Origin of the sequence: Hymenobacter glacieicola (assembly GCF_014640315.1) — a bacterium.
Classification (GTDB): Bacteria; Bacteroidota; Bacteroidia; order Cytophagales; family Hymenobacteraceae; genus Hymenobacter; species Hymenobacter glacieicola.
The window spans coordinates 1-96,276 of sequence record NZ_BMGS01000014.1 but is presented as its reverse complement, the minus strand read 5'-3'; the positions used below and the strand labels follow the sequence as shown (position 1 = coordinate 96,276).

Genomic DNA, 96,276 nt, shown 5'->3' with positions numbered 1-96,276 from the left:
CTGGATAGCTCGGCCGCCCGCTTAATTAATTTCCAACTTCTACTTTTTATCAGTTATCAATTGGCTTGCTGTACTACTGGCAGCCATCCTAACTAGGAGGTTTTATAAGTCTGACCTGGCTTTTTTTTGGGCGCAGCCCCAAAGGCTCGAGAGACAAATGTTTCAGGTGTTTTCTAAGTGTAGGCCAATTAGCAATTCTTGGCTTCAATGCTGTTGAAAGCTCAGAAGTGGACGCTCAGAATCGAAAAAGGAGGAATTATAAGTTCTTTTCCTTGGAGTAGTGCATCACGAAACAGGAGGTTTTATAAGTCAGAAGACAGGAAATGTCTACTCAAGAGGGGTAGAGGATGGCCAAGTAGGAGGTTTTATAAGCTAAATGCATACCCTTGCCTGCTGAGGGGTCATTTCAGTAGCCCTGAGTAGGAGGTTTTATCAGTCAAAAGACTACTATGAACACGTTCAACTGATAGTTGTCTCCAGTCGGGCAAGGGCTTAACTTTGGGTAAGTGAGGCCGGGAAGGGCCAGCAATATTGGTAAAGTAGTAATAAATAGTAAAAAAGTGCAATCCCGATTTGTGCTATTATAAACCCTCCCTTTTTGTTGTTTTTTCGTTCTGAAGCCCACATTTTATACTTAAATGCTTTTTTGGATGGCCCATCACCAAATTTGTGGTATTTGAAGTATTTAACAGTATTTGTAGGCGTCATAACTAATTGCAAATCAAGTGTTTATCCAGTATAATTAGGAGGTTTTATAAGCTAAGTAGGAGGTTTTATAAGCTAAGTAGGAGGTTTTATAAGCTAAGTAGGAGGTTTTATAAGCCAAAGCAGGAGGTTTTATAAGTCAAGTAGGAGAAATTTTTACTTCCCTCCTACTTGGGATTTTTAACGTATGTTTGAGATGTCGAACTTTCCCTCGCTGCCATGGCTACCGCTGCTGCTGAAACTGTTGCCTCCGTCCAGGTACGACAACACAACGCCATTACCAACGCACGCTATGAAATGAGCGCTTGCGAGATGGACATTGTCTTTGCCTTACTCTCCAAGCTAAGCAGTCACGATAAGCCCGGCACGATGTACTTGGTACGGGTTCGGGAGTTGGAGCTTTTGACGGGACGCCAGTGGAACTACAAGCAGCTGCTGGATTCCACGGAACAGCTCAACAGCCGTATCTACCATATCGAGGATAAGGCCAAAGTCCTCCAAATAAGTCTGCTGGCTTCGGCCGAGTACCTGAAAGGCAAGGGCGTAATTGAGCTGGAAATCTCGGAGAAGATGCGCCCCTACCTCATCGACCTGAAAAGCAACTTCACTAGCTACCACCTGCAAGCGGCGCTCAGCCTGACGAGCAAGTTTGCAAAGCGCATCTATCAGTTGGTTTCGCAATGGAAAGACGTAGGGCACACGAAGACCTACACCCTGGATGAGTTTAAGTATATGCTCAACCTGAAGGACCCGAAAGGAAAAGAACCGGAGCAATACGTGGCTATTGCCAACTTTCAGCGCGACGTGCTCAAGGTAGCCATGAACCAAATCAATGAACACACCGATTTACGGGTCAGCTACGAGCTACTGAAGTCAAGCCGCGCCTATGACCGGATTAAGTTTTACGTCAACGCGCAGGAGCCTAAGCAACTGCTGATACCCTTTGAGTTGCCGGCCGATGATGCCAAAGCCCAAATGGCCCGCAAGCATTTGGAGTCGTTGGGGATTGTTGAGCCCAAATTGGTGCAGGATATTTTGCAAAGCCCCAAGCTCACGGAGGCACTGTTTGGCTTCGTATATAAACTGAAAACGGATAAGATTAAAGCCGATAAGAACCCGGGGGGGCTGTTCTTGAAAATGAACGGGCTTCGGTAACTTATGGCACTACTCTTCATGAGCTAGGCCTTCTTATAGCAGCGGGGGGAACGTTGCCAACGTCCTTAGCGCTTAGCCTAGGATTATGTTTTCTTATTAAAAGCACCCCATTTGTAGGTCGCTGGTTTCAAGCCTATGATGAGGCTTACCGGCGGCGCATTCTGGTGCAGCTCAACCGGGGCGAAGGGCGGCACGCGCTGGCCCGCGCCGTCTTCCGCGGCAAGAAGGGCGAACTGCGCCAGCGCTACCGCGAGGGCATGGAGGACCAATTAGGGGCCCTGGGATTGGTGGTTAACGCCCTAGTGTTGTGGAATACGCGGTATCTACAGCAAGCACTGGAACAGTGGCCGGCAACGGAAGCAGCCCTAGCACCCGACGACGTGGCCCGCCTCTCGCCCTTGCTGCACGAGCATGTGAACATGCTGGGCCGCTACGATTTTACGCTGCCCGAAAGCATTGCGGCGGGGCAATTGCGCCCGTTGCGCAACCCCGAAAGCTGGCAGGAGCGGTTTGCCCCCGTGGAGTGAAGAGGCGGGTCGCCGCCCGAACGAAGCCGTTACGCCAAGTATTTGTGCATCGTCGCCACGGGAATGCCGGTGGCGAGTTGAATCTTTTTTAAGCTCAGGCCGGTGCTGCGCAGCTGACGTAACTCAGCAATCACCTCGGGGGCCAGGGCGGGGCGGCCCGGCTTTTTGCTGCTGCGGGCCTGTCCGGTCTTGATTCGCTCGGAGAAGCGAACCCGCTCCTGTTTGGCAATGGCGGCCAGGAAGCCGATGATGGCATCCCGAATTAAGCCCGTGCTGTCAAGGTACTGTTCCGTGAAGGACTTGAACTGCACCCCGGCGGCGGTGAGCCGTTGCAGGTGATTGAGCGTCTCGGTCACGCCCTCCCGGCTGAAGCGGTCCAACGCCCAAAACAGCACCACGTCAAAGCGCCGCTGATGGGCATCCGCAAAGAGCTGTTGGAACTGGGGTCGTTCGGCGCTGCCGCCACTTTCCTGGTCGGTGTATTCTTTCTTTATAGATGGTATAGCCCAGCCGCTGGGCGAAGTCCCGCAACTCCCGCAATTGGTTCTCGTTGGTCTGCCCCTTGTCCTTGGTGCTGACGCGGGCGTAGATGGCCGCCCTCATAAAAGGATAAGTCGGGGAGAGATGGGCATTCGCAAAACTACTGTTTCTCGAACGACTTTTCCACCTGCCTTGCAGGTCCTGAGAAGGGCGTATTATAGGCTTCTTTTCAGGAGGGTTTTTCGAGTGCTTTTTTCAGGACCCTATCCGGCCAATGTTCGCGCTTCTTCTGACTGCTTTCCACACCCATAGTATTAGAAACAGGCTATGCTCTTAGCGGGAATTTCTGTTCCTACTCTAGTGCGACCCCAATCACCAGCACTTTGTGGTCCAGGAAATCAGCTCCAATCGTGCCAACCAGCTTGGGCGACCGGGAGCGCAGCGAATCGGGCGCGACGGGTTCGCCCTGACGGGTCATAAGCCGAGGGGCTGGGATAGTTGCTCCTCCCAGGGTAAAGGGCAGGCCATGCGTGGCGTAGTGGACATATCCCGCGTCGGTTGTTCCGCGCTGGGTTGTGTCCACCTGGGCGTACAGCTGTACCCGCGACGGAAAATAGGTTTTGACCGTCTCATCATAGAGAAAAGTGGTGCCACTACCTAAATGGGGTCCTCTCAGAAAACGGAAAATATAGCACGCTAACACTAGCTAGACAACCCTGTGTACGGTTCGTGCATCTAGCGGTCGGTCATAGTGAGAGTGGTTGCGTTTCGCATCGCCTAGCACACCCACTCAGTAGACTGGCTGTTTTATTTGCCTCGGCAACAACAGGTACTTGTCTAGACTAGCCCTCGGAATAAGAGCCGCTTTCTTCCCTTCGTTGTTACTCACCCCGCTACCCAATGAAACTCTTTAGTACTGCTGTCTGCCTGCTCCTGTGCGCCCCTACGTTCGCGCAAGATATCCGCTCTTACGTGACAACGAATACGGTGCGGGTCGCCACGCTGGATGCCGCCTCAGACGAGTACCAGGATTTAGCAGCCGTAGGCCAGGCAATCGGCGATGCGCGGGTTGTCATGCTGGGCGAGCAGGACCACGGGGATGGCCCGGCGTTTCAGGCCAAAACGCGCCTGATAAAGTATTTGCACGAGCGCAAAGGCTTTACCGTACTGGCCTTCGAGAGTGACTTCTACGGCTTGACTACAGGCTGGGAGAAGCTGACCCAGCAACCGGATTCCATCCGGCGCTTTTTGCGATATAATATATTTCCCCTTTGGGCACGGAGTGAGGATTGTCGCTATCTATTCCAGCACTACATCCCGCAAAGCCTCCAAACCGCCAACCCCCTCCACGTTGCCGGCTTCGATTCGCAACTTTATCTTAGCTATAGCTACTTACACCTAAGAAAAGACCTGGACAGCTATTTGGTTCGTCAGGGTATCGCCGGCAAGTTTCCCTCCCCGGCCGCCTACCAGCAGTTTATAGAGGCAGTGCAAGGGCTGATTGCCGAGCCGCGTACGCCCGGAGCATTTCGCCCTGGTATGCGCAAGGACCTGGAAAACGGCCTGCAACTTGTCAGCCAGGCCCAACTCGCTGCCCACGACACCTCGGCCTGGCCGCGCGTGCTAGCCAGCCTACAGGCCTATATGGTGCAGGGTGACGAGGCCCGTGATAAGGCGATGGCCGACAACCTGAAGTTCTTGCTGACCAATCAGTATGAAGACGCTAAGGTCATCGTCTGGGCCGCCAACACCCATATTATGAAGCATACCGACCGGATAACCGGCAAGGGTAAGGACTTTAACCGGGTGATATTTCACAATATGGGTACGTATTTCGTGCAAGACCCGCTGTGGGCCCGGCAAACGTACGTGCTGGGCTTTGCTTCGTATTAGGGCACCGCCGGCCGGCTAGGCACGGCGCCGGCTCCGGTTGAGGTGCCCAACAAGAATGGCCTTGAAAACTGGGTGCCGACGAGCATTGCCTATGGCTTTCTTGATTTTACCCCCTATAACAAGCAATTTAACTACCCAACGACTCCTTTCTTGCTGAAAAGTCCCATGCATTTCACGATTCCGGCGCGGGTCGCTCCCATTCCGTGGAATCTGGTGTACGATGGCCTTTTCTTTATCCGGGACACGCAGGCGACGAAAAAAAGCGAGTAGGCTTCGGCATTCTTGCCCGCACCTAGCCTGGCTGCCGGCCGAGTAATTAGCTGCCCCGCGAACCGAGTCTAAGGATTGAGCTTTGCTCCAACCTTTCGTTCAGATGTCTTAACGTGCTATTTCTTCCGTTTTCTGAGAGGCCCCCTAAATCGAACTGCGCAACGAAATGGCCGGGTAAGTCATTAATTTTTACGGGCACCATAATGGCCGCTTTATCAAACGATCTGCCCGCAATAGTGGTCCGGTACCACGTGAAAGGGAACCAGGGATACTCGGGGGCTGATGGTCGGGCACTTCGTGGCGTGGTACAAGCAGTGAATAAAAGGGCGGTGAGTAGCAGCCGATAGGATGACTTCATGGGAGAACATGCTGCGGAACAGGCTTATGCCGAGGCCCAAACATCGCTACTTATTTCGATTACTTTTGCTGCTTGTCCTTATACGAGTTGTAAACTCGTGCTTATAACTAACATTATGGCTGTATTCTTTGGGTACCTGTCGTCCCGTGTGATATATGCTTGATACTTTTCGCCTCTCGGTAAGAGTTCCCATCCGGCCCGCTCGTTTAACCTTCATACCAAACTTTTAACTAAGGCCAGGGGTGCGCCGGCGGGGGCCGGCCGTAGTATTCGAGGTAGGCGCTGCCAAGGCCCAGGGGCCGGAAAATCCGCTGCTGGTACACCTCCGCCAGGGGCGGCCTGCACACCCGCTCGAGGAGCGTACCCAGCACCAAATAATTCGTGTCTCTGTAGGCAAATACTGAGTTACCAGGCGGGAAAAGGGGGCGCTGATGCAGGCCGTGCGCGAAGTAGGACTGCCAGAGCCGGGACGGAGTCCAGGGACGGGTGGACGGCGTATGCACCCCGGGCAGCAGGGAGGACTCGGCCATAGTGTAATCGGCTAGGCCGGTGGTGTGGCGCAGCAGCCAGCGTACTGTCAGCTGGCGTCAGGCCGAGCTGCCGGGGCCCGCGTGCAGACTATCGACGAAGCCCGTGGGCAGGTACGTGGTGAGGGGCGCGTCCAGGGCCAGCCAGCCCTCTTCCACCAGCTGCAGCACCACGGCGGCCGTGAAGGGTTTCGAGCCGCTGGCCGGCCGTACCGGGGTGCGCGCCCCCACGTGGGCGCCGCCGCGGCGCACCTAGCCGGCCTGCCAGCGGCCCGCGCCCGAGGCCGGCAAGGTGGTCGGCCCCCGAGTCTGGCCCCGCGCTACCAGAAAATCGCCCCCGCCGTCAAGGAGCTCTATGAGGTCGGCCAGCAGTCCACGTGTCAACTCATGGACTACTTCTAAATGGCTCCCGCCGCACCCCCTACAAAATCCTGCGCTTTGCCGGCTGCCAGATCCACGAAAAGCCAACTGAAGCTATTGACAAGTCGGTCGACAAGGTCTAATCATAGTTTTTGATCCAGTTATAACAGTTTGGCTAACCGCTTGCCTCTAAACCGGCGCACGGTTAACCAAACTGCTATAACATAGACTATCCATTGAGTAGGATTCTTTTTGCTTCTATTAGAGCTTCTGTTAGTACTTCAATGTCAACTCCTTCTTCAGGATAATCTTCCAGAAATTCTACAGTTATTAAATCAGGACCTTGGTCCTGATTTAATAACGCTACATACTTGCCATTAATGACAATGTAGGCAACCAACTCTTCGTAATTAACGGGGGTGCCTATGGTTATCCTAAAATTTTTCATTCACCAAGCCCTCGAAAACCGTTAAACAATCCCCCTCTTGAAACTCCAATACTCATACCGGTAGTTCCATCGTATATTATTACACCACCGTTTACATTTTCAAAAATCCTGTTTTTACTAGTTAGTATCTTATTCATTAGGTCTGCTATATCTTGATTGGCTGTTTTCTTATTGAACAGACCTTTAAATACTGATTCACCCGGCCTATTATTATGTTTTTGCAGTGCTCTGCCAATATCGGTGAGCCCTTGTTTTAATTCCGCAGCATTTTTTCTCCAAGGTTTTGTAGCACTTGATATAAACGCCCCTATATCAGGGATACTACCAGGATACTTAACAACCCTTGCCTCTGTTACTGTAACTTCAAAATTGCCTGTTATAGGCTTAACAACAAAGCCGTCAGCATTAATAAAGACTGACTTGTAGTTTGAATTACCTGCCCATGTATCTGTAGCGGCATCAACTACATCATCTATCAGATTATCAGTTGCGTCAACGGCTTTATTCGCAGTACCGCTACCAATTCATTATTCGTAATATAAACATATGCTATACACGCTGCGAAAATGTTATACATATTCCATCCTCATCAAACAATCCTGTTGCAGACAACTCAAAATCGAATTTTAATTCAGGAAAAATTTCATTTAGCCTCATTTTCCAAAATTTAACTATTATTTCACCTTGCTTCAACTGCCAATCGTGATTGAATGATAACTCGTTTGCCGCTAGTAAGTAGAAATCAGAAACACAAAACAAGTTCACATAACGTTCTATCTGTTTGTTGTCATTGTTGAGTTTGTTTTTCAGGTTATCATTTATTATTTTATAATTTTCGGCTAATAATATCAAACCATCTACCTGAACGATATCTGGCATAAGAAAGCCAGCTACTGAAATGAAATCCTCAATTTTTACATTGTTAGCAATATAATTGAAAAAACTTTTAACAGGATATTCACATGGAATATCCTCTTCCGCAGAAACAAAACCTTTGAACAACTTCATTGTAAAGTATTTATAATCCCAACGCCTCTAGAACAAATTTTGGCACTTCTCCTTGAAATTTTGTTGCAGAACTTTTCATTGGAAACCAGTTTCCATTAGGCGCTTGATTCCAATGAATTCCCTTAATTCTTTCAACGGAAACATCGAACATAGCTCTGCCATCAGAACCATAAACGATCCTATGACCATTCCCTAAATCAGCGTAAGTTCCTGCTTCGCCATGAAATGGTAGTTTAGTTCCACCTCTACTGCCTTTAACAAAAGCTTCGACTCTTTTTAAATTAGAAAATGTTTGAGAATCAATGATATTTCCGGCACCGTCTGCTATGAACCTTGGTCGTACTGTAACATCAAATGTTCCAGACATATCCTCACCTAAACCTCCAGTTAGTTGCTTTTGCGGACCACCTGAAACGCTAGCATCACTTGCAGCGTCAGCTACATCATCTATCAGATTATCAGCTGCGTCAACGGCTTTATTTGCAGTACCGCTACCACCTGATTTACCGCCGCCTGGTTTAGGCAGTGTAGTATTGCTCCGCCCGTTCCACCACTTGGCGACTTTCCCCATGGCTCCGCCGGCGGCGGCTCCGATTAGAATGTCTTTACCATATTGCTTTAACGAGTAATCGTCTCCGAAGTAAGCTTTATTACCCAAGCCTTGGATTGGGCTGCCTACTACTGCTCCAGCAGCTCCCGCTATGGCTCCTCCCCCTAGAGAGGCCGCTGATAGGCTGCCGGGCAGCGCACTCAGAGCAGCGGGCCCTACAGCCGCTGTCACGCCTCCTGCTACAGCACCGATTCCGAACGCGACCAGTCCATCACGTAGGGGGTTACCACCGGTTGTAATTTTGTTCCAATGCGTAGCTACGTTGATGACGCCTCCGATAGCTGCACCCACGACAATATGTACCCAACGTCCATCTGGATCCACGGAAACGACTGGGTTGTTACCCATCGCAACGTAGGGCGAAGCATACTGTGTGGCGGGGTCCGGGCTATGCCAGCGCCCCAGTTGCGGGTCGTAATAGCGTGCCCCATAGTCTACTAGTTCCAGACCGGAATCAGCGATGCGCTCTTTGCCTGTATACTGATTGGCATGGTCGGGCGTACCAGTCAACTCGATATTGAACAGATTCTGACCAAACGGATCGTAGTGATTTTCCTGTACAATGAGGTCTTCGGTGGCTTGCACCTGCGCATCATCAAACCACGCATCCTGCTGGCTGGCGTTTTGCACTGACATCTGTACGTACCCATCCTGCTTGGCCGAAAAACCGAGCACTAGCTGTTGCCAATCATTGGCCGCGCTTGGATCCAGGTATTGCACCTCCGATTTTACCAGCGTACTGTCTTTATCGTAGAAATCGTACTTGATGCTGGCACGGGGCAACTCCGCTTTGGGATGCAGTAACTGGGGTACCACGGCCCAGGCTAAGGTCAAACCGGTAGCCAGGCGGCTTAACAGAGTCCGTTTTGTTCTAAAAGTGTCCTCGGTTGGTGGAACGGACGGGTCATTCCCTGCATTGGCCACCACTGCCGGCAGCAAGGCCGGCCATAGTTTTGCTTGCTTCGGGGTATCGTAGCGCCCAAATACCTCCACACGGACACTATCGCCCGCATGAACCGTAAGTGAAGTACTGGGTCCATACAACCGCTGGCTCTGGCCAGCGTTCAGGCGAGCCGCGTAATTACCAGTCCGAGCGTGGGCCGGATCCAGTTGGCGCGTCTCGGCTAGATTGGCAAAGGCTTGTTCCTCCTGCACACTATTACTGGCTTCCATGGTTGCCCGTAGCAATGTGGTGCCACCCCCGCGCAGCGCGAGGCGCAAGCTGCCCTGGTGGTCGCGCAGGTGGTACTCCTGCACCCACTTGTCCGCTTGCGGCCGGGCCGGTTCGTACAAGGCCCGGCCGGTGGGGGTGGCGACGAATACATTAGCCCCTTGGCCATACACGAAACCGGATGCATATTGGATCGTGCGGGTGCCCGTGCTGGTTTGAATTTCCTGGGTCAGCTTCTCCCCATTCGCGGCATAGGTAAAGCGATGCACATTGCCGTTAGCGAAGCGAATTTCCTGCGGGAGGTTCAGTTGATTGTAGGCAATGGTCAACCCTTTGTTCCGATCAACGGTCATATTCCCGTTCGCATCGTACTCGTATTCCGTCGAAGCGTGTGCCTGTTCCTCAAAATCATTAGGTGCCGCGGATGCCCCCGCGGCATCTTCTACTGCCAGCAGCCGGTTGCCGTTATAGCTGTATGTCAATTGATCAATCGGACCATAGACCGGGCTCGTCTGAGTGCCGGTGCGGTGCCCTACCCGGTTGAGGCGGGTAATGTTGCCGTTCAGATCATATTCAACCCCATCGGTTGTGAAGCGGCCTTTTCCCTGTGTGTCATCCTGTTCCTGTTGCCAGTTCCACTGCCAAGTGCTCGTATTAACCCCATACGAGCCGAACCTAGCACCCGTGAGCTGATTGCGGGCGTCGTAAGCGTACTGGTAGGCACGCATCTTTCCTAGGTTAGGCGAACGGCTATTCCAGACAGCGGCCGTGATGTTGCCATTGTAGTTAACATCCGTAGCCATTGGTCCACTCTCATCGTAGGAGAGTTCCAAGCCGAATAAATCCTGTCGGGCATCCGCATCCTCGTTGGGGGTGTGCGAACCCAGCCACTCAGCCTGCCCTGCTACTATATGGTTCTGCGGATCATAATAGGTGCCTGAGATGTTGCGGTTATTTATTTTCTCAAGCCATCCTCGGATATTATAACGGTAATCAACTGACTGTAAATATTTATTATTTGCCGCGTCAAATTGACCCAGCTTAAGGTCAACCAATTGGCCTATTTCATTTTCTTCTTTTTTAGAAAGCAATATTTCACTTGCTCCTGCTGCACGGTCGAACCATGCAAATACTTCGTCTGCCTCACCATTTTGCTTATAAGTATATCGATAACGAGTAGTATGCAACTGACCATTAGCGGCAACATGTGTCTTAAAAATCTTTGTAACCTTTCCAGTAAAAGTGTACTCAGTAGTAGCCCTATCCGTCGTACCGAACTGTGTATCAGATTTTACCTGGATTGGACGGTCGTTCTCGTCATAATATACTGCCGTTGCTAACCAAGTCGTGGTGCCTAGCACACGGATGAACGTAATTGTCGGCAGGCCACCCGTCAAGTTTGAATGCGTGCTAGGGCTGATAACATCAACAGACGATTCTTGCTGATACCGTAACCTATTCAAACTGGCATCACTATCGAGAAATCGATAGTTGTCGTAGTATATGATGGATGTTAACTCGTTGCTCGGCGCGTTAATGGGAAACGCTTTATCCCGTGAATAGCCATGACTAATGGTACTGGTGGTCGTGAGTGCGGAGCGCTCATAGCGAGCGAATGTACCCGCCGCAATACCTGCCTCAACCGCATCGCTGAGTTGCTGACGCGTGCGCCCATCAACAATTATCCCAGTGATGATAGGACGATTAAGCTCGTCGTACTTAACAAACGACCATCTCGACTGCAACCGCTGATTGCCATTCTGGGTCGCTACCAACCGATCCCAACGGTCGTAGACAGAGTATTGCCAGTCTCGACCAGGTACTTTCTTACCAACAACCCGGCCTTTGGCGTCATACTGGTAGAAATACCCCCACTTTTCCAAGAAGGCAGCTGTCGGCTGCTCCCCATTGGTGATAATACGCTTAATGCCTTCTGCCGTCATTTCCAGCAACGGGCGGCCAAGCGCGTCGAAGGCACATCCCGTGTACGCGTAGCTGCCATTACCCAGCGCCACGCGCTTTCCGACTGTTCGCCCTTGCGAATCTTCGTATACCCAGGACACCTTGTTATCCTCATCACTCGATTGTTCCACCCGGAGCGTTTGAGCCGGGCTCCAGGTGTAACTCACAGCGCCAATGCTGCCATCCGCGTTGGGAGAATACGACCAGAGAGGCAACTCATTCGCCGTATTGGTGCGAATGACCCGCCGAAACGTGTGTCCCTGAAACGTTGATTTTCCGGCGCCATCGCGGGCTACCTGCCACGACGTTCCCGGGCTACCCTGCTCCACCACGTTGCCTCCGGGAATGTCTTCGTATACCGTTTCGCTATAGGTCAGTCCGTTCGTTACCCGGGCGACCTTAGGCGCATAGCGGTAGAAATCGGCTTGTTCGCCCTCGTAGCCATCCCGGAAGCTACCCGAGGTTTTGCCAGCACTGGTTAACGCGCCGGAATACGGCAGGAACTGTTTAACCACCTGACCGGTGGCGGTGTACTCCACCGGTTGAATGACGTCCGCGCCGCTGGCACTCGCCCGCACCTCCACTCTCTGAATAGGACGCGCCAGACCATCCGCATACACGACAGTCTGATTCTTTTGTGTGGTGGAAGCATTAATGGCTTCTTCGGTCCGAATGCCCTCTTGCAGAATGTACTCTTCCTGAGCATAGTTTCGGGCGCTGCTGCCGGCTCCTGTCGCGACGGTGATGCGTACGGCGGCCGACACGGCCGAGCCACTGGCGTTGCTCACACGCACCCGGTAATAGCCGCTGGTCTGGACGCTGAGCGTGGCTTGACTGCCGACAACATCCGCGTTATTGCGGGTCCAGGCATACGAACTGTAGCCCGTGGGTACACTGAGCGTGGCCGAGGTGCCCGGCTGAAGGGGCAGCGACCCCGCCACGGAGATGGTTGGCGCAGTAGGTTGCGCGAGCACCCCACCGGCGCTCAGCCATCCCCAGAAAATAAGGACAAGGGTAAAAATTTGACGCATCGGCATAGCTTACTTAAGGGAAGTGGAGGACGGGGCTTGCAGGTACTGAACCGCGGTACCGCAGTTCGGATCGCTGTAGTAGGTGTAGAAGCCATCGTACAGTTCGGCCGTGTTGCCACAGGCGTCGGTCACGATGCAACGCACCTGCAGATTGCGCGGACTGTTGTGGTAGTAGGCGTAAGTATCGCTTGTATTGCCGGCGTCCGCCCAGTCCGTCCAATAGTTGCCCCACTGCTGATACTCGCTGGTTTGCCACCGGTAGGTGTAGCCGCCACACCCGGCACCGGGCTGCGCCGTGATGCTGGCCGAACGCTCGCCCCCGTAGGGGTCGCACAGGTCGTAGTAGGTTGTCCCGTAGTAAGAGGCCCACACCGTAATTGGATCCGTTACCTGGAAGGTCCGGGTGGCCTCCACGGGGTTCGCATCGGCGGCCTCCGCCACAACCGTGAGCGCGTAAGCCCCTGGTTGCGCGTAGGTATGCGACTGCTCCGCTCCCCCCTTCTGCGTCGTTCCGTCCCCAAAGTTCCACGTGTAGGTCACCCCGTCCACGCACTCAGGAACAGAAGCTGTAAAGGTGACCGCCCCCCTGGGGTGCAGGTTGCCAGCCGTTTTTGCTACTTGCACGGTCAGATCAGGCGTCGAGGCGACGTGACTCTTCAGCCGCTTGACAATGTTGCCCTTGGCATCCTTAACCAGCCGCAACTCGTTGCTGGCATCGTAGAGGAAATAGGTGGTCACCTGATTTTCATCCGTGATTGACGTTTTGCCAACAAAAGACTCGTAGGTGGTCGTCGTCATGCGAGCGTTTTCCGCGTGAAAGCGGAACTCGTCCAGCAACACATTGCCACTACCCCAGGAAATCCAGGGGTAGCACTGAACGGTCACGTTTTGCGTGCCGGACAGAGCAGTTTGAATGGCTGATTCGTCCAAATCAAGGATGCCCCGGCATAGCTGCCACTCTTGGTTAGCGCTAATGACTGTTCCCGTACCGCGCCAGATACTGCCCCCATTGGGGGTATTAATGACCGTCACCAGCGTCACGTTGGACTGCCCGCCTTCGTTTTTCGGCACTTTTGCCCAGCAGGAAAAGATGTATTTGCCGTGCTTGTCGGCAGGAGTGAGCGTAAATACTTTTCCAGGACCGTAAATGCTGTTGGGCGCGGATAACTGGATGCTTTGCTGCCCAGTCTTCGCTTCAGTCGTAACAACGGTGCCGGTCGACCAACCATCATCATCGGGGTTTTCAAAGCTGGTGTGACCGGCCGTGACAATCCCAGTAGAGCCGCTGCCCGGCGTACTTACCCGTCCATTTACAACACTGGCAATCGGTAGCAGGCGATTATAGCCCCAAATCGTGCCTCCGTATAGTCCGGCCGTGCTAAGCACATTCGTGAGGTTGCCCTGCTCGTCGTATTCGACAGCGGCTACGTTGGCCTGGCCCGTCGGTTGGGTTCCACCGGCCACGTAGTCGTAGCTCATCGTGCGCCTGAGCAGCGGCTTACCATTATGGGCGAAGTATTCTTTTTCCGTCTGGAAGATGTGCTGCCAGGCTCCGGTTGCAGAGGGTTTGATAAACTGGTCTGTCCCGACAATTGTCGCGAGGCTGCCTCCGTAATACAATTCTCCAATACCCGGTAGAAACGTAGGGTTGGTGGTATACGGGGAGGGGGCATAATCCGCTACCCGGGTCAGGACCGTTTTATATTCTTTACCCTCGGCTGGGTTACTGACAACCATGTTGGCTACCATAAAGTTAGCATAGCCGTACTTAGTCAGCTGTTGGCTTTGCGCGATAGCTAGCGAATTTCCCCGTCGTTGATCATAAGAAGTGACCAGTTGCTGCTGGAGCGGAATCCACGCACGCTCCAGTTGATAGAACTTAATATTGTAGTAATAATTGAAGATTTCGTACGCAAATACTTCCTGCTCCTTGCCAACAACGGCCGACCGCAAGACTACATCACGCTGCGAAAAATCATACGCGTTCTCTACCAGGGTAACCGGCCGGTTTTCCGAGTCTAAATCGACCTGCTCCAGGAGAATGCCCCGCCGGTGCGCTGCACTGCTCAGTATGCCATAGGAGCGCTCGCCTGGGTAAAGCGGAGCATAAGTCCCTCGGTTTTGCGGGGAACGCGGATCCCCCTGGCCGCAGCCCAAGGTTGATTCGGCCGGAATATTTACTTGTCGCCCGTGGCAAGGCTCATCCTTCGCATAAGGGTTTGTGCTTAGTTTAGTGGAAGCATAGTCGTAGGTATCGCCGTAATCCGCCTGATTCGTAAACTTAAACACGGAGCGGCTCCCATTAGGAAATTTTATCTGGGCCCATTTGTAGCCCACGTAGTCAGGAGAAATCGGTTGCAGCGGCTCACTGCTGCTGTACCAATACTTGCTGACTATATCGTCCGAGCTGTTGCACAAGCTGCTCCCTTGCTGACGAATTTCTTGAAACTCCTGGTAGCGGGGAGGCAGGACTATTTCGGATGACGGCCCGCCCACTAAACCGGGATTCATGCGGTCAAAGACTGTATATCCAACCTCAAATACTTGATTTGCACTGGAGCGATAGCCATCGTACACCGTAATTTTCTTAACTCGGAGTCCCCCCAGCGTGGTGCCAAGCTTGTCAACGTGGGGTTCGTATTCCAACGTGGTGGAACTGCCTGTACTGGAACTGATGCGATACAGAATACAACTCTGCATGGCATCGGCATTGGGCGTCAACGCAAATGGATCGGAACGGGGAGGAGCCGGCACGGTAAAATAGCCCCAGTAATCGCGCCGATACGCGCTGATCATGTCTTTATAGTCGAACCGGGTGGTGACCGCGGCACAACCGGTTGCTTGCTCTCGGACGTAGGTCAGTTTGAGACGCAGTGCTTGCGCATTAGTTGTGGCTGCTGGGCCGAAATAGTCGTATCCGAAGGAAAAGCGCTTGACAAGCCGGTTCGCCCGGTTATACACTTCCACGGCCGTGAGAGCGTATTCCCCCGGCTTGTCCCTGCGTGCGTGACTGCCGCGAATGAAGCGTACGGAACCCGCTTCCGACCGAATCGCAGCCACGCGTGCCACGTAAGGGTTAGAGACGGTTACCGTCGTTTCGTAGTCGGGGCTGGCTTGATCGGTTGTTGGGGAAACCTTGGTTGTCTGACCTGACGGCCCAGTCAATGTTGTCTCAATCATGTGGCAGTTGCCACCGCTGCCATCGGCATTACACTTACTGTAGGCGAGAAACCGAGTCTGATACGATTTATAGACTGTTGGCGTAGCATTGCCGATATCATACGAAAAATACAGGTTATCTCCACCAAGACTAGTAACTCGGGTTAAGCGCCAGGTGGAAGTATACGTAATGTCCGACGCAGGCCATAGCGTACCATTTGCAACCACCCGGGTTTGGCTACGAACGCGAGTTTGTGTAGACTCGTCGAATATATATTGGGTACCGGTCCCATCCGTGACAGTAAAAGCAACAATGCGTCGTTTATTTCCCCAGGAAGCAAATTGGGGAGTAACTGTTGCTTGCCGATCATTCAGAACATACACATCTGTCATATTGTACTGTCCATGAGGGCCCCGCACAACGAAATCCACCTGTAATCCCATAGCGGAGACATGGTATAAATCGTATTCGCTGTCTTCGCCTGCACACAGCTTGTCCTGGATCCAACGAACATTGTTGGTATGCTGAGCAAGGTCTGCCAACCAGTTCTTATCGGTTGTGGCTAATTCATCGGGGGCACCCCGCACTTCGCAGGTTATTTCCCCACCGGCACTAAGCAGCCAGCCTGTTCCTACTTCCGACGCTTGACTAACTACGGGCACCCCATTGCCGGCTGTGTAGACTAAAGATAGAGGAACGGAAAGGCTGCGACTAGGCAGTGTGTACAGAGCCACGCCGGGGCTTGCAGTACCCGTATACAGGTTCACCGGAATTCCTCCGAGCGTAACAGACCCACCCGCTTTGCCTGTATTGGAAGGGACTGAAAAAGCGGGATTTGAGGTGCCTTCCTGCCCTTCGTTTTGCCCGTACCCAGCGTGCGTGAGTAATAAAAAAATACAATACAGGCTAATCCGTTTAAAGATTAAGTAAGAGTGCTTCATTCACAAAACAAGTTAGAAGACATAAGTCAAACTGCGCCAACACTTCATAAGGTCAGCGCAGCTGTTCGAGGGCTTTAAACAAATGGGGCGATTTTGGCAGACGCTTTCCTCGCAAGGAAAATGCGGAAGCAAAAATTATTGTTACACACAAATACTACTGTATATCAAATAATTGCCATTGATAACATGTAAGCAAGAAGGCTTTTAAGTAATTAGTAATTTAAGGAATTTCAGATGGCAGGGAGCTTTATCAAAGCTACAGAAATTGGCTTGAATCACACGAATAACTGTTCTAAAGATCATACAACATATTTTTTTAGTTACATTTCACCATTATTTTATCACTCCTTTTAATAATTTAACAGATACGTGTATATTTGTTTTGTTCAAAACAAATATGATTATGCGCAGCATCCAAATGGTACTTAGTAGCCTATGCTTGTTAGGTAGTCTTCATTATGTGGCACAAGCCCAAACGCCGGCAGTACAGTTACCGAAGGTTCAACGTTTAGTTGATAGCTTATTTACCGCACAAGGGCAAGTGCAACAAGCTATCACTGCAGCTTCGGCAGATAGTTCCCGTCAACAGCTACACATCACCTATCAAGCGTTGCTGCAGCGACACCAAGCCGTACTGGAAGGTATGCTGAAAGAGGTTGGATTTCCGGATGAAACAAAAGTTGGGTCCGCAAGCTCCTTACGTTATACTTTAATGGTTGCACAATGTAAGCAGCAACCTAAGTTTCAGGAGCGAGTGCTTCACCGGATGAAACCGCTAGTTGGTAAAGGAGCCGACCCAAGCGCCTACGCGATACTCTTGGATCAAGTGGAATTGGCAGCAGGGCGAGCCCAAGTGTACGGGACGCAGTTGGTATATGAAGGAAATGAAATGGGCCGTCAAGTACGTAAGCCATTGGTTGAACCGGCCAAAGTGGATGAACGGCGAATGGCCATCGGCTTACCACCCCTAATGGATTACTTGGCAACGCAGAATAAAGGGCATCAGCCATCTAACAAACAGCCAAAGAGGGTCAAGTAAATCAGTCTATCAGTAGGCCAACTTTCCCTTTCTTCTAAGAGCCACTTCCTTTGGAAGTGGCTCTTGCCATTAACGACAGCAAATAACTACGGTAAGCTAATGGTACTTCCTCTGTCGCCCCGCAAAAACTTGCATCAGTTTCAAACGCGATTTTTGACCAAACTCTCAAGACAGGCTGATGTTGTATATATCTGTTCAGGCGGTCTTTGTATAAAGCCAGCCCGCTAACCGTGTGGGTCGTGTGGGGGCTAAAAAAATGCACTTGTGCGCCCACTAGAAACTTGGGGGCCGGGTGCTGCTTGCCGGTGCCGGTGCTCACGCAGGCAAGCTGGCCAACGAGGCTACCCACGGCCTGCCCGCGCCAACGCAGCTCGTCCACTGGGCCGGCCTCAGCCCGCTGCTTCAGGTACTCGACTTCGCGGGCCTGGTCGTGCTGGCCAATGGTGGCCGCCAGCAAGGCAATGGCCTGCTCGGCGGTGTCGGCAAAATATATCCGGTCGCCCTCCCCTAATAGTAGCACCTCTATCTTGCCACTTAGTACCTGCTGGGTGTTTGGATTGACGTAGTTAAAGCCCTGGTGCGTGGGCCCGGAAAGTAACTCGTACTGGCCCGCGTCGTCGCTGTGGCGGTCGTTTACCTTGATGGCATAACCGTAGCCGTTCCAATAAATGGCGGTCACGAGGCCCTGCACGTCGCGGTAACGGGTGCTGCGGACGGTGGCCCCAATGGCAATGCGGCCGGCGTGGGTTTCGATGGCGGGAAGGTTCGGTAACATAGGATTTCGCACTTGTAACAAGTGAGGTTAGGCTGCCTGCTGGTGGGGGGGCCTGGTGCTCCTGCACCTGGGGCTGGGGCGGCTCGGAGCGTAGGGCGGCGCGGATAGCTCTGGGGAAGCTGGCGGCGGCTCCGGTTCGGGTGCTGGCGGCAAACCCTCGGTCCTGGCGCATTTTCCACGCCCACCGGCTGCCCTGCCGGTGGGCGTGGACGCTGAAAACCGGGAGCACTAGCTAGTCGCGCTGGTACTCGGCCAACTCGTCGCCCTGGGGCGGGTAGTCGGGAATCCAATCACCGTGCTCAGCCTGCGCGGAGGGCTCCTGGCCGTTGGGGTGAAGTCGAACGAATACCGCTCCTGCACCTCGGCCAGCGTCAGCGGGGTCTGCGTGGGGTAATTCGGACCGTAGTGAAGGCGGGGTTCGGTTTCCACGTAATACTGACTGCTGGGCTGCTGCCAAAGGGTAACGCGGCCGTTGCCCTCGCCTTCCTCGGCCGTGGCTCGGCGGCCCGAAAGGTAGGCGTAGCTGTCAAGCGGCGTCTGGCCCAAGTCCAGCTCTAGGCGTACCCATGGGCACTCCCCGCTGCCGTAGGCTTCTTCCTCGAACACTACCCACGTCCGCCACTCGTTTTTCTCCACGATGCGGCCCCGGCACTGTTCGCCCTGCTCTTTCATGGCCTCGGCAAGTGCGCTCAGCGTGTCGTACCGGTCGTAGGTGTAGGGCACTTCGCCGGGGATGCGGTACGGGCCAGGGAACTGCTCGGTCAGGTAGTCCACCTGGTTTTCAGTGCCGGCGCGAAGGGCGAAAATCTGCGGCCCCTTGCGCTCGTGGCTGGCCTCGTGAACCTCTAAATAGTGGTGCTCGGGAATGAACTTCCAATTGGCCGGGTCGGCAAGCTGGGCCTCGTCCTGGCGGTCCCTGCCGGTGAAAGCTTCCACGCGTAAAAACCGTAGTAGTCAGCCAGCCCGCCGTACACTACGGTAATGCGGCCGGTTTCTAGGTTGCGGTAGTAAAGCGGGGCCGGAATTACCCGGTACTCCTGCGAGCTGATTTCTACCGCTTCGGGCACCTAGGCGGGCGCGGCGGGGCCGGGCGTGTAGGGCTCCAACTCCCGGCCGAAAAAATGCCCTAGCGTTACGCCGTGCTGCGCTAGACGCTCCGGCATCGTATCTAGCTGGCAAAGCACCCCCAAATAACCGTCAGCGTAAAAATAGGCGCGCACGGTGGCCGGGCCGAAGTCGTTCATGTAGATATGAACGCGGGCACCGATGGCGGGCACCTCACCCTTGCCCGACCACTTAAGGCCAGCCGGTAAACCGGCGCGGGTGGGGTAGCCTATCCACTTCGGGCACTGCTCGGGGTCACCTGCCCAATCTAGGGGGCTAATTTGGGGCTGCTGGGAGGCGGGGGCTGGGGTTATCATATCGAAGGGAAAAGGGTATAGTGAGAAGATGAGCTGGGGGCTAGGCGGCAAGGGCTAATTGGCTGCCGAATACCACTCCGGCACGGGGGTTGGCCTGCTTGCGGCGGCTGGTCTTGCCTTGGGGCGCGGCTTCGGTTACGAGGCCCAAAAAGCCCGCTGCATGGGTGTAGCCCTTCACCTGTCGGAAGTGGCAAAGGTTCGTGCCGGGCTCCTGCACGGCCACTGTGGCCCCGACTGCGGGCACCGGCTGCTGGGCCGACCAATGCAAGCCACCGGGCAGCAGCGTTAAGCGGGGCGCGGCCTCGAACTCGGGCACCGGGTTGGTCAGCTGCGCGGCGGCATCCTGGCGGGCCTGCCGTTTGGCGGCGTTGCTGGCTCTCAGGCGCTCCAAGCGGGCGGCGGGAATGCGACGAGCGGGGCAGAAGGTTTGGGCGGATTTCATAAGAGTAAGGCGGCTGAGGTGAGGCGAAAAAGGCGGTTAGAACCAAGGGTTAGCTTTCCAAGCGGCCACGTCGGCGGCGCTGGCTGGGGTGGGCGTTTCGGCTGCGTCGGCGGGGTCGTAACGGTCAGCGGCTACTATCTCCGGGGGCTAAATCAAAAGCTTCGCTAAGCATGGCTAAAAGGCTGTTTCTTTGTTCGTTGCTTATACTTATTAAACGCAAAATAACCCGTTAAGTTTGCATATTTGTCATATTTAATCAAGATAATTTAGCTCCGTTTCTGGCACGGACCTTGATTTTTCCCTTTTGTTCTCTTTCGGGTGGTTGGGGCACTAAAAAAGCCCCTCCTGCGCTGGGAGGGGCTCTTTTCCTTTTGTCGCGGCCCTGGGCCGGCCGGATGGCTCCGGCCGGCGCTGGCTCCTGCCCTACTCGGCCTCGCTGGCTTCGTAGCTGGGCACAACCCCTAGAATGTGGTTGAGGGCTTTCTGTGCCTGGCTGGCGGCTGATATTATCAGCGTCTTATCGTTGCGTAGAGCCTGCAACCAGCTTTCTACATAGCTGGCCGTGTTGCTCTCGGTCACGCTCAGGTCAAGCCCTGCGGTATTGCTCAGGAAAGCGGCCCCCAACTCGGCTACCAGTTCTTCCTTGGCATAGGTCGGGCTGCCGAAAGCAGCCTTTTCGGTCAGCGTCGCCCGGTCGAGGCGCTTGCTGTGGCCGGTCGAGTGTACCAGCTCGTGAAACGTGGTGAGGTAAAAATCTTCGGCCGTGTGAAAGCTGCTGGCCTCGGGCATGGTCACGGTGTCGGTGCTCGTGCGGTAATAGGCTTCGCTGTCGCTGTACTGGATGCGGGGGCCACCGACGTAACCGGCAATAATCTGCTCGGCGGCCTGCTGGGGCGTGTGCTCCCGGCTGGGCACCTCGGGGAACTTCCACTCTATCCCATCAATCTGCGCCACGTTGAACACGGTTGAGCATTGCAGATAAGCCGACTTCTTTTCGTTGCCCTCGGCGTCCTCCTTCTTGGTCACTTTCCAGAATACTACCGGCATCCCTTTCTCCCCCCGGCGCACCTGGCCCCCTAGCTCCTGGGCCTGCTTGTAAGTCAGGTAGTATGCCTGCTCATAGGGCAGCATTCCAAGCAGCAGGGCGTTAATGCCGGTATATACGTGCTTGCTGCGGTAGTTGCGGGGGGCACCGCTGGCGGCGTTCCACGGCTTTTTCCACGGCGTAACCCCGTTTTCGAGGGCCATAATGATGCGGTTCGTAATGATTTCCTGCACGTCGGCGCGGGGGGCGAAGGTGGTTGCAGCTTCCATATCGAGGTGACTTAGTGGTGAGGGTTGCGGGTTAGGACAAGTAGTCAGGATGAGCGGCCGGGCCTAGTTCCTCGGCTTCCTTTTGCAGCGTGGTATCTTCCCAAGCTTCGCTCTCCTTCAAGGCTAAGAGCTTCCACTTCATGAGCTGGGCCGCGTTGGTGTTGGCGGCAATCAGGGCCTCGGCCTTCTCGCGGCGCTCCTTCGTGAATGCCGGATGGTTCAGGGCTTGCCGAAGGTTGCGGCGGGCCGATGATACCATGAGCATTTCACCAGAAGTAAGAGCGGGAGCGGCGGGCGTTTCCATGAGTAAAAGACTGTTTCTTTGCTTGTTACTTATACTTACTAAACGCAAAACCCCGTATTAACGTTGCATATTTGTCATAGTTAATTAAGATAATTTAGCGCCATTTCTGGCATGGTGCTTAATTTTTCCCTTTTGTTCTCTTTGCTGGCTGCCCTACTTTTTGCAATTGCAAATAGGCCGGGGCCTGGCAACTAATCTCCCTGCCCTGCGCTCACGTCGAGGGGGGAAAGCAATACTGCAGGTGTGAAGCGAAGCGGAGCACCTGCAGTATTGCCGGGCGGGTTTCTCCTTTTGTTCGCAGTAGGGATGGTAAGTGAGCGACCAACGGGAGCTGTCCGTTAGGACCGGAGCGAAGCGGAGCCCTGAACAGCCCGGCTATCCGCCCCCTAATAGAGTTAATAAGCTGACTGGCAGACCTTAAAAAAGCTGGTTTATTCGCTTGGAGCAAAAAAAGACCTCACCGAAACAGTGAGGTCTTTTTGATGGGAACAATGACCGTATATCAAAGCCGTGGGCCTCGTTTACGGGTTTCGGAGCTGGGCGGCTCAGGTTTCTGCTGCATCTGCTGCTGCTGCGCGGGCGCGACTGCCGGCGTACTGAGCACCTGCGCCGCCTGGCGTAGTTCCTGCACGTCGGGGCGCTCCTTCAGTGCCGGCGACTTATCGACGGTGGCCAACACCTTATCCAGATTTTCTTTGTCGGTGGCCCGTAGCTCCGGCTGCTTCACCAGGTACTTGCTCACCTCCTGCAAGCGGGCGGCATCCAACCCCGCGCCGGCTTCGCGTAGCTCCTTGGCCAGCGGGCCGGCTGCCTGCACGAATGACAAGCGGGCTTGGTCGTGCGCGGGGCTGTCGCTGGGCTGAATCTGCGGCTCGGCCTGCTTCTGCTGCTCCCGCTGCTGCTCCTGAGCGGCGACAAGCTGCCGGCGCTCCGTCTGGTCCTGCCCCGGCTCAATTACTGTTGCCTTGGGGTTCGTGGCCAGCGCATCGAGGGCCGCACTCAGCACTGGGAGAAGAGTTGAATCAACCGGGTAGCGCAAGGTCAGCTCGGTAGCAATTTCGCGGGGGCCGGCACCCTCCAACTTTAGCGAGTGGTCGATGTTCAGGCCCGCTTTCTCTAGGTTTTGCTGCAAGGAGCTGAGTTGGGATATTTCATCTCGGCTCTCCCGTAATTCGACTACTAGCAAACGCTCCCCTCTATCGCGGGCCTCGGCTTGCGCCTGGTGCTGCGCCGTGATTTTGCCCACACCAACCACCGGCTCATTTCTCCAGTGGTTCATGCCAAAACCGTGCTGGTCCTCCTCCACCGGGCCGAGTTCCCGCTTCACGACCTGCTGCATCTGGCCCTGCTTCAAGTCCTGGTTCCAATCCTTGCCCTGGCTCTTGACGATTTCAATTTTATGCTCATAGGCCAGGCTCTGCACCGCGCCCTGGTTAAAGGCCCCCAACGCCTCGCGGTTCATCGGAACGTGGAACTGGTAAGTATGGGGACCTAGCTTAGTGGACCTAATCAGCTCGTCGCTCAGCGTCTGGCTCATGGCCTGGCTGTTGGTTTCGCCGGCTTGTTCACGGTACTGGCGGGCGGTCTGGTCGTTGTACGCTTTGAGGTGGTTGGTCAGCGCCTGCACCCCGGCCGGGTTCGTAGCCATGACTTCGACGGTCAGCAGGTGTTTGTGCTCCCGAACTACCTTCATCGGGTTTTGCTCACTGGCAAAGCCTGCAAGGAGGCGCGTGTCGTAGTGATAGCCCTGGGTGTCGTTGTCAAAAGCCGCCTTGATGCCGCAAATCCTTTCCTCGTTGAGAACCCGCTTCATCTCAAACATTTTATTCTGCGTAAGTACGCCGGCCGTGGACGCATACAGCGCTTTCTCGCCGGGGTGCATCTGCGCGTAGGACAACGCATCGAGCGCGGATTCGGCCACGAGCATGTGCGCCGCTGGCCGACCCTCGGGGAGCTTGCTGAGCCACAGAGAGCGGGAAAACTCGCTCTCCGGGGCCTGGCCTTTATAGCCCTCGCCCTTCAGCTCCAACCCCACCACGCGCCCCTCGTGGTAAGCCGGAAACGCCGTATTTACGAACGTCTTGGCGGGCATCCCATCCTTCTGCACGGTGTGCAGCTGGTTCAGGATGCGGCCGGCGAACTGCGGATTTTGCAGCGTGGCCTTGTTGATGCCCCGGCTTTCGAGGTAGGTGGTGTTTTCCAGCGGCCGGCAGTCTTTGGTGTAGACGCTCTGGAACTTCTCGCCCGGCGCGGTTTCGCTGATGGGGGGTAGCTCCAGCTTGGGCCGCTGGGCCGCGGGCAAGTTCAGGTAGGCGCGGAAGTGGTCGTTGACGGTCTGCCACAGGTTGCGGCCAGGCTGCTGGTCAATGCCCACGATGCGGCCGGAGTTTACTCGGTTTTTCATCCAGTCGATGACGCTCCCCTTGTCGCGGTCATCGTGACTGTTAAAGTACATCCAGTCGTTACTGCGCCCTTTGAAAACAACGAGCGTATCATCCCCCTCGAAAACGTGCCACTTGCCCTTGCCTAAGCTCTCTCCTTTTTTGAGGGTATAGCCGTAGTGGGTCAGCAGCTCGGGGAGCTCTACTTGCTCCTTTATTTTCTGAAAAGTCAGGTCGTGTTCCATGCGGGGTGCAATAGGTGGTGGGGTAGGAAATGGCAAAAGACAGAAGCCCGAAAAAAGGCTTTCCGGGCTTCTGTAGGAAATAATCGGCCGAATGCGGCCGGCCCGTTAGAGGTGCGGCCCGCGCTTTACTTTAGGCGCTTCTACTTTGGGCATTTCCACCTTCGGGGCGGCTAGGGTAGCGGCCAGCGTGGTGCTGGGGGCCTGCTTCTGCTGCAACTCGTGGGCGGCGGGCCGAATCTCGATACACGCCTTGGCGGCGTTTACCTGCACGGTCCCATCAAACTTTCTGCCTTCGTCGCCACTCACCATGTTCGACAAGTCCACGGCCTTCCCTTCCTTCAGGTCGTGGCTTTGCTCCTTGGTCAGCTTGACGCCGGCGATGGTATCGTGTAAGGTAACCTTATTCTCGGGCAGAACGACCACTTGGTTCATAGTCTTATCCACCGAAACGTAGCCGTTGTACTCCTGGCCCTGCTCGTCTTTAAGGCCGCGGACCAAGCCCGCATTGCCCTCCGTTTCGAGCTTGTGGCGCTGCTCCGGGGTGAAGGGCTGCCCGCCAATCTCGTTGGGAATAACCAGATTCTTCTGGGGCAATTCCATTTTCAGGGTAGCCGTGCCGTCGGCTTCGCGGTGCAGCACCATCTTGCCCTCGAACCTCACGGGCGCCTGTCCATCCTTCCCGGCTACCTGCATGGGCAACAGGTCGGTTTTCTGGCCGCTCAGCAGCTTTTGTAGCTGGCCGTCCTGCTCTAGGCCGGCGGTGCTCAGGCCAAGCGAAGCCAGCACCTTTTGCGGCACGTCGGCCGCTTGAAACAGGATCGGGGTGTCGGCCGGGGCGGGCTGCCCGGGTGCCCTGGCGGCACTTGGTGCTGCGGACGGCGCGGCGGCAACTGCCGGCGCGGCAGGGCCGGTGGTCGTCTGGCCCTGGGGAGTCTGCTTCACCAGCTCGTCGCTGGGATCAAGCTGCGCCGAGCCGGCTTTCTTCAGTAAGCGGGCCTGCAGCTCCTGGCGGGTCTTGTCATAATCAACTTCCAAGGTCTGCCGGGTCTTGGGGTTGCCGGTCAGGTGGGCGTAGAAGTTCTTTAGAAACACGGACGCGGGGTTGCCGCTGGTGTCGATATCAAAGAGGCTTTTCCCCTCCTGCAGTACCTGTTCTGTGGTTTTACCCTGCTGCTGGGCCAATTGCTCTACCCGCTTCTCTCCGGCGCTTTGTTGTACTTGCTCCGGGACGGTCAGGGCCGACTTCGGCACGGCCGCTAGGTTGGCGCTCAGCGCGTCCCACTGCTTCACGCCGAAGGCTTCTTTTACCTGCTTGCTGCGCGGCGGCTCGTAGTCGTCGTCGTAGCCTACCTCCTGCCGACGAGCGGCGGCCTGACCGGGCTTTTCGATTACCTCCAGCCCGTTGCCAACTTGCTTAAGCCCCTGCACGATGGCTTCGAGCTGGGCAAGCTTGTTGGATTCCGGGTCGTAGCTCACGCCGAAGCTGCTGGTCAGCTTCCCGTGCTCGTCGCGCCCTATCTTCAGTGCGCCGACGGCTACTCCGGCTTCTTTGAGCTGGTCGAGGTAAGCGCGCATTTCCAGCAGCGGGGCTACCTCGTCGCCTCGTTGCTTCCACTGAATTTGCAGATCCCCGACGGGTTCCGTCGCGGGGGCCTCCGGCGTTGCGGCCGGGGCCTGCTGCTCAGCGGCCGTCTGCCGGGCCGGGGCGTTGTCGTCGGGTAGGGCCTGGGCCTTGCCGCGCAGCGCGTCGGCGTAGGCAGCCTGGCCTGGCTCTGGCCCTTGCTCGGCGCGGTTGGCGACTTCCTCCAGGTCTGCCTTTGCCTCGGGACGAGTAGCGCCCGTGGTGATAGTTGCCTCGTTGGCTAGGCCCTCGGCCTCGGTGGTCAGCGCGGCTTGCTCTCGCGCCTGGGGCGTCAGCTCGCCAGGTGTCTTCTGGTTGGGAGCCTGGGCGGGGATCGGGTTCTCTGCTTCGTCTGCCATCGGAAAGAGCGGTTAGGAATGATAGGATTGTATCGGGAAAAAAGAATAGGTAGGAACCTGCTCAGTTCCTACCTACCACCTTACTAAATTATTGAAAATGAGTTGCTCTATTGACTCTACCAATTAAGTTTTCCGTGCATGAGGATGCCCCGCAATTCGGCCATTTCCCGGTTGTGAGCCTCGGCGTACTGGTCCAGTCTTTTCAGCAGTTCGGCCCGGATACTCGCGCCCGCATCCTGGGTGGCATCTTGCAACTGAAGCTTGCTTACCAAGCCATTATTCTCAGTCAGTATCCAGTTTAGGTTATAGCCCTCCTTTTCGTATAGGGCCATCACCTTTAGCCAGTTTTCAATTTGCCCGCCCTTCCCGTTTTCCATCCGGTGAATGATGTTTTGGGTGAGGCCGGTCCGCTGGGCTACCTGGGCCTGGCTCCAGTTGTGCTCACCCTGCAGCCGGCCTAGCTCTTCGCGGATAATTACCAGTCGTTTCCCTACCCGTACGCTGTTGGGGTTCTCATTGGGGCCACTGGCCTTGTCTTTCGGCATTGTTACTCGTCTTTTTGCTTGATAAGGTGTTTTAGGTTGGGGTCGTTCTCGATTCTGGTCAGCTCCCGCTCGCAAAGCTCCTTCACATCGGTTTTAATCCGGTTGAAGTTTGCCTTTATCATTTCCTCTGCCTCATCCTGGCCGGTGGCCGGGTTTACGAAGCTGGTAATGTCAGGAATCGGCTGGTAGCTTTTTGCCTCGGCCGTTACCGTTTTCACGTCTACCTGAATCTTGGCGTGAAACACCTTCTGGTCGATTTCTTCCCCAAAATTGTCTGCTACGGCTCCCACGAAGTTCCCCTGGGTTAAGTTAGCAATCGTGCTGGCCGGAATCATGCTATCCATCTGCGTGGACAAGCTCGTGCTCGTCTCGCGCATGTTGATGCTCAGACTCTGGCGCTGCTGCAAGATTTTACCGAACCGTTCGCTCAGCCACTTGCCGCTGTTACCAGACACCTGACCGCTGAAAACGTTGCCTACGGTGTTCTTGATTACTTCTGCCTCCTTCTGGCCGTAGTCGCGCTCTAGTTGCGAAAAGTCCTGAAAGCCAAGGCAGGTAGACACTTTATTGCTGCGGGCCGTGGCTATCAGGTTGTCGAGGCCCTTAAAGTAAATCGTGGGCAGTTCGTCGATGATGAGCGACGATTTAAGCTTGCCCTTCTTGTTTACCAGCTTCACGAGGCGGGCATTGTAGAGGCCCAGCGCCGCCCCGTAGATAGCCTGCCGGTCGGGGTTGTTGCCTACGCACAAGACCTTGGGCGCATCCGGGTTATTAATGTCGAGGGTGAAGTCATTGCCCGACATCACCCAATAAAGCTGCGGCGAAGCCAGCCGGCCCAGCGGGATACGGGCACTGGCAATCTGACCCTCTAGTTGCTCGATGGCATCCTTCTGGAAGGCCGACACGAATGGCTTGACCAAGTTCTCAATCTCGGGGTAAGAGGCCAGCACGGGAAAGATTTCCTCGTAGTCCCGGCCCAGAAACTCAATGACGTGGGGGAAGGTGCAGTATTTGCCCTTGTCGTAGAGTTTCAGAAACCAGATGATAGCGGCCACAAAGTTTATCGGGCTCTCCACGAAGAAGTCCCCCTGCTTCTGAATCCAGCTCTTATTCAGGTTGAGCATGATGGTCGAGGCGCTTTCGTAAGCGTCCACGATGTCACTCATTAGCTCGGGCAGCAGCGGGTTGCAGCGGTGGCTTTTGCGGGGGTTGTCAAAGTTAATGACGTAGAAACCCACGGGCCGGTCAAACTTGTCCTGATGCTTCAGCAGTTCGTTGTAGCAGATGCGGCTGAGGTCGTCGAACTTGTAGTCGTATATGTACATGCAGAAGCCCTTGGCCAGGTGCTGCCGGATGAACTCGTTGATGACGGCGAAGCTCTTGCCGCTACCCGGCGTTCCCAGCACCATCGTAGCCCGGAACGGATTTACCACGTTCAGCCAACCTTGCCGCCGCTTGCCGCGCAACTGGTAGGTGGTGCGCAGGTTCACCGAGTACTCGTTTTCCATCTTCCGCTCCTCCTGCGGAAAGCTCTCGTTCTCCTTATTGAAAATGTCTTTCATCAGGTTGTTGTTGAACAGCCGGCTCAGCCAGGCCCCGGCGCTCAGCAGCAGCAGGAACCCGCCGCTCACGGCTGCCACGTAGAGGAGCGTAGCCACCCCTGGGCTCATGGGAATAGAGCGCACCACGTCGGCCCCAAACAGCAGCACCAGCCCAATCAAGGCGTAGCCGGCAACCGACCTGCCCTGCAGCTTCTCGTCGGCGCGGCCCTTGGTGCCCAAGCAGCTCAGCACCAGGAAAACCACTGCCATCGCCTTGCTAATCCAGCTGGCCTTGAACAGAAAGGTGTTTCGCGTAAAATTGCCCATCAGCTTTTCAATGACGGGGTGACTCCATCCCATCGACTTGAAGTAGCCGAAGCAGAAATAATAGATGTTCACGGCCAGTAGCGCAATGGCGAAAAGCCGCATGAAATCCATTATCTTCTTGATTCCTTTGTCATCTTCCATTGGTGGGTGTCAGTGTAGGCTGAGTAGTGAGAGAATACCATTTAGAGGCGCGGGCCTCTTTTTTCCTGTCCTGGGGTGGGGTGCTTGGGCCCGGGGGCGGCAAGCTTCCGCACTTGGTCCGTTGCCACTGGGGCCCGCAACGCCTCCCACAGCTGTGCGCCCTTGTAGCCTACTTCCTGGCCTTTCACGGCTACGCCGTTCAACTCAAAGCTAACCCCGCGTAGGACGCTGCCTTTGTCGTGGGTGTAGCGCACCTGAATTTGCTGCCGCCGTAGCTGCTCCTGCAACCACAGCTCCCCTCCCCTCCCCTGCTCGGCCAGCAGGCACTGTACGGCCTGGCGTACAGCCTCCCGGGCTGCCTCCTTGCCTGGGTCCACGTCCTTGATGCTCTGTCGGCGCTCCGGGAGCGGCTGCATTCCTAGCTCCTGGCTTATTTGCCTCGTGATGGCGGGCTGCCGGTAAAAGTTGTTGCTCGTGCGCAAGGCCGGGCCACCGTCGAGCGGCACCCGGTTCAGGTAGATGTGGACGTGGGCGTGTCTCTTGTCCAGGTGCTCGTACACGACCACCTGGTGACGCTCAACGGGCGCCCCCATCAGCTCGCAGTACCGCTTTATGGCCGCGACCTTTTGGGCCTGGCTAACCTGCTCGCCGGCCTTCCACGAAAGCACGGTGTGCCATACGGGCTTCTGTATCTTCTTACTCTCTGAGGCTATACTCTGCATCTGCCGGGCCATAAGCGGCGGCGCGGCAAGTAGCACGTTGGAAGTATAGAGCGGCTGGGCCTCGCCTGGCTCCTTGGCCTTGCCTTTTCGCAGGCCTGCGCCGTAGGTCAGGGCACCCTCAAAATCGCTGCCGGTAACCGTCTTTGCAATCATGCCAGCAAGCTAAGGATGGTGCTTATTGCCTCGCTCAATTTGGCTTCGTGGCTATGAAAGTGCTTACCGGAGTTAGCTATGCGGGCAATCTGATTTAAGTTGTTACCGATACCAACTAACTGGCCGCGTATTTCCGGCGGTAGTTTCTCCCGTATCTCGCTGCCCTGCCCTACGTCGCGTAGGTAAGCGGATACGCTCTTGTAGCCGGCTTGGCGAGCCTTTTTCTCAATTACTTTCTTTTCATCCTCAGTCACGCGAACAGGTATCATCTTGTCGCGAGCTGGCTCCTTACTTTCGGACGCGGTATCAGCGGACATTTCTCTTGTATTGACTAGGTGGCTTAAACTATGGCTGAATCTATTTTACGGCTATTTTTCGAGATCAGGCTTTAGCAAGCCAAGCCAAGTGAGCCTGCGAACTTGGCGGTGCCATTGTAAGATGCAAACGAAGTTTGTATATACAATGGCATGGCTTGCTGTTCGATTGAACGAGCTGGCAGAACGGGGGCGTTGCACGGTCGTTGCACGGGGCTGCTACTAATATTAATCGGATGCTGTGGTGTTATGATGTTATGATGCTATGGTGCTGAAATAATCAGTATTCCTACTAGGATAACGTAGTAAGATAGATCCACAAGAAACTCTATCCATGTGATGCTGTGGTGTTATGGTGCTGTGGTGTTATGGTGCCAAATACTGATTATCCTACTTGCAGCTAACCGATGTTTAGATGATATGGTGCTATGATGATGAGGTGATGTATATCTTAGATGTTTTGGTGCCAAGGTGTTATGATGTTTTGGTGTACTGGTACTGAGGTGCTATGATTACAAGGTGTTAAGGTGCTATGATGTTATGATATTTTGGTGTTTTGTTGATATGGTGTTAAGGTGCTCTGGTAATAGGATGCTATAATGCTTTGGTGCCGTGGTGCTCGGCTTGTAAAAACCGATCTATATTTGTCTAACCTTCAACTAACCGGATTGCCCCCATGAGTGAACCCAAAGTAATTGCCTTTGCGACCCAAAAAGGAGGCGCTGGCAAGTCTACCATCAGCGTACATGTCGCCTCGGCCCTGGCCTATGTCTATGGCTACAAAGTAGCCATCCTGGATTGCGACTACCCCCAAAACACCGTGCAGGTGTACCGCAACCAGGAATTGCAGAAAATCAACACGGACGAGGCATTCAAAAACCGCCTGCTCAACCAGGGCATAACGCCCTACCCGGTCAGCATTTCCAGCGTGGAAAAGGCCGTTGATTCCATTGAGGCACTGGAAAAGCAGGGCTTCGATTTCATTTTGGTAGACACGCCCGGTACTATCAACATCACGGGTTTGCCGGAATTGCTGCGCATGGTGCAGTACATCTTTCTGCCTATGGAGGCAGATCAGGGCACAGTAGCCTCGACGGCGGGCTACATGCAGATATTGGGCAACTACCTCAAATCCGCCCAACCAGACCCGGACGAATCGAACTTGCTAGGCTATTACGCTTTCTGGAATCGCTTCGTCAAGTCGGAAAAGAAAGCCACGTACGACAAGATAGAAGAGTTTTTTCAGCAGAAGGGTCTACCTCTACTGCAAAGCCGCGTGGAACTGCTCATTGGCTACAAAGAGAAGCGTTCTACCCTGTTCTCCCTGCCGGAGCGCGAACTAGAGAAGCTGGGTCTGGGCAAGCTGATTATGGAAATCCTTTCCATCGTACTCGGCCCTGGGCAAGTAACCCCCTCCGGCAAAGTCATTGAGCTGCCCGCTGCTGCTTCCTCTGTGGAAGCCGGCATATCCGATGATTCGCACTAATCCTACTACACACCTTCAAAAGATTCAATTCACCGATGCCGAAGCCAAAACCAAAAAGCGAGGAAGAAAAGAAAGCGGCCCTGGACCGCATGCTGAGCATGGCCGCCACGACTAACCACTTGACCGGTGCGGGAGCTGTAGCAGCCCCTGCGGAACCGGCCAGCGGCTCTGCGGCCGCTCTTTCCCCGGCGCATACGACTGGAATTGAGGAACAAGAGGGAGAAAAAGCCCTGCCCGCCCCAACCGGCGAAACCGCCGCTACGGTACCTGATTTTGAGCCGGCCCTGGTTGCGGCCCTGGCAGCGCCAACTCCTTCCCCAGCCCCTGAACCCACGGCGGCGGAGCCGGCGCAGGCTCCGGCTGCTGCTCTTGTGGCCCCCGGGGCCGCCGATCCGGCCGGGAAATCGGCCCCGGAAGAAGAACATTCATCGGAAGCTATATCAGAATCAGCGGCAACCGTAGAGGTATCAAATGCTACTGTTGAGGCTGGCAGTTTTGACCTAACTTCTTTATTTATTCCTCCCGCGGAGAAGAAGACCGCGCAAATGCGGCTCACAAATAGCCACTACCAGTATTTGCTTCTTCTGGGAACCATCGTAGGCGGGGGCGCGACGCCCCCGGATATTGTGTACAATCTTATTCAGCAGTTTATCGACAAGCACGATCCGCAAGTGCAAAAGGCCATTAGCAAGCAGCTGCGCCAGCGTCAAGGCAAGAAGTAATCTCTCACCTTCAAACCCCTTTTCCTCATGTTTAACCAATATACCTGGGGCGACTTTGCCCTATTTGTTCTGGTGCTCGTCCTAGTCTACTATGCGGTAGTGGGCTTTCTGTACTACCGGCAAGAGATAGGGTCCTTCTTTACCCAGAAGGGTGGGGGAGGGGCACAGTTCGTCGGCGCGGGGCCAGCTGCTGCGGCCTCCGGTCCGCCCCCGCTGGTGCGTACCACCTCGGCTTTCGTGGCGGCGACGCCCACGGCGACGGAATCCAGGGAGTTGGTGGAAGCGCCGGAAGGCGTAGCCGGCGCGGTGCAGAATCTGCCCGACGGGCAGGCGGTAGCGGAAGTAAACGGGTCGCTGCCGGCTTCCACGGCGGCGGCAACAGGTCAGGACGATGGCCAGGCAGCCGCGGTGATGACGGGTTCAGCCGGTGGGGCCGAAACGGAAACGGATACGGCCGCGCTGGATGACGAGCAGCGCACCGAAGCGCTGGATGAGGTTGACAAGCACCTGGCCGCCCGGGCTCGTCAGTTGGCAATGGAAATGCCAACGGAGAAAACTCAAGTAGAGCTGGAGAAGGTTATTGAAAAAACCAATAATATAGGTACTGATATTGAAACTACAAGTCCCGTTTACCACGTAGAAGCTGAAACGGCGTATGAGCAAGAGTCAGTGAATGAGACTGATATGCTTTATTCGTTCCAAAAGCCCATCGCATCGCCTGGCGATGTGGTTCCTGTCGCCACTGAGCAGCTATTTACAGTGACCTCAGTGGTGGAGTTTATCGCGCAGGCCCAAGCGGGCAACCGGCCCGCTATTCCGACTGCTATTCGAGAAACGACTCTAGCTAGCCTGGTGGCGGGCCGGGTAGCAGAAAACAATGCTGAATTAAGCGCCCTATTTGGCGCAGATACCTGATTAATCCTTTCACTATTTTTTCCTTTCCATGAAGAACCAACGCATCGCCCGCACGCTTTCTACTGCCGCATTAGTACTGGCTGCCCGTGTAATGTATGGTCAGGGCGGCAACGGTACTGCTGGCATCCAGGATGCCACGACGCAGGTAACGAGCTATTTCGACCCCTTGACCAAGCTGATGTATGCTATCGGCGCGGTGCTAGGCCTGGTGGGTGCTATCAAGGTGTATAGCAAGTGGAACTCCGGGGATCAGGACACGCAGAAAACGGCCGTGTCGTGGTTTGGCTCCATGATTTTCCTGGTCATTGTGGCCACGGTGGTACGGGCCTTTTTCCTCTAAGCTACGGGTATGCCCTACTACGATTTGAACCGGGGCATTAACAAGCCCGTGGAATTTAAGGGCCTGGTAGGAAACAACATTTATTTCCTGGTCGCGGGTATCAGCCTCACGTTCGTTCTGTTCGTCACCCTCTACATGCTGGGTGTGCCTCTGCTGCTCACACTACTCCTCACCTTCGCCGCTGGCGGGGGAATGTGGGCGGGGGTGTTTGCACTGAACCGCAAGTACGGGGAGCATGGGTTGATGAAAGCCAGTGCACGGCGCTCGTCGCCTAAGTATATCACGAATCGGCAAAGTCGCTTATTCCAACAACTCAACCAGGACCGGACCGGGCGCGCTTAGCGCCCGGTTTTGGTTGGACTCTATCCTATGAGTAACAAAGTTCTCCCTTCTGTTTCTCTGGAATCCAAGCAGCCGATTTACAAGGTTGAAAAGGATTGTCTCATCTCGAAGAATGCGGACGTGACGGTGGCCTTCCGCCTGGAGCTGCCGGAGATCTTCACGCTCTCGCGCCAGGACTACGAGCAGCTGCAAGCGGCCTTCGTGAAGGCGGTTCGGCTGCTGCCCGACCACTGCGTGGTGCACAAGCAGGACTGGTACGTGGAGGACAAGTACGCGCCGGGCTTCGAGGCGGAAAGAACCTTACTCTCGGCTTCCTACGAGCGGCACTTCAACGAGCGGCCGTTCCTCAACCACTTCTGCTACCTCTACATTACCAAATGCTCATCGGAGCGCCCCGATTGGGGCAGCACGGCGGGCCTCCTGGCCCGCCGGAACATCGTGCCCAGGGAAATGCTGGATACAAAGCAGTTGGAAGCCTTCTTTGATACCGTCGGCCAGTTCGTGCGGACGCTGGAAGGGGTAGGGCCAACCAATGCACCTTATATCAGGTCGCACCGGCTCACCTCCGATGAGATGGCCGGGACGGAGCAGGCGGCGGGCCTGCTGGAAAAGTACCTCTCGCTCGACCTGTCCGACCAAGCCGTGCAAGTAGACATGGACCTGACGGGCGGACTGAAGGTAGGAGCGGAGTACTGCAATATGTTCTCGGTGGCCAACCTGGACGATTTACCAAGTGCGGTTGAAACCGATATCCGCTACGAGCAGTACAGCACGGCTCACTCGGACTTCCCCATCTCCTTCGCCGCGCCGCTGGGGCTGCTGCTGGGCACGAACCACATTCTGAACCAGTATGTGTTTTTGGACAACACGGCCAAGACGGTTAAGATGTTTGAGCAGAAGAAGGACCGGCTCAACTCGCTATCCCTCTACTCGCGGCAGAACGCCATCAACTACGAATACTATAACTCGTTCCTGAACGAGCTGATAGCCACGAAGCGCCGCCCGGCCCGGGTTCATTGCAATGTGCTCACCTGGGGCCGCAATGAGGACTACCTGACGGAGGTGCGCAAGATGGTAAACGCGGCCTTCAACGCCATGAACTGCAAGCCGCGGCAAAACACGGTGGACATTGCGGCCCTGTATTGGGGCGGCATTCCGGGCAACGCCGGCGACTTCCCCTCGGAGGAAACCTTCTACACCTTCATCGAGCAGGCGGTCTGCTTCTGGGCCTGCGAAACCAACTACCGCAGCACCGGCGCCACCAAAGGCATCAAGCTCTCCGACCGCCTCACCGGCAAGCCCGTGCTGGTGGACATTTCCGACGAGCCGATGAAGCGGCAGGTCATCTTCAACCGCAACAAGTTCGTGCTGGGCCCCTCCGGTTCGGGCAAGTCGTTTTTCACCAACCACATGGTGCGCCAGTACTACGAGCAGGGCGCCCACGTGCTGCTGGTAGACACGGGTAACTCCTACAAGGGGCTGTGTGAGTTGGTGGGTGGCGTGTACTTCACCTACGAGGAGGATGCGCCCATTGCCTTCAACCCCTTCCTGATTTCCGGGGCGCTGGACGTGGAGAAGAAGGAAAGCATCAAAACGCTGCTGCAGGCGCTTTGGAAGAAGGACGACGAGACCGTCAGCCAGTCGGAGTACGTGTCACTTTCCACGGCCGTGAGCTTGTACTACGTCATGCTGGATGCCAACCCGGCCATTAAGCCCGGGTTTAATTCGTTCTACGAGTTTGTGAAGGGGCCCTTTCGCAGAGTGCTGGAAGAAGATAAGGTACGGGAGAAGGATTTCGACATTGACAACTTCCTCTATGTACTGAAGCCTTACTACCGGGGCGGCGAGTACGACTACTTGCTCAACTCCGACCAGGAGTTGGATCTGGTGCAGGCCCCGTTCATCGTCTTCGAGCTGGACAACATCAAGGACCACCCCATCCTGTTCCCGGTAGTCACGCTCATTATCATGGAAACCTTCATCTCCAAGATGCGCAAGCTCAAGGGGGTGCGGAAAATGATTCTGATTGAGGAGGCCTGGAAGGCATTGACCACGCCCGGCATGGCCGCCTACATTAAGTACCTGTTCAAGACGGTGCGCAAGTTCTTCGGGGAGGCCATCGTGGTCACGCAAGAAATCGACGACATCATCGGCAACGAGATTGTCAAGGACGCCATCATCAATAACTCGGACTGCAAAATTCTGCTCGACCAGCGCAAGTTCATGAGCCGCTTCGAGGAGATACAGGCCCTGCTCTCGCTCACGCCCAAAGAAAAAGACCTGGTGCTCTCCATCAACCGGGACAATAAGGCCACGCGGGGCCGCTACACGGAGGTATTCATCAGCTTGGGCGGGGTCGTGTCGAAGGTGTATGCCATCGAGGTTTCCAAAGAGGAATACGTGACCTACACCACCGAAGAAACCGAAAAGGTAAAGCTGTTCGACAAGTTCAGACAGACCGGGGACATGCCTACGGCGATTAAACTTTTTGCAGCCGACCTGCGCGAAGGCCGGGCTTAATTTTCAACCAAAGGGAAAAATTATGAAAGCAAAAGTCACCATCCTGGGCCTGGCAATACTGGCCCTCAGCGCTGGGCAAGCCTCCGCGCAGCTCGTGGTTACGGCCCCCGTGCTGGAAGTGCAGTCCGGCGTCCAGACGGGCCTGCAAAACACCATGAAGGGCCTTTCCAAAGCGGCAAACGTGCTGGTGAAAGCCGGCGTGAAAGAGCAGGAGCTGACCAAGGTATTCTCGGAAAAGAATATGATGCTGGCCAAGAACTGGTACGACGGGCTGCTGCAAGTCAGCAACACGGTTCGCACCTACCGGCGCGTACAGTCCGTGTTTGAGAAGCAGGGCAGAATCATTCAGAACTACGCCACGGCCATTGAAACGCTGCGGCAGTCGCCCTACGTGCAGCCGGAACAGCTCTCGACGATGGTTACGGTGTACACCAAGATGCTGACGGAAAGTGCCAACACGCTCCAGGATCTGCAAACCGTCGTCAGCCCGGCCATGCTCAAGATGACGGACGCCGAGCGGATGCGCTTCATCGACAAGCTGGACGCGAAGATTTCCGACCAGTTGGGCCTAATCAACTACTACACGCAGCGCAACATGGTGCAAATGCACATGGCCGAGCAGAAAGCGCAGGACTTGCAGGCCCTGAACGCCCTGATGGGGGCCCGCTAGGCACGCTTCCCATTTCAACTACCCCTGCCATGAAAGCAACGACGAAAATTCTCGCCCTGGGCTTGACCCTCCTTGCCAGCCCGGCTTACGCGCAGTTCCCGGCGGTTATCTCGGCCCCTATCGCGGAAAAGAGCTCCCGCAAGCAGATTGTCCACCAAAGTGTCTCGGCTACCCTGCTGGGGGAGGGGAAGGGGCTGGCCAACGACATGAAGGTGGTCAGCGGCAAGATCAAGGGCATCATGGACAAAACCCAGGCCCTGCACGACCAGTGGTATAGCAGCCTGCTACAAATCAGCGCCGGGGTCCGCAATTACCGCCGGGTCCGGGAGATTTACACCCACCAAGGCGAGATGATTAACCAGTTCGCTACTGCCATTCCGGAGCTGCGCCGCAAGCAGCTCACGCCCGCGCAGCTCACCGAAGCCTCGACGGTGTACCAAGGCATTTTGCAGGAGAACGTGGCCCTGCTGGGCGAGCTGGCCGGCATCCTCAGCGCGGGCCAGGCGAAGATGACCGACCCGGAGCGGCTAGAGTTCATCGACAACATTGCCGACCGCATCGTGAAGCAGCACGACCTGATGAACTACTTCACGGGCAAGTGCCGGGCTATTGCGCAGCACCAGGCCCAACAGGTCCAGGACCACGAAGCGGTCAATGCCTTGATGACTGCCCGTTAACGGTTCGGACTATCCTTTCACTTCCATTTTCAACCCTATGCAAAGCAAGCTAAACCAGTTGCTCACTGTTGTTGCCGTTACGGGAATGGCCCTGCTCACCTCGTGTTCCTCTGGCAGCAAACCAGACCAATTTTTGGGCGAGTGGCAGTCCGTGGATAGTCCCACCCGTCCGCACATGACCATTCAGGAGCGCGGGGAAAACCTGACGCTACTAGAGGGCAAAAAGGAATACCCGCTCACCTACGATAAGGACAACCATAAGCTTACCGTCAATACCGGCTTAGGAGCTATGGACATCATCTACTTGGGCGAGAAAGACCACCTCCTGATTTCAGGCGCAGGTGAGTATTCCAAGGTAGCAAAGTAGCCATTCATCATTTACTGACCCTTATCCCCCAAGTTGATTCTCGCCCTTCCCAATGGACCCGACCGCTATTGATCTGAACATGGCTGTGTACGAGCAAAAGCTCGAAGCCATTTATACCGAGATGCTCTCCTTCACTTCCATGTTCATTAACCTGGGCCGGGCCGTGGGGGGCATTGGGGCGCTACTCTACATCAGCAGCCGGGTATGGGGTAACATTGCCCGCGCCGAGCCCATCGACTTGTTTCCCCTGCTCCGGCCCTTTGCCATCGGCCTGGCTATTCTGCTATTCGTGCCCTTGTGCGGGGCGCTGCGGGGCGTTACGATGGCGGTGGCGCACGGCACCGACACAATACGCATGGGCCAGCTAGCGGAAGTAAACCGGCTCACGGCCCAACGGGACCAATTAGCGGCCGATGCCAAGGCCAAGTCGGATATGGCGATCAACGAGGAATACGAAAAGGAGCTAGGCAAGCTCGGGGCGCTGGACGTGGGCCGCAAAGCCAGCCTGGCCTTTAATCAGGTGCAATACTCCGTCGGCCAAAACTTCCGGGAGTGGACCAAATCCATCCTGGAACTGGGCGCGCTGGCCGCCAAGCTGGCCATCAGCCTAATCTCCACCTTCCTGCTCGTGCTGCTCAGCGTGGCCGGCCCGCTGGCCTTCGGCATCGCCATTATTCCCAGCTTCGGGGGCGGGCTGATGAAGTGGTTCGGCTACTTCCTCACGATTTCCCTCTGGGTGCCGGTAGCTAACATCTACGCAGCGGTGCTGGCCCACGTCCAGGTAACAATGCTCAATGAGAACATTCGGCAGTTGCAGGCCGGGGGTAGCGTAGAGTCGGCCGATATCGCTTACCTGTGTATGCTGGTGCTGGCCATCGTGGGCTACATTTTCGTTCCCAAAGCGGCGGATATGCTGATTGACGGCTCCGGGGTGGGCAGCGCGGCCACCTCGTTCATCACGACCACCACGGCCACGACGGCAGCCGTGGCCGGCGCGACGAGCGGGGCTGCCCTGCGCACGGGCGCGGGGGTGGTGCAGGGCGCAGCCGGCATGGCCAGCCCCCAAAATATGTCGCGGGGCGAAGAATTTGGGCACCGAGCCGGCTTGGCGCTGCGCGAGCGTTTCAGCCGCAAGGGCTAAGCCGCCTGGCCCTATCCACCACCACTAACGTCCACCTTTATGTTTGCTTCGCTTAAAACCATCGACTCTGCTTTTCAGCAAGTAAAGACCCTGGCCATCATCTTCATTATCGCGGTGCTGCTGCTGGCCGGTGCCATCGCTTACTTCGCGTTCCAATCGACCACTGCGGCGGCGAACCGCATCTACGTGCTGGAAGGGGGGCAGCTGCTTACGGCCGGCGCGCAGGATGCGCGGGCGAACCGGCCGGTCGAGGCCCGGAGCCACGTTACCCGGTTTCACGAGCTCTTTTTCACGCTCGACCCCGACCAAAAGGCCATCGACCTGAACGTGAACAAAGCCCTGTACCTGGCCGATAACTCGGCTAAGAAACAGTACGAGAACTTCAAGGAGAAGGGCTTTTATAACGACTTGATAGCGGCTAACATCAGCCTGGAAATGACGGTGGATAGTGTCATTATCGGCAACGCCCGCCCGCTGACGGCCCGCTGCTTCGGACATCAGCGCGTTATCCGGGCTACGTCGATAACCAACCGCAATTTTATCTCCGATTGCACCCTTCGCGACGTGACGCGCTCGGAAAACAACCCGCACGGCTTCCTGATGGAAAACTGGCGGGTGGTGCAAAATAAAGACTTGAATACCCTTCAGCGCTAAGCTACTATCCCTATGGCAACGCCCACGAAGCCCCACGACGCGCAATTTATAAGGACCCGCAAAATGGCTACTTTTCTGCCGGTGGTAGGGGTACCATTCCTGGCCGTGATGTTTTTCCTGGGTGGGGGTGGCGAAGGCACCCCAGTTGAGGCGCAAGACGTGGAATCCGGCTTTAATACCGAGCTTCCCGGAGCGGAGAAGGGCACCATTACTGCCAGCAAGCTCGAAGCCTACGCTAGTCCGGTAGATTCCCTGCGGAACCGGGGCCTGGTCGATGCGCAGATTGATACCAGCTCGGGTGGGGGGCTGTCTTACGGCATTCAGGCGGACGGGAAGGCTGGCCCGAACGGGTCGGTCGACAAGTCGGTGGCCGCGGCCCAGGCGCAGCTAATTGCTGCGCAGCAAGCCCAGCTGAACGGCAGCGTGGCCCCGGGCGCCACGGCGCCGCCTAGCACGGCGCTCGGCTCGCTCACCCCGGAAGAAAAGATGGAGCTGATGCGCACGGAGCATGCACGGGAGTTAGCCGCGGCGCGGGCGCAGGCGCAGATGGCCGCCCTCATGGCGCAGTCCAACGCAGCCGGCGGTAGCGCGGCGACCCCGCGCGCAGTAGCCTCTGCGCCCGCCAAGAAAAAGCCGGCTACCAAAGTGCGGGCCCTGAACGAGGACGCGGTCGTGTCCCGCCTGGGGTCGACCGGGACGGGGAAGGGGCGTACCGCTTCTTTTCAAGGGCTGGATGATGGCAGTTCGTCGGGGGTGGATTCCAACACGCTGCCGGCCGTGATTCACGAGTCGCAGGAAGTGGTGTCGGGCTCCCTGATTAAGATGCGCCTGACGGAGCCCGCCGTAATTAACGGGCACCAGGTGCCGGCCAATACCTTCCTCTATGGCAAGTGCAGCCTACAAGGTGAGCGGCTCAGCATTGCCATTGAAACGCTTAAGTCCGGCAACAGCGTGTTTCCGGCATCGCTGGAGGTCTACGACGTGGACGGACTGCAGGGGCTGCACATTCCCGGGGCAATCACCCGGGATGCCGCCAAGCAGGCTGGCGCGAATAGCATGGACGCGGCCGACGCCATGGTGATGAGCGCGGACCCAACGCTGGTGGCGGCGGGAGTAGCGGTCAGTGCCGCCAAGAACCTCGGCAAAAACAAGATTCGCCTGGTGAAGGTCCGCCTCAAAGCCGGCTATAATGTTATGCTCAAAGTAGATAAAGACTAATCCTTATGAAAACGACCGCCTGCCTGGCACTGGCCCTGGGGCTACTTACCGCCCGGACGCCGACCGTAGTGGCTCAGAATACCGCCTCGTCCCAAAAGCAGCCTACCCCCACCAAAGCCAGCAAGCTAGCCAGCCTGTCGCTGTACGTGAGTGACCAGAAAACTACCCACCTGATATTTCCTCATCCCGTAACCTATGTTGATCTGGGCAGTACGGGTCTGATTGCCGCCAAAGCAACCGGCTCGGAAAACATCGTGCGCGTGAAAGCGGCGACGGCGGGCTTCGGGGAAACCAACATGACGGTACTATCCGGGGGCAAGCTCTACTCCTTTGTGGTAAATTACCAGCGTAGCCCGCGCCTGGTGGGTATTGACCTGGGTATGGCCGATGGCAGCCCCGATAAGGGCCAGTTGCCCACTACGCCGCTGTACGTGAGCAACCAAAAGACTACCCATCTGGTGTTTCCCTACCCGATTACCTACGTCGACTTGGGCAACCCGGGGATTATCGCGGCCAAAGCCACGGGCGCGGAAAACATCGTGCGCGTGAAGGCAGCTGGTACAAGCTTTCCTGAGACGAACATCACGGTGCTGACCTCGAACGGGAAGCTGTATATGTTCACGGTCAACTACCAACACGATCCCAAGGTGCTCAGCCTGGATATGGGCGCTCCCGATGCAGCGGTGGCAACCAGTGAAGCAGGAGAGGCTATTCTGTCGAACTCGCCTATTCCCCAAGGCAACCTGGATGCCTATTCCAAGCAGGCCCTGGCGCGGGGCGGCTCGTCGGCCAGTGAAAGCGCCAACCAGTTGTCGGTACACTCCGGCAGTGTCGGCTACAAGCAAGAAACGCTGTTCTTTCCCCTGCACATCGCCAACAAGTCGAATGTGACCTACGATGTGGACTTTGTGAAATTTTACATCCAGGATAAGAAGGTGGCCAAACGCACGGCGGAGCAGGCCATTGAGATCACCCCCATCTACGTCTACAATGGCAGCCAGAAAAAGATAGACGTTCAAAGCAAACTGGAACAGGTATACGTGTTCAAGAAGTTTACCATCCCGGATCAGAAGCAGCTCATTATCGAGGTCTACGAGAAGGGGGGAGGGCGTAACGTGAAGCTCAACCTCTCCAATTCAGACCTGCTCAACGCCCGCACGTTCCAGTAAGCCGGTCTGAGCTTTCCACGCCTTTCTGCCCTCGCCCTATGAAAAGCCCCCAATCTTCGCGTATAGCGGCCCTCCGGTCGGCACGCCTAGGTGCGCGAGGTAGCGGTAAATAGTAGCTCGTCCCACCCCCAATTGGTGACCAATTTCGGCCGCCGTTTTATCCTCTTACCAGTACAAAGCTGTGATTCCAGCCTGGCCCGCCGTCTTCGCTTCGCTGGACGAGTACAACAATAAGTGCATGCTGGAGAAGATCAGGGCCAGTGTGTCAGCCCACTCAGGGAGTTCGATGCAGAGAATCTGAGTAAGGTCAATAGGGTGCTGGACGATGGCTTGTCCGGCACCGAATTTCTAGCCTGGTTCCGACCACAACTATTCTTCTCACGTGCCATGTCGCAAAAAGGCCCTGCAAGAGATGCAGGGCCTTTTTACTTAGCGAAATGCTCGCGGTTTATATGCGAAATGCCAAAGTGGGCGAGAAATTTCCTTAGTTGCTAAGAATCCTCTCCAAGCAGACGTATTAACACCGCTATGAAACTGCACATTTTCGGCGCTTCCGGCTCGGGCGTTACGACCTTGGGCAAGGCACTCAGTGGAGTACTAGGCATTCCCTATTTTGACAGCGACGACTATTTTTGGCTAGCGTCCGACCCTCCTTTTACGCAGCGGCGCCCCGCCCTACTACGCAACGCCGCCCTTGAGAGGGAGTTGAGCCAACATACCCGTTGGATTCTGGGCGGCTCCCTCGTTGGGTGGGGGCACAAATGGCTAAAAGCCTTCGATTTGGCCATTTTTCTCTGGCTACCTCCCGCTGTGCGCCCACGCCGTTTGCAGCAGCGGAACATACACTTTATGGAGACCAACTCGTCACGGAGCCAGCTCGTGCTGAGCAGTACCAAACGTTCCTGACGTGGGCAGCAGGGTATGATGACAATTCCAGTGGGGGTAACCTTACCCTAGCGAATCATACGAATTGGCTTAGCCAAGTTACGTGTCCCGTCTTGGAAATACGGGGTAACTTGTCGGTGGAGCAGCGCTTAGAGCTTATTCACCACCAGTTAACAGAACTTGGGCGGCTTTGATTCTCCTACGCTTTTGGCCTTGGTTAAAACTAAGGCCCCACTGGCGCAGTTGTCCACTCCTTGAAACCTTACCTAGCAGCGGCGTAGGTATACCCATCTTCTGACGATTAGGCCGGCTTGACAAAAGCCATCAGTATGGTCGTTTCACGTTTGTCTTTCAACAACCTACGTTCTTTGACAGGTCCTCATGATTTATTTCATTTTCAATGAGTTCTACTGCTATTTGTAGCCCATTAATTCTATTCACAAGTAGTGTTTCTTGCGAAGATTTCACTCTTACAGAAGTCTGAGCTTTTCTGCATTTACTGAGAAGAGAACTTACTGATTTTAAAGCCTCCTGTAAATCTTCCTTCTTATATTTCCTTGTCATTTGGCCTTGGTTAAAGGGTACTCCAACGGTCGCATCTGTCGCCTACCGCCGTTGTGCCGAGAGCTGGGCCGCTGCCTGTTGCAGCAGCTGTTCATTACCCGTTGCCACCGCTCCGGAAGGCAACTGCAAGCCATCTTCCAACCCAATGCGCGTAGAGAGACGCTGTTCCATCGCTACTTGAAATAGGGGCCACATGGTTGCGTTCATGCCGTGCAGCAGGCGGGGCACTTGCGGTTGAAAGGCTTGCATGGTTCGCAGAATAGTATGTGCAGTGCGCATGGCCTCCTCCAAGTGCTGTTCCGCTATTTCTACCAGTAGGCGACAGTAGGTAGCAGGTGGGGCAAATTGTAATAAGCGTTGCGCGTCAGCAACGCTGCTTAGGCCCGCTTCCACGGCGATTCCGCGGCTGGTGGCGGCATGCCAAAGGTCTGGAGCGGCGACTTCCCCCAGGTTGATCGACACGTAATCGGGCAGTTCGGTCCACGTGGCCAGTAACGTAGCCAGAGGTGTGGGGGAGGCAATGCCCTCATGGGTGGAAATGCCAACCAATACCCCCGGCACCTGCGCACGAACCGCTTGCAAGGCCCCCGCCACATCGACAGCGCGTAAACTCTCGGACCCATCCTCCGCCCGCGGGTGCAGATGCAACTCCTGAGCCCCGGCCCGCACGACAAGCCCGGCATCGGCCGCCAACTCGGACGGGGTGTACGGCACGGCCGCATGCTCGTGCTTGGTGCGATTGCCATTTAGACAGGCCTGTAGCATAGGAGGAAAGCTGGGTTTGGCGAGCAGGCAAAGAAACGGAATTGGTTCCGTAGAAGCGTCCCCTAACTCACCGGTATTACGCGGATTGCACGCACGCGCTGACCAGGCGCGTTGCGCACCATGAAAGAGCAAATGCAACTTTTCACCCAAACTTTTATAGTGGCTCTGGCCCTCGCACTATCACTCCCTAATCTTTCGCACGCTCTTTAGGCAAACAGAAAAGTACTCGCACTATCTCTAGGTAATATTCGCAAGTGGTGTAGTTGAACGCTTTGTCTTGATCCTTGAATTTTCTCGCCTACTCTGGCAATTCACAACAGGCAGCAAGAGCAACACAAAGAATCGTTTCACATGGATGGGAAGGCGGAGGCCTGAGCACACGATTACGGTAGATGTTACCTTCGCGGGCCGCTATGATTGTTTCATTCCGCTTGACTGGGTGGCTTAACGTGGCAACGAATGCGGCTTTACTGCTTCAGTTCACGTAAATGAGTAGAGAATATAAGTAAGTTGCTATAGTTATAATGCCTCGTTGAATCCACCACGTTATACCCCCGACTGCCATGCCCAACTACCAGCAAGGTTACGAGGAAGGCCGTAATGAGCACCGTTATTCGGCTCACTCAACCCGCGTGGTTGGGCGAGGGCTAGGTGCCCTCATTGGATGGGGTTTTGTGCTGGGCTCCCGCGTGGTGGTACAGGCCTTGGTAGCCGCCCCCTTCATCACTCTTGGCTTTATCATACTGGCTCCAATGGATTTCCTTGGTCCGGTGTTCGGCATTCCCCGCCTGATGGGCATGGGACTGGTAGCTTTCCTAGCCTACGCCGGCCTGTACTGGCTGAAAGGGTTGGTGGTGGCCCTGCGGCATCGCCGGGGCGGGCTCTGGGTGCTACCCTTTTTGGTGTGCGTGACTCTAGCCTGCCTGCTGCCCGGCTACCTGGCTCACCTAGTGGTCGCGCACTCGCTGCCGGCGGCTAGTCCGGTGTGGGGCTGGGCCGTTGGGGCGGCCCTCGCTTTGTTTGCCTACTGCCGCTACCGCTTCACGGAAAACAGCGCCCCGAAGCTGGTAGAGGGGTTTTACCGGCGTGGCTACCAGTGGGGCGCCGCGCGGTAGGCCAGGCGTACTCCTTACCGAGTATCGGCTTATAGTGTAGGCCCGCGGCGCTTCGGCACGGAGGGTTTTTGTTGGGAGGGTGGGCTCACCGGGCCGGGAGTACTACTTCCCGGTGGTTCCGTTAGCTGGGTGACCGGCTGCACGGACTGCTGCGGCTGGGGCGCCAGTTCGGCGCGAAACGCTTGCACGGCCTGGGCTACGGCCTGCGAGAAGCGCAGCAGCGCGGGCTTGTCGGAGAGCTGCGGGTTAGCGGAGCGCGCGATCAGCACGTAGGGCTTCTGCAAGTCATCCAGCGTGGCCTGCTCGGTCAGGGCGGCGGGGCGGGGCATGATGGCCGCCTGCACGTAGGTAAGCAGGGGCGACATAATCGGCCCGCCGTTGGCATCCTGCAGCGGAGCCCCGGTTTCCTGGGCGTGGCGAATGCCGACCCGCTGGCTGCTGGCCTTCAGCTCGCGCAGGGCCTGTAGCCGAGCTACCTCCCCGGTGGGCTCACGCAAGGGCCGCGCTAGGCTGGGATGCCGGGCAGCTTCGGCAGCGGCCCCGGGTAGCGCGGTGGTGGCCGCCTCAAGCAGGTAGCGAAGGCGGGTCAGGTTCTCATGCGTGCTGGCCGAAACGCCCACGAGGCCAGTATCCCGGGCCAGGTTGAACTCCTTATATACTTTCTGAAAATCAAGGCGGTAGCCGGCCTGGTGGCCTAGCTGCAGCAGCACAGCTTGCATCGTGCGGCCGTTGCCTTCGCGGAAGAGGTGAACGTGGTTGAAGTGGTCGAGGTAGTACGCGGCCCGCTCCACGAACTGCGGCTTGGATAACCCCTTCAGGTTGTTCTCGGCCGTGAGTTGCGCGGCCAGCGCGCCCACGTCGGAGCCGATGTGGCGGTAGTTGGCGTAGGTCAGCAGGTGGTCGGCCTGCACGTGGGCGGCGGGCTTGTAGCCCTGAAATCCCCGGTCCTGGCGGGTTTCGCCGGCCCACGGGTACACGTCCTGGAACAAGTAGCGGTGCATGGCCCGGAGATGCTGCTCATCAAAGGCAACCGGAATGGGCGGGACGGCGTACGCCGGGCCAACGATGGGCTGCACCGGCGGCCGGGGGGTGACGAGGCCCACCTGCGCCCGAACAAACATGAGCCGCGTAATCGACAAGTCGGCTTCGAGGCGGTCCAGCTGACTCTCGCTGGTGGCGCGGACATTATTATACAGCAGGCCGTCGGCCGGGTTCGTAAATACGTCGGGCATTATCGCGTAGCAAAAAGCCCGGCACGGGGCCGGGCTTCGGTGAGGGTAGCCTTCCTGCCGCGAGGAAGCGAAGGGCACTTGCGGCAGGAAGGCGCAGGGTGTCTACAGGGTCGGTATGCGTTCCTCGAACAGCAGATAGGGGCTGTACTCGGGCGCGGGCTCCACGTGGGGGCCTTCGCCGGGGGCGTACTTGGCCAGCGGGTCCGGGCCGGGAGCCGGCGCGTAGTCGGCCTCGAGCGCGGCCGACACCTGTTCCAAGTCAATCTCGCCGGCGATGTAACGGTTCTGCAAGGCCACCAGTTGCGGCGACGGGGGCCGGTTCTGGCTCATGGACACCCCCACGGCGAATTTTACCACGTCGCGGCGCTGCTGCTCGCTACGCTCGTTATCGGAGAAATACGGGGTCTTTTCCATACGACAAGATACGCAATTGGGCTAAAAATGGGGGCCCCGGCGGCGCGGTTTAGGCGCCGGGCTGGGCGTGGGCGCAACAGGCGTCAGGGGGGGCCTTGGCAGCTTTTTCAGGCTGGGGTGGTCGGTGAGCGGGGTAGCGAAGGACCGACGCGCCTTCACCAGCTCGGCAATTTCCCGGCCGCGCTGCTGCTGCGCCGGGCTGCCGCGCAGCAGTTGCTCCACCTGGCTTTCAAAGGCCTTCGCCACGGCCTCTTTCACGTCCTGGCCGGGCTGCTGCTCCACCCGCTTCATCCACTCGAGGCGGTGCTCCCGGTCGATGCAGGGCAGCACGCCGCTGAGCTGGAGCAGGGGGGTCGCGCCGGTCCGGAGCTGGTCGCGGGGAATGGCCAGGAAAAACTGCTGGCCTACGCCGTCGCCCCAGTGCAGGTTGTTGCGGGTCAGGCCCTGGCCAAACTCGGCCGGCTGGGCCACGTGCACCTGCTCGGCGCGCAGCTCCCGCTGCAGCTGGTAGAGGGCCACGTTCTGGCTGTAGCGGTGGGGGCTGGCCGAGTCGGCCCGGTAGGGGCCCACCTGCAGGGCTTCGGCCAGGCCCCGGGCCCGCACCTGGTCGTTCTCGGTCAGGTACTTCAGCAGCGTGTCCGCGTCGGTGAAGTACACGCTGGCCGTGGTCGGGCTGCGGCGGATCACGTCGGCGTCCCGAAAGTCGAACTGCACCAGCATCTTGCCGGCCGGCAGCCCTTTCCGGGGGTGTTCCCAGTGGTCCACGCCGGGATACAGGGCGTTGCCCTGATCGGTCATTGCCTGGCGGGCGGCGGTGTCGGCGGGGGGAAGTACGAGGCGCACGCGCTAGGCTTCAAAGGACAGCGTACGGGCGGGCGGGGTGGGAGTGCCCTGGCCAATCCGCACAAAGTGGCGGGTGTCGTGCAGCCCCTCGCCGGACAGCGTGATGGTGGGCGGAAACACGAAGTGCTCCTGCAACAGGGCCACGTTCAGGGGCTCGGTAAAGCCGTAGGTGCCCAACCCGTCGCGGTTGAAGTCAAACCGGTCCCCCGTGGCCGGCGTGTAGCCCCGGGCCTTCAGAAAGTCGATAACGGGGAGCAGGTGGTCCGTGTCGCTGCCGTTGGGCGCGTCCTGCGGGATAACGGTTTTCGGGAGGGTCTGGCACATGGATAACTCTGGCGGAGGAGCGGGCAAGATAAGCAGGGGCGAGTACTACTGCCGTTGCCGCTGCCGGCGCTGCAAGGCGGACGAGGGCAGGGAAAGGCTCAGGGCCAGTCGCGGGGGCGGACCTTACTTCCCTGTACAAGTGCAAAACGAGAATAAAGACTTCCTTAAGTTATACATCTGCGACAAGAAGGTGGTCAAGCGGCTCTCGCGGGCCAAGCGAAGGGCCTCGGTTTTGAACGCCTCGTCGCACTTGCCATTGTTGCTGGAAAATACGTCCTAGTTCTGTCCGCCTCAGCTAGACCACCTCACTTAAGTGAAAATAGACCTTTTGTCAAATAAGCTTCGCTGTTTATATTTGCTGCACTTGGGTGCGCCAACCATCCTTCTTTCCGTCCTATTCTCTGTTGGTTCCTCCTATTGCGTTTATATCAGCTACCCTATCTAGGTAGCCTTTGTCTTAATGTCTTCCCGTTGGGTTAGGCTTGGCTAGCCTGTGCCTGTCGTAATGCATCCTATAGCTTTTTATTCCTGCTTACATGAAACAAGCTTTACGCGTTAGTGCTATCGTTATTACCCTGCTTAGCAAATCATTCAACGTTGCCCACGCTCAAACTACGGGCCCCGCTGGTCTAACCAATGGCTTGGTAACATGGCTGCAGTTGGATGAAACAACTGGTACTAAAGCCCAGGATGTATCCGGTGCGGGACGTTCGGCCCAGATAGTCAATACTGGCAACTGGCATGCTTGGGGTAAGGTGAAGGGCGCTATCCGGCTGCAAAATGATGCTGCTATCCGCATTCCCCTCCGGTGGCAGCCAGCCGCCTTCACTGTTAGCTGGTGGGTGTATGCGGATGGTGGCACCATCGGCAATTGGACGCAAGCTGTGGGAGCCAGCTTACACGGTCCAGATCCATGGAGCGGGTTTTTATTCCATGCTTCTTCTTCGGGCCGGGTGTATACGGGTACGGATTTAGCAACCCGTATAGAATCCCCTGATAATACCCTGCAGCCAAACGTCTGGCAGCATTTCGTCTTTACCTTTAACCGGGGCGAAGCCGCCTTGTATCGTAACGGGCAGCAGGTTGCTTACCGGGCCAGTGGCATGTCTATGCCGGCGCCCTGGTCAGAACTAGCTGTTGGCTCAACTACCAATCCCTCCTTACGGGCGAACGGATACTACGATGACGTGCGCGTCTATGATAGGGCTCTATCCCCGACTGAGGTTACTCAGTTGGCTGCTAGTACAGCGGTCATTTATACTCCCCCCGCAGATCCGGCGGACGACCTAGACCGAAATTGGAATATGTCTCGTTCCTTTGATGGCAATGGGAATATCATAGGGGAAGGCAAAGCATTTACCGATGCTCTTGGCCGCTCCACTCAAGGCCAAGTTAAAAGCCAAACGACTGGCCACGTTCTAGCCACTCAAACAGTATATAGTTCTGGTGGAAAACCTGCATTGTCCACCTTAGTGGCTCCCACGAACAACAGTGCCTTTCGCTTCAAAAAGAAATTTCTGACTACTGATGGGCAAGAATACCAGGCCACCCATTTCGAGGGAACTCATGTCAATTCTCCCGCTCCGGCTGACCAGCCAGCTACGCCAGGTTCGGTCGGCTACTACTATAGTACCAGTAATACACTGGAACCCCTGACGGCTACTACTGAATATCCTTTTGGCCTGACTGAAGAATATGGTGGCCCGCTAGGTGGCGTAAAACGTGTGGCAGCTCCTGGTGAAACCTTCCGGATGGGCAGCGGGCGAGAAACTAAAGGTCGGGAATTTCCCCTACTGAATGACTTAGATCACTACTTGACGCTGCGCCAGCAGTTCGTGCCAGGGGCTTCGCTAGCGACCACCTTGCGCCTGAAAGGAGAGAAGGCCGTAAACGTGAACGTAGATGGCAAGGAAAGTATTAACTTTTCCGACGCCGATGGCAAGCTACTGGCAACCTGCCTGAGCGGCAGTCAGTATCCGGGTCTGACGCTTACGGCCGCTATTCACGCCCAGCCAGAAAACTCTGACGGCCTGCCCCAGTATCAGGACTTGCATATTCCGGCTGCCGGCAGTGTGTCCCTGTCGGTGCAGGGCAGTGGGCGGTTGCGGATTATCAACCTGCTCACTGAAGCAGTTACCTTCCACGCCGCGCCCTGGCAGCCTATTACCCTGGAGCCCGGCTTCTACCGCGTTATTTCCGAAGAGGAAAACCAAATTATAAGCTACCTGGCTCGTTACGGGGAGTTTAGCTATTCGTACTACGATGATGCAGGTCGGGTCGTAGCCACGGTAGCGCCCAAAGGGGTTTCTCTACTGACGGCGACACCTGGATCAACCTCCACTAACAGCCGGGTCGGCAGTTGGTCGTTTAACGAAAATACAGGCAGCACCGTCGCTGATCAGTCCGGCAAAGGGTTGACGGGAACCCTCATGAACCACGTAAGCTGGGGTTCTCAGCTTGGGGGAAGCGGCACCCTGTGCGGCCTGCAAACCGAACACCAGGGTAATTTGACCTTGACGGCTCCGGCCGGCACCGTCTTCACCGGCATGCTCACTGCCCGCTACGGAACCGGGCAAGGCAGCGACTGTGCTTCCTACACGTTTGATCCTTCGTGTAGTGCCGATGTAACCAGCCGGGTAACCAGCCTGGCAGCCTCTCAACTTGCCACTACCCCCACTCAAATCAGCATCACGGCTAGCAACTCCACCCTGGGTGTTGATCCGTGCGGCGGACAAGTAAAAATCCTGCGTATTCAGGCAGATTACAAACCGGGTGGCATTCCGGCTTCCCCAGCCGGGGGGGGACATTTGTTGTTTGATGGGCAGGATGACTATGTACGGGTAGGGGATATCCCAGCTCTACGGATGACAAATGCCTTTACAATTGAAGCCTGGATTTATCCGACGGCCAATCAAAGTGGTATCATCGTCAACAAAGAGAATGAGTACGAAATAGCCCGGTTCGAGGACGGTAGTATTCAGTGGGCCATCAACAACACCTCCCCTGGCTGGACCTGGATCAACACGGGTATTATTGCCCCATTAAATACTTGGTCTCATATTGGTCTGACCTACAACAATGGAGTGGTCACTGCCTACCTGAATGGCAGCGCGGTTGGTACGCCCTACAGTGGCGCGGGTGACGTACGCTATTCAGCCGGCGAGTTCTGGATTGGTGGCCGACAGTGCTGCAGCCAGTTTTTCAAGGGTGCCCTCGACGAAGTGCGCGTGTGGAGCACCGTCCGCACTCCGAATGTTGGCACCGTTACAGAGGGAAGTGTGCCGTTTGTGACCCGCAACACCTATAGCGGGGCGGGTACCTTGCTGGCCACCGAAAGCACCGATGAGGGCCGCACAGAATACGTATACGCCCGCGACGGCCGCATCCGCTTCTCCCAGAGCACCCTGCAAAAGCAGCAAAACCGTTTTTCGTACTCCAACTATGACGAAGTAGGGCGGGTAGTCGAGTCGGGTGAATACCAGATGGCTAACGGTCAAGGGCATGTGTTCGAGAACCAATTACCGAAAGTGGTAGCCTACGAGGCGGAAAACGCATCAAGCAACCCTGGTCCCAATACCAACTGGCCCGGTTACCGAGGAACAGGATTCGTGGGAGACCTAACTTCTCAGGGTACTAATGTCCATTTTAATGTATCCGTTCCCACAAAAGGTCGCTACACGGTGGTTATTCGATATGCCGCCGATAATACCGGTGTGGAGCGGCGCATGCCCCTCTATGTCAACTGGAGCTACAAGTACCATATTGATTTCCCCTGCACCAACTCCTGGGCCAACTGGAGCTTCCAAACATTTGATGTTGACCTTGACGCTGGTTCTAACTCTATTCGACTCCAACACGATGGCCGTTCTAACGAAGGGTGGATAAATGTCGATTACATAGAAATAGCAGAAGAACGGACGCCAGCCAGTAACAGTGTACTTACTCTGCTGGAAGAGCGTATGCCTAGCAATAGCCTTGATGTGAACCGCTGCAGCCAGCGCAACACGGTATGGTATGACCTTCCTATGCAAGATGCAGCACTCAATAGTCGCACTCAGGAGTTCGTGTTAGGGGCGGTAGCTAAAACCAGCAACGGTACCAACACTACTTGGTATAGCTACGACGAAATGGGCCGGGTAGTGTGGATGGTGCAGACAGCTCCTGCGGTAGGCACTAAGATGGTTGACTATACCTACGATTTCTTGGGTAATGTACTAGAAGTGGCGTATCAGAAAGGTCAGCCCGACGCCTTTTACCACCACTACGAGTATGATGCAGATCGGCGCCTGCGAAGCGCTTACACGAGCCCTGATGGGCTGGCCGCTAACCGAACGCTCCAGGCCCGTTATTTCTACTACTTACATGGTCCGCTCAAAAGAGTAGAACTGGCTGACCGCCTACAAGGCATTGATTATGCCTACACCCTGCAAGGATGGCTCAAAAGTATCAACAACGTAGAGCAGCGCTTTGACCCCGGCCAGGATAGCCCGGCCGCTAATGGTACGTTGAGGGACCTGTTTAGCATGCGCTTAGATTACTTTGATGGGGATTACCGCAGCCGCCAACTCACTGCGCCTAACCTTAACAGCCCTGCCAACCAGAATGCAGCTCGCTATGATGGCACGGTGAAAGCGAACATGTGGCGTACGGCGGCTTCCTCCTCTGTGCACGGCTATGCCTACCAATACGACGCCAAAGGCCAACTGCTGCAATCAGATTATGGTCAGTTGACGGGAGGAAATTACCTCAGCTACGATCCTACCCATAAATTTGAAGAAGGCAACCTTAGCTACGATGCTCACGGCAACATTTTGAGCCTGCGCCGCCGCGACACAGCCGGTATTACCACGGATGACTTCACCTACCAGTACACGCCCAATACCAATAAGCTACTGGCGGTCAAAAACCAGAACGGAGCAAACGTCCTCAGTTATGAGTACGACGAGAACGGTCAGATGACCCGGGAATCGGAAGCTGGCAAAGGTGACAAATACTTGCGCTACGATGTAACAGGCAGAGTAACGGGCGTGTATCGTAATGCCAACTTTACCAGTCCGGTGACCATATATAATTATAATGACCGGGGCTTTCGCAGCAGCAAAGTAGTGTTCAATGCTCAAGGCACAACTCTGAATACTACTTACTTTATAACCGATGCTGAAGGCAACGTGCTCAGTACGTATGAACAACAACCTGAAAAAGATCTGCAGCAAACAGAAGTACCTATTTATGGTTCAAGCCGGTTAGGTACGTTGACACGACTTGAAGATGGTTCTCTGGACTCCCGCTACGAATTGAACGATCAGCTTGGCAATGCCCGGGTTATCTTCCACAAGCCCAAGACTATAAAATACCAAGCTACTATGGAACCCGGGCAGGCGACGAAGGAAGAGGAGCAATTCACTAATATTCAGGGAACTCGCGTTTATCACCCGTCAGCTCGAACAGGTAGCCACGTATCACGTATCAACGCCAGCCAAGGGCTCATATATGGTCCCGGCAAAACGTTAGCTGTTGAGCAAGGTGATACTATTACCTTCTCTACCTGGATGCTAGCTATGCCCACTTCGCGTCCAGACCAATTAACAATGAAGCCGCTCTTAGCGGCTGGGGCAGCAGTAGGCTCGGCGCAGGTTCAACCTGCTATACTGCCTGAAGGTCGTAGGATACAGCGTCATGCAAACTGGCTGAACCGCTTGGCGGCTGGCATTTCCTTTACAGGTTGGAGTAAGGGCGCTACAGCAAATCGTACTGTTGCTATGACAGGATCCGGCACGACATTGCGGTACATTTTACGTGACGTAGATGGTACAGTGGTAGAAGACCGCGAGATTGCTATCCTAGGCAATGATGGGGCATGGCACCAACTAAAGATTGGGGTCCGGGCAGCGAAGGCAGGAACAGCGGAGATGATTATTTCCAGTACCCTTCAACAGGACGTATTATTCGATGATGTAGAGGTTACGCAAACGGGTTGTATGATTGTGCAGGAACAACATACATATGCCTTTGGCTCCCCCCTCACAGGCCTTAACTATGTAATAGGTAATAAACGATATCGGCATGGTTACCAAGGTCAGCATACGGATCACGACGAAGAAACAGGTTATGAGGCATTCGAACTTCGTCTTTATAATAGTCGAATTGGTCGTTGGATGACAATTGATCCTGCAGGCCAGTTCTACTCAGGCTATGTTGGTATGGGTAATAACCCTTTGATTAATATAGACCCTGATGGGGCCTTCGCAGGGCCTGGCAATCCATTCAAGGCGATATTCACATTAGGCGATATAACTAAGCAAACATTTGCCCTAGGTGAAGTAACAGTTACCGCGTCAAGGCATTCACTTGGAGCGCTGAGGACCTTGGCAAGTTATGCGAGCAATGTAGCAAGAACGTTAAAGAGCATTCCAAAAGTGGATGAACCTGGTACATTAGAGAGTGCGATACCAGTTTGGGGTTCTGGCAGGCAGGCAATTCATGATTTCCAAAATGGGAACTATGCATGGGGGGCATTTAATACTGCTATGGCAGTATCAGATGTATTTTTAGTTAAATCACTAGTGACAGGAGTAGGTAGAATAGGAGCAAAAACAGCTTGGAAAACAGGATCGCATACCTGGGGCGCTACTCGGAAATGGATAGGCAAAAATGGGCTTGCTGCCCGGGGTCAGGAAGTACATCACTGGCTTTTACATAGAAATCAAGGCATTGGTAAGTATGCGCCTAATTGGTTAAAAAATCAACCTTGGAACCTTATGAACATGCCAAATCAATTGTTCCATGATGCTTTACATGGGGTCGGTCCCAATCCAATGAATTTAGCCGAACAACTCTATCACGGTACGCCAAGGTGGTTTAAATCCGTTATTGGTTCTGGTGGCGGTAGAACAGTTGAAGGGGTAGTACGCTAAAAAAACAAACCATGAATGAAATAGTATTCCCAGTAGCCTTATTTACAAATCAATCAAGGCCATATATATATAAGAGTGAAGAAGATTTAACAACAGCAAATGCAAAGGCATTAAAAAATAATTTTTTTAATGACAGCTTCATAGTTGATTCAAGTAATTATAAATTTTTAATTACTTCCGTTGAAAAAATACATGGCATAGGTTTATTTGGGGGTTATAATATTTTTTTAAATCAAAAGGTTCGCATCAAACTAAACTTAATCCGTGATTTAAAAGAATTATCCTTAAATAACTTTTTATCAGAAGTAATAAAAAGAAAAAAGCATTATCATGGCAATATATCGTACGAAGAAATTGTTAGTAATATATCATCCTGCGGGAGCATTAAAGATTTAATAATGTATTTACTAACACTCCAAGAGAAAAAATTTAATACATAAGTCATTGTTTTTTATCACTACATGTTTTTACTCTCAAGCAAATCTTTTCTTGTGAATTTAATAAAGCACTAATTTGGAAGGTAAAAACCAACTTGAATAAAAAAATACTTTGCTTGGAGCCATTGCGATGGTGATATGCCGTACGCATTTGCTGAACAAATAGTATAACACTCATTATTCTGCTCATTGATAGTTCACTTTGATGTTTCGTATTCACCTGGCTTGCTATAGCTGCCTTATATTTTTGGGGTGCTCTCAGTCAATGGATCAAGCAACGTACAAAATGTATCTGCAAGAACCATCCAACGGTTTGTCACATACTCGGGAAATAAGTTCAGTGACGGTATGCTGCACGTATCAGCCAACGGATCTGCTAGTGGCCCAAGAGTTGGTTGCTACTTCTAATATTTCATCCAAGGTCATTGATTCGGTGCGACGAAATTACGCGGGCAAGACATACCTCGTCTTGTCACTAGCCCAGAACAAAGCGGAAATCGAAAACCAGTACATCACGGATCAACCCCTGTTCACTCGTGCCCTTACCTATCTCAATTCAGGTATTGCGCAGGACGTATACGTTGTTACCGTGAAGCCCCAACATGATTCAGTGGCAGCTTTAGCTGCACTATATCCTCGACAATACGGTACCACTGGCCGTTCCACGGTATTACTAGTATTTGATACCCATCAATTGGACTTAACACATGGGTTCACACTAGCTTACCACGATACCCAGTTTCAGCTCGGCTCTTTGCGGTTTCCATTCCGCGAGGAGGCTTTAACCAATTTGCCTAAACTCAAATTTTAGTACCATCAGCTGTTCTGTAGCTGCTTCCATTTCTATGAAGTACCCGTATAGTATTTTTCTTGCAGGCATATTGAGTAGCTGTTTTGCCTGTTCCTCCAACAAGATCGGGTATATCAACCCGACTAAAATATTGCAGCAGTACCACGGAGCTTCTCCTCGCCAAGTTGAGTTTAAAGCCAAAGCTCAAGAGTGGCAAGCCCGTTTTGACTCCCTACGAACTGAGCAGGCTCCCGCCGAGCAACTTGCTCAATACCAAGCGGCCATTCAACAGCGAGCCGCCACTGAGGAAGCACGTCTTAATCAGCAGGTTCTCCAAGAGGTGAATGCCTACATCAAACAGTATGGCCGGGAGCACAGTTACCACCTTATTCTTGGGGCTACGGAGCAGGGGAATCTTGTTTACGCCGCCGAAGGCGCTGATCTTACGGACGATATTATCACTGGCCTTAACACCCAGTACGATTCGCAGCATGCTGCTACATATAGGTAAACTCACTGGATTCCTCGATCGCTTCTGTTCATTGCTTAACCTAGGGCAGATTGGCTAGAATTAGCCAAATAGAACGCGTTAACTGCCTGCCGATTTCTTACTCCGCTTGTTTTTTCGCTTGAAAAACTAATACTCCCATAAGATTATGCTATTTCGTAACCGCCGGTTGATACGGGGTATTTCCTGCTTTCTGTTGCTGGAAACTCTAGGCAATCTGGCAGCACCCACGGTAAGCTGGGCTATGATGGGACCAGGTCAGCCGGAATTCACTAATTATGAATCTCCCGGTTCTACTGACATGGTCAATATGACGACCGGGGACTTCACGTATAATATTCCTATTCTGGATGTTCCTGGCCCTGAGCAGGGCTTTTCAATTCCTCTAACTTATCGGGCAGGAATCCGCTTGGAGCAGGAAGCCTCCTGGGTAGGACTAGGCTGGTCTCTCAATCCCGGCGCCATCGCGCGTGGTCTGAATGGCTATCCTGATGACATTTCTGGGGACCAGTACACATCCACCTATCGTAAGGATATCGGCCGCGGCTGGTATGGAGGTGTTCCTGGTGTATTAGATCTCGCATGGGATTCGGAAACAGGCCATAGCGGCACGGCTGATCTACTAGGCTTGGCCACTGTCGGGTGGGAGCAAGGTAAAATCAATTCTGGGGGATTAGTTGGGGTAAAGTATACTAAGGGCAAAGGCATCAGTGCAGATCCCGTTGCCATGGTAGGGGCGGCTCTAACCATCGCTTCTTTTGGCTCTTCCAGTGCTGTTTCAGCAGCAGCAAAAGGAGCTCAGACTGCGCAAAAATCCATGTCCCTGGGAGCTAAAGTAGCCACCAACTTTGGTATTGGTGTAGCAAGTGGACTTGCCGCAGGTATGCTGGGGCGGGCTGGTGGTGTAGGTGCTGGTTTTAGTCAGCCAACCATGAAAAAGGAAAAGCGCTTCTTGCATACCAATTACTGGATCTTCTATAATGACACGAAGGATGAGAAGATGTACGGTTCTCTCTATTTTCAGGACCTGAGCAAAGACATCTCGTATTCTACTAACCAAGGAGAACAAGATGCTCCCCTAATTTATAATAGCTCATACTGGAACACTCCCCAAAAAGCCCGGGTGTTCAATTACTACTACAATAATGGCTCGAATGGAACCATCACCCGCGAAATGGGGGCCGATATCCATCAGGAGTCTAAGCCTACGGACGATGGCAATTACTGGGAAACGAGCATGCGCCCAGTGAGTGTCGCACATGACGACTTTTCCGTGATGGGAGCCGGCGTGTCCGGGAGCATTCGTCCCTACCGTTTAGAGGTTGGAAGTGTAGCAACACCCAAAAAGGGTACCGAGATTCACTATAAGTACAGCGTAACTCCATTCCTGGATGACTACAAGGTACCATTCCGCTACGAAAATAGTGCGGCTAACACCTATGATTACCACCAGCAACCCGGTGCTAATGGGGCCGGTGACATTGGCATTGGGTTTAGCAGCACCCAAGAAGAAGCGGGAGGGCTCGTACTACAAGATGACCGACTCAAATCACGCTATACTACTGCACTCTCAACCGCACCCGCCCGTAAGGGGATTCATAGCCCAACAGCTAGTGATCCTGCTCAACGTGGCCGCGCTTTAGTACAAGGAAAGCACGTAGCCTGGTACTCCAATGATGAAATTCTACAGCAGTATGCCAACTCGACTGAAGGGAATGGCGCCATGCTCGAGCATTACAAACCCACAGCTCGTTACGCCAAGTCATACGAGCCCACCGGCGCTACCAGGACAGTGTGCACCGATGACTATGGGTCCAATGAGCGCTGTTGGGAGGAACCTATCTATGATAGCCTGACTACCTCAACGCTGGTGAACAATCCCTGGCGGGTAACATTACCCGGCAAGGGTATTGGCGCCTTTGCCGTTACGGCCGAGGATGGCACCACCTATCATTATTCGCTGCCTATCTATCACTACTCTACCTTCACTAAATCGGTTGAAAAAAATCCGACCCAAGGCTCGGCTGGCGTAGCCACGACGATTACGGGCTCTCCTTACAGCGATTATGCTTACGCTACGACGTGGCTGCTGACGGCCATTACTTCTTCTGACTATGTAGACCGCGGCGACAAGGGGGTAGTCGATGATAAGGATTGGGGAGGCTGGGTAAAGTTCGACTATGGTAAATTTTCCTCCCATTACAAATGGCGCCAGCCGTACGTAGGAACTTCTTACACGGAAGAAGATAATTCGGCCAATTTCATGGAGGGTCATAAACAGACCTACTACCTCAATTCCATTCGTACCCGCACTCATACCGCTTTATTCGTCAAAAGTGCCCGCACAGATGCGCGAGGACATTTTAGTCCTTCTGGCACCACGAATCTGCGGCGAAACGAGCGTGCTCCTTCTTCCTCGTTACGGCTAGACGAGATTATTATTCTCAATAACGAAGATCTAGCAAAGCTTAGAATATCAAACGGCATCCGGCAACCGGGCGACAACACCGATTTGCCAGCTTTCGGTGAAAATACCGCCAACAATGCCCAGGTAGCCGACGGTGAGTTACGGAATGATGACACGTATCGCTACGTATTAGATCAGCATGACATTGAGTCGGATGCCCGTATCCGGACATTTCTTAATGAGCGAGCTCTAAAGCGGACCGTCTTTCACTATAGTTATCGGTTGTGCCCCGGTACGCCGAACTCGTTCGCCAATTTAGCGCAGCTGCCTTCCTTAGACCCCTCCCAAGCTACGCTCGGCAGAAGTGGCAAGCTCACGTTAGAGAGCATCTCTACGTATGGCCCTCAAAACACCAAGTTGATCCCCGATTACGTATTCCACTACGGCGTTAATCCCGGTTATGGCATCGAGAAATGGGATGGTTTCGGCATGTATAATAGCGGTGGGTATGCCGGTAAATCAAACCACGCTGTATCTAGTAGCTTCAGTCAAGCCTCCGCTGATGGAGCCGCCTGGTCCTTAACAGAAATTGTTACTCCTTTGGGTAGTAGGACTCAAATTAGTTATGAGCGGGATCAATATGCGCATGTCTCCGAATTTGGTACTGCCAAATTTGAATTTTCCAATACTGATTGTTCAACCACTTTACAGGTAAAGAACTTCTACGGCAATCTGCAGGATTATATACGCCCAAATGACAAACTTCGTCTAACGGGTCAGGCAGGGTACCAAGCAGAATGCTCAGAGCAAACGGAAGACCAGGCGGGCAACCCGTATTGGACAACTTCTTATCCTCAATGTCCCTACTTGTATCAGGACCAGGAGGTAACCGTCCAGAGTGTAGGTACTAACACGATTACGTTAAATCCTGAGAATGCTCCTTCCCCCTGCGGGGATATAGGTAATATGTGTTCATCCTACTACCCCACAGGTATGAGCGTCAGCACTCTACTGCCACTTATTCGCAACGGGGGAGACATTCGAGTAGCAGCGGTAACTACCCTTGATGAAAATAACACTGCCTACCAAGTACGCTACCGTTACCAACAGGCCATCAGCACATTACCTGCTCTAAACAGCAGTGGAGTCATTGCCAAAGAGCCCGAATTTGTGAAGCGAGAACCTCGGGAATTTGACGGTTGGTACGACTATCCCTCCACACCGGTTATGTACGGTAAGGTGACCGTGTTACGAGGGCAGTTTGCTAACAATAACGATGCAGACCACGATCAGCGGGAGGAATTTTCTTTCTTCACCCCTGCCTCCACAATGGTGCGCATTACCCCAGGTAATGTATATAGCGGGGACTATCTAGGAAGGATACCATATAAGTACACGGATAGGAATGGCACCGAATATATTCGCCGGTACTTGGAACGACGCAATAACCGCACGACAGTAGATGTAGGAAAGCTCGGACAGCCACAAGCTATCCGCAAATACAACCGGCGGGGTGAACTCGAATTTACGTCTACGTTTGGCTATTCCAACACGCTTCTGAATACAGACGGTATTGCTGGTCAAGGCAAGTTCACGGAAGGAGTGATGACCAACGAGATGTTGCAGCGCACTCACTATCGGGTGAACCGGTCAACCAAGGAATACATTCCCACCATTCTGGCATCCACCACCACCGTGGCCAATAACATGAAGGTGACCACTTTCAACGATGTTTATGACTTTCTGACGGGTCAATTAGTCGAAACGCGGGTGAAGAATTCCTTGGGGGATGAGTACGTCACCAAAACAGTACTCGCGTATACTCTGGCCCCCTACGCAGCAATGGGTCCCAAGAGTGATCAGCCAGGCAATCGAAACATGCTCTCCCAAGAGGCGGGTACGTACGTGTACAAGCGAACAGGCTCGAAAAATTCTCTGGTTTCAGCCGGCCTCCAAACATGGAAAGCGAATTGGGAAACCTATCGTACGTACAACGCTAGTACAGATCGGTATGAGAATTCAAGCGGTCCACGTCCAATCTGGCGGCAATATGAGTCCTTCGTGTGGAATGGTAGCCGGCTGAATCCTGATGGTACCTACGCCGGTTTTGTAGAATTTGATTGGAGCCGGTTGTATCCTGACGGTCAGAATGCCGGCTGGCTCAGAACTGGGCTGACGACGCGGTATGACCAGTATTCCCGGCCAACGGAATCACGCGACCTTAACGGGCAGTATATGACCAGCAAATCCGGCTATGACTTGACCAAAACGCTGGCTACCGCACCGAATGCTCGCTACACCGAAATTGCCTACTCGGGAGCAGAAGATGAATTTCAGCCCGTAGAGGGCAATTCGAGTATTCGATACTTTGGAGGAGAAGTACGTAATAATGCCACTCGTGATACGATTCACCACACGGGGCAGTATAGCAGTAAAATGACAGGAGGGCAGCAAGGCTTCACCTACCGAGGTACTGCTGGCAGTAATCAGGATTTTACCGCTGGCCGGAGCTACCAATTAAGCGCATGGGTGCACAAGAGTGATGTAGCAACGCGCGGGGGACAACTCTATGCTACGCTCAATGGCACATCACTGGGAACTGCTTCTATTGCGAGCACCAGCACCAAAAAAGCGGGGGATTGGTATCTACTTAATTTGTTGATCCAAGTTCCAGTAACGGCGACTAACCAAGAATTAATAGTGGGGTGCCGTAATATAGGCACTGGCACGGTCTACATGGATGACTTCCGGTTTCATCCCGTGACCAGTCCCATGACAGCCTATACGTATGATCTGCACACAGGTCAGATTACCTATGTATTAAACAATGATAATCTCTTCACGCACTATCAATATGATGCGGCAGGTAAGATAATAAGGGTCTATAAAGAAGTTTTAGACCGTCCGAATGAATCAGTGAATGCCAAGCGGCTCGTAACGGAGAACCGGTACAACTATGCTCATATGCGTACACCAAACTGGGTGCGTACTGGGCAAGCGGAATGCGTGGCCAACGCGGACGGCTCTCCTACGGGATACCGTCGCTACCGCATTCGCGACGTGAACACCCAAAGTCCCACGTATAACGCGTTGGATTGGGAACAGGGGGAATATACGGAAGATTGTCCTCCCTGCTCTGGCTACCATCGGAAGTGGATCAACGGGCAATGCGAAACGGCCGTTGAAAGCGGGTGTGTTGGGGGGCAGTACTTAGGTAATGGCGTATACCAGAATACCTACCGCTACTATTACTCGGACAATAGCTATTTTGATGAAGCCCGGAACGAAGGAGGCTACTGCACGAGTGGGGGATATGACCAAAACTTAACGGGTGCTTCTAAAACAAGCGCAGCAAGCAGGATATTGGCTCCGCAATTACCAGCGGCTAACACGAAGATCAGCCAAGCCAAAAAATAGTGCTTGAATAAGCCGACAAGTAAAAAGCCCGAAGAATTTCTTCGGGCTTTTTACTTGTCGGCTTATTTCCTAGTGAACTGTCTCAAATGGCAGATTAAACTCTCCTTTAGTGACTTGTACCGTACGGCCCCGCCCGTTACAAACAATGCCGCTGAAAGTGCCCCGGATTCGGTGCTGCTTTTCATTGAAATCCTCAATGTGAACCGTTCGGGTACCCGCAGGGCACATGCGTGGTTCGAAAGATTCAACCCGGCTGTTTACAGTCTCTGTAAAGTAAAGGCCACTGGGTGAGATGGGATCTGCAATGACATAACGTCCAGGAGTCTTCTTGAAATTCTCCAGTTGGGCTATTACCTGTATTCGGCTACCCGTGGTAGCGTTCAGCGTCAAGGTGAGGTAGCGCGACTGTGTATTCAATGTTAAGGTAGAGGCAGCGACATCCACAATAAATGGCTTGCCATCAATGGCAACGGTTGCTGTGTTGGGAGTTGCTCCAGCAGTTTGGGCTGGTGAAATACCACGTGTTGCCTTGTGTGGGATGTAGCCAAATGGCAAGAAATAAAGGGCCAGCAAAAAAGAGTACGGATTGTACATAAATGTAGTAGAAGTGATAAAACAGTAAGAGCGTAAATATACAAGTTCAAAAACACCCGTAGCGGTTACAGACCTCTGCCAAAGCTTTTACGCCCGCACCTGCCGTCCTCTGTCGAAAATCTCACACTAAAAATAATATATAGTCAAAGTGCAGTCCCACGCTACTAGAAGTAACGTGGGACTGCACTTTGCTTTTTAGACCATCAAGGTTTTTGGCTTTAAAATTTTCATCAAAGAAAGTTTAGGCATCATAAGTGTTAATTATGATACCTAAAGTATCTTGCCGCCATGAGCACCGAAATCACCCGAATTCCGGCCGAGCCCCAACCGCTGGGCTCGCAATTGTCGACGGCCGCGGCCAACGTGGCCCGCTACATCAAGGCCGGCCTGGAGGGCGCCGACAACACGGTGCTCGCGTACTCGGCCGACCTGAAAAGCTTCGGGGACTTTTGCCAGTTCCACGGCCTGAACCCGCTGCCGGCCGAGGTGGCCACCGTGGCCCGCTACGTGGCCGACCTGGCCGACATCCCCCGCAAGCTCTCCACCATTCGGCGGCACCTGGCCGCCATCCACAAGCACCACCAGCTGCGCGGCTACCCGTCGCCGGTGCGGGCCGAGGAATTGGCCCTAGTCATGGAGGGCATCACCCGCACGCTGGGCAAGCGGCAAAAGCAGGCGCCAGCGTTTACAGTCGAGGAACTCAAGGAAAGCATCCGCCGCTTAGATGTCACGACAACGGCCGGCCTGCGCGACCAGGCTTTGCTGCTCCTAGGTTTCGCAGGCGCCTTCCGTCGCTCCGAACTCGTGGCCCTGGACGTGGAGCACCTGGAGTTTACCGAGCGGGCCCTGATTGTGCACCTAGCCAAGAGCAAAACCAACCAGGCCGGCGAGGTGGAAGACAAAGCCGTCTTTTATGCCGCTACGGCAGCCTTTTGCCCGGTGCGCTGCACCCGGGCCTGGCTCCAGCAGCTGGGCCGCGACACCGGTCCGTTGTTCGTCTCGCTGAAGCGCGGCAAGGTGAAAGGCCAAGCTTTGCCCACCTTAAAGCGCCTGTCACCTTTGCGGGTAAATGAGCTGGTGCAGCTGCACCTCAACCACGACGAGGACGGTCACAAGATTCCCGAGAAGAACTACTCGGCCCACTCCCTGCGCGTTTCCTTTATCACGATATCCGTACTCCGGGGCCAGTCCAACCGGTTCATCAAGAATCAGACGAAGCAGAAGACGGATGCGATGATTGACCGCTACTCACGGCTGGATGATGTGGTAAGCTTTAATGCCGCTCAGAATCTAGGTCTTTAACAGGATTATGGGTTAGCAAGCTCTCAATGCCTGTTTTAACTTTTTCAACCACGATATCTAATGGTCCCGTTGAGCTCACGACTATATCGGCAATGCTCGGTAGCAATCCTGAGACCTGCTCTTCAGTTGGATGATTGTTCATGCGTATTTGCTCGCATTCTTCAACCACTCCTTCACGAGATATGACTCTTGCTTCTCGCAGCGGCTCATTCAATTCAAGATGTATGTGAATCAATTGTTGCTGATTTATGAGACGTTTGATGATGTGCAATACATCGCTATGCCTTACCCCATCCACCACGATTCCATTTTCCCAATCTGGCGTCTGTGAAAGCACAGCTTTGCAAAACGCCTCTGCATCCGCCCGTAACAACTTTTGACCTAAATCCTGTAGATGCTCACGAGTTGGCTCCAACTCCTGGGCTCTAGCCTGCTTGCGTACGTAATCACCAAAGCTCACCCATGGCAAGTTCAGGACATCTGCTACGGCCGCCGAAACGGACGATTTCCCGCTTCCAATTTTTCCTGAGAAGGCAATTATCATAAGTGCTAAAGTTAGGTGTAGACCAGTAAGGTACTACAACGCTAACCACCCACGACGGTCACTTTTGACAAAAGGAATAGCTGGTTCCACAACACGAACATGCCGAACCTTCATGAGAGTAGCATAATTAGCCTTCTTTTTTTCTTCCCAAAAGGCCGGGCTCTGAATGCAGAGGGCTTGCGCATGCTGGGTCTTTAACGTATCCCATTCAGTTGCATCCAGAGTATATGACCACGCATGAGTAATTTGGCAAATGCCTACAATTGGGCCTCCAGACCGCTTAAGTAGTAGAAGGTCGCCATTTTGCACCTTGCAATAAGGGGCTGTGCGATTGATAGAAAAACGTGATTCTAACGTCTTCTTACCTTCAATGATAAGCTGTAGATAGGGTTCTATGAAAACCCCCAGATGGATTGTGTTTGACTTACTCACCTTAAAGTTTGCTAGCAAAGGCTGCCAATAGGCATCGTCAGCCATAGCCTGCTGTAAGGTTTCTAACAAAACCGGCACGCAAGCTCTGCTATCCTGTGCTGAGTAAAAGATGGTCGGAGGAAAAACGCTATTAGTCGGTTGCTTCATTGTGTGAGTTCGTCCAGCAAAGCTACCAGGTCTATCTGTTCTTTATGATCTATCATGCCGTGCAAAACTAATTTTTTTAGTATTTGAGGAATACTGCAGTTTGCCTCTAACATCCTTAAACACTCGTGCAATACGCCAAGACCACTTACTGTGTAGGCATGATTATCTGAACTCCAGACGTCAATGTCCTTCCTGAATGGTGACCGGCGGGACACTTGAGTTAAAATGGCGCCTCTGGGGTCTGCTGCACGATAGCTAAAATGAGTTGAAGCGGCAGGGCTGCTTGGCTTGACTTTAATGCGCTTCCTTCCTACTCTATATTCCACCCATTGAGGCTCATCAATTGCGACGGACCCCATTAACCCATTGCATAGCCGCTTCTGAAATGTCCAAAGGTCACCTCGCCTCCAGTTGTGACAATACAGGCCGGAAGCATTAAGTGATTGCTGTTCAAAGCCTGGTGTTTCGTAGGATAGTGCGCCCACGACTTGGTCAGTTAACACCATCCCTGCTTCTGCCGCTGCTTCCAAAAGAAGCATTCTTTCTGCTTTAGCGCCCGGACGTGTAAGCTCAGGAAGAACGCTTAAGTACAAGGTTCCTTCAACTGTCAGCAATTCAGCCGCTCGCCACAAGAAGGCCCGGTAGTAGTCAAGATACCAAGGTGGGTCAGCAAGTACAACTCTGTAGCTATTCCTATACAGTGGAAGCGGCAATGCCAAATCACATTCCATTAGTCCTTGAGTGTAGCCTGCGCTTCGCAAATCATCAAGGATTGCCTTGCTCTTGTTGAATAGCGTTACTGCCTGCCCTTGCTTGTATAGAGGTAGAAAAACCGTCTTGGTTCCAAAAAGAGCAATGTTTCCCCCTTGGGCTTCTGTCGTTAGCTTATCTGCAAGTTTGAGCACCGTGTCCTCATCGAACCGCCAATCATAATCAGCTGGATGTGGATCAGCGAATAGCGTTGGTGAGCTAGCAGTGTAAGGAGCCGTTACCTTACCCGTATCCGTTCGGTATGCCCGGTGGTCTTCACAATAAGGAATTCCTAAGCCATTCAGGATGGCGAGCACGTCTACCGGGTAGGCACCAGCAGACTCTACGATGATTTGGTGTAGTGATTTTTCAGTTTCCCTCTTTATCGAGAGCATTCCCGAAGCACTCCTAACTACATCTTCCAATGACTTTTTGTATTCCCTCTCCGCATTAAATGATTGTAGCTCCATGATTTATCTGCAATGAGTGCGCACCTCTAAGTCATGCTCATAAATCCGTCTTTGACGCGTTTCAGTGGAGAACCGTCGAGCTAATTCAGCATCCCAAGCCGCCACCACCTGTTGCTGAATCAGAAGCGAACGGTGGTGTACATCACCCATCCTAGTAGCCGTGGGAGTAAATTCGAGTATGGGAAGAGGTACGATACGTAGAGGAAACAGAGGATGTATCTCATCCTGCAAGCGATTGACAAAGTCACTAACTTTTTGCGGAATGAGTTGCTCGTTATCTGCTGTCAACGTGACATAGGCATACATGTCTAATCCTGTTTCAACCAAACGACGCATGACCTTGAACTGCTTATCAAACAGAGAGGGCTCAGCGCGAGTATTAAAGGCAAATGATTCCGCATCAAAACCCTTAAAACACCCTACGCGTCCATAGTTAGAGTAACTTACCAAGCGTTGTAATTCCTCTGCAGTCAAACACTCCCATAAATAATCATTGCTTAAATTATCGTCTGACCATAAGTAAACTTGGTGCTCAAGTCCACGTCGTTTTAATGCATCCATCATCCATAATACCCACTCGGGTACTAGGTCAGGTTGACCGCCTGATAGGTCGATGATAGGACACTGTATTGGCTCTGCCAAGAACAAGTCTAAGAGGTCATCTGCGGATAAAAATGTTGACCGCTTTGGATTGCCATCAAGTAGGTTGTAATCCACAAAACAGTACCAACACCGCCAACTGCAGACCGCATTCTGGAATACTTGAGCCTGCATCATTGCTTGTGGAGGCAAACCTAAAGCGCGACAAGCAGGGTCTAAAGGCAATGGGTTAGGTTCAAATCCTGTCGCAGCGGCGGCTCGCCGGAAATGATGAATACGCCCTACTCCTTTGCAGTTGTAGGAGAGGGTGATGTCTTGACTCTGCTTACTTGAAGCAAACTCTGTGATAAGGACTTTCTGAGCTTCCTTGTCTAAACCCTTGGTCCGGTAATGTGACGACCGTTCTTCCGTGTCGATATAAGCAGCCATAGAAGTAATCAGGATGGTAAAGTCAAGGTTAACTGCGCAGCTGAATCAGGAAGGTCGGGTAGACGGGTCTCGATGTACTTCATCACCAGTTGTTGCAGATACAGTTCTTCAGCAGGTTCTAAATCTCGCTCATAAGGGATGCCATGCCAGTATTTAATGCACTTGCGGCAACAGGTTGCCGTAGCATGCTGCGCATAGAAGATGATGTTCTGTTCATCTACTGGAGTCTGTGTGCCGTCCCGAAAACGGGTAGACCCAGCCTCAAAAACCGAGTTTTTAAGGCGTTTGACTACATCCTTGTGTATCTTCTTCTTCCCCTTGATGAAAAGCAAGCGCTTATACTTCTCCTCAAGAGGCATCTGCCAGAAGTGCTGACGAATGAGCTCATTTCGCATTTGTGCGAACAATGCGTCAACCTGCTGGATATCTCGATGATGCGCTTGCTGCCAATCAATCATCTCCTCCTTGCAGGCATGGCAAGCACCGCCGGTCAAGGTCTTGGGGTTCGCCCGCTTGGGGCGAAAACAATGCAATCCCTCTTCACACTTAGTGTTGGTGCATTTCACCTTGGGGAGTGGCTCCCCAAAACCTAGACTTTCCATGGCGGATATTGCTTTATTACTGCAGCGCGTTCATTAATAGCTCACGTTCAATCTCTGGTAATTGGTCAAACTTAGCGTGCTGAAGCACTTCATCGCGAGCCGCTTCCCAATGATTACTCCCAGTTGACTGTAGGTTGGTAGCTGTGCCCCACCAGTTGACCTTTTGCTCTGCCATTAGTCGAAAAGCTAAATAATTGGCAAGAGCTCCGGCATCCAATCCTTCGGCTGCTGCAAGCTTTTGCACTCTACTTTTCAACAATGGTACTTCTCCTCCTGCTTCTTGAATTGCGCGAAGGGAAAGCTCATTGGCCCGGTCAGCTAACATAACCTGACCAGCGAATACGTTGGCATCGATTTCATCTTTGGAGCCAATCATATCTCGTGTAAAATCATCATCTGTTTCAATTACATCAAGCGTGGGCTGGTCAGGATTTTGAGCAGCATGCCTGAGTTCATGGAGCAGGTCAAATAGCCACCGGGTGGAAAAGGCTGTCTTCTGCTTTAAAACGATGACATTCCACCCATCTACACGCCAGCAAGCTCCATGGAAATGACTAGTGTCATTCAGTGGGAGTACCGGTATGCCCAATTGCCAAGCGTAACGCAGGCCTGTCTCGAATGTCAACTCGCCATACCGTTCTAAAATCTCTCGGCGAAAATCAGCCGTTGACTTTGGTATCGGGCGGCGCTCTAAATGACGGCATGCATCGAGCAGCGTTAATGCCATCATTTGTGCGTAGATGGTATAGGGAGCAATTTTTTGCAGTTTAGCATTACTAGCTTTCTTAAAGCGAGCTTGGTAAACGGCTCCCATATCTAGCGCTAGCTGCTGATTACCCAATAACTGAGCAGGGTCCACTTTCAGCATCTTGCTGACGATAGAGGCAGCTTGGAGAACAACTTGACGTATAGCTTCCTCTCCTTCTAAAATTGGACTGGTCAGATAAGCAGCAATTTTTCTAGGGACTAGTTTCTGGAGTACAAACTCCTTTTTAAAGCCTAATCGAGCAAGATTATTGAACAAGTTGGAACGCGATACCACCCCTTCTGAAACGAATAGCTCCTCGCGCACACTGAGCCCTAGTGCTTGAATCACCTCTTTGAGGCGCGTGAAGCTTGCTCCGGCGTATTCGGTGTCTTCGTAACGCTGTATCTGCTGTTCTCTCATGTTGAGAATATCAGCTAAATCCTTTTGCGTCATACCAGAAGCTATGCGAGCTCGGATTAACGCGACTGGCAAGTCTTCAAAAGACTCTACTTTAAGTGACCTTACTTGTCCTTGCTTTAGCGCCTCATATTCCTCTAACTGTTTACACAGTTCCTCATACTGGCTTTTCATTGCCGCTTCGTACAGCTTTTTGCGCAGAGGCGAGAAATCAGCGTCTTGGGTATTGGCAAAGTCTGCGGCAGCAGCAGCAAACTTGTTTGCCTGCGCTCTAGTGAGCTTGTATTGCTGTTCGTTCTTAATCATGATTTCCGGTTACTAAAGCTGTAGTCCGATGATTCCCTTGGCACCGCCTGAATTTTTATCCAGTTGAAAAAAATCCAGGTAAAGTGTAGCCGGCGGCGCAGCAATGAAGCTGCAGGGAAAGAATTCCCCTAGGTACCTCGCCTTTTGAGCAGCTCTGCCCTGCTCAAAGTCGAAAAGCAGAGGAGCAAGTGAGAAGAGCTTCTCCAAATCAACTGGTGTATCGTCCCAGCACACGTCAAAATCGCCTGGGACTTCTTTAGCAGTGCAGAAGCTTCCATCGATATAGATGAGCTTACAGCCAGCCTGTTTTAGCGACCCAAGCCCGTCCATTAGTCCGAATAACAGGTTCATTCTATGTGGAGTGTGGCCGAACCTATCTCGTATCTCACCCCATGTAGCCCAATGGATGCCAGGTGGCAATAACCCGGCTTCTGTAAATGGTGGTAGACCTGTTTTCATAATCAGCACAACGATTTTGTTGTGTTAAAGTTGCAGATAATTTCTGATATTTCATCTCACCTTGCTTTTATCAATGCAGAGCTACTTAGCACATGAACTTCAAAGCCTTGCCTTCTTTTGTTAAATAGTGCCTGAAAAACAAGCATCAGACCTTTCATTGAACTTGCCTAATACTTCGTATGGCCGCCCGATTTCTATCCGGATTTGTTGGCATTAACCGTCATTCCGACCCAGACATCTCCGATCTGAACTGCGCTCGCCGCGATGCCACGGCCCTTTGGGCACTCTGGCAGGACACTCTCCCGGATGCCAGCCCGGTGCTGCTCGTGGATGAAGATGCTACGTGGTTCCGTATCGATGAACTGCTGGCCCAGACCCTGGACGCTGCTACGGAGGAGGACGTGGTGTTGCTGACTTTTTCGGGCCACGGCACGCACAACCACCGTTTAGTAGCCCATGATACCAACCTCGAAAACCTGGCAGATACAACCGTTGCCATGGCGAACCTGGCCGAACGGTTTCGCCAAAGCAAGGCGCGCCATATTTTGCTGGTGCTCGACTGCTGTTTCAGCGGGGGTGCACCGGCGAAAGTAATTGAGGATGGGCTACAGCCGCGCGGTACTGGATTTTCCTTGGAATCGGCTTTTTCCGGACGTGGACGCATGCTCTTGGCTGCGGCCAACGTCGATGAAGAGGCGTGGGAGGCAGCAGGCCATGGGCTATTGACTTCGGCCTTGACCGGCGCCTTACGGGCTGCGACTGGTCCGGTGGAAGTGGGAGGATTAATGGCCGAGGTTGCCGGACGGGTACGTGCCGAAGCACAGCGCCTGGGCTTGACCCAAACCCCGAAATGGGTGGGTGATATTGATGGTGGCTTTACCATTCCACCGCTACAGGCCGGGAAGCAGTATTACCAGGCCTTTCCCGAGCAGACCGGGTTGAAGGCCTCGGCGAACATCCAGGAACTAGCGGGCTTCGGCTTGCCCGGGGAGGTTCTTCAACTCTGGGACCACCTGTTCTCTCAAGGGCTTAATGAACTCCAGCTGGCTGCAGTCAACGACTATCGAATACTAGACGGCGAGTCCCTGTTGGTGGTGGCGCCAACGAGCAGCGGCAAAACGTTTATCGGGGAATTAGCCGCCGTGAAGGCTGCTGTTAGCACCCAGCGGGCAGTTTTTCTGGTACCGTACAAGGCTTTGGCCAACGAGAAGTACGAGCAGTTCTCTGACTTGTACGGCACGCGATTGGGCCTGCGCGTGATTCGGTGTACCGGCGACTACCAGGATGCCACTAACGCCTTCGTGCGGGGCAAGTATGACATCGCCCTGCTTACCTATGAGATGTTTTTGAACTTGGTGGTAAAAAACCAGGGCACGCTGAGCCGCATCGGGGTGGTGGTTGTCGACGAAGCGCAGTTCATCACGGACCCTAGCCGAGGCATCAGCGTCGAATTGCTGCTGACTTATATTCTATCTGCTCGCGAACGGGGCATTACGCCACAGCTGGTAGCGCTATCGGCGGTCATCGGCAATACCAATGGCTTTGAGCATTGGTTGCGTTGCCAAGCCCTGATTACTACCCGACGGCCCGTCCCACTGGAGGAGGGCGTCATTGATCGCTCGGGCGTATTCGAGTACGTAGACCCTGAAACAGGGGCCCAACAAAAACGGCAGCTCTTACCGGCGCATGCCGTGCGGATACGCCGCGATAAAGCCAGTACTCAGGACGTCATTGTGCCCCTGGCGCAGGCCCTACTGGCACAGCAGCCGACGGCTAAGCTCATTGTGTTCCGCAACATTCGGGGTAAAGCCGAGGGGGTCGCGGGATACTTGGCCAAAGACTTGGGCTTGCCCAGCGCGGATGCGGTTATAGCGGCTTTACCTGCGCAGGACCGTTCTTCTACCTCCGCAAAGCTGCGCGACTGCCTAAGGGGCGGTACGGCCTTTCACAACAGCAACCTGTCCCGGGAAGAGCGGGAGGTAGTCGAAAGGGCTTTTCGGGATCAGCAGGGCCCGGTTCGGGTGTTGGGAGCCACCACCACCGTCGCGGCCGGTATCAACACGCCGGCCTCGGCCGTAATCCTAGGCGAAACGGAATTCCTTGGAGAGGATCAGAAGCCATTCACCATTGCCGAGTATAAAAACATGGTGGGACGGGCCGGCCGGCTGGGCTACAATGAACGTGGCCAGTCGTTCATCATCGCCAACACCCCCATGGAGCGTCGGCAATTGTTCCAGCACTACGTTCTGGGGCAGCCGGAAGCCCTGCGCTCATCCTTTGTCAGTGGCAATCTGTCCACGTGGGTGTTACGCCTGCTAGCTCAAATCCCGCGGGTCGGCCGCCGGGAGGTGGCTACTTTACTGGCCAACACCTACGGAGGGTACGTGGAAGGCCGCAGCAATCCAAACTGGCGCACCCAGATGGACGCGCAGGTGGAAAATATCATCATCTCCTTGATTCGGGCGGGCATTGCCGAGCAAGAGGGCTCCATGCTCCAGTTAACCTTGGTAGGATTTGCCTGCGCCAATTCCTCGCTCTCGTTTGATTCCATCCTGCGTCTGCTGCACTTACTGCAACTATTGAACCCGGCCACCATTACGCTGGAGCGGCTGTTGGCCCTGACGCAAGCGCTGCCGGAACTGGATGAGACCTATACCCCGCTCTTCAAAAACGGGAACAAGGAGAAGACCTGGCCCTACCACGCGGCTCAAAAAGTGGGCAACGACTTGGTGCAGCTCTACCAACGCTCTCTACCCGACCAGATAGCCTATTTACGCCGAGCCAAACGGGCCCTACTGGTGGAAGCCTGGCTGGAAGGCGATTCTTTGGAAAGCCTGGAGCAGGCGTATACCAACTCCTCCTTCGTGCCAGTAAGCTACGGGGATGTGCGTCGGATTGCGGATGCCACGCGATACCATTTCCGTTCGGTTGTGCCCATTGTGCAAGCTCTGCACCCCATGTTGCTCTTGGAAGATGAGGCGCTGAATCTGTTAACCACACGTCTGGAAGTTGGCTTACCGGTTTCGGCGCTCCCCTTGCTTAAGATTCGTATCCTTAATCGTGGGGAAATCCTGTTGCTTGCACAACATGGCATAGTGGACCCGTCGCTAGCGTGGGCTACTGTTGAACCCTCTATCATTAGGTTATTCGGCTCAGAAAGAAGCCAAGAGATAGCTTCTGTATGGGAAAAGCAGCGTCTCACTAACTTAGCCAAGGTAGCCTCCTAGCCGTGTGAGCTGGGGAAACCAGGTCCTTTTATTCCATATTTCTTAACTGAACACCACGTCAAACCGGGTGTTCACACGTCAACTTATGCTCCCTCCTGGTTCACCCCCTACGCTGCAGCAATTGTTAAAAGACCTGGATGAGGCGATTGAAGCCGGCGACCAACAGGCAGCCACTATTCTGGAACTGGCTATCCTGCGTTTTTTGGCGGCGGAGGCTGCCGAGCGGGAAGAGTTGGAGCGGAGCGTACGAGCCCGGGTGGCGAGGTTGGGCGGCGGTCGGTCGACAGTGCCCTCACTACCGCGACCTCAGGACCTGTTCACCCATCGGGGGCCAGCTTACTTAAGCGGGGAGCCTGCAGAACCGGCTGCGACGGTACGGAAGGGAATCCTGTACCCCGTGTGGTTTGCCACCAACCGGTTAGCAGCATCTTCCGGGACAGGGTTTCAGGCCGAAGGCCGCAGTGCACACGTCAACTGGGGACGGGTGGACGTGCACGTACCCGAAACACATCGCTTCGGTGAAACAGGTAGCAGCTACTGGCAGCGCATGTGGCGGCAGTACAGCCTGCGGCCGGCCGACGACCACCTGCGCATAGAAGCATATGCCCGGCTATCGGAAGCGGCATTTTATGAGGCCGTGCGGCAGGAGCTAGCCAGCGCGCAGGCGGCCGGGGCAGAACCCCATGCCCTGGTATTTCTGCACGGCTACAACACCAGCTTCGAGGAAGCGGCCATTCGTGCTGCCCAGATTGGCTGCGACCTAAAGGTGGCCGGGGCCACGGCATTCTTTAGCTGGCCTTCCGCCGGCTCAGTGCAGGCCTACCCTGCTGACGAGGCGGCCATCGAAGCCAGCGAACGGGCCATTACTGATTTTCTGGTGGCCTTCGCTACTGAATGCGGGACTGCCAAGGTGCACCTCGTGGCGCATAGCATGGGCAACCGCGGGCTTCTACGGGCCTTGCAGCGCATTGCGGGCAATGCCGAGACGCGAAACCAGGTACGCTTTGGCCAGATTTTTCTGGCTGCTCCCGACGTGGACCACGACTTATTTTTAGACTTGGCAGCTCTTTATCCAGCTTACGGCGAGCGCACCACCCTCTACACCTCGCGTCATGACCGGGCCGTGCATGCCTCGGCCCGGTTGCACCGGGCACCGCGGGCTGGCTACTACGAGCCTTATACCATCGCGCCGCACATCGATACCATTGCCGTGCCCGACTTCGACCTAGACCTGCTGGGGCACGGCTACTTTGCTCAGGCGGCGGCGCTGCTGCACGACCTCTACGACCTGATGCGTCACAACCAGCCCCCGGGGCAGCGTCAGCGCCTGCAGCACCCTTCGTTGCCAGACGGCGGATTCTGGCAGTTGCAATTATGAGCCGGCTGGTGTTACAGGCGTGAAATCCTGCGGAACCACGCCGAATGCCTGGTGAAATAAATCGGTAGCCCAGGCGGCCATGGCCTCGGGCGTGTGGCGGTGCGACAACCAGCCGTACTCGAAGGTGAACGGTCCGGATGCTACCACCCACTGCCGCACCAGGTCATAAGTACAGTTCCAGGCATAAAACTCATCCCTTGTAGCGGTCAACTGCTGCTCCGGCACGCCGGGCATCCGCAGCGGATGGACATCCCCGTGCTCATCATCGGAGAAGAACGCTTGATGGCGGCTGAATAGTGACTTGACTTCCGGTAGACTCACCTCCTGCCCCGGCCGCTCCACTAGGTACATTCCCGGCCAACAGAAGAAGTGTGGGTTAGCCAGCTTATCCTGTTGGAAGCGCAGGTATTTAGAGAAAAGCAAACGAATGGGTAAATTACCAAGCTGATAATCGCAGGCTGCTTCTTCAGTCAGCAACTGTTGCAGGCTTGCTTCCTTGTCCATCCACTCGTTCACGCGCGTACTACTTTCGTAGGGTGAGTGGCAGGCAATCAGCCCGGCCAAGTAGCCGCTCACGTGCACGTACTCCGCCTTGTCGTAGCGCACGATGCTTCGCTTCAGCTCCGGAGCTCGGAGCATTAGATACTGGCACAACAACAGGAACCGCAGTCCCGGGTCGTTGGTGATGACAAACGACTCGTGGTGCGTGATATCGAAAGGAAATCCGTCGGTGGGATTGAGGGCAATATCGCAGATAAGCAGAAACAAACCGACTAGCGGGTCAGTGGCTGAGACCGGCTGCGCTTCGCGCAGCACTTGCAGGAAAAGTGCGAAAGCCTCGCCGTACACCCCATCCAACATCCCTTCGGCCGCGTAATCAGCCAGTGAACGGCTGGTCGCATGGTGCAGGTATTGCAGTTGACAAAGCCGGGCTTGTCCTTCGTAGATAGCCTGCGTGCCGAGCGGGGGGATGCGGATCTTGGAACCCTCAAAGAAGCCTTCTTCCTGCCGGATGGACAACTTCTTGAATGGTTCGCTCCAACGGGTGACGTTGGGCAGAAAACGAAACGCGGGGTCGAACGTAGCTGCCAGCGTCTGAATAACCGCTGACCACCACATGTGGAAGCAGTGACCAGTACTCAGAAAAAAAGGATTCGTATTGGAAGTAAGGGCCGGGGTGCGCTTGGGCTCGTCAGTCAGCGCGCCAGCCGTTTCCAGATCAAACCAATAGTTAAGTGCTCGATTCAGGTGCTCGAGCAACTCAGCCGGCAGGTCGGGTTTGGTGAAGGCATACTCCACCAGTGGCTTGACGCGAATGCCTGCGGCCAGCAACTCGCGCAGGTTAACGTGTAGCATATGCGCCTGCGCGGGATATTTCAAGCTGGTAAGCAACCCGAAGTTAGTCCCAATGTGCTGCCACCAATGCACCGTTTCGTGCAGCAGCGTGGCGAAAGCAGCCACCTGCGCATCGGTGATGGCTGACCGCTGGTAGATGCCTGCTGGCAAAACATTGAGTTGCGCGTGCAGGTCGGGACGAAGGCGGAGCACGAACCGCATGGGGTCGTACAGGCCCATGGTAGCTGTGCCAGTCAACGGCGACTCGGTTAATGGCTGACTGCCGTAAAACAGGGCGATTAGCTTGGCAACAGGGTCTGGGCTTGACATTCTATTGTTCAGATAGTATTCTAGGTGGACAGCAGGCAAATTTCAGCTCATACAGTGCTTTATTGACATTATTGTAAGGCTTTCTACTTTTCCGTTAGAGAGACCATCAAGCAGCCCCCAAACGCAACTGGCCTACTACTGAGTAGTGGGCCGGTTACTTTGCTTGTAACCGATGCTAATAGTGTCCTGATATGCATCAAATTAACGGCATGGGTATATCGGGAAAATCGTTAACCGTTAGCTTACCCTGCTGCACCAGCTGTGCTTTCAAGTTTCTGCAATTCTTGGTAATAGCCTTCAAATAAGAGAGCTTTTCGCTTAGTTTCTGTGAGGTCTGATATACGTCTTCCTGCGTCTCGCTGAGCCGTTGCTTCCGCTGTTCCAAGACCTGGCGCTTCTGCTGCAAGCTCTGCTTCCTCTGCATCAAGTCGTTTCGCCTCTTTGTCAAGCTCGCTCTCCTCTCGGTCCAACTCAATTCGCTGGCGGGAATATTCCCGCTCTCGAACTCGTTCAAGAGAGCGTTCACGGTCTGCAAGCTGGATTCTAAGACTACTACGTCGACTGAACACTGCTTCGCTAAGTCGTTTTGCTCGTCTTTTAAGGTACGATAGTACTCCGGTAATTTGCTGTTCTCCAGCTGTAATCTGTCGGTCCAGTCGTCCTTCTGCTGCTGATAGCTTTCTAATGCGACCTTGAAGTTCTTCTTCCGCATCTGCAAGCTCTGCTCGGCGGTCTGCAAGTCGGTTTCGCTCCTGCTCAACTCGCGCTCGAATTCCTTTTCCAAGTCGCGTATCACGCTCTGATCGCTTCGCTCTAAGTTCCGCAATATATTCCTGGCCTCGCTGCGCATGCTCTCGATAGCGGGCGTTTTCCTGCTCCACGTCAGCTGTTCCCAGCAGTCCTCTAACTGCGAATAGAGCTCCTTCAAGGCGGTTAAGGCGGCACTTGAGCGTTTCCGACCGGTCAGAAATTGTCCCTGGGAGTTCAGCAGCCGAGATACTTCCCTCTCCAGATAAGAGGGAATCAGATGGCGTAAAGTGGAAGGCAGCTCGTTGGCCATTGTATAACCAGATGGTATTACGGGTAACATCAAACAGCGCCTCAATGGCGCTGGCATCAAAGTTCCGAGGTATTGTTATCTCAATCGTATCGACCCCATATTGCTGCAGGCGGGCAATCTTCTCCTCCCCGCAGCGGTGTTCAGCATGGATTTCAATAAGCAGAACAGGGTACCCCTCTTCGTCAAAAAACACCACATCCGGGCGGGCAAGCAACCGCCGGCGTCCGTCCTGCTCATCAAATGGCACTCCTGGTACGCGCGGCTCCACGATGAGTTCCGCATCTTCAGTGACGTAGATGTTCCGTTCTCGAACTGCTGACGCGGCCACTACCTCCTGGGGTAAGGCCAAACGGGGCACTTTGCCTACGTACCCCTCCGGCGGAGCAGCGTACACGGCCGGCACCATCACGCGCAGCCGGGCCACCAGCAGCTGCTTGGCCTTGGCATGGCGGTAAGATTCGTTACTGAAGGTGCAGGGCCGAACGGTATCCACCACCTTGTGAGCAAAGTGGTCCTCGTTAATTTCACCCCGCTTAGCAACTAGCGGCTTATTGCAATGCTGGCAGCGGTAACTACCGCCGCGGACAGCCGCCGAAATGTGTACCTCCTGGCCCTGCGCATCAAACGCATAGTCACATTGTACTGCTGCCATTTCAGGAAGCGCCTAACGCCCTCTTTTCGCTAATCTTCTGCGCTACCTGCCGCCATATATCATGTAGCCAAGACCGCATGTGTTCTGGTCGTTCCCGACACACATCTGGAATTTGCACTTCGAACGGTAGATTGAGTTCCCGCTGATACCCCCTGAGCTCCTGCACATGGCTACCTCGTGGCCGGGAAAACCGCACCTCGCATCCCCCGTCCCGAAAGGGCTGCAGTTCGGCTTGGTATTCCTCGGCCTTGGGGTAAGGCCGATTAAACATATTGTAGGCAGGCTGCTGGTTGTCTGGTTCACTCATGCTAAAAAAGGCTTTAATCACGATTAATTGCAAAGCTTAACTGAACGCCGTTACTTCCCAACTATGAAGAAATTTAGCATTGTCATTGAAGTCGAGGTGCAGGAAGACACCGAAATAACTCCCGATGTGGTGAGGCGCGCCTACGGCACGCATACTAATTACCACGAACTGGTGATGGACCCGCAATGGGTAGCAGATGCAGAACACGAAAAGGTATTGCTGGCATCCTTACGAAGTTCCCCTACTGTGTATGATGAATTTATAAAGTCTGATATAATAAGCCGTCTGGAAAGCATATCCTTTAATGAGATTTGTCGCCTCGCTGGTATCAGCCGCGACAGCTACCTGGTTCTTTCGGACCTCTTAGAAAAGCTTCCTTCCGCCTCCAGGAAGTATTTCCAGCAGGCAATTGAGGATGGAGTGTTTTCTGAAAGCACTTACCTGACAACCGCAAGCTTCCAAGTTACTTTGAACAAGATTACGCTGGAGAACACAGCTACTTCCCCTCCGGACTAACGCTTGCCGGAATGCGAAAAAATCACCTTATTTGTAGGCGTCCTTGTGTTACCGTGAGGATTAAGCCTTCGGGCTGCCAGGAGAGTGAAGCAGGGTGACATCGCTTCATAACGGGTCGGGTAGTATTACCTCGGACTAAAGATCACCATCAGATTGTAGATGTTTTGATCGGTCCTGCCGGTGCTTACAAACGCACCTGCCCAACTCCTTCGTGTATGGCTAAGAACAAGCCAGGTTCTTCCAAGAAGTGGAAGAAGATTCGCCGCTCTACTACGGGCTGGCTGACATTTCTTGCGGGTAGCTCAGGGCTGCTAGTTACAGTTGTCAAGAACAGCAACGAACTCTGGCAGCTATTTGAATGGGCTTTGAAGTAAATAAAAGGGCCTTTGGGTGCTTCCAGAGGCCCTTTTATGTACTGAGCATACACGCTACCAGAAGACCAAGCTAAAGGCTAGTAGCTGGTCACCCCGGACACCGCAGGTAGTGGCAATGTGAAAAGATCGAACATGCTAGCAGGCGAATAAGCAAACTCGTTGCTTTGAGCAAAAAACGAGTCTTATGAGCCTGCACCAACGTTTAAAGCAACTACGCATTCTTCGCAAACTCAGCCAGCAGCAGATGGCTGACCGTCTGTATATGAGCCGGTCAGCCTACACAAAGTTGGAAGCTAATACGGCCGGTATTCGCATCGAGCTGCTGCACCGCATCGCGGCGGTGCTGCAAGTGCCGGCAACTCTGCTGGTGTCCGCCCAAGCTGCTCCCAATACTACCCCTTGGAATGACTTTGATTTCATGCTGGAAATGGCCTACGAGTACTTGAGCTGGACTCTCGCCGTAGTACCGTACGATGACCTTACCCTAGAGCAATTAGCCTTGGTAACCAGTAAGGGCTTTGGAAGCCGGGAGGCCTACGAGAACACGCCCCATAGGGGCCGGCTTTATAGCCGTGGTCCGCAGCAAATCATACGTGAGATGCTAAGTGCCTTGAGCTTCTCTACCCTATTTGAGCATCACTTGGTTCAGCATCCTACCTGGCTGGCCCACTGGGGACGGCACCAACTGGCGGAAGCGCGCAGGGCTGTAGTAGCAACATTGCCGACGGACCAACAGGAGGCTCTTGTTGAAGAACCAGAAGTGGATGGGGAGGACTACTTGATGGTGTTTTTGATTACCCTAATCATGCCGGATGGCAGCGACCAGCACCTAGAACTGGCGCAACGTGACATTCCAATTGGAATGGACGAAGAGCAAGCCTTGCAGCAACTCATCATCTCGCGCGGCGCGTTAGGTGGAGATATTCTGTGTTTTACCTACGATGGCTATACGTGTGCCAAAGACATTGTAACGGATGTTTACGCGTCATGATTCTCGACCGAAGCCTTACGCTCGGGTTGATTTATTACAAGGGAAGCCTTCTAGGTAGTCTACTTGGCTGGAAGATTTATTGCTAGTTAGCCAAGTAAGCAGAAGCCTAGAGTTTGGGCCCCCGTCGCTTGGGCGCTGGAGCATTTTGCTTGACCTCTGCTGTCAATGTCACTTTCGCTTCAACCTGGCGTTGAACCTGAACATGCTGCTCCAACTTTACCAGTTGCTGCACACTCTGAGCCAAAGCAACCGCATGGAGCACCAGTGGCGCTTCCTGTTTGAGCACCGGGTGCTTAGATACTTCCAGAGCCGCTTGCTGAATGATGCTCCCTTGTTCTGTTGCCGTCGCCTGGCCGTTCAGTACCCGGCTCATCTGCTGCAAAAGCTGGTTACCACGGGTAGTATCTCCCCCGTCGATGTCGCGTAAGGCTCCTCCGATGACGTAGGCGCTGGCCTGCAGGACCCGCTGCGCTTCCATGCGCTGCATATCGGGGATGGGCTCCTTTAGCGGCTGGGCCTGGCTAGGATCACGCAGCTTTTCGGCCTCTGGGCCAAGGAGGGGCTTGATGGCCGTGCTCAGTAGCAGGGCCAGCGGTTCTAGGTTCTTTTCCGGCTGCAAAGGACCGTGGGGTCGGATAATGGCTATGTCGCGCACATTATTGAGCTGCGCGGCGGCCGCAGGTCCGAGTTCGACTTCGTAGCCGGCCTGCCGGCCCAGCACGGCCATCACCGTCTGGATTGTGCGTCCGTTGCCTTCCCGGAACGCGTGGGTGTGGTTGTACTGGTCGAAGTAGTACGCGGCCCGCTGCGCGAACTGTGCCGGGCTCAGACCGCGCAGGTTGTTTTCCAGCTGGAGTTGGGCGCCGATGGCGTCGAGGCGCTGGTCGAGTTGCTCGTAGGGCCCGTAGCGCATGAGGTTGCCCTTGGGGTTGAGCACATACGTGGGCTTCTGCCCCTGAAACGGACCGTTGGGGCCATTGGCGCGGGTCTGCCCGGCCCAGTCGTACACGTCCTTGAACAGCTCGCGGTGGATCTGCTTGATGTGAGCGGCATCAAACTGGCCCGGGATGTCCACCACCCCGAGCACCACGCGCAGCATAGCAGGGATGGATAACGCCCCTTCGGCTTCCCGCAACTCGTCCTGGTTGGTGATGCCCAACCGGTTGTAGATGACCTGGTGGGTGGGGTCGTAAAATCCGTCCTGAATAGCCAAGGCGTGCAGCAATGAGTGATAAAAAACCCGCCCAGCCGAAGGCCGGGCGGGTTAGCAGGTCAAGTAGTGTGAGTTAAGAAGCCATCAGCAGTTCCTCGGGCTGCATCGTGCCTTGCGGGGCAGCCGGGCTGCCAGCACCAACCGGGGTGGTTGCCCGATTGGCGTAGTAGCTTTTCAGCTCGTCCGTGACACCCTGCAGCGTCAACTCGCCGGCCACATAGCGGGCGTACACGGCTTCTGCGGCCGGACCAGGCACAGCACCCTGGGCTATGCTCCAGGCGCGGGCCTTGTCGATGAGCTCCTGCCGCTGGGTGGGCGTCCGCTCCCGCTCGGAATACGTGATGCTATTTTTCATCGGTCGAGGGTGAAGGGTGAAGGGTGATACACTAAAGTAAACGTATTTCCGCACTAAATGGCTCCCTTCGCAGCCGGAACTGTCGGCATTGGGAGGACATTTTCTGCGCTGGAAAGCTGGACGCTAAGCTTCCTTATTCTGCCGCGGTGAGAAACTGCAGCTGGCTTTGAAACGTGGCCAGTGCTTCGGCATCCGGCAGCAGAAAGCACGGGGTCTTGCTACCCAGCGGATAATGCAGCAGCTCGGTGGGCACGGCCAGGGTACCTAGCAGCCGTTGCACCAGGCGCGGCTCCTCGCGCTTGAGTTTGCCGTTCTTCAGGTTGATGACATTGGTGTAAGTGAGCTGATGCGTTTCACAAAAAGGCTTCAGCCCGCCGCTGCCCAGCATTTTCAGCCGCCCCTGTGCGTAGCTAAGTGCCTCAGAGTAAGACACGGTCAGACTCAGGTCAGGGAAAGGTAACGGGGCCACTTCGGGGCATTCTGCAACTTCCATACGGTTCACGTTTAATCATCCAGGGGCGCTACTCCACCGGATGGTGCACTACGAAACTACTACGCTCCGATACGCGCGGAGCGAAAAAAGGACGAGTGGTAAAAAGTTGGTGATGAAATGCACCAGGTCCACGCGAGTGGGACACCTGGTCCAACCCAGATACCGCTTGTCGTAAGCGCTGGCACCAATTCAGACCCGTTCAATCCTCTACTTTACGTCCGATAAACGTGCGCATCCATGGCATAAAAGAAACGCGCTCAAAGCACTATTGCATCTTCAGCCTCTTGGTGTCAGGGGTTAATTGTTCGCCAACACTGAGTTTGAGAGTTATGGTATGCTTCGGGAGGAGTTGGATGTTTTTCGAGGTGACATCAGCCCCAGCGTGCTCTAGTTTTTGAATTAGCTCATCTATCATTTGCTTATTCCCTTGCAAAACCCCATCGACTAACTTCTGGCTTTCCGCATCCGCTTTTGTGCTTTGTTCCGCAAAGCCATTATTTCGCAGAAACCCATGATTGTTGGCAAAGTTCATGGCTATAAACCAACTCAGGGGGAATGTTTCGTGTAAGATCTTTCCATGAACCTGTCCGAAGTTTAGGCTGGAATTTTTGGTATTCGTAATGAAAATGCCAGCCTTTAAAGTGTCCGTCCCGCTTAAAAATTCTTGATGGATTTGGAGCCCACTCGTAAAATCAAATATTTCCGAGGCCAATCGCCTGGTGCGGAGGTACGCAAGCTTAATTCTCGTTTCGTTATCCACGCCTTCGGGCCTAGGATTAAACAGAAGGTACTTCACATATTCATCGCCAAAAATCTGATTTAACAATTCTATCCTCACCTTTTGCTCTTTATCAAAGCTTGAGAACCGAGATGACTCCGAGTACTGCAGCGGATTAGCTTGCTGCGGAAACAGTTTTTTTGCCTGTAAAAAGTATGGCCGGGTCCAAGAGAGGCTTGGTTCAATTTGATTATCAAACACTAACCGTAGACCTAGGTCACTTTGAGAGATGTAGCGCTCATGTGTGGCGTTATACTCAAAGGTTTCTATGGAAAGCTCGATACCAAACAAGTTATCTTCCGCTTCTAAATCCCGCTGTAAGTGTTCAAAGGTGTACTGTATCCTGCCTTCCTCTTGCGTTTCTTCGTCTAATAGGTCACACAGGTGCGTAGTCAAGGATGGCTCACTCCAAGGACGTTTATGCGTCATCTTCTTTGATAGCTCTTGGTCAATTTCGTCAAAGTGTTTAAGGATGAAACCAAATGCTTTAGGAGTTATCATTGGTGTGAGTATCGGGTTTAGGTGGTGTTCTATGTAAGAAACTACAAAGGTCTTTTTGCTAAAATCAATGATGCTTGGGCCGGCCCAGTTGCGGGGTGGGAACAACCACGGGGTGCCGCATTTGGTAGTAGGCCAGCTCAAATACGGTGGGCAGGTCCAGCTTAGCCAGCTCAGCCAGGCGCTGCAGCTCTTCCAGGGTCGCGGTTTCGGGCTTCTGCATGCGCAGGACCAGGGTGCGCGGCACCACTTTCCAGGCCTCCGACACTTCCTTGCGGGTGCCCAGCGAGTGGATCAGCTCCGCTAATGAGCGGCAGGCTACGGGCACCTTGGGCGGCTGCTCGCGCTCCAAGGGCAGCACCTGGATGGTAAGCGGCGCGGGTTTAGGGGTTTTCATGCCGTAAAAGAAAGAAGCTAAATTGGCATAATTACGGCCCGGCGCAATTTAGGACCAAATAGAAGCGGGTTGATGTCCCTACCCGGGCCCGTCGTGACCAGGCCAGCCCGGTTCCATCTCTGACCAATCCTGGTAAGACGTCGTCAGCTGGTCAGCGATGATGGCCTTGGTTAAAAGTTTAGTACAGAAGTTAATTGGCTAACTCATCAACAGCCTCACTGCTATAGGATTAACAGGGAGTAATATTGAAAAACAGGTACTTGTAATCGATATTTTAGCGCCAGAGTACAGTTTACTAGTCGTAATAGGCGAGTTAATTGTACTTTGATTGGTGAACAAGTTTTCTGAACCAAATCGGCTGGTTTTGGTGCCAGTTGCCCATTCGGCAGATGGGTGGCTCACTTGTTCATTTATAGGGACGTTTTCCTGAACAAGTAGGCCTGATAGCCTCTGAATGCAGGGTTTTAGCTTGTAGCGGTCACCTGTGGAAGCACCTCACTTAACTTCTGTACCAAACTTTTAACCGAGGCCGAAAGTGGTAGCTTCTTTGCCACGGCCGTTTAACTTTTGGACCAAACTTTCAACCAAGGCCAACTTTTCAGGAATACCGGCTCAATACTTAGCGTTTCGGCAAACCCGACTGGAAAATCAAAACGGCCAGGGCGGCTACACTATCAAATACGACCCCACTCTTTTTAATAAGCCTGATGCCGTGCAGGCAGCTCGTCCGCCGATGTGTCCTCCCCGATGAATTGCAGCCACTCGGCTACGGTGGCCAGGCCGAGGGGCTTCGGCCAAAAGCTCGTTGGGTGTGTCAAGCGCATCAGCCGCGGCTAGGCGTTGCTCTGGGTCGGGGTAGCGTACCAGCAACTCGGCCACGTGGTAGAGCCTGGCTCGGATGCCGAGTGCTGCTTGCATGAGTGGGGGAAGGGCTATGCCTTGCGGCTGGTGCTGCCAAACGGCCGGCCAACGTGGGCGGCGGGTACTTCGATGGGGTGCCGCATCTGGTAGTAGGCCAGCCGGACGACCGTAAGGAAGTCCAGGCCGGTTAGCTCAGCCAAGCGCTGCAATTCGTCCAAGGAAGCCGTTTCGGGCTTCTGCATCCGTAAGGCAATGGTGCGGGGGGCTACGTCCCACCGTTCGGAAACAATCTTGCGGCTGCCGAGCGAGTGGATCAGCTCGGCCAGCGTGGTACACTCAGTGACGGTGGCTGGTTCGGGGCGCGGCAAGGGCTTTACCTGCACGGTGAGTGGTGTTTCGGTGGACGGCGTAGGGATTGCTTTCTTCGTCATGGCAACAAAAGAACTAGGATAAATTGTCATTATTACGGCCCGCTGTAATTAACGACAATGCCCCCACGCCGCCGAAAGCTACTCGTAGAGCGTCGGGGCACGGTACCGGACCAGTTCTCGCCCATCGGGCTCGGTGATGCGGTCGAGGTACATCAGCACGTTGCCCTGCCGGGCCTGGCGCTCGTCGGTCCGCTGCCAGATGGGGTAGAGCTGCGCGTAGGGAAAGAATTTCATCTGGTCAAAGCCGCTGGCGAAGCCCTGCACCATGTCTTTCACTTGCTCCCGCTGCTGGTAGGAAACGTGGTTGTAGACCCACCGCCAAAAGTCCGCTATGTCGGCGGGCAAGTCAAAATAGGCGGCGGTCTGCGGCACGGTATGGCTGCCCATGTTCAGCAGCAGTAGCTCCCACAGCCGGAAGTAGCTTTTCTCCCGCGGCCAGTACTCCGCAATGTCTGCGGCCTGGCCCCATGTTGGCCTTGGTTAAAAGTTTGGTCCAAAGGGTAAACGAGCCGACGGTTTAAGACTTCCATGGCAGTGGTGGCGTAAGGGTTCCACGAGAGTAAGCACAGCCCCCCCCGCTCAGCACTATCGGCTCTACCTTCACCGTGCCATTTTCTACTACTGTGCCATTTTCTACCTGGTCCGCTTTCAGCATGTTGCCCGTCCGCTGCTTACTTCTGGCCTGCGCACTACCTCCCTGCCCTGGCAGCGTCCACTACTTATCGCCACCTTTGTAAACAAGCCCCCGACGCGGGCCCAGCGGCACGAGCGGCTAGCCCGCCCGGTTGCTTGGTGGCCCGGTAAAACGGCCTGGCTGCTGGCTGCTTTTTAATTCGTTGCCATTGCCCTGGCGGTGGCGGCTCCGTTCTTGTCGTGTATGACTGCTGCTGCTGCGGCCCCGCCCGCTGATGTTCTCGACCCCACCGGGTTCTCGTCTCTGCTGCTCAACCTGTCCGTCTCCGGCGTGCTGCTCATGCGGCCTCGCTACGAGGCGCACGGGGAAATCGTCGATTTTGACGGCGTGCGGCTCAATCCCGCCGCCCAGCAGATGCTGCGGCTGCCCGAGTGCCCGGCCGAGTCGTTTCTAACGCTCTACCCCACGGCGCCGGCAGTGGGCGTCTTCGATTTTTACCGCGAGGCCTTCCGGTCGGGTACCGTGGCGCGCCGGCAGAATCTCTACCAGCTCGATGGCCTGGATGGCTACTACCTCCTGGTGGCCCAGCGCTACCAGGACCTGCTGGTGGTCAGCTTCACCGACACCAACGACCAGCCACGCTCGGCCGTGGAAGAGGCCTTGCGCCAGAGCCAGGCCCGCGAGCAGGCGGCCCTGGCCGAGGCCGAGCACCAACGCCAGCAGCTTTATCAGGTGCTGATGCAGTTACCCATGCCCCTGATGCTCCTGCAGGGGCCTACGCACGTGGTCGAGCTGGTCAATGCGCAGTGCCAACGGCTCTTCCCCCAGCGCCAGATTGCCGGCCGGCCGATGCGCGAGGGCCTGCCGGAACTCGCCGGGCAGGGCTTTTTTGAGGTGCTGGACCACGTCTACCAGACTGGCGAGCCCGTGCAGCTGCCCGAGGCCGAATCTTGGGCGGATTTTGGTGACACCGGGCAGGTGCAGCGGCGCTACTACAATTCGTGGTTTCTGCCTTTCCGGGATGGGCAGGGCCAGATAATGGGCGTCCTCAATCCGGGCTTCGACGTGACCGAGCAGGTGCTGGCCCGCCAGCAAGTCGAGCAGCTCAACCAGGAACTGGAAGCGCGCGTGCAGGCGCGCACCCGGGCGCTGCAAACCCTGTTCGCGCAGGCCCCGATGGCCCTGGTGGTGCTGCGCGGCCCCCAGTTTCTCATCGAGCAGGCCAACGCCCAGGCCGAGCACATCTGGGGCGTGGCGGTGGCCGACGTGCTGGGCCGCCCCCACTTCGAGGCCATTCCCGGCTCGGCCGGCCAGGGCTTCGAGGAAATGCTGACGGGCATCCTGGCCACGGGCGAGGCCGTGGTGCTGCGCGAAGTGCTCATCAAGCTGGCCCGCGCCCACACCGGCCAGCCCAGCGACGGCTACTACAACGTCATCTTCAAACCCCTTTTCGACGAAGGCCAACCGCAGCCGTCGGGCATCGTGGTGATGTGGACCGAAACCACCGACCAGGTGCTGGCCCGCCAGCAGGTGCAGAAGCTGAACGAGGAGCTGACAGTCACCAACGAGGAGCTGCACGCGAGCAACCGCCAGCTCACGCGCACCAACGTGGACCTGGACAACTTCATCTACACGGCCAGCCACGACCTGAAGGCCCCGATTACCAACATCGAGGGCCTGCTGCTGGCCCTGGAGCACGAGCTGCCCGCCGCCGCCCGCACCGGCGACGTGCCCCTGATGCTGACCCTGATGCAGGACGCGGTGGACCGCTTCCGGCGCACCATCACGCACCTGACCGACCTGAGCCGCCTGCAAAAGGAGCACAACCCCGCCAGCGACGTCGTGGCGCTGGCCCCCGTGGTCGAAGCCGTGCGCCTCGACCTGACGCCGCTGCTGGCCCAAACCCAGGGTGCATTGCGCGTGGACGTTCCCGAGGGCCTGACCGTGACGTTTGCGGAAAAGAACCTGCGCTCGGTGGTGTACAACCTGCTCAGCAACGCCCTCAAGTACCGTCACCCCGACCGGGTGCCCGACGTGCAGCTGCGCAGCTGGCTCACCGACGACTACGCCGTGCTGGAAGTGCAGGACAACGGCCTGGGGCTGGATTTGGCGCGGGGGCAGGAGAAGCTGTTCGCCATGTTTCAGCGCCTGCACACCCACGTCGAAGGCACGGGCGTAGGCCTGTATATGGTCAAGCGCATGGTCGAAAACGCCGGCGGCCGTATTGAAGTGACCAGCGAGCTGGGGCAAGGCTCTACCTTCCGGGTTTATTTTCCACGCTAACCACCTCGCTGCACCGGGTAGACCTGGCCCGCGCCGAGCAGTTGCCCATTGCTGGCTTTCTCAACCAGCCCCTGACCCAGGAAAAGGTCACAACGTTGCTGGCGCGGCATTTTGCCCAGCCAGCAGCCTAGTTCCGCCAGGAACTGGGTAACCGCTGTATCACTCTTTTACCCAATACTCCGAGGGGGAAAGAGCCGCTAGCCCAACTTCCTTAGCGGGGGTTTCTGTTCCGACTCTCGTGGGACCCCAAATAGGCGCGCCGGCATCGTTGACCGGAGCTTAGGCTACGCCCGCATAGGCTACTTGCAGCAGCGCTTTGCGGCTCACCAGAAAGGTCTTCAGCGACTCGGGTTGGATGCCGTGGCCGGCGGCTTGCTGCGGGTCGACTTGGTACCCTTCCACGTTCATCCAGACATAGCTCATGGCGACCCCTTCATGAAAGCCGAGAGCCAGCACTTCCTCTACGTTTACCGTGTGCACGTCACAGCGTTTGCCGGTCACAGCGGACAGCGCCGCGGCCACTTCGGCCAGGGTAAGCTTATCCTCCACCAGCGACAACTCTTTCTAGTTGAATTTCGCCGGCTGGGCAAAGGCTTCGGCGGCAAAGCGGCCGATATCCTGGCCCGACACCCAGCCGACTTTGGTGTCCGGGGCGAGCGGCGTGAGGAACTTAGCCTTCTTATAGCAGCGGGGGGATAAAATTACGCTAAGCTCTTGGGAGCGTTTTTAACATTGGTAAAAAGAAGGCCGTGTGGTAGGCCGGACCTTTGCCCCGTACCTTATCTATTCGTCATGCAGTGGTGGTGGTTGGTTCTGGCCGGGTTGGCCGAAGTTGCGTTTGTCTTTTGTCTGGGCAAGGCTAGGCTGGCGGTTGGAGCCGAAGCGGCCGGGTGGTATGCCGCCTCCGCCGGCTGTGGGGGCCTCAGTTTCTACTTGCTCCACCTGAGCTTGGCGCACATTCCCTTGGGCACCGCCTACGCGGTGTGGACCGGCATCGGCGCAGTGGGTTCCGCGGTGGTCGGCATCGTTGCGTTCGGGGACCCGCTGACCGGGCCGCGTCTGTTTTTTCTTGCCACCTCGATTGGGTCCGTGCTGGGCCTGAAAGCCATGGCGCCTTAGCGATGCGGCGCTCACTTGAGCTTCGCCCGTACGCGGCTCAACGTGACTTGGGTAATGCCCAGGTAAGACGCCAGGTGCCCCAGGGCGACGCGGTGCAGCAGGTGCGGGCTGTGGTAAAGCAGGTCGGCGTAGCGTTCCTCGGCGGTGCGAAACTGCCGGGCGATCAGCTGCTGCTCGGTTTGCTGCCACACGCGCTCCACCATCACCCGCCCCCAGTTGGCCAGGTGGAGGTCCTCCCGGTACAGGGCGTGCAGCGCCCGCATGTGGAGGCGAAACAGGCCGCTGTCTTCCAGCAACTCCACCGTCTCGTAGCTCACCGTTTGCTCGGTATAACCCCGAATCGAAGCCACGACCGACCCCTCTTCGGAAAACCAAAAGGTGACCTCCCGGTCCGCTCGTCGGGCATACACCCGCGCCAGGCCGCGCTGCACCACATACACGTGGTGGGCCAGCGCGTCGTCGCGGAACAAGACCGTGCCTTTTGGAAGCTCCACGTATTCGGCCAGCGCCAGCAGCTTCTCCAGCGAAGCGGGTGGCAGTGGGTACGTGGCCAGCAAAATCTCGGAAAGGGTCAGGTTTGAAGGCACGCTCGCAAGATAACCGCTGCTTTTTCTGGTGGGGCTCCGCCTTGCCGTCTTTTTTATCCTTCAACGGCTCTCCCCTATGGAATCCATCACCCTCCGTCCAGCCACCCCGGCTGATGTCAACCAGTTGCAGCTCATCGGCCGCCAAACGTTTTTCGAGACGTTCGCCGCCAGCAATTCCGAAGAAAACATGCGGGCCTACCTGGAAGAAGGCTTTGCAGCCGAAAAGCTGCTGGCTGAACTACAAGAGCCGCACTCAACCTTCTACTTTGCCGAGCAGACCGGCCGCGTCATCGGCTACCTGAAAGTCAACTCTGGTCCGGCGCAAACGGAGCAGCATGCCCCCAACGCCCTGGAACTCGAACGCATCTACGTGCTACAGGAATTTCACGGCCAGCGGGTGGGGCAACTGCTCTACGAGCAGGCGCTACGCCTGGCCACGCAGGCGCATGCCGAGTGCCTATGGCTTGGGGTATGGGAAGAAAACCCCCGGGCCATTCGGTTTTATGAGAAAAACGGCTTCGTGGCCTTCGACAAGCACGTGTTCAAGCTCGGCGAGGACGAGCAGACCGATATCATGATGAAGCTATCCCTGCCCAGCAACCAGTAGCGGTGATGGTCCTACCAAAGAAACCGCTTTTTCTGGGGCTGCTGCTGCTAGGCACGGCTTTTTGGGGCATCTCCTATTCGGTGGTCAAGACCGGTGTAGGCTACGCCGACCCCTACAGCTTTCAGACCTATAAATTTTTGATGGCCGCGGCGGCCGTGGCCCTGCTGTTTCCCCGCCAACTCGCCCAGCTGAGGTGGGGCACGATGGGCTGGGGGCTGCTGCTGGCTCTGCCGCAGTTCCTGGGCAGCACCCTGCAAACCATCGGCCTGCAAACCACCAGCGCCGCCAATGCGGCTTTTCTCACCGGGCTCAGTGTGCTGCTGGTGCCGCTGGGCAAGGCCCCCCTGCTCTACCGAGAAGCCGTGGCGCCTCAGATGTGGGCGGCCTGCGCGCTGGCCCTGGTCGGCCTCTACGTGGTGGCCGTACCGGGGGGCTGGCACCTGCACGCCGGCGACGGGTGGATACTCGCCGGCGCCGTGGCCTTTGCCGGCTACGTGTTGCTGGGCGGGCGAACGGCCCGGGAGCCGCACTTGATGGCGATACTGGTGGTACAACTGCTCGGCTGCGCGGGGCTGGCCCGGCTCTCGGGCTGGGGCGCGGGCTACGCGCTTGCCGTGCCCACGGCCGGCGCGTAGCCCGCGCCACGGCCTACGGGTACGGGGTGCAGCACTATGCACAGCAGTACCTGAGCGAAGAAAAAGTGGCCCTCACCCACTTGGGCGAACCCCTTTTCGCGGCCCTCGCGGGGGCCGTGTTGCTGCACGAGGCCCTTACGCCCCGCACGGGACTGGGGGGACTGCTTATTTTCGGGGCGATGGTCCTGGCGGAGGTAAAGCTGCGCGGCCAGGCACGCCGCCCGAAGCCAGCCAAAGCGCCCGTTCCGCCCATTCAGAATTCTACCCTAACTTCCTTACCGTAGCCTGCCCCGTATACCTGCTTCCCTTTTCCGCGTGGACTTAGCCACAGCCGCCGACATTCCTGCCTTGTTACCGCTGATGGAGGGACTGGCCGACTTTGAGCACTACCGCGACACGTTCGCCGTCACGGCCGAGGTGCTCTACCGGCAGGGTTTCGCCCAGTAGCCGCCCGATTTCTACTGCCTGGTAGCCCGCCACCACGAGGGGCACCTGGGGGGCTTGCTGGTGTATTACTTCATCCCTTTCACCGTCAGCGCCAAACCAACGCTCTTCATCAAAGAACTATTTGTAGCTGAATCCTACCGGGGACATCACCTAGGTGAGGAATTAATGCGGGCCGCGGCGCAGGCCGCCGTAGCGCACGGCTGCGGAGCGATACGCTGGGCCGTGGCGGCCTGGAACGAGGCCGGACGACGCTTCTATGAGCGCTTGGGCGCGCAGGCCAACCCCTTCTGGGTGGACTACAGCCTGAGCGGCGACGCGTTAGTGTCCCTTGCTAATACGCCACCCCGTAGCTAGTCGGCTCTGTGAGGGAAAGCTGTGGCCGCTACGCCAGGGAGGTGTTATTCACGAATGCAATGATTCCTTAATGGGACAACTGCCCGGAGTGCTTAGCGTAATTTTATCCTCCCGCTGCTATTAAAAGGCCAACTTGCCTTGGGCCAGGGTGGGGAACATCAAGGCATTCCGGGGAGGAAGTGTGCACGACCTGTTGCACGCCTACTGCCTTCGCGGCCGCCATCAGATTTTGAGCGTGCCGCGTTCCCTCCCCCTGGTTGCCAGGGTGGGACCCCATTTGCACGGAGAAGACCCCGGTTGCCCCTTGTGCTGCTTTGGTCAAGCCCTCCAGATCATCGAACGTGGTTTCGAACAACTCGACCTGTTTGGCAGCTAGGGCCTGGGAAGCTGCGCTGTTCTTATCGCGCACAATCGCCCGGATGGCGAAATCACCTTTCGCTAATAAGGCCGTAACGGCGGCCCCTCCCTGGAGACCGGCGGCACCCGCTACCAGGATAACTGGTTTTTGATTCTGGCTCATGGTCATGTGGTTGAATCCGCTGTAAATTTACGCCGTGCCTGGTATGCAAAAGATGCCAGTTACCTAAAGGATGCCAGCTATACAACCGGACCAGGCCGCCGTGGCGCAGCAGATACGCCACCTGCAGGATACCTTGTACGTGGTCAACGGGAAGTGGAAACTACCCATCCTGGTGGCGGTCCATCAGGGGACCAGCCGCTTCCGCGACATCCAGCGCAGTGTGCCGGGCATCACCACCAAAGTCTTGTCCGCGGAGCTCAAAGCCCTGGAACAGAACAAGCTGGTGGTGCGGCGGGTGTACGACACCTCGCCCCCCACCGTGGAGTACACGACGTCGCCCTATTGCGCCACCTTGCAGACCCTGATTCAGGAAATGATCGCCTGGGGCAAAAACCACCACGACCGGCTCCGGGAGGAGTGATGCCTACCAGGGACACTGCCGGCCCACCGTCTGCCCGTGGACCAAGCGTTGTGGCCTTCCAGCGCAGCCGCAAGCGGCCCCGCCCGTTTACCCTTTGGACCAAACTTTTAACCAAAGCCATGTTCATGTTGTGCCCGCCGAACATCATCGTGCCGGGGTCGGCTTCGAGGGCTTTGCGAAACCCGTAGCCGGTTGTCCAGTCGAATTTAGTGCGGCATTCACAGTTGAACATGGGCGAGAAACCAGGTTAGAGTGAAGCAGAAACCACTTTTTATAAGTCACGAAAAGCGGATTCCGGCACAATTAAAATTAGCGAGCGGGGGCGCTGGTGGTGATGGGGTGCTGGCGCGGAGGCCGCTGGGGAGGGCCGGCTCGTACCAGTCGCGGTAGGCCGTGGTCAGCCGGTCGGTGGCGCCCTCGCGCTTCAGCCAGATATGCGAGCTGCCGCATCCCACGTCGTAGCCTCCCCCCGTCAGCTCGCGCACGAACGGGGCAAGGGCGCGCAGGTCGGTTTGGTGCGTGGGGGCCTGCACGTACTAGCGAACGAGCCTCAGGCGCTCGTTCTCGGCTTCGTCGGCTTGTTCCACTTCGATGGCTAGATACGCCTGCTGGGACGCAGATTCCGGGGTAAATCGGGTATTGTGGCGGCTGGCCATCAGGGAAAGTAACAAAAGGGAGAAAATCAATTATTGCTCGTCGGCCAGCGCGGCATATTTACTCACGTCGAGCAAAACAGTAAATTCTTCGTGCTGGGGGTTGCCGTTACCGTCGTGGCCCATCTTTACGATGTAATCATCGTTGAAATCAGAAAATAAGCGCACCGCTGCTTCGCGGCCGAACAACTCCAGGCACACGGCAAGGGCTAACTGTCTGGAGCTAACGCCAGGGTAGCTGTGATTAAAAGCATTTGAGAGGTCAATTACTTCCCGGCTTTTTTCCAATGAGAGTTCTGTGCCGTCCAGCAGATACTTCTTGTCTTCTGGGTTCTGCGGGTTGGGGAGTTGGCAAGCGAGTTCAATAATCATATTAGGAAGGAATTAGGGGGAATTGCATTAGTTGCTGGTGAAAATGTTGCCGGCCAATGTGTGTGAAATCAACATTACCTGCGCCTCGTGCATAGCCTGGCCAAATACGCCGCTGTGGTAGTCGGCGGCAAACTGGCCCACGTTGGTAAAGGTACAGTCGAGGCCGGTGTCTCCAAGAGGGTACAAAAACTGGTCGGCCTCCTGGGCGTTGAAGCCGCCGATGTTGCGGCCGTCGGCCAGCAGCAAGCTCACGCCGGGCCAGGCCGCTGGCCCGTCAACGATAGTGTAGGTTTCGTAAATGATGCCCACAGCCTGCGCACGAGCATAAAAACGGCCTAGCCAACGGTCAAATCCTGGGGCGTTTGCACGGGCAAGGAAAATTAAAGGAGAAGTAAAACATACTGCCCACCCTGTTCTTCGCGGGTGCGGCGCAGGCTTTCCTGGGCAATGGGTCGAACTGCGCGAACGAGCTTCAGCAGCGCCTCGTAAGCCGCTGGCGTGTCGATTTCCATTCCCATGTGCGCGGCTACCTGCACTAGCTGGCGGGCCGTTTCGGTTACTTTGAACACCACGCCGGTTAGCTAGACCGTGGCAAGGTGGGCCACGACTAGCCTCACGAACTGGACCGAAAAGAGGCTATTTTGCAGGTTGCGGTACACTTTGACGCGCTGACCTTCCGTGTCGATGGCAAGGGCTCGGGGGGCTGGCATGGCGCGGCGCTTACTCACCAATGATGATGCGGGGCATATACGTTTCATAGCCCGTAACCGATGTGAAAAGCTCGCGCAGGTCGTCGCCGTACACCCTTTCAAAGGTTTGCTCGTGGCTGATTACCGGCGACCAATCGACGAGCACCTGGCGGTAAAATTCCATCCTGTAGGTGTCCGTGGGCATAAGCGTAATTTTCAGCCGGTTTATCTGGGCTTGGTTCTCTCGCAAGTCCATGCGCAGCCACGGGTACGGGTTGCTTTCCGTCCGGCCGGCTGCCATGAGTTTATCGGCGCCGGTCATGGTTAGAAACTCTTTGCCGCCTAGTTGCATCAGAATGGTATAAGCTTCTTCCACTACGGCGGGCTTGGGGGCGGGGCTGGTGCTCATAAAAAGGGCTTATTTGCTGTGTTGCTTCTACTTATTAAACGCAAAAAGCCTTATTAATGTTGAATATTTATCTTAATTAAATATGATATTTTGTCTTTATTAATTGACATAGCTTTTGATTTTTTCCCTTTTGTTCTTTTTGGGCGCTAGAGGCCGATGGCAGCAGTAATCAAGCTAACCTGGCCGATGAATTGGGAGCAAGCTTTACTGCTGCTGCTAGCGGAAGCGGAGCAGAAGCAGTCATGCGCCGCGTGGAGCCTCTCCATTGGTTCGCGGTAGCGATAGGAAGGGCGCGACCAGCGGGAACTGTCCGAAGGACTGGAGCGCAGTGAAGCCCTGGATAGCTCGGCCGCCCGCTTAATTAATTTCCAACTTCTACTTTTTATCAGTTATCAATTGGCTTGCTGTACTACTGGCAGCCATCCTAACTAGGAGGTTTTATAAGTCTGACCTGGCTTTTTTTT

At 55.0% G+C, this 96,276-nt stretch carries 88 protein-coding genes and 1 pseudogene; 37 read left to right on the top strand and 52 right to left on the bottom strand.

What is annotated here, in order from left to right:
• Positions 1-924 precede the first annotated feature (924 nt).
• Together IEW18_RS19900 and IEW18_RS19895 are read left to right on the top strand one after the other, a co-directional pair.
• Positions 925-1,860, top strand: coding sequence for a replication initiation protein (locus tag IEW18_RS19900; protein WP_188559639.1), 936 nt, complete (start codon positions 925-927; stop codon positions 1,858-1,860).
• Between the two features lie 53 nt (positions 1,861-1,913).
• Positions 1,914-2,387 carry a Tn3 family transposase gene (locus tag IEW18_RS19895; RefSeq protein ID WP_262891906.1) on the top strand — a complete coding sequence of 158 codons (474 nt, stop codon included), beginning with the start codon at positions 1,914-1,916 and terminating at the stop codon, positions 2,385-2,387.
• 29 nt (positions 2,388-2,416) lie between these two features.
• Here IEW18_RS19895 and IEW18_RS19890 read toward each other — a convergent pair whose 3' ends face one another.
• The 3 genes from IEW18_RS19890 to IEW18_RS21915 all read right to left on the bottom strand — a co-directional run bounded on the left by IEW18_RS19890 (position 2,417) and on the right by IEW18_RS21915 (position 3,345).
• Positions 2,417-2,881, bottom strand: coding sequence for a recombinase family protein (locus IEW18_RS19890; protein WP_262891908.1), 465 nt, complete (start codon positions 2,879-2,881; stop codon positions 2,417-2,419).
• Positions 2,787-2,990: a recombinase family protein gene (locus IEW18_RS22045; RefSeq protein ID WP_373285751.1), complete on the bottom strand. Its 204-nt coding sequence runs from the start codon at positions 2,988-2,990 to the stop codon at positions 2,787-2,789. The genes IEW18_RS19890 and IEW18_RS22045 overlap by 95 nt, the downstream gene beginning before the upstream one ends.
• A gap of 229 nt (positions 2,991-3,219) precedes the next feature.
• On the bottom strand, positions 3,220-3,345 hold the full coding sequence (locus tag IEW18_RS21915; RefSeq protein ID WP_262891905.1) for a hypothetical protein: 126 nt from the start codon (positions 3,343-3,345) through the stop codon (positions 3,220-3,222).
• 422 nt (positions 3,346-3,767) lie between these two features.
• Here IEW18_RS21915 and IEW18_RS19885 point away from each other — a divergent pair, with 422 nt between their 5' ends.
• A complete protein-coding gene (locus IEW18_RS19885) occupies positions 3,768-4,760 on the top strand; it encodes an erythromycin esterase family protein (protein ID WP_188559638.1) in 993 nt (330 codons plus the stop codon).
• Positions 4,761-4,802: 42 nt separating this feature from the next.
• Positions 4,803-5,030: a hypothetical protein gene (locus IEW18_RS21790; RefSeq protein WP_229728877.1), complete on the top strand. Its 228-nt coding sequence runs from the start codon at positions 4,803-4,805 to the stop codon at positions 5,028-5,030.
• Positions 5,031-5,618: 588 nt separating this feature from the next.
• Here IEW18_RS21790 and IEW18_RS19880 read toward each other — a convergent pair.
• The 6 genes and pseudogenes from IEW18_RS19880 to IEW18_RS19860 form a co-directional block, all read right to left on the bottom strand.
• A pseudogene (locus IEW18_RS19880) lies at positions 5,619-6,167 on the bottom strand (serine hydrolase domain-containing protein).
• Positions 6,168-6,504: 337 nt separating this feature from the next.
• A complete protein-coding gene (locus IEW18_RS21785; protein ID WP_229728876.1) occupies positions 6,505-6,675 on the bottom strand; it encodes a hypothetical protein in 171 nt (56 codons plus the stop codon).
• A 44-nt stretch (positions 6,676-6,719) separates the two neighbouring features.
• Entirely contained in the window at positions 6,720-7,022 is a 303-nt protein-coding gene (locus IEW18_RS22090; RefSeq protein WP_505671360.1) for a tRNase toxin domain-containing protein, read from the bottom strand.
• A 250-nt stretch (positions 7,023-7,272) separates the two neighbouring features.
• Positions 7,273-7,731 (bottom strand): hypothetical protein, encoded by a 459-nt coding sequence (locus IEW18_RS19870; RefSeq protein WP_188559636.1) that lies wholly within the window; start codon positions 7,729-7,731, stop codon positions 7,273-7,275.
• 10 nt (positions 7,732-7,741) lie between these two features.
• Complete coding sequence (locus IEW18_RS21780; protein WP_229728874.1) at positions 7,742-12,511, bottom strand: DUF6443 domain-containing protein; 4,770 nt, start codon at positions 12,509-12,511, stop codon at positions 7,742-7,744.
• Between the two features lie 3 nt (positions 12,512-12,514).
• Positions 12,515-16,606: a PKD domain-containing protein gene (locus IEW18_RS19860; protein WP_188559635.1), complete on the bottom strand. Its 4,092-nt coding sequence runs from the start codon at positions 16,604-16,606 to the stop codon at positions 12,515-12,517.
• Between the two features lie 460 nt (positions 16,607-17,066).
• On the opposite strand from IEW18_RS19860, the gene IEW18_RS19855 reads away from it, so the two are divergent.
• On the top strand, positions 17,067-17,645 hold the full coding sequence (locus tag IEW18_RS19855; RefSeq protein ID WP_188559634.1) for a DUF6624 domain-containing protein: 579 nt from the start codon (positions 17,067-17,069) through the stop codon (positions 17,643-17,645).
• Positions 17,646-17,679: 34 nt separating this feature from the next.
• On the opposite strand, the gene IEW18_RS19850 is transcribed toward IEW18_RS19855, so the two are convergent.
• The 12 genes from IEW18_RS19850 to IEW18_RS19795 form a co-directional block, all read right to left on the bottom strand.
• Positions 17,680-18,420, bottom strand: a complete 741-nt coding sequence (locus IEW18_RS19850) for a hypothetical protein (RefSeq protein WP_188559633.1) — start codon at positions 18,418-18,420, stop codon at positions 17,680-17,682.
• A 228-nt stretch (positions 18,421-18,648) separates the two neighbouring features.
• Positions 18,649-19,356: a hypothetical protein gene (locus IEW18_RS19845; RefSeq protein ID WP_188559632.1), complete on the bottom strand. Its 708-nt coding sequence runs from the start codon at positions 19,354-19,356 to the stop codon at positions 18,649-18,651.
• A 131-nt stretch (positions 19,357-19,487) separates the two neighbouring features.
• Complete coding sequence (locus IEW18_RS19840) at positions 19,488-19,841, bottom strand: hypothetical protein (RefSeq protein WP_188559631.1); 354 nt, start codon at positions 19,839-19,841, stop codon at positions 19,488-19,490.
• A gap of 40 nt (positions 19,842-19,881) precedes the next feature.
• Positions 19,882-20,283, bottom strand: a complete 402-nt coding sequence (locus tag IEW18_RS19835) for a hypothetical protein (protein ID WP_188559630.1) — start codon at positions 20,281-20,283, stop codon at positions 19,882-19,884.
• A 423-nt stretch (positions 20,284-20,706) separates the two neighbouring features.
• Positions 20,707-21,597: an ArdC family protein gene (locus tag IEW18_RS19830; protein WP_188559629.1), complete on the bottom strand. Its 891-nt coding sequence runs from the start codon at positions 21,595-21,597 to the stop codon at positions 20,707-20,709.
• Positions 21,598-21,628: 31 nt separating this feature from the next.
• Complete coding sequence (locus IEW18_RS19825) at positions 21,629-21,901, bottom strand: hypothetical protein (protein WP_188559628.1); 273 nt, start codon at positions 21,899-21,901, stop codon at positions 21,629-21,631.
• Positions 21,902-22,403: 502 nt separating this feature from the next.
• Positions 22,404-24,527 carry a toprim domain-containing protein gene (locus tag IEW18_RS19820; RefSeq protein ID WP_188559627.1) on the bottom strand — a complete coding sequence of 708 codons (2,124 nt, stop codon included), beginning with the start codon at positions 24,525-24,527 and terminating at the stop codon, positions 22,404-22,406.
• A gap of 105 nt (positions 24,528-24,632) precedes the next feature.
• Positions 24,633-26,507 carry a DUF3945 domain-containing protein gene (locus IEW18_RS19815; RefSeq protein ID WP_188559626.1) on the bottom strand — a complete coding sequence of 625 codons (1,875 nt, stop codon included), beginning with the start codon at positions 26,505-26,507 and terminating at the stop codon, positions 24,633-24,635.
• A 116-nt stretch (positions 26,508-26,623) separates the two neighbouring features.
• On the bottom strand, positions 26,624-27,052 hold the full coding sequence (locus tag IEW18_RS19810; RefSeq protein WP_188559625.1) for a helix-turn-helix domain-containing protein: 429 nt from the start codon (positions 27,050-27,052) through the stop codon (positions 26,624-26,626).
• Positions 27,053-27,054: 2 nt separating this feature from the next.
• On the bottom strand, positions 27,055-29,061 hold the full coding sequence (gene mobC, locus IEW18_RS19805) for a conjugal transfer protein MobC (protein WP_188559624.1): 2,007 nt from the start codon (positions 29,059-29,061) through the stop codon (positions 27,055-27,057).
• A 41-nt stretch (positions 29,062-29,102) separates the two neighbouring features.
• Complete coding sequence (locus IEW18_RS19800) at positions 29,103-29,936, bottom strand: relaxase/mobilization nuclease domain-containing protein (protein WP_188559623.1); 834 nt, start codon at positions 29,934-29,936, stop codon at positions 29,103-29,105.
• The gene (locus tag IEW18_RS19795; protein WP_229728873.1) at positions 29,933-30,205 is read right to left on the bottom strand and encodes a plasmid mobilization protein; all 273 of its coding nucleotides are present in this window, start codon (positions 30,203-30,205) and stop codon (positions 29,933-29,935) included. The genes IEW18_RS19800 and IEW18_RS19795 overlap by 4 nt, the downstream gene beginning before the upstream one ends.
• A 721-nt stretch (positions 30,206-30,926) precedes the next feature.
• On the opposite strand from IEW18_RS19795, the gene IEW18_RS19790 reads away from it, so the two are divergent.
• The 13 genes from IEW18_RS19790 to traN are packed head-to-tail and all read left to right on the top strand — an operon-like array spanning position 30,927 to position 42,471.
• A complete protein-coding gene (locus IEW18_RS19790) occupies positions 30,927-31,736 on the top strand; it encodes a ParA family protein (RefSeq protein WP_188559621.1) in 810 nt (269 codons plus the stop codon).
• Between the two features lie 35 nt (positions 31,737-31,771).
• Positions 31,772-32,458 carry a hypothetical protein gene (locus tag IEW18_RS19785; protein WP_188559620.1) on the top strand — a complete coding sequence of 229 codons (687 nt, stop codon included), beginning with the start codon at positions 31,772-31,774 and terminating at the stop codon, positions 32,456-32,458.
• A gap of 27 nt (positions 32,459-32,485) precedes the next feature.
• Entirely contained in the window at positions 32,486-33,373 is an 888-nt protein-coding gene (locus IEW18_RS19780; RefSeq protein WP_188559619.1) for a hypothetical protein, read from the top strand.
• Positions 33,374-33,401: 28 nt separating this feature from the next.
• Positions 33,402-33,713 carry a DUF4134 domain-containing protein gene (locus IEW18_RS19775; RefSeq protein WP_188559618.1) on the top strand — a complete coding sequence of 104 codons (312 nt, stop codon included), beginning with the start codon at positions 33,402-33,404 and terminating at the stop codon, positions 33,711-33,713.
• A 9-nt stretch (positions 33,714-33,722) separates the two neighbouring features.
• Positions 33,723-34,055 carry a DUF4133 domain-containing protein gene (locus tag IEW18_RS19770; RefSeq protein WP_188559617.1) on the top strand — a complete coding sequence of 111 codons (333 nt, stop codon included), beginning with the start codon at positions 33,723-33,725 and terminating at the stop codon, positions 34,053-34,055.
• A gap of 27 nt (positions 34,056-34,082) precedes the next feature.
• Positions 34,083-36,575 (top strand): TraG family conjugative transposon ATPase, encoded by a 2,493-nt coding sequence (locus IEW18_RS19765; protein WP_188559616.1) that lies wholly within the window; start codon positions 34,083-34,085, stop codon positions 36,573-36,575.
• A gap of 22 nt (positions 36,576-36,597) precedes the next feature.
• Positions 36,598-37,245 (top strand): hypothetical protein, encoded by a 648-nt coding sequence (locus IEW18_RS19760; protein ID WP_188559615.1) that lies wholly within the window; start codon positions 36,598-36,600, stop codon positions 37,243-37,245.
• A gap of 29 nt (positions 37,246-37,274) precedes the next feature.
• On the top strand, positions 37,275-37,922 hold the full coding sequence (locus IEW18_RS19755) for a hypothetical protein (protein WP_188559614.1): 648 nt from the start codon (positions 37,275-37,277) through the stop codon (positions 37,920-37,922).
• A 37-nt stretch (positions 37,923-37,959) separates the two neighbouring features.
• Positions 37,960-38,289, top strand: coding sequence for a DUF3876 domain-containing protein (locus IEW18_RS19750; RefSeq protein ID WP_188559613.1), 330 nt, complete (start codon positions 37,960-37,962; stop codon positions 38,287-38,289).
• A gap of 52 nt (positions 38,290-38,341) precedes the next feature.
• The gene (locus IEW18_RS19745) at positions 38,342-39,430 is read left to right on the top strand and encodes a TraJ family protein (protein ID WP_188559612.1); all 1,089 of its coding nucleotides are present in this window, start codon (positions 38,342-38,344) and stop codon (positions 39,428-39,430) included.
• A 39-nt stretch (positions 39,431-39,469) separates the two neighbouring features.
• The gene (traK, locus tag IEW18_RS19740) at positions 39,470-40,084 is read left to right on the top strand and encodes a conjugative transposon protein TraK (protein ID WP_188559611.1); all 615 of its coding nucleotides are present in this window, start codon (positions 39,470-39,472) and stop codon (positions 40,082-40,084) included.
• A 12-nt stretch (positions 40,085-40,096) separates the two neighbouring features.
• The gene (gene traM, locus IEW18_RS19735; protein ID WP_188559610.1) at positions 40,097-41,302 is read left to right on the top strand and encodes a conjugative transposon protein TraM; all 1,206 of its coding nucleotides are present in this window, start codon (positions 40,097-40,099) and stop codon (positions 41,300-41,302) included.
• Between the two features lie 5 nt (positions 41,303-41,307).
• Complete coding sequence (traN, locus tag IEW18_RS19730; RefSeq protein WP_188559609.1) at positions 41,308-42,471, top strand: conjugative transposon protein TraN; 1,164 nt, start codon at positions 41,308-41,310, stop codon at positions 42,469-42,471.
• 1,491 nt (positions 42,472-43,962) lie between these two features.
• Here the strand turns inward: traN and IEW18_RS19725 are convergent.
• Complete coding sequence (locus tag IEW18_RS19725; RefSeq protein WP_188559608.1) at positions 43,963-44,685, bottom strand: 3-keto-5-aminohexanoate cleavage protein; 723 nt, start codon at positions 44,683-44,685, stop codon at positions 43,963-43,965.
• Between the two features lie 563 nt (positions 44,686-45,248).
• Between IEW18_RS19725 and IEW18_RS19720 the strand changes: the two genes are divergently transcribed.
• Positions 45,249-45,800, top strand: coding sequence for a hypothetical protein (locus tag IEW18_RS19720; RefSeq protein WP_188559607.1), 552 nt, complete (start codon positions 45,249-45,251; stop codon positions 45,798-45,800).
• 29 nt (positions 45,801-45,829) lie between these two features.
• Here IEW18_RS19720 and IEW18_RS19715 read toward each other — a convergent pair whose 3' ends face one another.
• The 4 genes from IEW18_RS19715 to IEW18_RS19700 form a co-directional block, all read right to left on the bottom strand.
• Complete coding sequence (locus IEW18_RS19715; protein ID WP_188559606.1) at positions 45,830-47,032, bottom strand: Fic family protein; 1,203 nt, start codon at positions 47,030-47,032, stop codon at positions 45,830-45,832.
• 102 nt (positions 47,033-47,134) lie between these two features.
• On the bottom strand, positions 47,135-47,446 hold the full coding sequence (locus IEW18_RS19710) for an antitoxin VbhA family protein (RefSeq protein WP_188559605.1): 312 nt from the start codon (positions 47,444-47,446) through the stop codon (positions 47,135-47,137).
• Between the two features lie 21 nt (positions 47,447-47,467).
• Positions 47,468-48,289 (bottom strand): hypothetical protein, encoded by an 822-nt coding sequence (locus tag IEW18_RS19705; protein ID WP_188559604.1) that lies wholly within the window; start codon positions 48,287-48,289, stop codon positions 47,468-47,470.
• A gap of 3 nt (positions 48,290-48,292) precedes the next feature.
• Positions 48,293-48,613 carry a hypothetical protein gene (locus IEW18_RS19700; RefSeq protein WP_188559603.1) on the bottom strand — a complete coding sequence of 107 codons (321 nt, stop codon included), beginning with the start codon at positions 48,611-48,613 and terminating at the stop codon, positions 48,293-48,295.
• A gap of 536 nt (positions 48,614-49,149) precedes the next feature.
• On the opposite strand from IEW18_RS19700, the gene IEW18_RS19695 reads away from it, so the two are divergent.
• The 4 genes from IEW18_RS19695 (at position 49,150) to IEW18_RS19680 (ending at position 63,086) form a co-directional block, all read left to right on the top strand.
• Positions 49,150-55,527, top strand: coding sequence for a LamG-like jellyroll fold domain-containing protein (locus IEW18_RS19695; protein WP_188559602.1), 6,378 nt, complete (start codon positions 49,150-49,152; stop codon positions 55,525-55,527).
• A gap of 11 nt (positions 55,528-55,538) precedes the next feature.
• On the top strand, positions 55,539-55,967 hold the full coding sequence (locus tag IEW18_RS19690; RefSeq protein WP_188559601.1) for a hypothetical protein: 429 nt from the start codon (positions 55,539-55,541) through the stop codon (positions 55,965-55,967).
• Between the two features lie 842 nt (positions 55,968-56,809).
• Positions 56,810-57,265 (top strand): OmpH/Skp family outer membrane protein, encoded by a 456-nt coding sequence (locus tag IEW18_RS19685; RefSeq protein WP_188559600.1) that lies wholly within the window; start codon positions 56,810-56,812, stop codon positions 57,263-57,265.
• A gap of 193 nt (positions 57,266-57,458) precedes the next feature.
• Positions 57,459-63,086: a hypothetical protein gene (locus IEW18_RS19680; RefSeq protein ID WP_188559599.1), complete on the top strand. Its 5,628-nt coding sequence runs from the start codon at positions 57,459-57,461 to the stop codon at positions 63,084-63,086.
• A 69-nt stretch (positions 63,087-63,155) separates the two neighbouring features.
• Here IEW18_RS19680 and IEW18_RS19675 read toward each other — a convergent pair whose 3' ends face one another.
• The gene (locus IEW18_RS19675) at positions 63,156-63,680 is read right to left on the bottom strand and encodes a hypothetical protein (RefSeq protein WP_188559598.1); all 525 of its coding nucleotides are present in this window, start codon (positions 63,678-63,680) and stop codon (positions 63,156-63,158) included.
• Positions 63,681-63,968: 288 nt separating this feature from the next.
• Here IEW18_RS19675 and IEW18_RS19670 point away from each other — a divergent pair, with 288 nt between their 5' ends.
• Positions 63,969-64,982 carry a tyrosine-type recombinase/integrase gene (locus IEW18_RS19670; RefSeq protein WP_188559597.1) on the top strand — a complete coding sequence of 338 codons (1,014 nt, stop codon included), beginning with the start codon at positions 63,969-63,971 and terminating at the stop codon, positions 64,980-64,982.
• Here the strand turns inward: IEW18_RS19670 and IEW18_RS19665 are convergent.
• From IEW18_RS19665 to IEW18_RS19635, 7 genes are all read right to left on the bottom strand, one after another.
• A complete protein-coding gene (locus tag IEW18_RS19665) occupies positions 64,954-65,526 on the bottom strand; it encodes an AAA family ATPase (protein WP_188559596.1) in 573 nt (190 codons plus the stop codon). The two genes, IEW18_RS19670 and IEW18_RS19665, sit on opposite strands and share 29 nt — an antisense overlap.
• A gap of 33 nt (positions 65,527-65,559) precedes the next feature.
• On the bottom strand, positions 65,560-66,003 hold the full coding sequence (locus IEW18_RS19660; protein ID WP_188559595.1) for an ASCH domain-containing protein: 444 nt from the start codon (positions 66,001-66,003) through the stop codon (positions 65,560-65,562).
• A 98-nt stretch (positions 66,004-66,101) separates the two neighbouring features.
• Positions 66,102-67,325 (bottom strand): hypothetical protein, encoded by a 1,224-nt coding sequence (locus IEW18_RS19655; RefSeq protein ID WP_188559594.1) that lies wholly within the window; start codon positions 67,323-67,325, stop codon positions 66,102-66,104.
• 3 nt (positions 67,326-67,328) lie between these two features.
• Positions 67,329-68,354 (bottom strand): hypothetical protein, encoded by a 1,026-nt coding sequence (locus tag IEW18_RS19650; RefSeq protein WP_188559593.1) that lies wholly within the window; start codon positions 68,352-68,354, stop codon positions 67,329-67,331.
• Positions 68,355-68,362: 8 nt separating this feature from the next.
• Complete coding sequence (locus IEW18_RS19645; RefSeq protein WP_188559592.1) at positions 68,363-68,956, bottom strand: DUF4186 family protein; 594 nt, start codon at positions 68,954-68,956, stop codon at positions 68,363-68,365.
• Between the two features lie 16 nt (positions 68,957-68,972).
• Positions 68,973-70,427: a helix-turn-helix transcriptional regulator gene (locus IEW18_RS19640; RefSeq protein WP_188559591.1), complete on the bottom strand. Its 1,455-nt coding sequence runs from the start codon at positions 70,425-70,427 to the stop codon at positions 68,973-68,975.
• A 12-nt stretch (positions 70,428-70,439) separates the two neighbouring features.
• On the bottom strand, positions 70,440-70,886 hold the full coding sequence (locus IEW18_RS19635; RefSeq protein WP_188559590.1) for a DUF6932 family protein: 447 nt from the start codon (positions 70,884-70,886) through the stop codon (positions 70,440-70,442).
• Positions 70,887-71,065: 179 nt separating this feature from the next.
• Here IEW18_RS19635 and IEW18_RS19630 point away from each other — a divergent pair, with 179 nt between their 5' ends.
• Both IEW18_RS19630 and IEW18_RS19625 read left to right on the top strand, forming a co-directional pair.
• Positions 71,066-74,113, top strand: a complete 3,048-nt coding sequence (locus IEW18_RS19630) for a DEAD/DEAH box helicase (protein ID WP_188559589.1) — start codon at positions 71,066-71,068, stop codon at positions 74,111-74,113.
• Between the two features lie 85 nt (positions 74,114-74,198).
• Positions 74,199-75,491, top strand: coding sequence for an alpha/beta hydrolase (locus IEW18_RS19625; RefSeq protein WP_188559588.1), 1,293 nt, complete (start codon positions 74,199-74,201; stop codon positions 75,489-75,491).
• On the opposite strand, the gene IEW18_RS19620 is transcribed toward IEW18_RS19625, so the two are convergent.
• Positions 75,486-77,156 (bottom strand): hypothetical protein, encoded by a 1,671-nt coding sequence (locus IEW18_RS19620; RefSeq protein ID WP_188559587.1) that lies wholly within the window; start codon positions 77,154-77,156, stop codon positions 75,486-75,488. The genes IEW18_RS19625 and IEW18_RS19620 overlap by 6 nt on opposite strands.
• A gap of 242 nt (positions 77,157-77,398) precedes the next feature.
• On the bottom strand, positions 77,399-78,868 hold the full coding sequence (locus tag IEW18_RS19615) for a competence protein CoiA family protein (RefSeq protein ID WP_188559586.1): 1,470 nt from the start codon (positions 78,866-78,868) through the stop codon (positions 77,399-77,401).
• A 370-nt stretch (positions 78,869-79,238) separates the two neighbouring features.
• On the opposite strand from IEW18_RS19615, the gene IEW18_RS19610 reads away from it, so the two are divergent.
• The 3 genes from IEW18_RS19610 (at position 79,239) to IEW18_RS19605 (ending at position 81,056) form a co-directional block, all read left to right on the top strand.
• On the top strand, positions 79,239-79,691 hold the full coding sequence (locus IEW18_RS19610; protein ID WP_188559585.1) for a hypothetical protein: 453 nt from the start codon (positions 79,239-79,241) through the stop codon (positions 79,689-79,691).
• Between the two features lie 215 nt (positions 79,692-79,906).
• A complete protein-coding gene (locus IEW18_RS21775) occupies positions 79,907-80,065 on the top strand; it encodes a hypothetical protein (RefSeq protein WP_229728871.1) in 159 nt (52 codons plus the stop codon).
• Positions 80,066-80,249: 184 nt separating this feature from the next.
• Entirely contained in the window at positions 80,250-81,056 is an 807-nt protein-coding gene (locus tag IEW18_RS19605) for a helix-turn-helix domain-containing protein (protein ID WP_188559584.1), read from the top strand.
• Positions 81,057-81,162: 106 nt separating this feature from the next.
• Here IEW18_RS19605 and IEW18_RS19600 read toward each other — a convergent pair whose 3' ends face one another.
• The 7 genes from IEW18_RS19600 to IEW18_RS19570 all read right to left on the bottom strand — a co-directional run bounded on the left by IEW18_RS19600 (position 81,163) and on the right by IEW18_RS19570 (position 86,469).
• A complete protein-coding gene (locus IEW18_RS19600) occupies positions 81,163-82,269 on the bottom strand; it encodes a Fic/DOC family protein (protein ID WP_188559583.1) in 1,107 nt (368 codons plus the stop codon).
• A gap of 73 nt (positions 82,270-82,342) precedes the next feature.
• Positions 82,343-82,624, bottom strand: a complete 282-nt coding sequence (locus IEW18_RS19595; RefSeq protein WP_188559582.1) for an antitoxin VbhA family protein — start codon at positions 82,622-82,624, stop codon at positions 82,343-82,345.
• A gap of 133 nt (positions 82,625-82,757) precedes the next feature.
• Entirely contained in the window at positions 82,758-83,117 is a 360-nt protein-coding gene (locus IEW18_RS19590) for a hypothetical protein (protein WP_188559581.1), read from the bottom strand.
• A gap of 265 nt (positions 83,118-83,382) precedes the next feature.
• Positions 83,383-84,396, bottom strand: a complete 1,014-nt coding sequence (locus IEW18_RS19585) for a hypothetical protein (RefSeq protein ID WP_188559580.1) — start codon at positions 84,394-84,396, stop codon at positions 83,383-83,385.
• 64 nt (positions 84,397-84,460) lie between these two features.
• The gene (locus IEW18_RS19580; RefSeq protein WP_188559579.1) at positions 84,461-84,790 is read right to left on the bottom strand and encodes a hypothetical protein; all 330 of its coding nucleotides are present in this window, start codon (positions 84,788-84,790) and stop codon (positions 84,461-84,463) included.
• Positions 84,791-85,722: 932 nt separating this feature from the next.
• Positions 85,723-86,082: a hypothetical protein gene (locus IEW18_RS19575; protein ID WP_188559578.1), complete on the bottom strand. Its 360-nt coding sequence runs from the start codon at positions 86,080-86,082 to the stop codon at positions 85,723-85,725.
• A 78-nt stretch (positions 86,083-86,160) separates the two neighbouring features.
• Positions 86,161-86,469 carry a hypothetical protein gene (locus IEW18_RS19570; RefSeq protein ID WP_188559577.1) on the bottom strand — a complete coding sequence of 103 codons (309 nt, stop codon included), beginning with the start codon at positions 86,467-86,469 and terminating at the stop codon, positions 86,161-86,163.
• A 490-nt stretch (positions 86,470-86,959) separates the two neighbouring features.
• Here IEW18_RS19570 and IEW18_RS19565 point away from each other — a divergent pair, with 490 nt between their 5' ends.
• The gene (locus IEW18_RS19565; protein WP_188559576.1) at positions 86,960-88,999 is read left to right on the top strand and encodes a PAS domain-containing sensor histidine kinase; all 2,040 of its coding nucleotides are present in this window, start codon (positions 86,960-86,962) and stop codon (positions 88,997-88,999) included.
• 279 nt (positions 89,000-89,278) lie between these two features.
• Here IEW18_RS19565 and IEW18_RS19560 read toward each other — a convergent pair whose 3' ends face one another.
• A complete protein-coding gene (locus IEW18_RS19560; RefSeq protein WP_188559575.1) occupies positions 89,279-89,557 on the bottom strand; it encodes a hypothetical protein in 279 nt (92 codons plus the stop codon).
• 234 nt (positions 89,558-89,791) lie between these two features.
• Between IEW18_RS19560 and IEW18_RS19555 the strand changes: the two genes are divergently transcribed.
• Complete coding sequence (locus IEW18_RS19555) at positions 89,792-90,118, top strand: DMT family transporter (protein WP_188559574.1); 327 nt, start codon at positions 89,792-89,794, stop codon at positions 90,116-90,118.
• An 11-nt stretch (positions 90,119-90,129) separates the two neighbouring features.
• Here the strand turns inward: IEW18_RS19555 and IEW18_RS19550 are convergent, their stop codons facing one another.
• Positions 90,130-90,705, bottom strand: a complete 576-nt coding sequence (locus IEW18_RS19550; protein ID WP_188559573.1) for a Crp/Fnr family transcriptional regulator — start codon at positions 90,703-90,705, stop codon at positions 90,130-90,132.
• 76 nt (positions 90,706-90,781) lie between these two features.
• Between IEW18_RS19550 and IEW18_RS19545 the strand changes: the two genes are divergently transcribed.
• From IEW18_RS19545 to IEW18_RS22040, 5 genes are read left to right on the top strand one after another with little or no spacing between them, the layout of a single operon-like run.
• The gene (locus IEW18_RS19545; protein WP_188559572.1) at positions 90,782-91,312 is read left to right on the top strand and encodes a GNAT family N-acetyltransferase; all 531 of its coding nucleotides are present in this window, start codon (positions 90,782-90,784) and stop codon (positions 91,310-91,312) included.
• Between the two features lie 5 nt (positions 91,313-91,317).
• Positions 91,318-91,947: a DMT family transporter gene (locus tag IEW18_RS19540; RefSeq protein ID WP_188559571.1), complete on the top strand. Its 630-nt coding sequence runs from the start codon at positions 91,318-91,320 to the stop codon at positions 91,945-91,947.
• Positions 91,875-92,231: an EamA family transporter gene (locus tag IEW18_RS19535; protein WP_262891907.1), complete on the top strand. Its 357-nt coding sequence runs from the start codon at positions 91,875-91,877 to the stop codon at positions 92,229-92,231. The genes IEW18_RS19540 and IEW18_RS19535 overlap by 73 nt, the downstream gene beginning before the upstream one ends.
• Positions 92,232-92,262: 31 nt before the next feature.
• Positions 92,263-92,394, top strand: coding sequence for a hypothetical protein (locus IEW18_RS21910; protein WP_262891904.1), 132 nt, complete (start codon positions 92,263-92,265; stop codon positions 92,392-92,394).
• Between the two features lie 18 nt (positions 92,395-92,412).
• Entirely contained in the window at positions 92,413-92,748 is a 336-nt protein-coding gene (locus tag IEW18_RS22040; protein WP_373285752.1) for a GNAT family N-acetyltransferase, read from the top strand.
• A gap of 103 nt (positions 92,749-92,851) precedes the next feature.
• On the opposite strand, the gene IEW18_RS19525 is transcribed toward IEW18_RS22040, so the two are convergent.
• Positions 92,852-93,268 carry an NmrA family NAD(P)-binding protein gene (locus IEW18_RS19525; RefSeq protein ID WP_188559569.1) on the bottom strand — a complete coding sequence of 139 codons (417 nt, stop codon included), beginning with the start codon at positions 93,266-93,268 and terminating at the stop codon, positions 92,852-92,854.
• Positions 93,269-93,338: 70 nt separating this feature from the next.
• Here IEW18_RS19525 and IEW18_RS19520 point away from each other — a divergent pair, with 70 nt between their 5' ends.
• A complete protein-coding gene (locus tag IEW18_RS19520; protein WP_188559568.1) occupies positions 93,339-93,689 on the top strand; it encodes a winged helix-turn-helix transcriptional regulator in 351 nt (116 codons plus the stop codon).
• Positions 93,690-93,967: 278 nt separating this feature from the next.
• Here the strand turns inward: IEW18_RS19520 and IEW18_RS19515 are convergent, their stop codons facing one another.
• The 6 genes from IEW18_RS19515 to IEW18_RS19495 form a co-directional block, all read right to left on the bottom strand.
• Entirely contained in the window at positions 93,968-94,222 is a 255-nt protein-coding gene (locus IEW18_RS19515; RefSeq protein ID WP_188559567.1) for a hypothetical protein, read from the bottom strand.
• 153 nt (positions 94,223-94,375) lie between these two features.
• On the bottom strand, positions 94,376-94,714 hold the full coding sequence (locus IEW18_RS19510) for a DUF6166 domain-containing protein (RefSeq protein ID WP_188559566.1): 339 nt from the start codon (positions 94,712-94,714) through the stop codon (positions 94,376-94,378).
• Positions 94,715-94,741: 27 nt separating this feature from the next.
• The gene (locus IEW18_RS19505; RefSeq protein ID WP_188559565.1) at positions 94,742-95,023 is read right to left on the bottom strand and encodes a hypothetical protein; all 282 of its coding nucleotides are present in this window, start codon (positions 95,021-95,023) and stop codon (positions 94,742-94,744) included.
• Positions 95,024-95,094: 71 nt separating this feature from the next.
• A complete protein-coding gene (locus tag IEW18_RS19500; RefSeq protein ID WP_188559564.1) occupies positions 95,095-95,286 on the bottom strand; it encodes a hypothetical protein in 192 nt (63 codons plus the stop codon).
• A 9-nt stretch (positions 95,287-95,295) separates the two neighbouring features.
• On the bottom strand, positions 95,296-95,424 hold the full coding sequence (locus tag IEW18_RS21905) for a hypothetical protein (RefSeq protein WP_262891903.1): 129 nt from the start codon (positions 95,422-95,424) through the stop codon (positions 95,296-95,298).
• A 10-nt stretch (positions 95,425-95,434) separates the two neighbouring features.
• Positions 95,435-95,812, bottom strand: a complete 378-nt coding sequence (locus tag IEW18_RS19495) for a hypothetical protein (RefSeq protein WP_188559563.1) — start codon at positions 95,810-95,812, stop codon at positions 95,435-95,437.
• Positions 95,813-96,276 lie beyond the last annotated feature (464 nt).

Excerpts from the sequence above, each read along its gene's own strand:
- IEW18_RS19900 (WP_188559639.1), top strand. The coding sequence starts at position 925 with ATGGCTACCGCTGCTGCTGAAACTGTTGCCTCCGTCCAGGTACGACAA.
- IEW18_RS22045 (WP_373285751.1), bottom strand. The coding sequence starts at position 2,990 with ATGAGGGCGGCCATCTACGCCCGCGTCAGCACCAAGGACAAGGGGCAG.
- IEW18_RS21915 (WP_262891905.1), bottom strand. The coding sequence starts at position 3,345 with ATGACCCGTCAGGGCGAACCCGTCGCGCCCGATTCGCTGCGCTCCCGG.
- IEW18_RS19885 (WP_188559638.1), top strand. The coding sequence starts at position 3,768 with ATGAAACTCTTTAGTACTGCTGTCTGCCTGCTCCTGTGCGCCCCTACG.
- IEW18_RS19870 (WP_188559636.1), bottom strand. The coding sequence starts at position 7,731 with ATGAAGTTGTTCAAAGGTTTTGTTTCTGCGGAAGAGGATATTCCATGT.
- IEW18_RS21780 (WP_229728874.1), bottom strand. The coding sequence starts at position 12,511 with ATGCCGATGCGTCAAATTTTTACCCTTGTCCTTATTTTCTGGGGATGG.
- IEW18_RS19860 (WP_188559635.1), bottom strand. The coding sequence starts at position 16,606 with ATGAAGCACTCTTACTTAATCTTTAAACGGATTAGCCTGTATTGTATT.
- IEW18_RS19850 (WP_188559633.1), bottom strand. The coding sequence starts at position 18,420 with ATGTTACCGAACCTTCCCGCCATCGAAACCCACGCCGGCCGCATTGCC.
- IEW18_RS19840 (WP_188559631.1), bottom strand. The coding sequence starts at position 19,841 with ATGATAACCCCAGCCCCCGCCTCCCAGCAGCCCCAAATTAGCCCCCTA.
- IEW18_RS19835 (WP_188559630.1), bottom strand. The coding sequence starts at position 20,283 with ATGAAATCCGCCCAAACCTTCTGCCCCGCTCGTCGCATTCCCGCCGCC.
- IEW18_RS19830 (WP_188559629.1), bottom strand. The coding sequence starts at position 21,597 with ATGGAAGCTGCAACCACCTTCGCCCCCCGCGCCGACGTGCAGGAAATC.
- IEW18_RS19825 (WP_188559628.1), bottom strand. The coding sequence starts at position 21,901 with ATGGAAACGCCCGCCGCTCCCGCTCTTACTTCTGGTGAAATGCTCATG.
- IEW18_RS19820 (WP_188559627.1), bottom strand. The coding sequence starts at position 24,527 with ATGGAACACGACCTGACTTTTCAGAAAATAAAGGAGCAAGTAGAGCTC.
- IEW18_RS19815 (WP_188559626.1), bottom strand. The coding sequence starts at position 26,507 with ATGGCAGACGAAGCAGAGAACCCGATCCCCGCCCAGGCTCCCAACCAG.
- IEW18_RS19810 (WP_188559625.1), bottom strand. The coding sequence starts at position 27,052 with ATGCCGAAAGACAAGGCCAGTGGCCCCAATGAGAACCCCAACAGCGTA.
- mobC (WP_188559624.1), bottom strand. The coding sequence starts at position 29,061 with ATGGAAGATGACAAAGGAATCAAGAAGATAATGGATTTCATGCGGCTT.
- IEW18_RS19800 (WP_188559623.1), bottom strand. The coding sequence starts at position 29,936 with ATGATTGCAAAGACGGTTACCGGCAGCGATTTTGAGGGTGCCCTGACC.
- IEW18_RS19795 (WP_229728873.1), bottom strand. The coding sequence starts at position 30,205 with ATGATACCTGTTCGCGTGACTGAGGATGAAAAGAAAGTAATTGAGAAA.
- IEW18_RS19790 (WP_188559621.1), top strand. The coding sequence starts at position 30,927 with ATGAGTGAACCCAAAGTAATTGCCTTTGCGACCCAAAAAGGAGGCGCT.
- IEW18_RS19785 (WP_188559620.1), top strand. The coding sequence starts at position 31,772 with ATGCCGAAGCCAAAACCAAAAAGCGAGGAAGAAAAGAAAGCGGCCCTG.
- IEW18_RS19780 (WP_188559619.1), top strand. The coding sequence starts at position 32,486 with ATGTTTAACCAATATACCTGGGGCGACTTTGCCCTATTTGTTCTGGTG.
- IEW18_RS19775 (WP_188559618.1), top strand. The coding sequence starts at position 33,402 with ATGAAGAACCAACGCATCGCCCGCACGCTTTCTACTGCCGCATTAGTA.
- IEW18_RS19770 (WP_188559617.1), top strand. The coding sequence starts at position 33,723 with ATGCCCTACTACGATTTGAACCGGGGCATTAACAAGCCCGTGGAATTT.
- IEW18_RS19765 (WP_188559616.1), top strand. The coding sequence starts at position 34,083 with ATGAGTAACAAAGTTCTCCCTTCTGTTTCTCTGGAATCCAAGCAGCCG.
- IEW18_RS19760 (WP_188559615.1), top strand. The coding sequence starts at position 36,598 with ATGAAAGCAAAAGTCACCATCCTGGGCCTGGCAATACTGGCCCTCAGC.
- IEW18_RS19755 (WP_188559614.1), top strand. The coding sequence starts at position 37,275 with ATGAAAGCAACGACGAAAATTCTCGCCCTGGGCTTGACCCTCCTTGCC.
- IEW18_RS19750 (WP_188559613.1), top strand. The coding sequence starts at position 37,960 with ATGCAAAGCAAGCTAAACCAGTTGCTCACTGTTGTTGCCGTTACGGGA.
- IEW18_RS19745 (WP_188559612.1), top strand. The coding sequence starts at position 38,342 with ATGGACCCGACCGCTATTGATCTGAACATGGCTGTGTACGAGCAAAAG.
- traK (WP_188559611.1), top strand. The coding sequence starts at position 39,470 with ATGTTTGCTTCGCTTAAAACCATCGACTCTGCTTTTCAGCAAGTAAAG.
- traM (WP_188559610.1), top strand. The coding sequence starts at position 40,097 with ATGGCAACGCCCACGAAGCCCCACGACGCGCAATTTATAAGGACCCGC.
- traN (WP_188559609.1), top strand. The coding sequence starts at position 41,308 with ATGAAAACGACCGCCTGCCTGGCACTGGCCCTGGGGCTACTTACCGCC.
- IEW18_RS19725 (WP_188559608.1), bottom strand. The coding sequence starts at position 44,685 with ATGCTACAGGCCTGTCTAAATGGCAATCGCACCAAGCACGAGCATGCG.
- IEW18_RS19720 (WP_188559607.1), top strand. The coding sequence starts at position 45,249 with ATGCCCAACTACCAGCAAGGTTACGAGGAAGGCCGTAATGAGCACCGT.
- IEW18_RS19715 (WP_188559606.1), bottom strand. The coding sequence starts at position 47,032 with ATGCCCGACGTATTTACGAACCCGGCCGACGGCCTGCTGTATAATAAT.
- IEW18_RS19710 (WP_188559605.1), bottom strand. The coding sequence starts at position 47,446 with ATGGAAAAGACCCCGTATTTCTCCGATAACGAGCGTAGCGAGCAGCAG.
- IEW18_RS19700 (WP_188559603.1), bottom strand. The coding sequence starts at position 48,613 with ATGTGCCAGACCCTCCCGAAAACCGTTATCCCGCAGGACGCGCCCAAC.
- IEW18_RS19695 (WP_188559602.1), top strand. The coding sequence starts at position 49,150 with ATGAAACAAGCTTTACGCGTTAGTGCTATCGTTATTACCCTGCTTAGC.
- IEW18_RS19690 (WP_188559601.1), top strand. The coding sequence starts at position 55,539 with ATGAATGAAATAGTATTCCCAGTAGCCTTATTTACAAATCAATCAAGG.
- IEW18_RS19685 (WP_188559600.1), top strand. The coding sequence starts at position 56,810 with ATGAAGTACCCGTATAGTATTTTTCTTGCAGGCATATTGAGTAGCTGT.
- IEW18_RS19675 (WP_188559598.1), bottom strand. The coding sequence starts at position 63,680 with ATGTACAATCCGTACTCTTTTTTGCTGGCCCTTTATTTCTTGCCATTT.
- IEW18_RS19670 (WP_188559597.1), top strand. The coding sequence starts at position 63,969 with ATGAGCACCGAAATCACCCGAATTCCGGCCGAGCCCCAACCGCTGGGC.
- IEW18_RS19665 (WP_188559596.1), bottom strand. The coding sequence starts at position 65,526 with ATGATAATTGCCTTCTCAGGAAAAATTGGAAGCGGGAAATCGTCCGTT.
- IEW18_RS19660 (WP_188559595.1), bottom strand. The coding sequence starts at position 66,003 with ATGGCTGACGATGCCTATTGGCAGCCTTTGCTAGCAAACTTTAAGGTG.
- IEW18_RS19655 (WP_188559594.1), bottom strand. The coding sequence starts at position 67,325 with ATGGAGCTACAATCATTTAATGCGGAGAGGGAATACAAAAAGTCATTG.
- IEW18_RS19650 (WP_188559593.1), bottom strand. The coding sequence starts at position 68,354 with ATGGCTGCTTATATCGACACGGAAGAACGGTCGTCACATTACCGGACC.
- IEW18_RS19645 (WP_188559592.1), bottom strand. The coding sequence starts at position 68,956 with ATGGAAAGTCTAGGTTTTGGGGAGCCACTCCCCAAGGTGAAATGCACC.
- IEW18_RS19640 (WP_188559591.1), bottom strand. The coding sequence starts at position 70,427 with ATGATTAAGAACGAACAGCAATACAAGCTCACTAGAGCGCAGGCAAAC.
- IEW18_RS19635 (WP_188559590.1), bottom strand. The coding sequence starts at position 70,886 with ATGAAAACAGGTCTACCACCATTTACAGAAGCCGGGTTATTGCCACCT.
- IEW18_RS19630 (WP_188559589.1), top strand. The coding sequence starts at position 71,066 with ATGGCCGCCCGATTTCTATCCGGATTTGTTGGCATTAACCGTCATTCC.
- IEW18_RS19625 (WP_188559588.1), top strand. The coding sequence starts at position 74,199 with ATGCTCCCTCCTGGTTCACCCCCTACGCTGCAGCAATTGTTAAAAGAC.
- IEW18_RS19620 (WP_188559587.1), bottom strand. The coding sequence starts at position 77,156 with ATGTCAAGCCCAGACCCTGTTGCCAAGCTAATCGCCCTGTTTTACGGC.
- IEW18_RS19615 (WP_188559586.1), bottom strand. The coding sequence starts at position 78,868 with ATGGCAGCAGTACAATGTGACTATGCGTTTGATGCGCAGGGCCAGGAG.
- IEW18_RS19610 (WP_188559585.1), top strand. The coding sequence starts at position 79,239 with ATGAAGAAATTTAGCATTGTCATTGAAGTCGAGGTGCAGGAAGACACC.
- IEW18_RS21775 (WP_229728871.1), top strand. The coding sequence starts at position 79,907 with ATGGCTAAGAACAAGCCAGGTTCTTCCAAGAAGTGGAAGAAGATTCGC.
- IEW18_RS19605 (WP_188559584.1), top strand. The coding sequence starts at position 80,250 with ATGAGCCTGCACCAACGTTTAAAGCAACTACGCATTCTTCGCAAACTC.
- IEW18_RS19595 (WP_188559582.1), bottom strand. The coding sequence starts at position 82,624 with ATGAAAAATAGCATCACGTATTCCGAGCGGGAGCGGACGCCCACCCAG.
- IEW18_RS19590 (WP_188559581.1), bottom strand. The coding sequence starts at position 83,117 with ATGGAAGTTGCAGAATGCCCCGAAGTGGCCCCGTTACCTTTCCCTGAC.
- IEW18_RS19585 (WP_188559580.1), bottom strand. The coding sequence starts at position 84,396 with ATGATAACTCCTAAAGCATTTGGTTTCATCCTTAAACACTTTGACGAA.
- IEW18_RS19580 (WP_188559579.1), bottom strand. The coding sequence starts at position 84,790 with ATGAAAACCCCTAAACCCGCGCCGCTTACCATCCAGGTGCTGCCCTTG.
- IEW18_RS19575 (WP_188559578.1), bottom strand. The coding sequence starts at position 86,082 with ATGACGAAGAAAGCAATCCCTACGCCGTCCACCGAAACACCACTCACC.
- IEW18_RS19570 (WP_188559577.1), bottom strand. The coding sequence starts at position 86,469 with ATGGGCAGCCATACCGTGCCGCAGACCGCCGCCTATTTTGACTTGCCC.
- IEW18_RS19565 (WP_188559576.1), top strand. The coding sequence starts at position 86,960 with ATGACTGCTGCTGCTGCGGCCCCGCCCGCTGATGTTCTCGACCCCACC.
- IEW18_RS19555 (WP_188559574.1), top strand. The coding sequence starts at position 89,792 with ATGCAGTGGTGGTGGTTGGTTCTGGCCGGGTTGGCCGAAGTTGCGTTT.
- IEW18_RS19545 (WP_188559572.1), top strand. The coding sequence starts at position 90,782 with ATGGAATCCATCACCCTCCGTCCAGCCACCCCGGCTGATGTCAACCAG.
- IEW18_RS19540 (WP_188559571.1), top strand. The coding sequence starts at position 91,318 with ATGGTCCTACCAAAGAAACCGCTTTTTCTGGGGCTGCTGCTGCTAGGC.
- IEW18_RS19525 (WP_188559569.1), bottom strand. The coding sequence starts at position 93,268 with ATGAGCCAGAATCAAAAACCAGTTATCCTGGTAGCGGGTGCCGCCGGT.
- IEW18_RS19520 (WP_188559568.1), top strand. The coding sequence starts at position 93,339 with ATGCCAGCTATACAACCGGACCAGGCCGCCGTGGCGCAGCAGATACGC.
- IEW18_RS19510 (WP_188559566.1), bottom strand. The coding sequence starts at position 94,714 with ATGATTATTGAACTCGCTTGCCAACTCCCCAACCCGCAGAACCCAGAA.
- IEW18_RS21905 (WP_262891903.1), bottom strand. The coding sequence starts at position 95,424 with ATGCCAGCCCCCCGAGCCCTTGCCATCGACACGGAAGGTCAGCGCGTC.
- IEW18_RS19495 (WP_188559563.1), bottom strand. The coding sequence starts at position 95,812 with ATGAGCACCAGCCCCGCCCCCAAGCCCGCCGTAGTGGAAGAAGCTTAT.